We start from the raw sequence: 113,299 nt of genomic DNA on the forward strand, positions 1-113,299 counted from the left end.
CTAAGACTCTCAGCGCCGATGGTACTGCAAGGGGGACCTTGTGGGAGAGTAGGACACCGCCGGACTCCTTTTAGTGCGAAGAGCACATGCAACACCAGAAAGGCCCCTTCTTCGGAAGGGGCCTTTCTGCGTTTAACGCTGATCAGACCTTGCTGCCCCGGTAAGATCGTCCTCGATGTCTGCTCCCTTCTCGACCGCCACCGGCACCGATGTGCGCGTGCGGTTCTGCCCCTCGCCCACCGGTACGCCGCACGTCGGCCTCATCCGAACCGCCCTCTTCAACTGGGCGTACGCCCGGCACACCGGCGGCAAGCTCGTGTTCCGCATCGAAGACACCGACGCAGCTCGTGACAGCGAGGAGAGCTACGAGCAGATCCTCGACGGGTTGCGGTGGCTCCACATCGATTGGGACGAGGGCGTCGACGCCGGCGGTCCGCACGGCCCGTATCGTCAGTCGCAGCGTCACGACATCTACCGCGGTGTCATCGATCAGTTGCTCGAGCGGGGCCTGCTGTACGAGAGCTTCGCCACGGGTGAAGAGATCGAGGCGCGCAACGTCGCCAATGGTCGGGACCCGAAGCAGGGATACGACAACTTCGAACGCGATCTGACCGACGAGCAGCGTGCCGCCTACCGCGCCGAGGGTCGCCAGCCGGCACTGCGCCTCCGGGTGCCCGACCGCGACCTCAGCTTCGACGACCTCGTGCGGGGTGAGATCACCTTCCCGGCCGGGTCGTTCAGCGACTTCGTCGTCGTGCGCCCCAACGGTGTCCCCTTGTACACGTTCGTGAACCCTCTCGACGATGCACTGATGGGCATCACGCACGTCCTCCGTGGCGAGGACCTCCTGTCGTCGACGCCTCGTCAGATCGCCCTCTACGAGGCCCTCGTCGAGCTCGGCATCACCTCGTTCGTCCCGCGCTTCGGGCACCTGCCCTACGTGATGGGTGACGGCAACAAGAAGCTGTCGAAACGTGACCCCGAGTCGAACCTCTTCCACCACCGCGACCGGGGCTTCATCCCCGAGGGGCTCGTCAACTACCTCGCTCTGCTGGGGTGGTCCCTCACGCACGATCGTGACGTGTTCTCGATCGACGAGATGGTGGCCGCCTTCGACGTGGTGGACGTCAACCCCAACCCTGCGCGGTTCGACGTCAAGAAGGCGGAGTCCATCAACGGGGACCACATTCGTCTGCTCGCGGTGGGCGACTTCACCGAGCGGCTCCTGCCCTACCTCGACGGCATCGTCAGTGCTCCTCCGACGGCGGACGAGCGCGCCGTGCTGGCCCAGGCGGCTCCGCTCGTGCAAGAACGCATGACGTTGCTGTCCGAGGCTCGCGGCATGCTCGGGTTCCTGTTCGTCGCCGACGACGACCTGGTCTACGAAGACGACGCGCTGGGCACGCTGGGTGAGCGGTCCTCTGAGGTGCTGCGCGCCTCCTCGGCTGCGCTCGAGGGCGTGACCGACTGGACGCACGAGCCGATCCAGGCCGCCCTGAAGGCGGCGCTGGTCGACGAGCTGGGGCTCAAGCCCCGGGTCGCGTACGGACCGCTGCGCGTCGCCCTGTCGGGGCGTCGCGTCAGCCCGCCGCTGTTCGAGTCGATGGAGATCCTCGGCCGCGAGTCGACGCTCCGCCGACTGACCGCCCTCGCCGAACGCTCATGACCGAGCGCTACGACGTCGCCGTCATCGGCGGAGGGCCCGCCGGGCTGAGCGCCGCGCTCAACCTCGTGCGTGCCCGACGTCGCGTGTTGCTGATCGACAGCAACCGGCCGCGCAACTCGGCCACCCTGCTGTCGCACGGGTACCTGACGCGTGACGGCATCTCGCCGCTCGAGCTGCGCAAGCTCGGGCGTGACGAGTTCCTCGGCTATGGGGGTGCCGAGCACCGACAGACGCTCGCGACGAGCGTGCAGCCCGTCGAGGGCGGTTTCGAGGTGTCGTGCGAGTTCCGCGGCCAGCAGTCGTCGGCGGTGGCCGACGTGGTGCTCGTCACGACGGGCCTGGCCGAGACGCTGCCCGACATCGCTCAGCTGCGAGCGTTCTACGGCACCTACATCCACAGCTGCATCGAGTGCGACGGGTACGACAAGCGCGACCAGCCGCTCGCCCTCATCGGAGAACACCCCGACCTCGTCGAGCGTGCCCTGTTGCTGTCGCAGTGGACCGACGACCTCATCGTCTTCACGCACGGCGCCGACGTCGTGAGCTCGGCCGACGAGGCCGCCCTGGCCGCCCGGGGGGTCACGGTCGACCGTCGCCGCGTCACCAGCATCGACGGCGACCGCGACGGCATGCGCGGCGTCGTGCTCGAGGACGGCACGACCGTGCCGCGGGCCGGCGGTTTCGTCCGGCCCGAATGGTCCGCGGCGCTCGGATACGTCGCTGCCACCGGAGCCGACCTCGACGACGACGGACTGCTCGTGGTTGACGGCCACGGGCGCACCTCGGTGCCCGGCCTCTATGCCGCCGGCGAGAGCACCGCACCCGGGCCGCAGCAACTGATCGTCGCCGCCGGTGACGGCGCCCGCGTCGCCGCCGTCATCAACCGCGACCTCATCGGTGGCCTCGAACACCTGGCGGATGCTGTACAGTAGACGTCGGTCCAGATGATGGGCAGACACTGATGTTGACCTGACGGTCGTCATCATTGGGGTATGGTGTAATTGGCAACACGACTGATTCTGGTTCAGTTGTTCTTGGTTCGAGTCCAGGTACCCCAGCAATTTGGTTCCCCCTGACCTTGCGGTCCGGGGGAATTGCTGTTCGTGCTGGTTTGGCCGCCTCCGGCGGCGCGTTCGGCTTCGCCGAACGGGGGGCCGAGCTTCGCCGGCAGGGCCGAGTTGCGCCGGCACGCGGGGCCGGGTTTCGCCGGCACGCTGGGCCGAGCTTCGCCGGCATGCGGGGCCGGGTTTCGCCGGGGCTGGGCCGAGCTGCGCCGGCCAGGGGGCGGGGCTGGCCGGGGCGGGGCGCGCGTCGCGTTCGCTTGGGGGGCGCGGGGGACGGCAGGCCGTCCTCGGGACGTTGCAGGCGCCTCCTGCGTGGCGGTCTGTCGGATCGGCTGCTGCGGCGCTGCTGCAGGTCGGACTCGGCACCGCGTGGGAGCCGTGCCGGTCGCTGTCGTCCCGTCGGGCGGCTGGCGTGGCGCGACGGGGTGGACCGGCGACGTCGGACCGTCGGCAGGGGAACCGGCCGCAGACGAAGACGGGCGAGTCCGCGGGGCTCGGTCGTCTGGTGACGATCGGTTCCGACGGACTCGCCCGGATCGGGGAGGCGCGGGGGGCCTATTCGCCGATCGTGGCTCCGAAGCGAGCCGGCAGGGTGCCGCGGTGGGTGCTGCGCAGCTCGTCGATCGACACGGTGAAGACGTCTTGCACCTCGAGCGAACCGGACTCGGCGTCGGTGACGCCGATGCGGGCCACGGGGTACCCGCGTCCCTCGCACAGGCCGCGGAAGCGCACGTCGTCCTCACGGGGGACCGAGACGATCACGCGACCGGTCGACTCGCTGAACAGTGCCGTCGCCACGTCGATGCCGTCGCGTTCGAGCACCTCGCCGAGCCAGACGCGGGCGCCGACGCCGAAGCGCAGGACCGCCTCGGCGAGAGCCTGCGCCAGGCCGCCGTCGCTCAGGTCGTGCGCCGCCGCGATGAGCGATTGGTCGCCGCCCGCGTGCAGCAGCTGTGCCAGCCGGGCCTCGGCCGCGAGGTCGACCGCCGGCGGACGACCGCCGAGGTGGTCGTGCACGACGCCGGCCCAGGCCGAGCCGTCGAGCTCGAGCGCGGTCGTGCCGAGCAGGTAGATGTTGTCGCCCTCGTCCTGCCAGCCCGAAGGGATGCGCTTGGCGACGTCGTCGATCACGCCGAGCACGCCCACCACGGGCGTGGGGTGGATCGGCTTCGTGCCCGTCTGGTTGTAGAACGAGACGTTGCCGCCGGTGACCGGGATCTCGAGCTCGAGACAGCCGTCGGCGAGGCCCTCGACGGCCTGCGAGAACTGCCACATGACCTCGGGGTCCTCCGGGCTGCCGAAGTTCAGGCAGTCGGTGACCGCGGCCGGCACGGCACCGGTGACGGCGACGTTGCGGTAGGCCTCGGCCAGCGCCAGGCGAGCGCCCTGCTTGGGGTCGAGCTGGCAGTAGCGCCCGTTGGCGTCGGTCGCGATCGCGAAGCCGAGCCCGCTCTCTTCGTCGACGCGGATCATGCCGCCGTCGTCGGGGAAGCTCAGTGCCGTGTTGCCGAGCACGTAGGTGTCGTACTGGTTCGTCACCCAGCTCTTGTCGGCCAGGTTCGGCGACCCGAGCAGCTCGAGGAACTGCTCGCGCAGCACGGCGTTGCCCGTGGGGCGGGGCAGCGACGACGCACCGTCGGCCTGCAGGGCGTCGATCCAGCTCGGGTAGGCGACGGGGCGCTCGTACACCGGGCCGTCGACGGCGACCGTGCGGGGCTCGACGTTGACGATCTCTTCACCGTGCCAGTTGATGACCAGGCGGCCCGTGTCGGTGACCTCGCCGAGAACGCTCGTCTCGACGTCCCACTTGGCCACGACGGCGAGAAACGCGTCGAGCTTGTCGGGGCGCACGACGGCCATCATGCGCTCCTGGCTCTCGCTCATCAGGATCTCTTCGGCCGTGAGGGACGGGTCGCGCAGCAGGACGTTGTCGAGCTCGATGAACATGCCGCCGTCGCCGTTCGAGGCGAGCTCGGACGTCGCGCAGCTGATGCCGGCCGCACCGAGGTCTTGGATGCCCTCGACCAGCTCGTCGCGGAACAGCTCGAGGCAGCACTCGATGAGCACCTTCTCGGCGAACGGGTCGCCGACCTGGACGGCCGGGCGCTTGGTGGGCCCGCCGGACGAGAACGTGTCGGAGGCGAGGATCGACGCGCCGCCGATGCCGTCGCCCCCGGTGCGAGCACCGAAGAGGACGACCTTGTTGCCGACGCCGCGGGCGTTCGCCAGGTGCAGGTCTTCGTGGCGCAGCACGCCGACCGCCAACGCGTTGACCAGGGGGTTGCCCTGGTACACCGCGTCGAAGTAGGTCTCTCCGCCGATGTTGGGCAGGCCCAGGCAGTTGGCGTAGAAGCTGATGCCCCCGACGACTCCGTCGACCACGCGGGCGGTGTCGGCCGCGTCGATGTCGCCGAAGCGCAACTGGTCCATGACCGCCACGGGCCGCGCGCCCATCGAGATGATGTCGCGGACGATGCCGCCGACGCCGGTGGCGGCACCCTGGAACGGCTCGATGTAGCTGGGGTGGTTGTGCGACTCGACCTTGAAGGTGACGGCCCAACCGCCACCGACGTCGACGACGCCCGCGTTCTCGCCCATGCCGACCATGAGGTTCTTCTTCATGGCGGGGGAGACCTTCTGGCCGAACTGGCGCAGGTAGATCTTGCTCGACTTGTACGAGCAGTGCTCGCTCCACATCACGGAGTACATGGCGAGCTCGCCGCTCGTGGGGCGACGGCCGAGGATCTCGCGGATGGTCGCGTACTCGTCGGCCTTGAGGCCGAGTGCGCCGTAGGGCTGCTCGCGCTCGGGGGTCGCCGCGGCGTTCGCCACGGTGTCGGGCACGTGCCCCTCGGGGCGGACGTCGATCATCTCGGCGTCGTGCGGGGCGCGGTCGGTCTGGTCGGTCACTTGGCGAGGGCCCTCTCGAGAACGGACGTGAAGAAGGTCAGGCCGTCGACGCCGCTCGACATCGCGGCGGGGGTGTCGGGGCCGAAGCCCTCTTCGACGGCGTGCTCGGGGTGCGGCATGAGGCCGACGACGTTGCCCCGCGCGTTCGTGACGCCGGCGATGTCGTCCATCGAGCCGTTCGGGTTGACGCCGACGTAGCGGAATGCGACCTGCCCCTCGCCCTCGATGCGCTTGATGGTCTCGGCGTCGGCGATGAACCGGCCGTCGGCGTTCTTGAGGGGGATGGTGATCTCTTGCCCCTCGGTGAAGCCGTTCGTCCAGTCGGTGCGGGCGTTCTCGACGACGAGGCGCTGGTCGCGACGGATGAACTGCTGGTGCGCGTTGCGGGTGTGCGCACCCGGGATGAGACGGGCCTCGGCCAGCATCTGGAACCCGTTGCAGATGCCCAGCACGGGCATGCCCGCGTTCGCCGCGGCGACGACGTCGGCCATGATCGGCGAGAACGAGGCGATCGCGCCGGCGCGCAGGTAGTCGCCGTAGCTGAAACCGCCGGGCAGGATGATCGCCTCGACGCCCTTCAGGTCGTGGTCGCCGTGCCAGAGGGCGACGGGTTCGCCGCCCGCGAGTCGGACCGCGCGCTGCGCGTCACGGTCGTCGAGGGAGCCGGGGAAGGTGACGACGCCGACGCGCATCAGCGGGCGGCGGGAGCGTCGTCGGCGACGGTGATCGAGACGACGTCCTCGATGACCGAGTTCGAGAACATGTCGTCGGCGAGCTCGCGCACGTCGGCCAGGACGGCGTCGGTCACCTCGCCCTCGACGGTGACCTCGAAGCGCTTGCCGATGCGGACGTCGGTGAACGCCCCCTTGCCGAGACGGGACAGGGCGCCGGCGACGGCCTTGCCCTGGGGGTCGAGCAGTTCAGCCTTGGGCATGACCTCGACGACGATTGTGGGCACTGGTTTACTCCTGAAGAGGCGTCAACGGGTGGACGCGACGAGTCTACGGCAGCCGCGCGCGCCTCCTGGTGGTGCCCGTGACGACGGCGGCGGCCCGCGATCGCCGATCGTCAGCAGAATGCGAGGCTCTTGTCAGCCGGATCATGGGAACGCGTCGCAGAGTGATGGCAGCGGACAGGGCACGGGCCTCGTGATCGGGCCTCCTGTCTCGCTTCCGGTCGAAGGGTTCCTGATCCGCCCCGAGACCGCCGGACGCCCGGCCGATTCCCCCGTCGGCCGGGCGTCTACCCTGTCGTGGCCTCGTCGCTCAGCGAGACGGCACGGTCGGAGGCGGCGCGGCCGGAGGCGGCCCGTGTCGAGGCGAGGCCTGAGCTCGGCGCTTGGGAGCCAGGGCGCGACCGACCGAGCAACCAGACGGCCAGCGGCAGGCAGACGGCGCCGGCGATCGCGTTGCGCAGGTCGAGCCCCTGCTGCATGACGTCGAACGGCGGCGCGATCGCGAGGACGGCGGCGGCGCCGACCGACCACCAGGAGGCGCGGCGCCGGCCGGTGGGCAGCGCTCGCGGTGGCCGCTCGAGTCGCCCGGTCGCCAGCGAGACGAGGCAGGCCAGGCCGATGACCAGGGCCCAGACCGGGATGCGCGTCCACCACCACGAGGCCGTGGCCGGTTCGGGCAGCGGGCCGCCGAGGGCCAGGACCACGCCGCAGACGGCGATGAGCAGGGGCAGGTGCCAGAGGTAGACGGTCATGCCGCGGCTGCCGACGGCGAAGACGACGGCCCGCGCGGCTGCGGTGGACATCAGGCGCGAGAGGAGCGGGTGCACGAGCGAGAGCACGCAGACCTGGGCCACCCCGAGCACCATGAGCGGCACCGTCGGCGGGTTGAGGTTGCGCAGCATGTCGTCGGACCACGGGCCCGCCGTCGTCAGCGGGACGAGCGCGGCGTAGCCGAGGGCGGCCACGACGCCCAGCACGAGTCGCGGCGTCCGGGTGAACAGCCCGTCGGCGTACGCGAAGCCGAGCTGCTGCACGAAGAGCCAGACGAACGCCAGGTTGACGAGGCCGACCGAGGTGACGCCCGTGCCGAAGCGGACGGCGTCGACCGCCACGGAGCCGACGGCCAGCACGAGCAGCGTCGACCACGGGCGCCGGGCGTGCAACCGGGCCATGGCGGGCACGCACAGCTGGGTGATGCCGTACGCGGCGAGGAACCAGAACGGGGTGCCCACGCCGGTGGCGGCGACGTCGAGCACGGCGGGGTCGACGCCGACGGCGGTCGCCACGGCGAGGGCCAGGGCGAGCACGACGAACACGGCGCTCGCCGGGCGGGCCAGGCGGAGCAGGCGACCGCGGACGAAGTCGCCGGCGTCGTCGCCTCGGCGGCGCGCACCGGCCCACGCGGTCGCACTGGCGAACCCGCCGACGACGAAGAAGAGCGGCATGATCTGGCCGGCCCAGGTCGAGAGGGCGAACCACGACTGCTCTTGCAGCGGCTGGGTCGCCACGACGGCCCCCGAGTCGTCGACGGCGATGCCGACCATCATCACGTGGATCGCCACGACGAGCAGGACGCAGAAGACGCGGGCCAGGTCGACGACGAGGTCGCGCCCCGGCGGGACGACGGGGGTGGCTGACGACGGCGTCGTGGCGGTGGTGCTCATGTCGACGACGCTAGCGAAGCGTCGTCCGCTCGAAGGGGTTGTCCACAGGTCGGACGCCCGAAAACCCGAGAAGAGCCTCCGAGGACGACTCAATTGTTTTGATCGGATCAAAAGAGTGGTTCACTGGTCTCATGACCGATCCGACCGTCGACCCCCGCGAGGCCCTGCGCTCCGCCGGGCTGCGCGTGACCGAGCCCCGGCTCGCCGTCTTGCGCGCCCTCGAGCCGTCGCCGCACGCGGCCGCCGAGCAGGTCTTCGCCCGGGTCGCCCTCGACCTGCCCGGCACGTCGGTGCAGGCGGTCTACGGTGTGCTGAACGCCCTGACCGGGGCCGGGCTGGTCCGCCGCATCGAGCCCGCGGGTTCGGCCGCGCTCTACGAACTGCGCACGGGCGACAACCACCACCACGTGGTCTGCGGGGTGTGCGGGTCGGTCGCCGACGTCGACTGCGTCGTCGGCCACGCGCCGTGCCTGACCCCGTCGCACGACTCGGGGTACCTCGTGCAGACCGCCGAGGTGACCTTCTGGGGGTTGTGCCCGGCCTGTCGAGCGGCCGAGGCCGACGGGGCGGACGGCGACGAGCCGACCCGCGCCTCCTCGGGCGGTCGTCGCGGCGCCCCGACCCCGGCCGTCCCGACGGCCTGACCGCCCCGCCTCCCCGCCGAGTTCCGGCGCCCCTGAACCCACACGACGACGAACCACGAACGAAAGAGGACACATGACCGACGCGAAGAAGATCACCACCACCGACAACGGCGCCCCCGCCGCCAGCGACGAGCACTCGCAGTCGGTCGGCGCCGACGGCCCGATCGTCCTGCACGACCACAAGCTGGTCGAGAAGCTCGCCAACTTCAACCGCGAGAAGGTGCCCGAGCGCATCGTCCACGCCAAGGGCGGCGGAGCCTTCGGCTCGTTCGTCACCACGGGCGACGTCTCGCGGTACACCCGCGCCGCGCTCTTCCAGCCCGGCGTCGAGACCGAGATGCTCGCACGCTTCTCGACCGTCGCCGGCGAGCAGGGCAGCCCCGACACCTGGCGCGACCCCCGCGGTTTCTCGCTGAAGTTCTACACGACCGAGGGCAACTACGACCTCGTCGGCAACAACACCCCCGTCTTCTTCATCCGCGACGGCATCAAGTTCCCCGACTTCATCCACTCGCAGAAGCGCCTGCCGGGCTCGCACTTGCGCGACCACGACATGCAGTGGGACTTCTGGACGCTCTCGCCCGAGTCGGCCCACCAGGTCACCTGGCTGATGGGCGACCGGGGCCTGCCCGCATCGTGGCGCACCATGGACGGCTTCGGCTCGCACACCTACCAGTGGATCAACGCCGAGGGTCAGCGCTCGTGGGTCAAGTACCACTTCAAGAGCGACCAGGGCAACGAGATCCTCACGCAGGACGACGCCGACCGCATCGCCGGTGAGGACGCCGACTTCCACATCCGCGACCTGTCCGAGGCGATCGAGCGCGGCGACTTCCCGACCTGGACGCTGTCGGTGCAGGTCATGCCCTACGAGGACGCCGCCGGCTACCGCTTCAACCCGTTCGACCTGACGAAGGTGTGGCCGCACAGCGACTACCCGTTGATCGAGGTCGGCAAGATGACGCTGGACCGCAACCCCGAGAACTACTTCGCGCAGATCGAGCAGGCCGCCTTCGCGCCGTCGAACTTCGTGCCCGGCATCGCGGCCAGCCCCGACAAGATGCTGCTCGCGCGCATCTTCAGCTACGCCGACGCGCACCGCTACCGCGTGGGCGTCAACCACCAGCAGCTGCCGGTGAACATGCCCAAGACCGAGGTGCACTCGTACTCGAAGGACGGCGCCGCGCGTTACCACTTCAGCGAGGCGACGGCTCCGGTCTACGCGCCCAACTCGGTGGGCGGCCCCGCGGCCGACCCGCAGGCCGCGGGCGACACCGGCGGGTGGGAGGCCGACGGCGAGCTCGTCCGCTCGGCGGCGACCCTGCACCCGGAGGACGACGACTTCGGCCAGGCCGGCACGCTCGTCCGCGAGGTCATGGACGACGCCCAGCGCGACCGCCTCGTGCAGAACATCGTCGGCCACGTCTCGAAGGTGACCCAGCCGGCGCTGCGCGAGCGCGTCTACCAGTACTGGACGAACGTCGACGCGACGCTCGGCCAGCGGGTCCGCGCGGGCGTCGAGCCCGAGGCTCCCGGCTCGAACGAGGACCCGATCGAGGTCGGCGTCCCGGCGTAGTCCACCACCGCGTCAGACCCGAGGAGGCGCGGTTCCCGTTCGACGGGAGCCGCGCCTCCTCGGCGTCTCGGCCCGTCGCGCGGCCGGGCGGGTTCGTCACGCCCGGTTCGGCCGTGCCGCGGCACCGTCAGACCATCTGGCCGTTCCAGTGCAGCTCGCCGGTCGGCCAGTCGGCGAGGGTGCGCGAGCCCTCGCGCAGCAGCCAGCCGTGGTCCTGGGTCACGAGGACGCCGGCTCCGTCGGCGCTGAACGCCGTGTAGTGCGCCGTGAGGCCGTCGAGCGGCAGCCAGCCGCCGCGTCGGTAGAACCCCTGGACGTCGTCACCGGTCTCGAGCAGGCCGAACCCGCTGTCGAGCGAGCTCAACGCCGCGTCGACCCGTCGCAGCAGCTCGCCGCCGACGCCCGTGCCCTGCAGCGTCGGCGAGACGGCGACCATGCCGACCGCCGTGACCAACAGGTCGGTGTCGCCGACCGTGACGAACTGACGCCGGAGGCCGGCGTGGGCGACGACGACGTCACCCTGGCGGGCCACGACGCGCAGCTCGGGTTGCATGCCGGCCCAGCTGCGGGCCCCGGCGTACCAGTGGTCGTAGCTCGGGAACGACCGGGCGAGCATGGCGGCGACCGCCTCGTGGTCGTCGAGGGTCAGGTCGCCCTCACGGTGGGTCGAGAAGACGGGAGGGGCGGCATCGGAGTCGGACATGGACCCACCGTATCGACGGGTGCCGCGTCGGCGACCGGCGCGCTGGAGCCCACGAAGACGCGCCAGCGGCTTCGCGACGCCAGCGCCGAGGGAGCGGGCGACCGAGGGTCACCTCGCCTGCGGTCGGACCGTCACCTCGAGCTGGTTGCTCCAGGGGTCGTCGAACCCCAGAACGCGGCCGTCGTCCCGGGTGGCGACGCCGTGGTGGCCGAGGCGCTCGCCGAGGGCGCCGAGGTCGTCTGCCGTGGGCACCTCGATGCGCACGAGGCCGAGCCCCAGGGCGAGCTGGCGGCGTCCCGCGCCGGCGCTCGTCCAGGTGTTCATCGCCATGTGGTGGTGGTAGCCGCCGGCGCTGACGAACAGCGCCTGCGGCCCGAACCGCGTGGTCGTCTCGAAGCCCAACTGCTCGACGTAGAACCGGTGGGCCGACTCGACGTCGCCCACGCTCAGGTGCACGTGGCCGACCGTGGCGGGACGCGACGCGGAGCCGGCCAGCGCCTCCTCGGTGACGTTCTGCTGCACGAACGCGGCGGGGTCGAGGGCGAGCGTCGCCATGTCGACCTGCCCGTGGGTCCACGACCACTCGCTGCGCTGACGGTCCCAGTAGAGCTCGATGCCGTTGCCCTCGGGGTCGGTGAAGTAGAAGGCCTTGCTGACGAGGTGGTCGGCGCTGCCGGTGAACGTGCCGGGGTGGCGGGTCGCCACGCTGTAGACGGCGGCGGCGAGGTCGGCCTCGGTCTCGAACAGGATCGCGGTGTGGAAGAGTCCGGCCTCTCGCGGCCCGGCGTGCCTCAGCTCGGGGGCGTGCTCGAGGATCACGATCGGGGTCGCGCCGCGTCCGAGGACGACCAGCCCCGCCGCCTGGTCGACGACCAGCACGGTCAACGTGACCGCGTCACGGTAGTAGGCGGTCATGGCGTCGAGGTCGGCGACCCGGAGGGTGACGGCTCCCATGCCCGTGTCGGCGGCGAGCAGGTCGGTCGCACGTGCGCTCGCGCTCGCGGCCGGGGCCTGGGCCGGGGCCGGGGCCTGGCGGCCGGTCGAGGGCGAGGTCGCAGGGGACGAGGAGGCGCGGGTCGCGTCGGTCGCGGAGGTGTCGGTCATGGTGCCCTCGGTCTGGTCTGGTCTGGTCTGGTCTGGTCGGGTCGCGTGGACGCCCGGTCGGTGACGTGTCATCGAAATGAACTGACCGGCCGTGTCGGGCATTCCCGAACGGCACCGCGCCGCGGTTCGTGCAGCGCACCGGGTCTCGACACGGTGCGCTGCACGAACCGCGGTGCGATGCCCCGGGCGGGGCGCGGGCGCCGGGCGCGAGCGCGAGCGCGGGCGCGGGGCGCGAGCGTGGGCGCGGGGCATGGGCGCGAGCCCCGGGCGGGGCGCGGGCGCCGGGTCAGCGGCCGGTGAGGCGCTCGATCAGTTCGCGGTAGCGGGCGGCCGTGCGGGCGACGACCTCGTCGGGCAGGGCGGGGGGCTCGCCCGTGCCGTCCCAGTTCGCCGAGAGCCAGTCGCGGACGATCTGCTTGTCGAAGCTCTGCGTGCGGTCGCCCGCGGCGTCGACCTCGGCGTCCCAGTAGCGACTGCTGTCGCTCGTCAGCACCTCGTCGCCCAGCGTGATCTCGCCCGTGGTGCGGTCGGCGCCGAACTCGAACTTCGTGTCGGCGAGGATCACCCCGCGGGCCTCGGCCACGTCGGCCGCCAGCCGGTAGATCTCGAGCGAGCGGTCGCGCAGTGCGGCCGCGGTCTCGGCACCGACCAGCTCGACGGTGCGCTCGAACGAGACGTTCTCGTCGTGCTCGCCGAGCGGCGCCTTGTAGGCGGGGGTGTAGATCGGCTCGGGCAGGCGGTCGCCGTCCGACAGCCCGGCGGGCAACGCGATGCCGCAGACGGTGCCGTGCTCGCGATACTCGGCCCAGCCGCTGCCGACCAGGTAGCCGCGCACGACGCACTCGACCGGGAACATGTCGAGCGGCTTCACGAGCATCGCTCGGTCGCGGACCTGCGTCGGCAACGCCACGGAGGCGGTGGTCGGGTCGACGAGGTGGTTCGGCACGGTCGTCAGCTGGGCGAACCACCACAGGCTGAGCTGCGTGAGCAGGGCGCCCTTGCCGGGGATGCCGGGCTCGAGCACCTGGTCGAACGCGCTGACCCGGTCGCTCGCGACGACGAGCACGTGCTCGGTGTCGTCGAGGGTCGCGGCGTCGCCGACCGAGCCGGCCACGGGCGCGGGGACGTAGAGGTCGCGGACCTTGCCCGAGTAGACGGGAGTCCAGCCGGCGAGGTCGGGGGGAGTGCCGGGGGTGACGGGCGGGGCCTGGTGACCCGCGCCTCCTGCGGTGGGGTCGGCGGAGGGCGTCGAGGCGGCTGCGGGCACGGAGCCGTCGGCGGCGCTCATCGGGCGACCCGCTCGGCGATGTCGTGACGGTACTGGCCGCCCTCGAGTTCGATGCGCTGGAGAGCGTCGTAGACGCGGCCCCGGGCCTCGGTGAAGTCGGAGCCCTGCGCCACGACGCTGAGCACGCGTCCACCGGTGGCGATCAGCCGGTCGTCGAGTCGGGCGGTCGCGGCGTGGGCGACGTGGACGCCGGCGACGGCCGTCGCGTCGTCGAGCCCGTGCAGGGCACGACCGCTGACCGCGCCCTCGGGGTAGCCCTCGCTCGCGAGGACCACCGTGACCGCCACGTCGGACGAGAACCGCGGCGACTCGTGGTTGCCGAGCGACCCGGTCGAGGCAGCGAGCAGCAGGCCGCTGAGCGGAGTGAGCAGCCGGGGCAGCACGACCTGCGTCTCGGGGTCGCCGAAGCGCGCGTTGAACTCGATGACGCGGACGCCCTGCTCGGTGAGGATCAGCCCTGCGTAGAGCAGCCCGATGAACGGGGTGCCCTCGGACTCGAGCTGACGCACCGTCGGGGTGGCGATGGTGTCGAGCACCTCGTCGACGAAGTCCTTCTCGCTGCCGAACCGGTCGGCCAGCCAGGGCAGCGGCGAGTACGCGCCCATGCCGCCGGTGTTCGGGCCCGCGTCGCCGTCGAGCAGGCGCTTGTAGTCCTGCGCGGGGCTGAGGGGCACCACGGTGTGGCCGTCGCTGACGAAGAACAGCGAGACCTCGGGGCCCTCGAGGAACTCCTCGACCAGCACGGGCCCGTGCTGCAGCCAGTACGTGCTGTGCTCGATCGCCGCGTCGCGGTCGTCGGTGACCAGCACGCCCTTGCCTGCCGCGAGCCCGTCGGCCTTGACGACGTAGGGCGAGCCGAGGTCGTCGAGCACGGCCACGGCCTCGTCGAGGGTGCCGACGCGCGTGGCACGGCCGGTCGGCACGCCCGCCGCGTCCATGATGCGCTTCGCGAAGGTCTTGCTGCCCTCGAGCGCCGCGGCCTTCTTGCCCGGCCCGAAGACCGGGATGCCCCGCGTGCGCAGGGCGTCGGCGACACCGGCGACGAGCGGCGCCTCGGGGCCGACGACGACCAGCTCGACGTCGTTCTCGAGGGCGTACTCGGTGACGACGGCACCGTTCGACGGGTCGAGGTGCACGATGCCGACCTGGTCGGCGATGCCCGCGTTGCCGGGCGCCGCGACGATCTCGTGGCCGGCGTCTTCGCGCAGCAGGGCGGTGATGATGGCGTGCTCGCGAGCACCGGAACCGAGGACGAGGATTCGCACGGGCGACAGCCTACCGAGCGTCGGCTGCGGTGCCGAGTCCGGGCGGCGGAGGCGCGGGCGCGGTGCGAGGCCCGGAGGCGCGGTGCGGGACGCGGGTGCGGGCGGGGGGCGAGGGCGGGACGAGGAGGCGCGGGTGCGGTGCGCGGAGGCGCGGGTAGCGTGGGCGCATGGCCAGGGCGCGGATCGACGACACGGTGGGATCGGCGGCGGTGGGCGAGGTGCGGGCGGCGCTCGCCGAGGGTGGGGCCGCGGCACGACCCGTGACCGCCACGGCCGTTCGCTGGCTGTTGCAGGTGCTCGCCGACGGCGAACCCGGGGCCACCGTGGAGGTGCGGGTGCCGCCGTTCGGCGCCGTCCAGTTCCGTGAGGGGCTCAGCCACACCCGCGGCACGCCGCCCAACGTCGTCGAGACCGACGCCGCGACCTTCGTGCGGCTCGCGACCGGCGACCTCAGCTGGCAGGAGGCGCGGGCCGGGGCGCTCGTGTCGGCCTCCGGCAGCCGGGCGGACCTGACCGGCTACGTGCCGATCGCCTGGCAGCGGGGCTGACCCGCGCCTCCTGGACTCGAGCGGGGCGGCTGCCCTGCTCGACGTCGAGACGGGCGGCGGCGGCGTCGGCCCGGCTCTGGGATGATGGGCGGGTGACCGACGCACCCGACGACCAGCAGCAGCCCGAGCCCGTCGTCGAGCCCGGTCGGACCGTCGGCGAGCCGGTCGTCGAACGCGACGAGGTCACCGTGCGCCGCGCGCCCAAGGTGCCGGTCTTCTTGATCATGGGCGCTGCCCTCGGTGTCGTCGTGTCGTTGGTCGTCACCTCGCTCTTCCCGTTCGACTCAGGCGAGGGCGTCGCGCAGACCTACGGGTACATCTCGCTCTGGGGCCTGACCATCGGCGGCACGGTCGGCTGCGTCGTGGCCATCGTCGCCGAGCGCGTCACGAGCCGCGGGGCGAAGCGGGTCCAGGTCGAGCGCGAGCGGCTCGAGGCTCCGGTCGACGAGCCCGAGGTTGAGGTCGATCGACCGTCGCTGACGGACGGTGACGCCGACCGTCGCTGACGCACGGGGACGCAGACCCACCGTCGCTGGCGGACGGGGACGCCGACCGACCGTCGCTGGCGGACCGTCACGGCGACCGACGCCGACGGACGTGGCGTCGACCGTGTCTCACGGACGTGACGTCGCCCCCGTCTGGCGGACGTGACGTCGACCGCCCCTACGAGGTCAGGCGCCTCGGGCCCGTCGCAGGCGGGTGAGCAGTTCGGGACCGCGGGCATCGAGCAGACGGCCACCGCGGCGGATGCCGACGAGCATGAACACGGCCCCGAGGACGACCCCGACCACGAGGGCGAGCAGCCCCAGCAGAACCGAACCCTGCACCAGCGCGACCACGGCGAGCACGAGCTCGGGCAGCGACAGCACGAAGACGATCGCCCACGACGCGTAGAGGCCGAGCGCCGAGGTGACGCTGGCGCCGGGCGGTGACTTGAAGGGGCTCTCGCCCGCCGCCGGCACGGGCATGAGGTACAGGGCCGAGGCGATGCTCGAGACCCCGAAGCCGGTCAGCAGCAGCCCGAGGCCGGCGCCGAGCAGTGCCGGGGCCGTGTCGAACCGCCCGATCACGGCGAGGGGGACGAGCGTGGCGACGACGACCGCCGGCACCGCGAAGAGCGAGAGCGTCAGGACGCGGCCCGCCCGGTCGGCCGCGCCCGCCAGCCCCGTGGACAGGTGGGCGGCGAAGGCCGTGCCGTCGTACGAGACGTCGGCCGCCAGGGTGATGGCGAGCAGCGCCGCCACCGCCGGGCCGATGGCGTAGAGCGGCCAGGTCGTGTCGAGCGAGAACGAGAGGAAGACGGCGAGGACCGGCATCAGGGGGACGACGATCAGCGAGCCGCCGTAGCGCGGGTCGCGCAGCCAGTAGACGGCTGCACGGGCGGCCACCGCGCCCGTCGGGGTCGCGGGGAAGCGCGCGAAGAGGCCGAGGCCCTTGGACGCCGCAGTGGCGGTGACGGCCGGGGGAGCGACGAGCGCCGTCGCCAACCCCCGTCGCCAGAGCAGCAGCAACACGCCCAGGGTGGCCAGCGCGATCAGGGCCTTGAGGGCGGCCTCGCCCGATCGGCCCAGCGCGACGTCGCCCGGGATGGACCACGCGGCACCGAGCGGGCTCCACGACAGGGCGTGGGCGACCCGGGGCAGGTCGTCGCCGATCGAGCTGAGCCCCTGGCCGACGAGCCCGATCAGGGGCCCGGCGAGGATGAGGGGCACGAAGATCGCCACGCTCATCAACTCGCGGTAACGACGCTTGGCGCCCAGTGCGCTGGTGGCCGTCTCGACCGCACGAGACGCCGCCACGCAGACGAAGACCCCGAGCACCCCGCAGAACGGGGCGAGCACGGCGGACAGGGGATGCTGCACCCAGCTGAACGTCGTCGCGAGGGCGGCGACGAGCGTGACGATGCCGGGGATGCCCAGCAGGCCGGTGACGAAGAGGGCGACGAGCAGCCGGTCGGCGGGCAGGGGGAACTGACGCAGCTTCGAGACGCTGAGGGTCTGGTCGTAGCCCCGGGCGATGAACGGCACGACGACCCAGCCGACGACGGCGAGCGAGCCGCCGAGCACGCCGGCCGTCCAGGCCCACCGCTCGGGCGCGAAGGCGAGGGCCACGAGCCCGGCGACGACGGCGGCGAGCACGCCGAGGCCGTAGAGCCCGCCCAGGACGGCGGCGACGATCTGCCAGGTGCTGCGTTTGAAGCCGTTCAGCAGCACCCGCCAGCGCAGGCTCAGGAGGTGCGCAACCACGACGGCCCCTCGTTGTGCTGACGCCCGCCGACCAGTTCGACGAAGCGGTCTTCGAGGGTCGAGCCGGCGCGCACGTCGTCGGTCGTGCCGGCGGCGAGCACCCGGCCGGCGGCGATGACGGCGACGTGGTCGCACATGCGCTGGACGAGGTCCATCGAGTGGCTCGACACGATGACCGTGCCGCCGTTCTGCGTGTAGCCGTGCAGGATGTCGCGGATGTTGGCGGCCGAGATCGGATCGACCGACTCGAACGGTTCGTCGAGGACGAGGAGGCGCGGGGCGTGGACGAGCGCGCAGGCGAGCGCGACCTTCTTGGTCATGCCCGCCGAGTAGTCGACCACGAGCGTGCCGCCCGCCGACCGGAGGTCGAGCAGGTCGAGCAGGTCTCCCACCCGCTGGGCCGTGGTCTCGCGGGTCATGCCGTTGAGCAGGCCGTGGTAGGTGACGAGCTGTTCGCCGGTGAGGCGGTCGAAGAGCGAGATGCCGTCGCTCAGCACGCCGACGAGCGACTTGGCGTGCGTCGGGTCGGACCAGACGTCGACGCCGAGCACCTCGATGCGCCCGGCGTCGGGACGCAGCAGCCCGGTGGCCATCGAGAGCGTCGTCGTCTTGCCGGCGCCGTTCGGACCCACGAGGCCGAAGAACGACCCCGAGGGCACGGTCAGGTCGATGCCGTCGACCGCGACCTTGTCGCCGAACGCCTTGCGGAGACCCGTGATCTGCAGGGCGGACGCCGGTGGCGTCGCGGTCGTTTCGGGGCGGGGCATGCCGACGTCGCTCATGGCCCCCAGCCTAGGGACGCCCACCGACGCCGCGCCTCCCCCGGCGGGTGGAAGCCCGGGCGAGGCGCGGGTGGCGGGCGGCTCGAGGCCGACGACGCGACGCAGGAGGCGCGGGTGACGTCGGGCGGACGCCTAGCTGAGCTGGTTGGCCTCGACCCAGGCGAGGTACTCGGGGCTGACGGTGCCCGTGACGTAATCGCCCGTGAAGCAGCTCATCTCGAGCTCGGTGACGTCGCTGCCCTCGGTGATGGCCGCCTGCATGTCGGCGACCTCTTGGTAGATGAGGTGGTCGGCGCCGAGCTCGCGGGCGATCTCGGGGATCTTGCGGTCGTGGGCGACGAGCTCGTGTCGCGACGGCATGTTGATGCCGTACACGTGGGGGAACCGCACCGGGGGAGCGGCCGAGGTGAAGGTCACCTTGTTCGCCCCGGCGGCCCGGGCCATCTCGACGATCTCGCGCGAGGTGGTGCCGCGGACGATCGAGTCGTCGACGATCAGGATGTTCTTGCCCTTGAACTCGCTCGACATGGCGTTCAGCTTCTGGCGCACCGAGCGCTTGCGCTCGGCCTGCCCCGGCATGATGAAGGTGCGACCGACGTAGCGGTTCTTGTAGAAGCCCTCGCGGTACTCGATGCCGAGCTTCTGCGCGACCTGCATGGCGGCGGGCCGTGACGAGTCGGGGATGGGCATGACGACGTCGATGTCGCCGATCGGCGAGTGCGCGGCGATCGTGTCGGCCAGCCGGTTGCCGAGGCGCAGGCGGGCGTCGTAGACCGAGATGCCGTTCATGATCGAGTCGGGGCGGGCCAGGTAGACGTACTCGAACGAGCAGGGGATCAGGCGCGGGCTGGCGTGGCACTGCTTCGAGACCATCTGCCCGTCGAGCGAGATGAAGACGGCCTCGCCGGGAGCGACGTCACGGACGATCTCGTAGCCGCCCGACTCGAGGACGAGCGACTCGGAGGCGGTGATCCATTCTTCGCGGACGCCGTCGGCCGCGAGACGGCGGCCGAGCACGAGCGGACGGATGCCGAACGGGTCGCGGAAGGCGAGGAGGCCGTGGCCGGCGATCATCGCGATGGCGGCGTACGAACCCTGCACGCGCTCGTGCACCCGGGCGACGGCCGCGAAGATCTGCTCGGGGTCGAGCTCGCTGCCGTTGACCTGCTCTTGCAGCTCGTGTGCGAGCACGTTGACCAGCAGCTCGGTGTCGCTGTTGGTGTTGAGGTGCCGCCGGTCGACGTGGAAGAGCTCACTGGTGAGCTCTCTCGTGTTCGTCAGGTTGCCGTTGTGGATCAGCACGATGCCGTAGGGCGCGTTCACGTAGAACGGCTGCGCCTCTTGCTCGTTGCTGGCCGCGCCCTTGGTGGCGTAGCGCACGTGGCCGAGCCCCATGTTGCCGAGCAGGGCGCGCATGTCGCGGGTGCGGAACCCCTCGCGGACCTGCCCCTTGGTCTTGTGCACGTGGAAGATGCCACCTTCGGCGGTGGCGATCCCGGTGCTGTCCTGCCCCCTGTGCTGCAACAGGAGGAGCGAGTCGTAGACGAGTTGATTTGCTGGCTCGTGCGCGACGAGACCGACGATGCCGCACATGCGGATCTGGCTCCAGACCGTAGAGTTGGGGTTACCGCGACAGTCTAGAGCGACACCGAACGGATGAACGAATGGCGACCTCCCCAGCCCACTCGACCAGCGCCTCCTACGCCGCCGCGGGGGTCGACACGGCCGCCGGCGACCGCGCGGTCGAGCTGATGAAGGCTGCCGTGGCCGCCACGCACGGCCCCGGCGTCGTCGGGGGCTTCGGTGGGTTCGCCGGGTTGTTCGACGTGTCGTTCCTCAAGGACTTCGAGCGGCCGCTGCTCGCCACCTCGACCGACGGCGTCGGCACCAAGGTGGCGATCGCCCAGGCGCTCGACAAGCACGACACCATCGGGCAGGACCTCGTGGGCATGGTGGTCGACGACATCGTCGTGGTGGGCGCGCGGCCGCTGATCATGACCGACTACATCGCGTGCGGCCGGGTCGTTCCGACCCGCATCGCCTCGATCGTCGAGGGCATCGCACGGGCCTGCAGCGAGACCGGCACGGCCCTCGTCGGCGGCGAGACGGCCGAGCACCCGGGCCTGCTCGGCCCCGACGACTACGACGTCGCGGGTGCCGCGGTGGGCGCGGTCGAGTCGGGGCGTCAGCTCGGCCCGCACCTCGTGGGCGACGGCGACGTCGTGCTCGCCCTGGCCTCGTCGGGCCTGCACTCGAACGGCTTCTCGCTCGTGCGGCACATCCTGGCCTCACGTGACCTCGGCTACGACGACGCCCTGCCCGAGTTCTCGGGCACCGTCGGCGAGGCCCTGCTCGAACCGACCCGGCTCTACACCTCGCCCCTGCTGCGGGTGCTCGACGACCCGGCGCTCGACGGCGCGGTCCACTCGCTCAGCCACGTCACCGGCGGCGGCATCGCGGCCAACCTGGCCCGCGTGCTGCCCCGCGGCTCGTGGACCGAGGTCGACCGCTCGACCTGGTCGCCGCTGCCCGTGTTCCGCGTGCTGAGCGACCTGGCCGGCTCGACACTCGAGTCGAGCGAGGGCACCTGGAACCTCGGCATCGGCATGATCGCCGTCGTCAGGGCGTCGCAGGCCGCCGCCGTGACCTCGGCCCTCGAGGCCGACGGCATCGCGACCTGGCCCGTCGGCACCGTCTCGACCGGGCGACGCGACCTGGCCGGCTTCGAGCAGGGTGCCAAGGGAGTCGACGGAGGCGCGGTGCGACTCGTCGGGGACTACTCGAGCTGACGTCGGGTCGCGTCCGAGCTCGTGGCAGTGGTCGGGCGCCGCGGGGCACCCGCGCGTGCTGGATGGCGTCAGCGCGCTCGCGGACGTACGATGGGCTGACGCCCGTGCCGGGCGCACTGACGACGACGTCAGGACGGACGACGAAGGAGTCGACCATGACCACCACCCGCATCCCCCTCTCGCCCATGTCCCGCGCGGCCGTCGCTGCTCCGCGGAGCGCCCGGGTCAGCCGCGTCCCCGCCGAGCCGGCTCCGCTCCGCTCCGAGTCGTCGCCCGTGACCGGCGGCCGCAAGGTCGCCGCTCTCACCGCCGGCGGCATGTTCCTGCTGCTGGTCGTGGGGCTGCTGCCCGCGGTCGCGACGCTCGTCGGGCGCTGACCCGCGCCTCCTGACCGGTCATCGCACCGGTCGGGCCCGCGACACGACGACGGCCCCTCGAGATCGAGGGGCCGTCGTCGTGTCGGTCACGCGCCGCGGCGGGTGAGGGGGCACGGATCGTGCGGGGTCACAGGACGCAGAACTCGTTGCCCTCGGGGTCGGCGAGCACGACCCACGAGACGTCGGCGTCGTCTTGTCCGACCTGGGCACGGACCGCGCCGAGCGACTCGAGACGCTCGACCTCGGCCGTCTGCGTCGCCTCGCGGCTCTCGCCGTCGACCGGGGTGGGGCGGAAATCGAGGTGCAGCCGGTTCTTGAGCGTCTTGGCCTCGGGGACGTGCACGAAAAGGAGCCCCGGCAGCGTGTCGGGCGTCGACCGGATCTCGGGTTCGTCGTCGTCGGACGAGACCACGACCCAACCGAGTGCGTCGGCCCACCACCGGGCGAGCCCTGCGGGGTCGCTCGAATCGACGACGACCTGCTCCCACACGAGCGACGAGGACGAAGAGGACATCAGCCGTCGGGCCTCAGGCGCTCTTGTTCTGGTCGTGCTCGGTGTCGTATTCGTCGTCGAAGTCGTCGGCCCACTTGTCGACGTATTCGTCGCCGGAGTCGTTCTTCGTCGCCAACTCTTTTTCGAGTGCACCGTAGTTGGTGTCAGGGCTGAAGTACTTCAGCTCTCTGGCGACCTTGGTGTGCTTGGCTTTTTGACGGCCGCGCCCCATGCGTGACCCCCTCTGAACTCGGCCCGGAAACGGTGTCGGACGACCCGGGAACTGCCGACGGATGACTGTTGCAAAACTGGACCGATCTTATCATGTACCCCTATCCCCGGCTGCCGCCCGGGACGGGCATGATGGTCGGGATGACTTCTGGGGGCGACGGCGAGCGGACGCGGGTCGTCGTGGTCGGTGCAGGGCAGGCCGGACTGTCGGTCTCGTGGTACCTGCGGCGCCTGGGGCTCGAGGTCGGGCGGGACCTCGTCGTGCTCGACCGGGGACCCGGGACGGGAGGCGCGTGGCAGCACCGCTGGGAGAGCCTGCGGTTGGGTGCCGCCCACCGCGTCCACGACCTGCCCGGCATGGCCGGGCTCGGGCTGGGCTTCGACTCGGCCGACCGGTCGGCCCCGGCCCGCGACGTCGTCGCCGAGCAGTACGCCCGGTACGAGGCGGCACTCGAGCTCGACGTGCGACGCCCGGTCGAGGTGACCGGGGTGACCGGGCTGGGTGACGGGTTCGCGGTGCGGTGGGCGGGGCGCGCCTCCTCGGGGTCGGTGCGGGCCGAGGTCGTCGTGAACGCGACCGGCACCTGGGGGGCGCCGTTCGTGCCCTGGTACCCGGGGCGCGACACGTTCGCGGGGAGGCAGCTGCACACCTCGGACTACCGGGCCGCGTCCGAACTCGAGGGGCTCGACGTGGTCGTGGTGGGCGGTGGCACGAGCGCGATCGGCTTCGTGCTCGAACTCGACGGCGTCGCGGCCTCGACCACGTGGGTGACGCGTCGACCGGTCGACTGGCTCGACCAGGGCGAGCTCGACGTCGAGTCGGCCGTCGCGGCGGTCGCCGCACAGGACCGCGCGGCCCGCGCCGGGCAGGCGCTGCCGAGCATCGTGAGCGGCACCGGGGTGCCCCGCACCCGACGGTTCGTCTCGGGCATCGAGCGCGGCCTGCTGGTCGAACGACCGATGTTCTCGGCGATCGAGCGGGACGGCGTGCGCTGGGCTGACGGCACGTTCGCCCACGCCGACGCGATCGTGTGGGCCACCGGGTTCCGGCCCGAGCTGCGACACCTGGCTCCGCTCGGGCTGCGGTCGGCCGACGGAGGGGTGAGCGTCGAAGGCGGCGCGTCGACGCTCGACCCGCGGCTGTTCTTCGCCGGCTACGGGCCGCAGGCCTCCACCATCGGGGCAAACCGTGCCGGGCGCGCCATCGCCCGACAGGTCGTCGCGCGGCTGTCGGAGAGCGACGCCGAACGCCGGGGGTGAGGGCGGCGCCCGGCCCGGGTCACGGGCGGCGGGGCGGGTGGACGTCGTGCGTGGCCGACCAGACGGCGACGGCGGCCGCGGCGGACCAGGCCTGGGGGCGGCACGAGGCGGGGTACGGCACGGGCGACGGCACCTCGCGGGACGAGTCGCCCGAGTGCAGCTCGGGCATGCGGTGGTCGAAGGCCGGCGCCGCGGACAGCAGCCCCTCGGCGAGCCGGGCCGCCTCGGCGGGGAACCCCGCTCGGGCGAGACCCTGGATCGCGATGGCCGTGTCGTGGGTCCAGACGCTGCCCCCGTGGTAGCTCAGGGGCCAGTAGCCGGCGCTGTCGGTGGACATCGTGCGCAGGCCGAAGCCGCTGGACAGCTCGGGTGAGACGAGGCGGCGGGCGACCAGCGCCTCCTCGTCGGGGTCGAGCAGTCCGGTGCCGAGCAGGTGCCCGAGGTTGCTCGTGACCGTGTCGACCGGCCGCTTGGCCGCGTCGAGGGCGATCGCCGGGTAGGCGCCCGCCGCGTCGTCGACCCAGAAGGAGGCGCGGAACCGGTCGCGCAGGCGCCCCGCCCAGTCGCGCCACGCGTCGCCGCCCGCCCGACCGAAGGCGTCGAGCAGGTCGGCCCCGTGCACGGCCGCCTCGTACGCGTAGGCCTGCACCTCGCAGAGCGCGATCGGCCCCTCGGCGAGGGTGCCGTCGCGCCACTGGACGCTGTCGCCGGAGTCCTTCCAGCCCTGGTTCGCCAGGCCGTGCCCGGTCTCGTCGACGTACTCGAGCAGCAGGTCGCCGTCGCTGTCGCCCGAGTCGCGCATCCAGGCCAGGGCTGCCTCGAGGTGCGGCAGCAGCGCCTCGACCTCGGCGGCCGGCAGGCCCCAGCGCCACGCGTCGTGCAGCAGGCAGACCCAGAGTGCCGTCGCGTCGACGGTGCCGTAGTAGAGCGGGGGCAGGCTGACGTCCTCACCGGGGATCGTCAACGTCTGCTGGCGCAGCTCGTGCATGATCTTGCCGGGTTGCTCGGCCGTCTCGGGCACGTGCCGCGTGCCCTGCAGGCCGGCCAGAACCCGCAGCGTGCCGGCCGCGACCGTCAGGTCGAGGGGCAGGGTGAATCGGGCGGCCCAGAGCGAGTCCCGACCGAATAGCGTGAAGAACCAGGGCGCCCCGGCGGCGTAGAAGACGTCGTCGGGCGACGTCGTCGTGGTCAGGCGGAGCGCCGCCAGGTCGTCGCGGGCCCGGTCGACCCAGCGGGCGAGCCGGTCGTCGCGCGGTGCCGGGTCGAGGTCGGCCCAGTGCAGCGGCGTGCGCACGCCCCGGACCACGGCGTCGGGGGCGGTCGCGACGAGGTCGAGTCCGACCGTCACGGAACCCCGGGCGGGCACGACGGCGACCCACTCGACGACGAGACCGGCGGGGGTCGCCCGCACCGCGCCTCCTCGGGTCTCGAGGTCGACGAGCACGCCCTCGGCCCGCCAGGAGGCGCGGGTGCCGTCGACCGCGAGCGTCACGTCACGCACGGGCTCACCCGCGATGCCGGCCTTGACGTGGTCCATGGCGGAGGCGTCCGGCCGGAGGGTGGCCGCGACGGTGACCGTGAGCTCACGGCCCAGCCGGGACGTGACCGTGTGGCGTTCGTGGACGCCCGTCGTCGTGACGTCGCGGAGCGAGCTCAGGCGGACGTCGGGGTCGGCTCCGGCGTCGTCGAGGCCGCGCAACAGCGACTCGAACCGGACGGCCGAGGCGCCGAGGGGCACGGTGGCGACGTGCTCGGGCACGAGGCCGTCGACCGTGATGCCGTGCCCGGCGACGAAGCGCACGTCGCCGAGGTAGACGCCGTGGATCGTCGCCGCCCCCATCGAGCCGTCGGCGGCCGACCAGGCCTGGGCCGGAGCCCGCAGGACGACCGTCTCGGCGGCGAGGAAGGGCTGGAGGCCGGGGGCCGGGGTCGACCGCTCGGCGTGGTCGGAGTCAAGGGGGGATGTCTGGGTCATCGGGGGCTCCTGGGGCTCCGGGTGGCGGGCGTGGGGTGCGACGGGGTGGGGGTCGCGGTGCGGGTCACTCTTTGACGGCCCCGGCGCTGGCGTTCATGATGCGGCGCTGGAACACGAAGAAGACGATCGCGACCGGGATGGTCATCACCGCGGCGGCCGCGAGCTTGATCGGGTACTGCGACCCCTGGCTCAGCTGCCCCGAGGCGAGGCTCGCGACGCCCTTGGTCAGGGTGGTCAGCTCGGGCGACTGGGTCGACACGATGAAGTGCGAGAGTTCGTTCCACGACCCCTGGAACGACAGGATGATGATCGTCACGAGCGCGGGCCGGGCCATCGGCAGCACGATCGACCAGAAGACCCGGAAGGTGCCGGCGCCGTCGATGCGGGCCTGCTCTTCGACGCTGCGGGGGATCGACTCGAAGAAGTTCTTCATGATGAAGACCCCGGCGGCGTCGGTCAGCAGCGGCACGATCATGCCCGAGTACGAGTCGTACATGCCGAGCTGGTTGATGACCAGGAACTTCGGGATCAGCAGCACGACCGTCGGCACCGCCATCACGCCGATCAGCAGTACGAAGATGACGTTGCGCCCGCGGAACTGCAGCCGCGCGAGGGCGTAGCCGGCCAGCGAGTTGAAGAACACCCGCCCGAGCGTCACCACGATCGTCACGATCGCCGAGTTCTGGAACCAGGTCGGGAAGTCGCTGTTGAGGAACAGCTGGCGGTAGGCGGCGACCGTCGGCGTGATCGGGATCAACGCCAGCGGGTCGGAGGCCGCCTCGGGGTCGGTCTTGAACGACGTCGCCACGTTGATGAGGAACGGCAGGATGTAGATCGCCGCGATGACGATCAGCACGGCGTAGAGCACCGAGGTGCCGGCGATGCGTCGCGTGCTGCGGGGCTCTCGGCCGACGGGTCGCGGCGAGGCCGGGGGAGGCGCGACCGGCGAGGAGGGGTTCGCCCGGTCGGCGATCGGTGCGGTCGTGGTCATCGCTCGACTCCTGTCGTGTAGAGCCGGGTGCGTCTCTTCGACACGGCCCGTTCGCGCAGCACGATGCGCTGCAGGATCGTCAACGCGACGATGATGACGAACAGCACGAAGGCGATGGCCGCGCCGCGGCCCCACTCTTGTTCGCCGAACGCCGAGGTGTACGAGAGGTAGGCGGGCGTCAACGTGGTCTTCTGCGGGCCACCCTGGGTGCCGGTGTAGATCTGGTCGAAGACCTGCCAGGTGCCGATGAGGCCGAGGGTGAGCACGGTGAAGAGCGTCGGTCGCAGTTGCGGCAGCGTGATGCGCCAGAAGCGCTGCCAGCCGCTCGCGCCGTCCATCATCGCGGCCTCTTGCACGTCGCCGCCGAGGTTTTGCAGGGCCGCCAGGAAGAGCAGCATGAACGTGCCGCTGGTGGTGAAGACGGCCATCAGGATGAACGCGGACATCGCGACCGACGGCCCGGCCAGCCAGTCCCACCAGCTGACGCCGAGGGCGGTGTGGTCGGCCAGCAGGGCCGGGGGCTGCGTGACGCCGATGACGGCGAGCAGGTTGTGCAGCACGCCGCTGGCGTCGTTGAACCACGCGGGCCCGGTGATGCCGACGAACGAGAGCAGCTTGTTCACCGCGCCGCTCTGCGAGAACAGGAACAGCCACAGGACGGTGATGGCGACCGAGCTGGTCACCGACGGGAAGTAGAACGCGGTGCGGAAGAACCCGCGGCCGCGCAGCACCTGGCGGTTCACCAGCACGGCGAGCAGCAGGGCCACCGCGGTCTGGATCGGCACGACGAGGATCACGTACCAGGCGTTGTTGCGCAGGCTCAGGCCGAAGTCGCGCTCGGCCAGGCTGCCGCCGCCGAGCAGGTCTCGGTAGTTCTGCGCCCCGACGAAGCCGACGCCGGCCGCGAAGGGGGAGCCCCGCCCGGTCCAGTCCGAGACGCTGACCCAGAGGGCCATCAGCACGGGCACGGCCAGGAAGAGGCCGAGGACGATCAGCACGGGCGAGACGAACAACCAGCCCGAGAGGCTCTCGCCGCGCGAGACGGCGCTGCGCCGGCGGGGGGCCTTGGTCGAGATCGCGGTCATGGGGACTGCCTTTCGTGCGCTGTCTCTTTCGTGCGCTGTCTCGGTCGGGGAGCGCGAGGCACCGCGCCGGGGGAGGCGCGGTGCCCCGAGGGCTACTGGAGGATCGCTTCGAAGTTCTTCTGCGCGGACTCGAGGATCGTCTTCGGGTCGCCGTCCTTCAGACCGGAGAGCTGCGAGTTGAAGTCGCTGATCACGGCGGCGGAGCCGTCCTGCGTGGGCGTGCCCTGGGCGAACTCGACCGAGTCGAGGAACGCGGCCTGGTCGGGGTTGTCGGACTTCCAGGTGTCGGCGGCCGACTGGATCGAGGGCATGACGCCGAACGCGTCGGCGAAGGCGAGCTGCTGGTCGGTGCTCGTCAGCTGCTCGACGAGGTCGACGGCGGCCTGCTGGTTGGGGCTGTCGGCGGCGATGCCCCAGCAGTTGGTGAACTGCAACGTGCCCTGGCCGCCGGGGCCGGCGGGCAGCTCGGCCACCTGGTACGACACGTCGGGGTAGTCGTTGGTGAGTGCGCCGGTGATCCAGTTGCCCTCGATGGTCATCGCCGCCTTGCCCGTGCCGAAGGCCTCGCCACCCCAGCCCGCGCCGAGGTCGCTCGAGAACGCGGCGTCGCCGCTGGTCAGCAGGTCTTTCACGTAGGTCAGCGCCTCGACGTTCTCGGACGAGTCGAGCGTCGCCTCGGTGCCGTCGGCGTTGGTCACCGCGCCGCCGGCCTGCGCCATGAACGCGCCCACCCGGGCGTACTCGGGGCTGAAGGCCAGGCCCACGTGGTCGGCCGTCGTGAGCTGCGCGGCGACCGCCTTCAGCGAGTCCCAGTCGGTCGGGACGTCGGCGTCGGTCAGGCCGGCCGCGGCCCACATGTCGGTGTTGATGATCAGGCCGAGGGTCGAGAAGTCCTTCGGCGCGCAGTAGAACTGGTCGTCGAGCGTGAAGCTGTCGACGAGGGTCGGGAAGAAGTCGCCCTTGTTGGCGAGCTGGTCGCCGTAGGCCAGCAGGCTGCCGTTGCCGGCGAAGCCGGCGAGCGTGTCGGTCGACACGTAGAACACGTCGGCCGGCTTGCCCGAGGCGAAGCCCTGGCTGAGCTGCTGCGGCAGGTCGGAGGCCACGCTGACCTCGGCGCCGGTGCCCGAGTCGTCGGACCAGCTCGCGACGGCGTCGGTGACGGCCTTCGTCTCGGCGTCGCCGCTCGAGCCGATCAGCACCGTCAGCGAGTCGTCGCTGCTGGTGAGGGCGCCGTCGCTCGCGGCGCCCGACCCCTCGCTGAAACCGGAGCCGCAGGCCGTGAGGCCCAGGGCGGTGATGGTCGTGAGGGCGGCTGCTGCCGCCAGGCGGGTCGTGCGTCGTCGCATGGTGGGCCTCTCGTCGCGTCGTTGCGATGGTGCGGGTGCTGTGGTCGGGTCGGGGTGTGGTGCCGGGTGGAGCGGGGCGGACGATCTATTTGATCGATCAAATCCGTGAGGTCAGAGTAAGCAGGCCGCCCGGCGGGTGTCAAGACCAGGGTGCTGAGAGCCGCCGTGGGGCGCCCGAGGCCTGGGGTAACGTGACCGGAGGCCGCCGACCGGCGCCGGGGCGGAGGGCGAGATGACTCGGGTGCCCGCGCCGCGCCTCCCGACCGTCAGCGACGTCGCCTCGGTCGCCGGGGTGTCTCGGCAGACCGTCTCGAACGTGCTCAACGCGCCCGACATCGTGCGCCCCGACACGCGGGGTCGCGTCGAGCGGGCCATCGCCGACCTCGGCTACCGCCCGCACGCGTCGGCGAGGCGACTGCGCACCCGCAAGAGCTCGACCATCGGCATCCGGCTCGACCCCGTGCAGAACGGCATCTCGGGCGCGGTGCTCGACCGCTTCCTGCACGCCGTCACCGAGCAGGCCGACGCCCGCGACCACCGCATCCTGCTGTACACCGCGGCCGGGCCCGACGACGAGATCGCGCAGTTCCGCCGCCTGCTCGACGGCGCCGACGTCGACGGCTTCGTGCTCACCTCGACCTTCTTCGACGACCCGCGCACCGAATGGCTCATCGACGCCGGTGCCGACTTCGTCACCTTCGGCCGGCCCTGGGGGCTCGACGACATGGGCGACCCGCAGCACCGCTGGGTCGACGTCGACGGCCGGGCCGGAGTGGCCTCGGCGACCGACGACCTGCTGGCGCGCGGCGCGACCCACGTGGCCTTCCTCGGCTGGCCCGAGGGGTCGGGTGCCGGGGACGACAGGAGGCGCGGGTGGCGTGACGCCCTCGGGTCGCGGGGCGCGCTCGACCCGGCCTCGATCGACGCGCTCGACCTGGCCGTCGAGGACTCGGTGCCCCTCGCCTCGGCCGCCGTGCGCGCGGCGCTCGCCGCGGGAGTCACGGTGGACGCCGTGGTGTGCGCCAGCGACACCCTCGCGCTCGGGGCGTCGGTCGTGCTCGGCTCGACGGTGCCGGTCGTGGGCTACGACGACACCCCGGTCGCCTCGGCACTCGGGCTGTCGAGCGTCGAGCAGCCGCTCGTCGAGGTCGCGGGGGCCGTGCTGTCGCTGCTGCTCGACGACAGCGAGCCGCGGCACCGGCTGCTGCGGCCGCACACGATCTGGCGCTGAGGCGCCCCGAGGTGCGGCTACTTCTTCTTGCGGGGGGCGGTGCCGGTCGAGTTGCGGGCGGCCGAGCGGGCCTTCCGGGCGGCGGCACCGCCTCCGCGGTTGCCCTTGGCCGAACCGGGGGCACGCGGCGTCTGCTTCGGCCCGGGCTTCGAGCCGGCCGTGCCGGCGGCGCCGCCCTGACCGGGCTGGGCGTCCAGGCCACGCTGCACCGCGCCTCCTTCGACCGCCGCGCCGGCACGGCCCTCTTGGCCGGCGTCGGCACCCAGGGCGCCACCGGCGGCGCCCGACCGGCGACCGGCCGGCTCGAGCACGCGGCGGGGGACCGGACGGGGGCGGATCGGCTCGCCGCGACGGTCCTGGCCGGGGATCGGCCGTGACCTGCGGCCGTAGAGCACCTCGGACGAGTCGAGCAGCCACGGCACGAGCGAGATGGTGACGCCGTGCACGAGCATCAACTTCTGGCGGATGCGGCGGCTCTTGTGGTTGTGCAGTGCGGCCTCCCACCAGTGGCCGACGATGTAGATGGGCGTGTAGACGGTCACGACCTCGCTGCCGTGTTCTTCGCGGTGCGCCTTGATGTACTTGATCAACGGCATGCTGATGTCGCGGTACGGCGAGGCGACGATGCGCAGCGGCACGTCGATGTCTTGTTCGGCCCACTGCCGTTGCAGCAACGCCGTGGCCTCGTCGTCGATGCCGACGTGGATCGCCTCGAGCGACTCGTGACGCGCGGCGATGGCGTAGTCGAGGGCCTTGAGCACGGGCTTCTGCATCGTGCCGACCAGCACGATCGCGTGGTCGCCGTGCGAGCCGAACTGCGTCGTGGCGTCGGGCTCGATCTCGACCAGCACGTCGCGGTAGTAGCGGTTCACGCCGAGCATCAGCACGAACAGGATCGGCATGATGACGAACACCAGCCAGGCGCCGTGCGTGAACTTGGTCACCGTCACGACGATCAGCACCGACGCCGTCAACAGGGCGCCGAACGCGTTGATGCCGCGGGCACGGTAGACGGCGCCGCGGTCGGCGCAGCCCTCGCGCAGCATGCGGGTCCAGTGCACGACCATGCCGGTCTGCCCGAGCGTGAACGACACGAAGACGCCGATGATGTACAGCTGGATCAGGCCCGTCACGCTGGCCTGGTACACGAGCAGGATGGCGCAGGCCACGAGGGCCAGCACGATGACGCCGTTCGAGTAGATCAGCCGGTCGCCGCGCGTGTTGAGCGCCTTCGGGGCGTACTGGTCGCGGGCCAGGATCGAACCGAGCAACGGGAACCCGTTGAACGCCGTGTTCGCCGCGAGCAGCAGCACGGCCGCCGTGCAGGCCTGGATCACGTAGAACGGGATGCCGAACAGGGCGCCGCCGAAGACCGCGCTGGCGATCTGGGCGATGAGGCTGCGCTGCGGCGTGGTGGCGCAGTCGACGAAGCCCTGCAGGTCGCAGGCGTCCTCGGCGTAGTGCACCTTCGCGATGAGGGCCACCGCGACCAGGCCGGCGAACAGCACGATGGCGATGCTGCCCATCAGCACGAGCGTCTTCTGGGCGTTCTGCACCTTGGGGCGACGGAACGCCGGCACGCCGTTGGCGATCGCCTCGACCCCGGTCAGGGCCGAGCAGCCGCTCGAGAACGCACGCAGCAGCAACAGGACGAAGGCGGCCTGCGTGAGCTGGTCGGCCTGCACCGTGTAGTCGGCGCTCTCGGCGACGGGCGGGTCGCCGAGCGCCGTGCGGACGAGGGCGATGACGATCATGACGAAGACGCTCGACACGAAGAGGTAGGTCGGCACGGCGAAGGCCTTGCTCGACTCGCGCACGCCCCGCAGGTTCACGGCCGCCAGCAGGACGACGAAGAAGATCGCGAGCTCGACGCGCACCGGCGCCAGCTCGGGCACGGCCGAGATGATGTTGTCGACGCCCGAGGCGACCGACACCGCCACCGTCATGACGTAGTCGACCAGCAGCGCCGAGGCGACCACGAGGCCGGCCTTCTCGCCGAGGTTCTTGTGGGCGACCTCGTAGTCGCCGCCGCCCGACGGGTACGCCTTGATCAGCTGACGGTACGAGGCCACGACGACGAGCAGCAGCACGACGACGGCCACGGCGACCCAGGGGGCCAGCGTGAGGAACCCGAGCCCGCCGATCAGCAAGATCATGAGCAGCTCTTGCGGGGCGTAGGCCACCGAGCTGAGCGGGTCGCTCGCGAAGATCGGCAGCGCGAGGTGCTTCGGCAGCAGCTGCCCCTCGAGCTTCTCCGAGGGGAGGGGTTCACCGATCAGCCAGCGCTTCGGCGACCGGGTGTCGTTGGTCACGAGCGGCGACTCTACTCCCGTGCGAGGGGCTGTCAACTTCGCTCGCGGGCGGTTTATTCCCGGTCAGGGAGGGTTCGTCCGAACTGGTTCGTACTGCCCAGGGCCCGGGGCGCGTCGGCGACGGCGGGGCGCCGCTCAGGCGGACGAGGAGGCGCGGGCCGGGGCGACCACGGAGGTCGCCACCCGGCGCCGTGCGAACAGCGGCAGGGTGACCGCGACGAGCGGCCCGATCAACAGGGCCTCGGCCGCCGTGCCGATGCCGACCTGGCCGCCGAGCAGCCAGCCTGCCGCGAGCACCGTGACCTCGATCACGGTGCGAGCGACGCCCACCCGCCAGCCGAGCCGGGCGTGAAGCCCGAGCATGAGGCCGTCGCGCGGCCCCGGCCCGAAGTCGGCGCCGATGTAGAGGCCGCTGGCGACCGCGAGCAGCAGCAGGCCGCCGGCGAAGGTCAGGCCCTGCGCCCACCACTCGGTCTGCTGGGGCAGCAGGTGCAGGCCCAGGTCGGCGACCGGGCCGATCATCAGTGTGTTCGCGAGCGTCCCGAAGCGCGGCCGCTGGCGCAGGGGGATCCAGAGCAGCAGGACGACGAGGCTCGTGACGAACGTGACGGTGCCGAACGAGAGGCCCGTGCGCTGCGAGAGGCCCTGCGACAGGACGTCCCACGGGGCGACGCCGATGCCGGCCCGCACCATCAGGGCGATCGCGAAGCCGTAGGCGATCAGGCCGACGAACAGCTGGAGCAGGCGGCGGGAGAAGAGCATGCGTCGATCCAATCGCCCGACTGGCCTGGTGACAAGAGGCCAATCGGCCTAGGGTGGCCGCGTGACCAACCTCGACCACGGTGCCACCACCGTCTCGTCGCGGGCGTTGAACGCCCTGCTCGACTCGTGGCGCGCCTCCTCGGCTCCGGGTTACCTGGCGCTCGCCGACCGCATCCGGCTGCTCGTGCTCGACGGCCGGCTGCCGGTCGGCACGCGCCTGCCGTCCGAGCGCGACCTCTGCGCCCACCTCGGGGTCAGCCGCACGACTGTGGCCTCGGCCTACGCCGCCCTGCGCGACTCGGGGCACGTCGACAGCGTGCGGGGCAGCGGCAGCGTCGTCCGCCTGCCGGCGCGCGCCTCGGTGCCGCGCCCGACGACCACCGAGGGCCTGCTCGACCTGACCAAGGCGGCGTTGCCCGCGGTGGACGGCATCGCCGAGGCGGCCCAGCGTGCGGCGGGGCGGCTCGGCGCCTACCTCGACGACTCGGGCTACGACCCGATCGGGCGGCCGGTGCTGCGCGAGGCGATCGCCGAGCGGTACCGACGCCGCGGGCTCGCGACGACCGCCGACCAGATCGTCGTCACCCTCGGGGCGCAGCACGCCATCGCGCTGCTCGCCCGCGTGCTCGTCTCACGCGGCGACCGTGCCGTGGTCGAGGCGCCCGGCTACCCGCATGCGTTCGAGGCCCTGCGCGGGGCCGGGGCACGGCTCGTGCCCGTCAGCGTGACCGTCGACGACGGGTGGGACGAGGCGTCGTTGATGCAGGCCCTGCGCCGGACCAGCCCGCCGGTGGCGTACCTCATGCCCGACTTCCACAACCCGACGGGGGCGACCATGCCCGCCGAGCAGCGCGTGCGCGTCCTCGAGGCGGCCGCCGCCGAGGGCACGGTGGTGATCGCGGACGAGACGATGGCCGAGATGGCGATCGACGACCGTCGGGGTGCCCCCCTGCCGATGGCGGCGTACGGCCGGGCGGTCTCGATCGGATCGGTGGGCAAGTCGCTCTGGGGTGGACTGCGCATCGGCTGGATCCGTGCCGAACGCCCGCTCGTCGACCGACTCGTGCGCGCCCGCTCGGCCGGAGACCTCGGCACGCCCGTGCTCGAGCAGCTCGTCGTCGCCGAGTTGCTGGGCGACTTCGACCGAGTGCTGGAGGCGCGGGCCGGCCACCTGAGACGAGGTCGCGACCGCGTCGTCCGAGGCCTGCGCGAGCAGTTCCCGTCGTGGCAGGTGCCGTCGCCCGCCGGTGGGCTCACCACCTGGGTCGGGCTCGGCGCACCGGTCAGCTCGCAGCTCACCCTGGCCGCTCGCGGCGAGGGCCTGCTGCTCGCCGCCGGTCCGGTCTTCGGCGTCGACGGGGCCTTCGAGCGGTTCGTACGCGTGCCGTTCTCGTACGCCGACAGCGACACCGACCGCGCGCTCGCCGCCCTGCGCGCCGCGTGGGACGGCATCGACGGCGTGCAGGCGCCGGCCTCGCCGCTGCTGGCCGAGGTGGTCTGAGGGGCGCGACCCGCGCCTCCTCGGCCCTGCGGGGCATCGGCTCGTCCCCACCCGGGCGAGCTGTCGTCGTCCTGCACGGCGTGCAAGAAGCCGCCGCGAGTTCCCAGAGAGGCTGGTGACAATGGAGGTGCGGTGGACGTCGTCCGCCGCCTCCTCCCTCGCTCTCCCCTCACCACCGGAGCACCGTGCACCTGCTGTCCGTCTTCAGCCTGCGCAACCGCGCGCTGATCGCCCTCGTCACCATCGTCGTCGCCGTCTTCGGCGGCATCGCCCTGACCTCGCTCAAGCAAGAGCTCGCGCCGAACGTGCAGTTCCCGCAGATCGCGATCGTCAGCTCGTACCCGGGCGCCACGCCCGAGGTCGTCAACGAGGACGTCTCGACGCCGATCGAGCAGGCCGTCCAGATCATCCCCGGGCTCGAGGGCACCTCGGCGACGTCGAGCACCTCGCAGAGCACGGTCTCGGCCGAGTTCACCTACGGCACCGACCTCGACTCGGCCGAGCAGAAGATCCAGTCGGCCATCAACCGCCTGACGCTGCCCGACTCCGTCGACACCCAGGTGGTCACCGGCAGCCTGGCCGACCTGCCGGTCATCCAGATCGCCGTGACGGGCTACGACTCGGCGAACTCGCAGGCGCTCGTCGACCGCCTGACGAACGTCACCGTGCCCGACCTGCAGAAGCTCGACGGCGTCCGCGAGGCCTCGATCTACGGCGACGCCGGTCAGCGCGTCACCATCTCGCCCGACCAGACGGCCCTCGCCGAGAGAGGGTTGACGACCGCCGCCTTCCAGGACGCCCTCGACGCCAACGGCACCCTGATCCCCGGCGGCACCATCACGCAAGACGGCAAGACGCTGTCGATCCAGGCGGGTCAGCGACTCACCAGCGTCGACGAGATCCGTGCCCTGCCGCTGCTCGACGCCACCTCGGCCACCACGATCGGCGACGTCGCCGACGTGCAGCTGACCGGCGCACCCGTCACGTCCATCAGCCGCGTCGACGGGCAGGACGCCCTGACGGTCGCCATCACCAAGACCCTCGACGCCAACACCGTCGACGTCTCGCAGACCGTCCGCGACGCGATCCCGAGCCTCGCCTCCGACCTGGGCGACGGGGTCGAGCTGACCGTCGTGTTCGACCAGGCGCCGTTCATCCAGCAGTCGATCGACTCGCTCGCCGAAGAGGGGCTGCTCGGTCTGGTCTTCGCCGTGGTCGTCATCTTGATCTTCCTGCTGTCGATCCGCTCGACGATCGTCACGGCCATCAGCATCCCGACGAGCGTACTCATCACGTTCATCGGCCTGCAGGCGGCCGACTACACGCTGAACATCCTGACCCTCGGCGCCCTGACCATCGCCATCGGCCGGGTGGTCGACGACTCGATCGTCGTCATCGAGAACATCAAGCGGCACCTCACGGCGGGCGTCGACCGGCTCGCGGCCATCACGGTGGGCGTGCGCGAGGTCGCGGGCGCCATCACGGCGTCGACGGTCACCACCGTCGTGGTCTTCCTGCCGCTGGCGTTCGTCGGCAACATCACCGGCGAGCTGTTCCGGCCCTTCGCCCTCACGGTCACGATCGCACTCGTCGCGTCGCTCTTCGTCGCGCTGACCATCGTGCCGGTGCTGGCGTACTGGTTCCTCCGGGCGCCGAAGGCCCACAAGCACGCTCCGGGCGCCGAGGCCGCGGCCGTCGAGGGCGCGACGGTCGAGTCACTGACGACCCGCGCCTCCGACCCGTCCGACGCCCGGCCGCTCGACCGCCTGCGTCGCGCGTACGTCCCGGTGCTGCGGGGCACCCTGAAGCGGCCGGTCGTGACGATCCTCGTCGCGCTGCTCGTGCTCGTGGGCACGGGTGCCGTCATCCCGTTCATGAAGACGAACTTCCTCGGGGCGAGCGGCCAGAACACGTTCACCGTCACCCAGACCCTGCCGCCGGCGTCGAGCCTGCAGACCCAGTCCGACGCGGCCGACCGGGTCGAGCAGGTGCTCGACGGCGTCGAGGGCATCGAGACGGTGCAGCTGACCATCGGGTCGAGCGGCACGTCGATCGCGAGCTTCTTGGGCGGGTCGGGCGACAGCACCGTCACGTACTCGATCACCACCGACGAGAGCGCCGACCAGGACGCCCTGCAGGCCGACGTGCGGTCTCAGTTGGCCGACGTGTCGGACGCCGGCGAGATCGAGGTGTCGGCCTCGAGCGGCTTCGGCACGAGCAACGACATCACCGTCGACGTCACGGCCCCCGACCCCGACAGCCTGCAGACCGCGACGGACGCCGTGCTGACGAAGGTGCAGGGTCTGCCCGGCACCGCCGAGGCGAGCTCGAACCTGCAGGCGGCCCAGCCCATCATCGGCGTGCAGGTCGACCGCTCGGCCGCCGCGGCACTCGGCTACAGCGAGGTCGCCGTGGGTGGCATCGTGTCGCAGGCGCTCCAGCCCTTCCGGGTGGGGTCGCTCGAGATCGACGACAGCTCGGTCGACGTCTACACCGTCGACCCGACCCCGCCGACGACCATCGACGAGTTGAAGGCCCTCGAGCTGCCGAGCCCGACCGGGCCGGTGCGGCTCGACTCCATCGCCACCGTCGAGCAGACGACGGGGCCGACCTCGGTCACGACGACCGACGCCGTGCGCTCGGCGACCGTGACGATCACGCCCTCGACCGACGACCTGTCGGCCGCCGGCACCGAGGTCTCGGACGCGGTCGCGGCCGTCGACCTGCCCGACGGCACCGACGCGACGATCGGAGGGGCGACGGCCGACCAGGCCAACGCCTTCTCGCAGCTCTTCCTCGCGGTGCTCATCGCCATCCTGATCGTCTACATCGTGATGGTGGCGACGTTCCGCAGCCTGATCCAGCCCATCCTGCTGCTGGTGTCGATCCCGTTCGCGGCGACCGGGGCGATCCTGTTGCAACTGGCCTCGGGCGTCCCCCTCGGCGTCGCGTCGCTGATCGGCGTGCTCATGCTGGTCGGCATCGTGGTGACGAACGCGATCGTGTTGATCGACCTCGTGAACCAGTACCGCGAGAAGGGCCTGCGGGTGCGCGAGGCCCTGCTCGAGGGGGCGTCGCGACGGTTGCGGCCGATCCTCATGACGGCGGCGGCCACGATCTTCGCCCTCACCCCGATGGCGCTCGGCGTCACCGGTCACGGCGGCTTCATCTCGCAGCCGCTGGCGATCGTCGTGATCGGCGGGCTCGTGTCGTCGACGGTGCTGACCCTCGTCGTGCTGCCGGTCATCTACTACCTGTACGAGCGCATCGGCGAACGCCGGGCCGATCGGCGGGCTGCCGAGGCCGAGGCCGGCGCGGCTGCCGAGGCCGAAGTGGGCGCGGGTGAGGCGGGGGCCGAGGCCGGGGTCGCCCGGGGCTGATCGGGGCTGACCGGGGTCGACCTGCTCGTGTCGGGTCCGGTCGGCCGCCGAGGTGGCTGGCCGGTCGGGTCCGGTGGGCCGAGGAGGCGGGGCTTCCGGTTCGGGGGAGGCTCGGGTATCGTAGGTGGGTCGGCTCAAGACACCGCGCCTGTGGCGCGAGCACATCGGCACCCGCGGGTGCCGATCATGCACAGCTTTGAACAGCACGAGGGTTTGTAAGTCTTGTGGGCCGGATTCCCGTCGAGTCACGACGGGATGAATTCACGATTGTGAACGGTCCTGGTCAACGGCTGCCCGGGTATTTCTTCGCGTCATCTCTGACAAGCCCGGAAAGAACTCCTCCATGTCTCCTTACGACAACTCCCGCCCGCGCACCGACCGCACCGGCGGCGCGCCCAAGGCCGGCTCGAAGAGCCCCAAGCACCGCGGCCACCGCGCCGACGAGGTCGGGGCCGCAGCCCCCAAGAAGCGCTGGGACGCGAGCGAGCGCGCCGAGCGCGGACGCCGCGAGTTCGGCACCCGCGACGGCGGCGGCAACCGTGCCCCCGGCGCCGCCCGCTCGGACGACCGCCGCCCCAACTGGGAGCCCCGCGAGAAGTCGGCCGGCGGAAACCGCTTCGGCAACCGCGACTTCGACGGCCGCAACGGCGAGCGTGGCCGCGACGGCGGGCGTGACGCCGCGCCGCGCTTCGGTCGCGACGGTGGTCGCGAGGCCGCTCGCGGCTACGGCCGTGACGGCGGGCGTGACGCCGCCCGTGGCTCCGACCGCGGGCCCCGCTCGTGGGACCGTTCCGACCGCCCCGCCCGCGACGATCGCGCTACCCGCAGCTACGACCGTGGCGACCGTCCTGCCCGTGACGACCGTTCGCGTGACGACCGCGCCCCGCGTTCGTACGGTGACCGTCCCGAGCGCGGTGGCCGCGCCTCCGGCGGGTACGACCGCGACGCCCGTCCGGCGCGCAGCTTCGACCGCGACGCCCGCCCGGCGCGCAGCTTCGACCGCAGCGACCGCCCGGCCCGCGACGACCGCTCGCGTGACGATCGCGCGCAGCGTTCGTACGGTGACCTTCCTGAGCGCGGTGGCCGCGCCTCCGGTGGTTTCGACCGCAGCGACCGACCTGGCCGTGACGATCGCGCGCCCCGCAGCTTCGACCGCAACGACCGCTCTGACCGCAACGACCGTCCGGCACGCGTCGGGGACCGGTCGAGCGACTTCTACCCGAAGCGCGACGCGGCCACGCACTACTCGCCCGAGGACGACGTCAAGCTCGAGAAGCTCAAGGCCGAGGTCGTCACCGCGGCCGACGTCGAGGGCGTGAGCTTCGGCGACCTGGGCCTCGGCGACAACATCGAGCGCCAGCTGGCCTCGATGGGCGCCGCCGCACCGTTCGCCATCCAGGCGGCGACGATCCCCGACGTGCTCGCCGGTCGCGACGTGCTCGGCCGCGGCCGGACGGGCTCGGGCAAGACGATCGCCTTCGGCGCCCCGCTGGTCGAGAAGCTGATGGAGAACAACGGTGCGAAGAACCGCAAGATGGGCCGCAAGCCCCGCGCGCTGATCCTCGCCCCGACCCGCGAGCTCGCGATGCAGATCGACCGCACCGTGCAGCCCATCGCCCGCTCGGTCGGCCTGTTCACCACGCAGGTCTACGGCGGCGTGCCGCAGCAGCGCCAGGTCGGTGCGCTCAACCGCGGCGTCGACATCGTGATCGGCACCCCCGGTCGCATCGAGGACCTCATCGACCAGGGGCGACTCGACCTCAGCGAGGTCGTCGTGACCGTGCTCGACGAGGCCGACCACATGTGCGACCTCGGGTTCCTCGAGCCGGTGCAGCGCATCATCCGCGAGACCGCGACGGTCCGCCCCGACGGTGCCCGCGCCCAGAAGCTGCTGTTCAGCGCGACGCTCGACAAGGGCGTCGCCAAGCTCGTCGACGAGTTCTTGGTCGACCCGGCCGTGCACGAGGTCGCCGGCGAGGACCAGGCCAGCGCCACGATCGACCACCGCGTGCTGCTGATCGAGCAGCGCGACAAGACGGCCGTCATCGAGCAGCTCGCGTCGGGCAGCGGCAAGACCCTCGTCTTCGCCCGCACCCGTGCCTTCGCCGAGCAGCTCGCCGACCAGCTCGAGGACGCCGGCATCCGGTCGACGAGCCTGCACGGCGACCTGAACCAGGCCCGCCGCACGCGCAACCTGCAGCTGCTCACGAGCGGCAAGGTCAACGTGCTCGTGGCGACCGACGTCGCCGCCCGCGGCATCCACGTCGACGACATCGAGCTCGTCGTCCAGGCCGACATGCCCGACGAGTACAAGACCTACATGCACCGCTCGGGCCGCACCGGCCGCGCGGGCAAGGAGGGCACCGTCGTCACGCTCATCACGCGCCAGCGCCGCCGCCGCATGGAGGAGCTGCTCGACCGCGCCGAGATCGACGCCGAGATGATCGAGGCCCGCTCGGGCGACCGGCTGATCGACGAGCTCGCGGGCGTGCAGGCGTAGCGAGCGCTCCTCGGGGCGCGAACCGCGCCTCCTGGTCTCGAACCCCGTGTCGAACGGTGAACCCCGCATCTCGGGGGTTCGTCGTTCGGAACGGGGTTCTTCGTCGTGCGGCCGCCGTGCGAGGCGGGAGGCGCGGTGCCGGCCTACATGATCACACGACACCGCCGAGTGGACATCACGCCGCGTCATGCCTGGGTGTCGTGTCCACTCGGTGGTGCCGCGGTATCGCCGCTCGGGGTGTTGCGGCCGGCGGCACGCGGCCGGGCGGCGGCTAGCGGCGGTCGAGCAGGCCGCGCACGTACGCGGCCTGGCCGAGGTGCTGGACGCAGTCGTTCAGGATGCTGACGAGGCGGGCGCCGGCGGTGACCGGAGGGTCCCACGCGTCGTCGACCACGTCGTCGTACGAGGCGCCGTCGAGGTCGTCGAGGTAGGCCCGCGTCCGCAGGGTGACGGCCTCGAGGTAGCCCACGAGCAGTTCGGCGTCGACCCGCACCGCGGCCACGTCGGCCGGCGACATGCCGTAGCCCATCTCGGCCGGCGAGAACGGCAGGGCGAACGACTCGGCCCAGCCGTCGGCGGTCCAGACCTGGTCGGACGCGGCGAGGTCGGCGATCTGGACGTCCTGCCCGCGGGCGGTGTGCCAGACGAGCCACGCGATCGTGTTCGCCTCGTCGTCGGGGCGCCAGGCGAGGTCGTCGACCGAGAGGTCGGCGACCGCCCGCACGGCGACGGCAGGGAGGCGCGAGAAGGCTTCGACGAGGACGTCCGAGGGGGTCATCGGCCCACCCTACGACCGGCCGCGCGCGCCGGGCCCGCGGCCAGGCCCGGACCCGCGGCCGACGTCGTCGCGTTCCGGTCGGGGCCGGGTCGGCGCTGGGGCCGGCGCCGGGGTCGCGGTCGCGGTCGCGCTCGCACCGCGGTCGCACCACGCTCGCGTCGTCGAACCGCCGTCCCGGGTGGTTCGTTGACGCGACGGTGGTGCGACCCTGCGTCCGAGGCTCGTGCGGGCTCGCGACGGTGGTGCGACCCTGCGTCCGAGGCTCGTGCGGGCTCAGCCCGCGGCGGCGTCGCCCGCGACGGCCTCGCCGTCCGCGGCCGTGCGCGTCAGCGAGTCGCCGATGGCCCGCATCGCCACGGCCAGGAAGTCGAGGTGGTTCGGGTCGACCGCGTCGCGGAACGCGCGACGGTAGAACTCGTCGATCTGGTCGATGGCCTCGCGCCCGGCCGGGGCGAGTTCGAGCAGCACGCTGCGTCGGTCGGAGGGGTGCGGCTGCCGGGTGATGTACCCGCCGCCCTCGAGCCGGTCGACGAGGCTCGTGGTCGCTCCGGTCGACAGTTCGAGGAATTCGGCCGCCCGCTTCGGCGTCGTGTCGTGGTCGTTCGCGATGAAGGTCAGGCAGCGGAGGTCGGTCGTGCCCATGCCGAAGAAGTCGGCGACGAGCTTCTGCACGCGGTCGCCCTGCTGTTGCAACGACCGGTAGGCCTCGAGCACCAGCGTCACGTCGAGCTTGCCCTCGTCGTCGAGGGGCGGCGCGGAGCCGGCGGGCGGCTGGGGCGAGACGTCGGACATGGCGTCCTCCTGCTGGCGACGGAGGCGGACGAGCGCGTGGAGGCGCGACTCGCGAACCCGGGAGCCCACAGGTTACCTCGCCGGGTGAGTTGTTCGAGTTTCGAATCACCGCGCTGGACCGGTCCGCGCGATCGGGTTCGCGAGCGTCCCCGCGTAGATGAGCGACGACGACTGGGCCGCGAGGTCGACCATCTGCCGGGTGTCACGCAGCTGCAGCCGGTTCAGGCACGAGTGGTCGAAGCGCGCCGCCCGCAGGTCGACCGACCCCGGCAGGTCGGGGTGCTCGTCGGCGTGCCGGTCGACGCACTCGGCCACGAGCGCCCAGAACCGGTCGGCGGGCAACACGCCGTCGTCGTCGAGGATCGCCGCCAGGTGACGCAACACCCCGTCGAACACGTCGGTGAAGACCGCCAGCGCCTTCTCGCGGTCGTCGACCGGGTGGACGGTCCGGCGCACGGCCTCGGGCACGTCGCGTGGGGCGACGACGACGATCTCCTCGCCGATGTCCTTCATGAACGCCGCTGTCGGCACGCAGCCCTCGAGCACGAGGATGACGTTCTCGCCGTGCGGCATGAACGCCAGGTCGTGCGCCCGCAGGCAGTGCACGACCGGCCGCAGGTAGGCGTGCAGGTACGACCGCAACCACGTCTCGGCCGACGCCCCCGAGGCCATCACGAGCGCCGAGGCCAGCGCGTCGCCCGCGTGGTCCCGGTGCAGCAGTGCCGCCATCGTGGCCAGTCGCTCGCCCGGTCCGACCAGCGGCACCGGGCTCTCGCGCCAGAGCGCGGCGATCATCTTGCGGTGCGGGGACGACGTCGCCGTGCGGTGGTACGCGTCACCGGTGTAGCCCACGGAGGCGCGCTCCCTCAGGACCCGGAACCGCGCCTCCCGCAGGGTCGCGTCGGTGCGCACGAGGTCGTGCACCCAGTCGTTGATCGCGGGCGTCGGCTTCATGTAGGCCGGCGAGAGACCGCGGACGAAGCCCATGTTCTGGATCGCCAGCGCCGTCTTGACGTAGTGCCGGTCGGGACGGCTGCGGTTCGCGAAGGTGCGGATCGACTGCTGCGCCTGGTACGTGTCGTCGCCCTCGCCGAGCAGCACGAGGTCGCGCCGCGCGACGTCCGGTGCGAACGAGATCGCGACGCGGTGCTGCCACTGCCACGGGTGGACGGGCAGGTAGTGGAACCCGGCCGGGTCGAGGCCCTTCGCCTCGAGGGTCGCGTCGAACCGGGCGACGGTCTCGGGGCCCAGCTCGGCCCGTCGCAGCGACCGCTCGTCGAGCCCGGCCCCGAGCGCCAGATGCGTCACCGACCGACGGGCCGCCAGCCAGACCAGCCGGACGGGCGCCGCCGCCTCGGGGGCGAAGGCGTGGAACTCGTCGAGTCCGAGACCGATGCGCCCGGCGTTCGCGACGAAGCCCGGGTGCCCCTCGGTCATCGCGGCCTCGACGGTCTGGAAGTCCGCGGTGGTCAACTGCTCGGCGGTCGGACCGCCTCGATGACGCTTGTAGGCGGCGCTCGCGAGGGTCGACGAGACCTCTTCGAGGTAGGTGGCGAGGAGCGACTCGGGGATGTCGAGCAGGTCGTCGAGCTCGACGATCAGCGCGAGGGCGTCGAGGGGCTCGGCCCGGCCGTCGATCGTGCGCGTGACGCTCGCCTCGTCGACCGCCCAGTGCTCGAGGGCGTGCCGACGGGCGGCGAAGCGGTACTCGACGCGGTGGCCGTCGTGGTCGAGCGCGACCCGCCAGGGTGCGGCGGCGGTCGGGGCGGCCCCGTCTGGCGCGGTTCCGCCGGGCGCGGGTGCGGGCGCGGGCGCGGGCACGTGCGCGGGCGCGGGGGCGGTGTCGGCCACCGGCGCGATCAGCCGCTCGTGGGAGAACTCGCCCAGCGCCTTGGCGACGAGGTGCCGGTGCGCCCACTCCATCGGCGCGGGGGAGAGGTGCGAGGCCGCGCGATCGTGCCGGGTCAGCACCGACAGCCGGGCGGTCTTGTCGGGCAACTCGACCTCGCCCTGGGCCCGGAACCCCACCTCGTCGTTCTTCGCCGCGACGCGACCGTTGGCCACGTCGGGCTCGACGACGATGCGCCGGGCCTGCTCGACCTCGAAGACGAAGTCGACGACGCTCGCCATCACGGCACTGGTCAGACCGTGCACCCGCTGCCCCCGCGGAGGGGCGACGAGCAGGTGCATGCCCACGTCGCCCGGCTCGGCGTCGTGCACCTCGGTCAGCAGCACCTCGGCCGGGTCGTACGTCTCGACGAAGAAGGTCGGCTCGTCGTCGACCCGGCCGAGCCAGGCCTGCTGGTGCGGGTCCGCCTCGATCGCGGCCAGGTAGGCGCGCACCTCGTCGGTGCTGAGCCCGCCCATCTGCCACGCAGCGGACGCGGGGTGGGCCAGCCAGCGCCGCAGGCACACGGCGTAGGGGTCGGCGGCGAACGGCTCGATCGTGACCAGCCCGCAGGAGGCGCGGCGCGAGAACGCCACGGCCGTCGCCCCACCGGGGTCCCCTGGGACGGGCGGGGCTTCGGGACGGGCTGCGGGCGCCTCGGTGTCGTGGGTGGTGCTCATCGGGTGACCCGCGCCTCCTCGGTCGGTGTCGGTTCGGGCGGGCGGCCGCCGGGCCGGACCCGACCGCCGTCCGGGTGCGGGGCGTGCAATTCGCGACCCTCGCGGGGTGACACGCGGCTCACTTCCGCTCCGGAGGAGTCCTGCGCGTCGGGCTTGTCGCGAATTGCACAGCCGGGGGCAGGAGCGGGGCCGGGGTCAGGGGCAGGCGCGGGGGAGGGAGTGGGCCGGCCGAACGTCTGGAACGCGATCCGGCGCTCGATCGGGTAGGACTCGCGGCCGGTGATCGAGGCGATGATGCTCGAGTTCCGCCAGGCGCCGAAGCCGAGGTCGGGGGCGGTGAGGCCGTGGGTGTGCTCCTCGGCGTTCTGGACGAAGAGTCGCCCCCGACCGCCGTCGATCGAGTAGTCCCGCGCCACGGCCAGGCGGCCGAGGTCGTCACGGTCGACGCGGTCGCCGAGCGCGTCGAGGAAGGACGGCACCCGGGCGACGTATCCCGTCGCGACGACGAGTGCGTCCGTGCGGCGGGTGGCCGTGGTCCCGAGCTGCGCGTGCCGGACCGTCAGCTCGATCTGCTCGTCGGCGTCGACCCACCGGGCGTCGACGAGCTCGGTCTCGGTCAGCAGCGTCGAGTCGACCGGCCCGTCGACGCTCAACCGGTAGAGCGTGTCGTACACGTCGTCGACGAGTTCGCCGCTGATGCCCTTGTAGAGGCTGCGCTGCTCACGGCCCAAGCGGTCGCGGGTCTGGCGCGGCAGCGAATGGAAGTGGTCGGTGTACTCGGGGCTGGTCAGCTCGAGCGTGAGCTTGGTGTACTCCATGGGGAAGAACCGGGGTGACCTGGTGATCCAGTCGAGCCGGTGCCCGGGACGGTCGCCCACTCGGGTCGTGTCGAGCAGGTCGCGGTAGATCTCGGCCGCCGACTGCCCGCTGCCGACGATCGTCACCGAGTCGGCGGCGCGCAGGCGGTCGCGGGCCGTCAAGTAGTCGGCGCTGTGCACGACCGGACCGTGGGAGCCGCCCCGGCCGGCGAGGTGCTGCAACGCCTCGGGGAGGCGCGGCTCGGTGCCCACCCCCAGCACGACGTGACGGGCGTGCCAGGTCTCGACGGCCCCGTCGGCGCCTCGTCGCGAGGTCAAGACGTACGTCCCGTCGGACTGCTCGTCGACGCTCATGACGCGGCGGCCCCATCGCAGGGTGTCGAGCTGGTCCACGACCCAGCGGCAGTAGGCGTCGTACTCCGCGCGGAGCGGGGAGAAGTCCTCGCGGATGTAGAACGGGTAGAGCCGTCCGATCGTCTTCAGCCAGTTCAGGAAGCTAAAGCGCGAGGTCGGGTCGGCCATCGTCACGAGGTCGGCCAGGAAGGGCACCTGGATCGTCGCGCCCTCGATCATCATGCCGGGGTGCCAGGCGAAGCCGTCGTTCTCGTCGAGGAACACCGCGTCGACGTCGTCGAGGGGGTCGGTCAGCGCGGCCAGCCCCAGGTTGAAGGGGCCGACGCCGACCCCGACCAGGTCGTACACGTGCTCGGCGGCGGGTGCGGTGGCGGCGGTCATCGTGCGGCCTCCGTCCCGGACGCGACGAGGGCGTCGGGCCTGTCGAGCGAAGCGCTCTCGAGCAGGGCCCACGAGGAGGCGCGGACCAGCTCGAGCACGCCCCTCACGTCGTCGAGACCCGCGTCGGGGTTGAGCAGCGTCAGCTTGAGGCACGGGCGCCCGTCGACCACGGTCTTCGCGACGACCGCCCTCCCGGACTCGAAGAGCACGCGTCGGACGAGCGGGACGAGCCGGTCGGCGGTGGCGTCGTCGACGCCGGCCGGCTGCCACCGGAACAGCGCCGTGCTGAGCTGCGTCTCGGCGAGCAGGACGAACTCGTCGTCCTCGCGCAGGAGGGCATGGGCCTCGGTCGCGAGGTCGACCACCCGGTCGACCAGCGCGCCGAGGCAGTCGGGGCCGAGGGCGCGCAGCGTCGCCCAGAGCTTGAGCGCGTCGAAGCGGCGGGTGGTCTGCAGCGACTTCGAGACCTGGTTCGGCTCGGGGTCGGAGAGCGGGTTGAGGTAGTCCGCGTGCCAGGCGACCGGGTCGAGGTCGTGCCCGTCGCGCACGATCACCGCGCTCGACGACACCGGCTGGAAGAACGTCTTGTGGAAGTCGACCGTCACCGAGCGGGCCCGCTCGATGCCGTCGAGCAGGTGCCGACGCGTCGGCGAGACGAGCAGGCCTCCGCCGTAGGCCGCGTCGACGTGCAGCCAGACGCCGGTGCGGTCGCAGACCTCGGCGATGCCCACGAGCGGGTCGAGGCAGCCACGGTCGGTCGTGCCGGCGGTCGCGACGACGGCGACCAGCACGTGACCGGCCTGCACGAGGGCGTCCAGGGTGACGGCGAGGGCATCGGTCAGCATCCGCCCGGCGTCGTCGGTGGGGACGGTCACGACGGCGTCCTCGCCGAGGCCGAGCAGGCGGGCCGACTTCTGCACGCTGAAGTGGCTCTCGGCGGTGGCGACCACGACCATGCGGCCGAGCAGGTCGTGCAGCGCCGTGGCGCGCGGGACGGGACGGTGACCGGGGGCGGCCGTGTTCCGCAGCCGCGCCTCCTCGTCCTCGGCGTCGGCGCGGGCGCGGGCCGTGGCGTGCTCGCGGGCGAGGAGCAGGGCGTGCAGGTTCGACTGTGTGCCACCCGAGGTGAAGACGCCGTCGCGGGTGGCCGGATCGAAGCCGATGCGCGCGGCGATCCAGTCGACCAGGCGACGCTCGATCAGGGTGCCGACGGCCGACTGGTCGTACGTGTCGACCGACGGGTTCACCGCGGCGAGCACGGCCTCGGCGGCGACGGCGGGCAGGGCGACCGGGCAGTTGAGGTGCGACTGGTAGGCGGGGTCGTGGAACCAGACGGCGTTCGCCGAGAACAGCTCGTCGACCTCGCGGAGCGCGTCGTCGGTCCCGGTGCCGGGGGCGTCGAGGTCGACGGCGTCGACGAGGTGCTGCAGGTGCGCACGGCTCTCGCCCGAGAAGGGTTGGCGCGTGGTCCGGAAGCGGTCGGCGACGCGGGCGACGGCGGCGCCGGTGAGGCGCTCGTACTCGTCGGCGGTCGCGGTGGTGAGCAATGCGGACGCGTGGCGTTCGGACACGGGTCTCCTTCGGATCGTGGTGGAGCGGTGGGGCACGGCGCGGTCTCGCGGTTTCGCGGGTCGTGCGGGTCGTGCGGGCGGCTGGACGCCGGCGTGCCCGTCGGGGGCGTGGTCGTCGGCGTCGGATGCGGTCGGCGATTCGTTAGGTTAGCCTTACCTTATGTCGACCCGCCGCCCGCCCGTCAAGCCCGCCGACCCCCGAGTGCACCGCCTCGAGGTGCTGCGCTCGGAACGCGTGTCACCGAGCTTCCAGCGCGTAACCGTCGTCGGCGACGACCTGCACGAGTTCGGCGACATGGGCTTCGACCAGTGGTTCCGGCTCTTCCTGCAGCTGCCCGGCAGTGAGTCGTTGAGGTTGCCGCGGGCCGCCACCTCGCTCTGGTACGCGCAGTACCTGGCGATCCCCGAGGCCGAGCGGCCGCACTGCGCGAACTACACGGTGCGAGAGTTCCGGCCGGCGAAGTCGGCCGCGAGTGCGGGTGCGGGTGCGGGTGCCGGGGCGGACGCCGCTGCCTCGGCGGGTGCCTCGCGCGCCGAGCTCGACATCGACTTCGTGCTGCACCGCGGCGAGTCCGGCGAACTCGAGGGAGGCGCGGCGATCTGGGCCAGCACCGCACGCCCCGGCGACGCCCTCGGCTTGCTCGACCAGGGCGTGCTGTTCAACGCCCCCGACGACGCGACCCAGATCTACCTCGTCGCCGACGAGACCGGGCTGCCGGGGACGGAAGGCATCGTGCGGTCGCTGCCCCGCGCCTCCGTGGGGTCGGTGATCCAGGAGGTGCCGACCCGGGCCGACGTGCGACCGCTCGACGCGCCCGACGGCGTCGAGGTGACGTGGGTCGTGCGGGACGAGCTCGACCCGGGTGCGTTCGCCGGCGACGCCGACGGCGCGGGCAGCGGCGCCGCCGTCGGCGCGGGCGTCGCGCCGGGGGAGGGGGCGCTCGCCGCGCTGCTGTCACGCTCGGCGGCCGACCCGCGGGCCTACGCCTACGTCGTGGGCGAGTCCGCGCTGGCGACCGGCGGTCGGCGGCACCTGCACGCGGCGGGGTTGCCGAAGAACCGCATCACGTTCTCGGGGTACTGGAAGCGCTGACGGCCCGTCCCGTCGGTGAGGTCGCACCACCGTCGCGTCGTGGAACCACCTTCCCGTGTGGTTCGACGACGCAACGGTGGTGCGACGTGCTCGCGGACGAGGGCGCTCGAGGGTGAACCGGTCACCAGGCCGCTGTCACCAGGCCGCTGTCACCAGGCCGCGGTCACCAGGCCGCCGTCACCAGGCCGCGGGCAGCGGGTCCCCGGCGGCGGGCGGGTGCTCGACGAGGGCGACGGCGTCGTCGCGGTCGACGTGGCCGGGGAAGTTGTAGCGCGCGAACCGGCCGGTCGGGTCGTGGATCGACGTCGGCATGGCGATGGAGGTGCGGCGCAGGGCCTCCGCCAGCACGGCGGTCGAGGTCGGGTCGAGCGTGGCGTCCTGCCGGTCGCGCAGGATGAACTCGACCCGCGCCTCCTTCGCCGTCACCCGCAGCACGAGGACGCGGCCACCCTTGCCGACGGGCGCCGTGCTCAGGACGGCCCGGTCGATCTGGGCCAGGGGGATCGGCTGCCGGTCGCCGGCGCGCAGCCGCCCGGTGTCGAGGTCGACCCAGGGCTGCGGGGCACGGGCGTTGCGGATGAGGGTGACCACGGCGAAGAGCCCGGCCGTGACCGCGACGGCGATCAGCAGGGCGAGGTCCCAGCGGAAGGTCACCTCGGCGATGCGGAAGACGAAGTTGACGCCCTGGAACGCCAGCAAGAACGTGAACGCCGTCGTCGCCCCGACCCAGGTGGACCACCAGCGGCGCTCGCCGATGCGCACCCAGCCGTGCGGCAGCTCGACGGGTGCCGGGTCGCCAGGTGCCGGGTCGGGCGCGGGCGCGTCGTCGGGATCGCTCACCCGACCGACGCTACCGGTGCCGGCGAGAGGAGGCGCGGGTCAGCTGCGCAGGACGCGGGCCTCCCAGGGGGCGAGCGTCAGCCCGGTCGCGCCGGGCCGGTTGCCGATCACGACCTGCGGCACCGAGCGACGCCGCAGCGCCGGGTGCAGCCCGGGGTCGAGGTCGTACGGCTCGCCCGACCAGTTGGCGAGCACGAGCAGCTGCTCGTCGCCGAGCGTGCGGGTGAAGGCGTACAGCCGCTCGTCGTCCGGCGCCAGCAGCTCGAACGACCCGAGCGCCACGACCGGCGACTCTTTGCGCAGCGCGATCAGGCGTCGGTAGTGCTCGAACACCGAGCGGTCGCCGGCCGCCCGGTCGGCCTCGACGTTCACGGTGTCGTGGTTCGCGACCACTTCGATCCACGGCGTGCCGGTGCTGAATCCCACCGCCGCGCCTCCTGACCACTGCACGGGGGTGCGGGCGTTGTCGCGGCTGCGGAAGCGCAGCGACTCGAGCAGGGCCTCGGGGTCGGCACCGGCCGCGACCGACTCGTCGAACCAGTTGATCGACTCGATGTCGCGGTACTGCCCGATCGAGGCGAAGCCGGCGTTCGTCATGCCGATCTCGTCGCCCTGGTACACGTAGGGCGTGCCGCGGTGCAGGTGCAGCACGGTCGCCAACAGCGTCGCCGACTCGACCCGGTGCCGGCCGTCGTCACCGAAGCGCGACACCGAGCGGGGCTGGTCGTGGTTGCCGAGGTAGAGGCTGTTCCAGCCCTGGTCGGCGAGGCCCTCCTGCCAGCGCGAGAGCGAGCGCTTGAGGGCCACGAGGTCGAACGGCAGGTTGTCGAACTTCGAGGCGGGGCCGTGGTCGAGGCCCACGTGCTCGAACTGGAAGACCATGTCGAGTTCGTGCCGGTCGGCCGCCGTGAAGAGCCTCGCGTCGTCGACGGTCACGCCTGGCATCTCGCCCACCGTGATCAGCTCGCGGTCGGTGCGGTGCGCGAAGACCTCGCGGTGCATCTCGCGCAGGTGGTCGTGGATCTGCCCGCCCATCACGAAGTGCGACGCCCCCGGTGCCAGCGACGAGGGCTCCTTCGCGATGTGGTTGATGACGTCCATGCGGAACCCGTCGACGCCCCGGTCGAGCCAGCGGTTCATCATGTCGAAGACGGCGCGGCGCAGGTCGGGGTTCTCCCAGTTCAGGTCGGGCTGCTTCGACGCGAACATGTGCAGGTAGTACTGGCCGCTGCCCTCGTCGAGGGTCCAGGCCGGGCCGCTGAAGGCGCTGCGCCACGCCGTCGGGTAGGTGCCGGCAGCGGGCGTGCCGGTGGCGTCCGACCCCTCGCCCTCGGGCAGCGGGTCGCGCCAGAGGTACCAGTCGCGCTTCGGGGAGTCGAGCGACGAGCGGGCCTCGACGAACCAGGGGTGCTCGTCGCTCGTGTGGTTGACGACGAGGTCCATCACGAGCTTCATGCCGAGCGCGTGCACCTCGGCCGTCAGTGCGTCGAACTCGTCGAGCGTGCCGAACAGCGGGTCGACGTCGTCGTAGTCGCTGATGTCGTAGCCGTTGTCGGCCTGGGGCGAGCGGTAGATCGGCGACAGCCAGATCACGTCGACCCCGAGGTCGTGCAGGTGCCCGAGCCGCTGACGGATGCCGCCGAGGTCGCCGACGCCGTCGCCGTTCGAGTCCGCGAAGCTGCGCGGGTAGATCTGGTAGACGGTCGCGGTCGTCCACCAGGCAGGCGGGGCGGAGGGGGTGGTGTCGTTCGTCGTCGAGTCGCTCACGCGCCCAGCCTGTCACGATGGCGGGGGCGCACCCTCGCGTTCGGCGGTGGGCGATTTGCCTAGGCAGGTGTTGTGCACCGGTCGAGGGGGTGGGGCGGGGAGGCGCGGGTCGGGGTCAGGGCGCGGCGCGGCCGAGCTCGCGCTCGAGCAGCTCGAGGTCGATCTTGACGTGCTCGCGGGCGATGGCCGCGGCGTCGGAGGCCCGCCCCTCGCAGATCGCGGCGACGAGGGCCTCGTGGTCGGCGAGGGCCCGCAGCTCCATCTCGCGCATGCCCTCCGGCCCGCCCCAGAGGTGTGCCGGCGCCGAGATGCTCACCCGCGCCTCCAGGTCGAACAACACGCCGCGCAGCGTGGCGTTGCCCGCGGCCTCGGCGATCGCGACGTGCAGCGCCTCGTCGGCCTGCTGCGACGCGAGCCCCGACGGTGCGGCGCGGTAGCGCTCGAGCCGGTCGTGCAGTCGGTCGACGTCGTCGCTCGAGCGGTTGTCGGCCGCGGCCTCGGCGACGACGCCGTGCAGCCGGCTGATCGCCTCGCTCGTGTCGCGGAGGTCCGACCAGCGCGCCGAGAGCGTGCGGCGCACGACGTCCGCCCCCGAGCCCGGCGTCGGCGCCTGGACGAACGAGCCGCCGCCGCGCCCGCGCTGCGTCACGATCAGCCCCTGCTCGACCAGCCGGGCCAGTGCGGCGCGGACGGTCATGCGCCCGACCCGCAGCGAGGCGGCGAGGTCGCGCTCCGGCGGCAGGCGCGAGCCGGGCAGGTACTCACCGATCGTGATGGCCGTGACGAGCCGGTCGGTGATGTCGTCGACGCGGGTCGTGGGGGCGAGCGGCGCCCCGAGCGCACCACCGAGGGCGCCGTCGACCGTGACGTCCGGGCGGGGGCCGCCCGCGCCTCCTCGGCTGTCGTCCTGGCCCATCGCGTCCCCGTCCCGCCCCGACCGCCCTCGCGTGCACCGCCCGCGAGGCCTCGTCGTGTTACGAGCAGATTAAGGCATCGAGAAAGGTCTTGTCGCGAGACCTTAGGCGGGTGCATGCTCACCGGCATGTCCACGATCACCACCGGCACCGCCCCGTTCCACGACGCCGAGACCTGGTACCGGGTCACCACGCCCGACGAGCCACGCGACGGCGCCCTGCCGCTCGTCGTGCTGCACGGCGGCCCGGGCATGGCCCACGACTACCTGCGCAACCTCGAGGCCCTCGCCGACGAGACCGGTCGCACCGTCGTGCACTACGACCAGCTCGGCTGCGGCCGCAGCACCCACCTGCCCGACGCCCCGGTCGACTTCTGGCAGGCGAGCCTGTTCGTCGCCGAGTTCGAGGCCCTCGTCGCGCACCTCGGCCTCGAGCGGTACCACCTGCTCGGCCAGTCGTGGGGCGGCATGCTGGGCGCCGAGATCGCCGTGACGGCACCGGACGGGCTGACGAGCCTGGCGATCTGCAACTCGCCCGCCTCCATGCAGCTCTGGGTCGAGGGCGCCGCCGAGCTGCGGGCGCAGCTGCCGGCCGACACCCAGGAGGCGCTGGCCCGCCACGAGGCGGACGGCACGACCACCGACCCCGAGTACCTCGCCGCCACCCAGGTGTTCTACGAGCGCCACGTCTGCCGCGTGGTGCCCATGCCGCAGGACTTCGTCGACAGCGAGCAGCAGATGGAGGCCGAGCCGACCGTCTACCACACGATGAACGGGCCGAACGAGTTCCACGTCATCGGCACGATGCGCGACTGGACGATCGTCGACCGGCTGCCGTCGATCACCGCCCCGACCCTCGTCGTCGCCGGCGAGCACGACGAGGCGACGCCCGCGACGTGGCAGCCGTTCGTCGACGGCATCGCCGACGTCCGCTCGCACGTCTTCGCCGGCGCCAGCCACTGCTCGCACCTCGAGCAGCCCGCGGCGTTCCGCTCCGTCGTCGCCGGGTTCCTGGCGTCGCACGACGACGCCGCCGGCGCGACCCGCGCCTCCTGACCGACCCCACCTCCACCCGAGCGAGAGAGCACACCATGTCCCTGCACACGAAGGCCGCCGGCGGCGGAGAGCTGAGCAACCAGCAGCAACTCGAGCAGTACGGCTACAAGCAAGAGCTGAAGCGGTCGGTGTCGACCGGCGACCTGCTGATCTACGGCCTGATCTTCATGGTGCCGATCGCGCCCTGGGCGATCTTCGGCACCGTCTACAACGCCTCGTCGGGCATGGTGCCGCTCGTCTACCTGGTCGGCCTCGTCGCGATGATCTTCACGGCACTCGCCTACGCGCAGATGGCGAAGTCGATCCCGCTGGCCGGCTCGGTCTTCTCGTACGTCGGCCGTGGCATCCACCCCGTGGCCGGGTTCTTCGCCGGCTGGGCCATCTTGCTCGACTACCTGCTCGTGCCGACGCTGCTCTACGTCTTCGCCGCCGAGTCGATGATCGGGATCTTCCCCGGGACCGCCCGCTGGATGTGGGCGCTGATCTTCGTCGCGATCAACACCGCGGTGAACCTGCTCGGCATCAGCTCGATCAAGCTGATGAACCGGGTGTTCCTCGCGATCGAGGTCGTCTTCATCGTGATCTTCGTCGTCATCGCGGTGACGGCCCTGAACGGCGGCACCATCCCCGGCGCCGAGTTCACCACCGACCCGGTCTGGGACTCCAGCAAGGTCACCGCACCCCTGATCGCGTCGGCGCTGTCGATCGCCGTGCTGAGCTTCTTGGGCTTCGACGGCATCTCGACCCTCGCCGAAGAGAGCACCGGCAAGCGCGGCGGGGCCGGCAAGGCCATGATCATCGCCCTGTTCATCGTCGCGTTCTGCTTCGTGCTGCAGACCTGGCTCGCCAGTGCGCTCGCCGCGGGCCGCGACTCGTTCCCCGAGGGCGAGGCCGGCAACGCCTTCTTCGACCTCGTGCGCGAGGCGTCGAACAGCGGCTGGGCGACGGCGTTCTTCGTCGTCAACGTGCTCGCCGTCGGCATCGCCAACGCCATGGCCGCACAGGCCGCGACCTCGCGCCTGCTGTTCTCGATGAGCCGCGACGGGCAGCTGCCCGCGTTCCTCTCGCGGATCAACACCCGCCAGGTGCCGCAGGCGGCGATCCTGGTCGTGTCGGCGCTGTCGGCCGTGCTCGTGTTGTTCTTCGTCGGCCAGATCGACGTCATCTCGTCGCTGGTCAACTTCGGGGCACTGTTCGGCTTCATGCTGCTGCACGTGTCGGTCGTGGTGCACTACGTCGTCAAGAAGAAGTCGCGCAACTGGCTGCTGCACCTCGTCGTGCCCGTGGTCGGGTTCGTGATCATCGGCTACGTGCTGGTCAACGCGGCACCCGCGGCCAAGATCGGCGGGCTCGTCTGGCTCGTCGTCGGCGCCGGGGTGTTCTTCTACTACCGCAGCCGAGGAGGCGCGGCGCCGACCCTCGGGCAGGGTGCCGACGACGCCGCGGTCGCGTCCACCCCCGCCACCGACTCCGAACGGCACGACGCGTGACCGTCGACGGTTCTGCCGCCGAGGGTGCTGCTGCAGGCGGCGCCGGGACCGACCCGGGGGTCGGGGCCTCCGTCGGGGACCCGGCCCGCGCCTCCTCGGGGCCACGGCACGACGGCATCGACCACCTCCTCGGCAAGGAGCACGGCCGCCCGGGCTTCACCGCCTCGGTCGAGCCGGTGCTGCGCATCGAACCCGGAACGGGCGAGCGCATCGGCTTCGAGACGAGCGACGCGGTCTACGCCGAGCTGCACGAGCACCACGACCTGGCGAAGCTGTCGGTGCCGATCAACCCGGTCACGGGGCCGGTCTACGTCGAGGGCGCGAAGCCGGGCGACGCGCTCGCCGTGACGGTGCACGAGATCCGGCTGATCGAGCACGGCTGGTCGGTCAGCCTGCCCGGGTCGGGTGCGCTGCAGCACGTGATGGGCGACGAGATGTTCACCCGGCGCGTGCCGATCGACTCCGACGGGGTGCACGTCACCGACCGGCACGTGTTCGACGCGCGGCCGATGATCGGCTGCATGGGCACCGCTCCGGCCGAGGGCGAGAACTCGACGATCATGCCGGCGTACCCCCAGGGCGGCAACATGGACGTCACCGAGAACACGGTCGGCTCGACGGTCTACCTGCCGGTGATGGTGGAGGGCGCGTACCTCTCGATCGGCGACGTGCACGCGATCATGGCCGAGGGCGAGTCGTCGTTCGTGGCGATCGAGGCCGAGGGCACCGCCGTCGTCTCGGTCGACCTCGTGCCCGGGCTCGGGCTGCGGGCGCCGCGCATCGAGACCGCCGACGACTGGATCTTCGTCGGGCTCGGCGACCCGGTGCAAGAGAGCGTCCGGCGTGGGTACGAGGACGCCTTCTCGTTCTTGGTCGACGACCACGGCTGGTCGCGCGGCGACGCCTACGCCGTGCTCAGCGCGGTCGGGCACTCGCGGCTCGGCGGGCCGACCGGCTCGGCGGCGCCCGACCCGCTGCACCCGTTCGCCGCTGTCGGCGCCGTCACGCTGCACCGCGTCCCCAAGAGCATCCTCTAGCGCGCGGCGCCGCGCGCTGCGGCCCGCGGCGCCGCTCCGCATCGCACCGCCGACTGGACGTCACACCGCCGCTTTCGGCGGTGCGACGTCCAGGTGACGGTGCGACAGGCGCAGGAGGCGCGGCGTCAGCCCCAGAGGCGCGTCGCGATCGAGCCGATCAGGTCGTCCGTCGGCACGTTCGTCTGGTCGACGGTGACGACCACGTCGTCGCGCACCCAGTAGGTCTGCGTGCGGTCGACCGGGTACTGCGCGTCGGGCGTCACGAGCTGGCAGCTGCGGCCGTCGTGGACGGCGGTGCAGGTGTAGCCCTGCGACGCGAAGCCGTCGAGGGCCGCGGCGCCGGCCGCGGGTTCGAGGTGCCCCATCGCGACCGAGATGCCCGAGACGTCGGAGCGCGGGTCGCGCCAGAGGCAGGACAGTTCGGTCGCCGCCGCGACGACGTCGCGCGCACCGGCCCCGGCGGGCGGGGTGGTCGGCGTGACCACGCCCGAGCTGGTGCCCGAGCCCCCGAACTCGACCGGGTTCAGGGGGATGTCGCCGAAGGTGGAGGCGTAGGTGGCCTGGTCGACGATCTCGGTGCAGTCGGTCGGCAGGGCGACGGGCGCGGACCCGCCGGGGTCGGACGCGGTCGGCTCGGGCGTCGACGTGCCCGACGGGGCGGTCGACGGATCGGCCGTGCTCGTCGACGTCGGACCGGTCGACGCCGAGCCGGACGCCGACGGGCCGGGGGTCGCGCCGCCGGGGCCGGGCGTGCAGCCCGTCGCGAGGGCCAGGACGAGGCCGATGGTCGCCCCCGTGGTGATCGCCGTGTGCTTCATGGTCGTGCCCTCCTGATCGTCGACGACCGGTGATCGTCGACTCCGACGGTACCGATCGGTCTGCCCCGCGGACTCGTCCGTCAGGATGACGTGGCCCCGCGCGGGTCACGATCGCGTCACGGAGGCGGCTCGGCCCCGGTCCGGCACGGGATGCGAGACTGGTCGGCAACGACACGGCCGTCACCGACGACGGCGCACGGCGGGCCCGACGAGGCCCGCCCCACCAGAGAGGGTGGCCGATGAGCACGCAGCACCAGCAGGCGTCCGAGCACGAGCACGAGGCCGGGGCGACGACCGACGCGGGTGGCGGGGTCGACGCGACCCGCGCCTCCTCGTCCGGGGTGACGGGTGGGCCGACCGCCCCGCCGGCCGACCTCGTGGTGCACACCGTGCGCGTGCACCGCAGCGACGAGCCGCTGGCCCGCGAGGACGAGCTCGCCTGGCGCCTGGCCGCGCTCGCGACCGACGACGCCCCGATCGACGACGACGTCACCGAGATGGTGATCAACCGCCTGATCGACAACGCCGCGGTCTCGGCCGCGTCGCTGCTGCGCGCCCCGGTCGCGGTCGCCCGCGACCAGGCGCTGGCCCACCCGCCGACCACGGGAGGCGCGGGCTCGCAGGTCACGGGCGTCGCGCCCGAGCACCCCGTCTCGCCCGAGTGGGCCGCCTGGGCGAACGGGGTCGCCGTGCGCGAGCTCGACTTCCACGACACGTTCCTCGCGGCGGAGTACTCGCACCCGGGCGACAACGTCCCGGCCCTCGTCGCCGTGGCACAGCACCGCGGGCTCGACGGCGCGGCCCTGCTGCGCGGCATCGTGACCGGGTACGAGGTGCAGGTCGACCTCGTCCGCGCCATCAGCCTGCACGCCCACAAGATCGACCACGTCGCCCACCTCGGGCCGTCGGTCGCCGCCGGGCTCGGCACCATGCTGGGGCTGTCGACCGAGGTGGTCCACCAGGCGATCGGCCAGGCGCTGCACACGACGACCGCCACGCGGCAGTCCCGCAAGGGCGCGATCTCGTCGTGGAAGGCCTACGCCCCGGCGTACGCCGGCAAGGCCGCGGTCGAGGCCGTCGACCGGGCGATGCGCGGGCAGGGCAGCCCCGCCCCGATCTACGAGGGCGAGGACGGCGTGATCGCCTGGCTGCTCGACGGGCCCACCGGGTCGTACGACGTGCCGCTGCCGGCACCGGGGGCGTCGAAGCGCGGCATCCTCGACACCTACACGAAAGAGCACTCGGCCGAGTACCAGGCCCAGGCGTGGATCGACCTGGCCCGCCGATTCGGCCGCTCGCACCCGGCGCTGCGCGACGCGTCGCAGGTGCGGAGCATCGTGCTGCACACCAGCCACCACACCCACGTCGTCATCGGCTCGGGCGCCGGCGACCCGCAGAAGTACGACCCCACGGCCAGCCGCGAGACGCTCGACCACTCGATCCCGTACATCGTGGCCGTCGCCCTGCAGGACGGCGAGTGGCACCACGAACGCAGCTACGCCCCGGCCCGCGCGCAGCGGCCCGACACGGTCGAGCTGTGGCAGCGCATCACCACGGCCGAAGACCCCGCGTGGACGGCCCGGTACCACTCGACCGACCCGGCCGAGAAGGCCTTCGGCGGACGCATCGAGGTCGAGTTCGTCGACGGCACGACCCTCGTCGACGAGATCGCCGTCGCCGACGCGCACCCCCTCGGGGCCCGCCCCTTCGGGCGGGACGACTACGTGCGCAAGTTCCGCACGCTGGCCGAGGGCGTGCTGCCCGACGCCGAGGTCGAGCGGTTCGTCGACCTGGCCACTCGCCTCCCCTCGCTGACGGCCGACGAGGTGCGTCGGCTCGGCATCGTCGCGCCCGACGCCCTCGCGGGTGCGGCCGCCCAGCCGGGCGGGCTGTTCTGATGCTGTACTCGACGGTGACCGCGGCCGACAAGCGCGCGGCGTTCCGGGCCGGGCTCGCCGACGAGCGCACGCTGACGTTCCCCGGGGCGTTCACCCCGCTGACCGCCCGCCTGATCGAGCAGAAGGGCTTCGACGGCGTCTACGTGTCGGGCGCCGTCATGGCCAACGAGCTCGGGCTGCCCGACATCGGCCTCACCACCCTGACCGAGGTGGCCACCCGCGCCGGGCAGATCGCCTCGATGACCGACCTGCCCGTGCTCGTCGACGCCGACACCGGGTTCGGCGAGCCGATGAACGTCGCCCGCACCGTGCAGGCCCTCGAGGCCGCCGGCGTGGCGGGGCTGCACGTCGAGGACCAGGTCAACCCCAAGCGCTGCGGCCACCTCGACGGCAAGCAGGTCGTCGACGCGGCCACGGCCACCGGTCGCATCCGGGCCGCCGTCGACGCCCGACGCGACCCGTCGCTCGTGATCATGGCGCGCACCGACGTCCGGGCGATCGACGGGCTCCAGGCGGCGGTCGACCGGGCGCAGGCCCTCGTCGACGCGGGCGCCGACGCCATCTTCGCCGAGGCGATGGCCGACCTCGACGAGTTCGAGGCGATCTGCTCGGCGCTCGACGTGCCGGTGCTGGCCAACATGACGGAGTTCGGCAAGAGCGCCCTGTTCACCCGGCAGCAGCTGCACGACGTCGGGGTGAGCATGGTCATCCACCCCGTGTCGCTGATGCGCGCCGCGATGGGCGCGGCCGCCCGGGCCCTCGACGCCCTGGCCGCCGACGGCACGCTCGAGTCGCAGTTGCCGACCATGCAGACCCGGGCCGAGCTCTACGAGCTGATCGACTACCCCGGCTACGCGCGCTTCGACGCCGGCGTCTACGACTTCACGCTCGAGGGCTGACCGGGCGCCCGACGGCCTGCCTGCCCGCCCGGCTGCCCGGCTGCCCGGCTGCCCGCTCGACACCCCAGGAAGTAGCCGAGACCCTCGCTCGCGAGCAGGGGTCTCGGCGACTTCCGGGGGTCTGGGCGACGGAGGAGCGGTGCAGGAGGCGCGGGCGGGGCGGTCAGGCGAGGTCGGCGAGCAGGGCGGTGACGAACTCGGTCCGCTCGACCATGCCGCGCACGCTGATCCACTCGTGGCGGGCGTGGGCGCCGCCGCCGACGCCGCCGACCCCGTCGAGCACGGCCAGGCCGAGCGCCGCCGCGAAGTTGCCGTCGCTGGCACCGCCGACCGACACCTCGCGCAGCTCGAAGCCGAGCGACGACGCGACCCCGGCGGCTCGTTCGTACAGGGCGCCGGTCGCGGCCGAGCGTTCCATCGGCGGGCGGTTCCAGCCGCCGGTGACCGTGACGGACGCTTCGGGGTCGTGCGCGGTCAGCCCCGCGAACACCCGCTCGATGCGTTCGGCCTCGGCGGTCGAGGTGACGCGGACGTCGACCATGGCCCTGGCGTAACCGGCCTTCACGTTGGTGCGGGTGCCGCCCTGCAGGACTCCCACGTTGAGCGAGGTGCCCGCGTCGAAGTCGGCGGCCGCGTGCAGCGTCATGACGACCCGGGCGATCTCGTCGACGGCACTCGCACCCGAGCGCGGGTGCAGCCCGGCGTGGACCTCGACCCCGAAGGCCTCGACCTCGAAGATGCCGACGCCCTTGCGGGCGGTCTTGACGGCGCCGTCGGCGGCGGACTCGAAGACGAACACCGCGCCTCCTCGTCCGCACTCGCGCTCGATCGCGTCGCGCGAGGCGATGCTGCCGACCTCTTCGTCGCCGTTGAGCAGCAGCCGGACGTTCGGGCGGGGCAGCCCCAACCGGTCGCCGACGGCGAGGGCGTTGCCGAGCTGGATCAGCCCGGACTTCATGTCGAAGACCCCGGGGCCGGTCATGCGGTCGCCCTCGACGGTCACGGGCCAGGTGGCCGTCGTGCCCTCGGACCACACCGTGTCGTAGTGGCAGAGCGCCGACACCCACTCGGTCGACCCCGACGGCGACGGGTAGTCGAGCGTGACGGTGTCGCCGTAGCCCTCGACGACGTGCACGCGTCGGTCGGCGGGAGGGCCGACGGTCTCGCCGAGCCAGCCCTCGATCCAGCGGAGCCCCGCCTCGAGCAGGTCGACGTCGTCGGACGGCGTCTCGAGGCTCGCGTACGTCGTCAGGTCGGCCACCATCGCGTCGAGGCGCGCCTCGACCTCGCGGCGCAGGGCGGTGACCTGGTCGGGCTGCAGGGCGTCGGGGCTCACGGTCTCGCTCTCGTCGGGCCCGCCGTGGTTCGCGGGCATCTGACCATCTCACTCCCACGGGCGTGGCGGCGACCGGCCGGGAGGCGCGGCGCGGGACCCGAGGAGGCGCGGCGCCGGACCCGAGGAGGCGCGGCCGGCTCTGTCGGAGGCCCCCGATACAGTCGGGGCACCGACTCCGGCACCCGCTGCCGCACCGACCGCGACACCGACCGCGACACCGACCACGACACCGACGAGAGGGGCGCCGTGCGCATCCTGCACACCAGCGACTGGCATCTGGGTCGCACGCTGCACGGGGTCGACCTGCACGAGCACCAGCAGGCGTTCGTCGACCACCTGGTCGGGCTCGTCGTCGAGCGGTCGGTCGACGTCGTCGTCGTGGCCGGTGACGTGTACGACCGGGCGGTGCCCGCGGTGCCCAGCGTGCGCCTCCTCGGCCGAGCGCTGGCGGGGCTGACCGAGCACGCGACGGTGGTCGTCACGCCGGGCAACCACGACTCGGCGGTGCGGTTGGGGTTCGCGGCCGAGCTGATGCGGCCGGGGCTGCACCTGCGGGCGTCGGTCGACCTGCTCGACGACCCGGTCGTCGTCGACGACCCCGACGGCCCGGTGGCCTTCTACGGGTTGCCCTACCTCGACCCCGACAGCGTGCGGCGGACGCTCGCCCCGGCGGGGGCCGACGAACCCCTGCCCCGCTCGCACGCTGCCGTCGTCGGCGCGGCGATGCAGCGGGTGCGCGACGACCTCGCCGGTCGGCCGGGCACGCGGTCGGTCGTGCTGGCGCACGCGTTCGTGGTGGCCGCGAGGTCCGTCGGTGCCGAGGCCGAGGCCGACGGCGACGCCGACGCCGACGGCGACGCCGACGCCGACCGCGACGCCGGTGCCGGTGTCGATGCCGACCGCGACGCCGGTGCCGGTGCCGAAGTCGACGCCGACGTCGATGCGGCTCCTTCTGGCGGCCTCGACGTGCCGAGCGCACCCGAGCGCAGCGAGAGCGAGCGCGACATCCGGGTCGGCGGCGTCGACTCGGTGCCCTCGACGGCGTTCGAGGGCGTCGACTACGTCGCCCTCGGCCACCTGCACGGGGCCCAGAGGGTCGGGGCGTCGGGCCGCCTGCGGTACTCGGGATCGCCGCTGGCCTTCTCGTTCGGAGAACGCCACCAGGTCAAGTCGTCGACGATCGTCGACCTGGCCGCCGACGGGTCCGTCTCGGTCGAGCTCGTCCCCGCGCCCGTGCCGAGGCGCCTGGCCGAGGTGACCGACACCCTCGACGTCCTGCTCGACGGGCGTCACGACGACCTGCGCGACGCCTGGCTGCGGGTCTTCGTGACCGACCCCGTGCACCCCGAGCGGCTCTACGCGCGCGTCGCCGAGCACTTCCCGCACGCGCTGGCCATCCACCACACGCCCGTCGGCGCGGTCGACGCGCCGACGCTCGCCGCCGTCACGGCCGAGTCCGACCCGATCGAGGTCGCGGCCGACTTCGTCGCCTTCGCCTCGGGCGGGGCGCCCAGCGAGGCCGAGCTGGCCGTGGTCCGCAGCGCCTACGAGGCCGCCAGGGCGAGCGAGACGAGCGAATGAACCTGCACCGGCTGACGCTGCGGGCGATCGGGCCCTACGCCGGCGAGTACAGCATCGACTTCGCCGCCTTGGGCGCCTCGGGCACCTTCTTGCTCGAGGGGCCGACGGGCTCGGGCAAGTCGACGATCATCGACGCCGTCGTCTTCGCCCTCTACGGCGGCCTCGCCGGTTCGGCGTCGACGCCCGACCGGCTGCGCAGCCACCACGCCGCGCCCGACGTCGAGCCCTTCGTCGAGCTCGTGTTCGAGAACGGTGCGGGCGTCCACCGCATCCGCCGCACCCCCGCGTACCGGCGGCCCAAGGCTCGGGGCACCGGCACGACGCCGGCCAACGCGACCGCCAAGCTCTGGCGTCTCTCGTCTCCCGACGCCGTCGACGGTGAGATCGTCTCGATCAGCACCCAAGAGGCCGGAGCCGAGATCTCGCGCATCCTGGGGCTCACGCGTCAGCAGTTCGTCCAGACGGTCGTCCTGCCCCAGGGCGAGTTCGCGGCCTTCCTCCGCTCGACGGGCGAGAAGCGCAAAGAGGTCCTGCAGTCGCTGTTCGGCACCGAGATCTACGAGCGCACGACGGTAGAGCTCGTCGAGCAGCGCAAGGCCGCCCACGCGTCCGTCGCGGCCGCCGACCGCGAGATCGAGCTGGCCCGGGCCAGGCTGCTCGAGGCGAGCGGGCTCGACGCCGACGTCCTCGACGAGGCCCTGACCGCCGACCGTGCGGCCGCCGTGCTCGAGGGCCTCGAGGTCGAGGCCACCGCCGCACTGACCGACCGAGTCCGCGTGGTCGAGGCCCGCGACGCCGCGCGTCGCTCGCTCGACCGGGTGCGGGCGCTCCGGGCAGCTCTCGACCGGCGGGCCGACCTGGTCGCCCGGCAGGCCCGACTCGACGAGGACGACGCCGAGATCGACACGGTAGGGCTGCGCGTCGCCGCGGCGACCCGAGCCGCCACCGTGACCGACGCCCTCGCCGCGGTCGCGCGGGCGACCGACGCCGAGCGCGACACGGCGTCACGGCTGGCCGAGGCCACCCGGGGCGTCCCTGACGGTGACGAGACCGGGTCCGCCGCAGGCGACGGGGCCCCGGCCCGCGCCGACCTCGTCGCACGTCGCGACGCCCGGCTCTCCGAACTCGCCCTGCTGGCCGAGGCGGCCCGGACCGAACGAGCCCTGCCCGGTCGTCGCGCTGCCCTCGAGGCGGCCGAGCAGTCACTCGTCGACGCCGACGGGCGGCGCCGCGAGCTCGACGACCGCCTCGTCGCAGCCCCCGCCGACCGGGCCTCGCTCCTCGTCGAACGGGAGGCCCTGGCCGACAGGTCGGCCGACCTCGCGGCCGCCGAGCAGGCGACGGCGGAGGCGCGGGTCCGCCTGCGCGACCTCGACGACCTCGACGACCTCGGTCGGGCCACCGACGCGGCGTCCGCACGACTGGCCGACGACTCGGCGGCGGCCCTGCAGGCCCTGGACGACGAGGCCGGCCTCCGCCGTCGGCAGATCGAAGGCATGGCGGGCCACCTGGCCGCGGGCCTGGTCGTCGGCGACCCGTGCCCCGTGTGCGGCTCGCGAGAGCACCCGGCCCCTGCGTCTCCCGGTGCCGAGCACCCCACCGACGACCAGGTCGAGGCCGCGTCGCTGATCTCCCGCGCGGCCGAGGCGCGTCAGCGCGAGTCCGCCGCCCGGCACGCCACCGCCGAGGGGCGGGCCGCCGAGGCCCGCCGCGCCCTGGGCGACCTGACCCGCGACGACGTCGAGTCCGAGCTGGCCGCGCTGGCCCTGCGCGTGTCCGAGGCCACGCGGGCCCGGGTCGCCCTCGCGGCGGCCGACGCGGCCCTCGTGGCACACGACCGCGAGGTCGACCGGCTGCGCACCGAGCTCGACGACCTCCGCGAACGGGCCGCCACCGGCCGGGAGCGCGTCGCCGCCGACCGACGCGCCCTGCTCGACGACGAGGCCGAGATCGCGCGACTGCTCGACGGTCGGGCCCCGACGGTCGTCGAACTCACCGCCTCGGTGCGTGACGGCGTCGAACGCGACACGCGCCTCCTGACCCTCCTCGACGCTGCCGACGTGGCGTCCGACGCGGCGTCCGTCCGTCGCGCCGAGCTCGTCGCCGCCCTCGAGCGCAGCGGGTTCGACGACGTCGACCAGGTCGCCGACGCCGCCCTCGAGGCAGGCGACCTGGCCGCCCTCGAGACGCGCGTGTCGGCCCACGAGCGCGAACGGGCCATCGTCGCGGCCGGCCTGGCCGAGCCCGAGGTCGCCGTGCTGACCGGTGACGAGACGGCGGACGTCGAGTCGGCCGTCGAGGCCCTCGCCCTCGTCGAGGCCGAGCTCGACGTGGTCACCGACCGGGCCACCCGGGCTGGCGACCGGGCCGACCGGTCGCGGCAGGCGCTGGCCGCGCTCGAGGCCGTGACGGCCGCCGCCGACAACGCCGTCGAGCACGCCAGGGCGGTGGTGCGCATGGCGAACCTGGCCAGCGCCTCCACCGGCGAGAACGTGAAGGGCGTGACGCTCGGCACCTACGTGCTGCTCCGCCGGTTCGACGAGGTCGTGGCCGCGGCGAACGTCCGGCTCTCGGTGATGTCGAGCGGACGGTACGAACTCGCCTCGTCCGACGAACGCGAGGTCGGGTCGCGCTCGCGCAAGACCGGGCTCTCGCTCGTGATCCGCGACGCGACGACCGACACCACCCGCGACCCGGGCAGCTTCTCGGGCGGCGAGACCTTCTACGCCTCGCTCAGCCTCGCCCTCGGGCTCGCCGACGTCGTGCAGGCCGAGGCCGGCGGGCTCGAGCTCGGCACCCTGTTCGTCGACGAGGGCTTCGGCTCGCTCGACCCCGACACGCTCGACGCCGTCATGGGCGAGCTCGGCCGCCTGAGCGCCTCGGGCCGGGTGATCGGCATCGTCAGCCACGTCGACGAGCTGAAGCAACGCATCGCCGATCGCGTCGAGGTGCGCCGCCGCCCCGACGGCTCGTCGGTGCTGCGGTCGACGGTCGGCTGAGCGGACGGGCGCGACGACGCGCGGACCACGGTCGCGACGACCCGCGGCCGCGACGCTCCGGGGCCTAGACGACCCACGGACCCCCGCCTCCGGCACTCGACGATCTGCCTAGGCAAAGGGTTTGCGCCGGTTGAGGGGGTGGCCGGACGTCGTCGTCGTGTCGACCCGCGCCTCCGGCGCTCGACGATTTGCCTAGGCAGGGGTTCTGCGCCGGTCGAGGGGGTGGGGGCGACGTGGGCGTCGTCACCCGTGCCTCTGGCGTTCAACGGTTTGCCTGGGCAGGGGGTTGGCGCCGGGCGAGGGGGTTTGCGCCGGTCGAGGGGGTGGTTGGCCGTCGTCGTCGTGTCGACCCGCGCCTCCGGCACTCGACGATTTGCCGAGGCAGGGGGTTTGCGCCGATCGCGGGGGTGGGAGCGACGTGGACGTCGTCACCCGCGCCTCCGGCGTTCGACGATTTGCCTAGGCAGGGGTTCTGCGCCGGTTGGAGGGGTGGCGGGTCGACGCGTGCGTCGTCACCCGCCCTTCCGGCGCTCGACGATTTGCCTAGGCAGGGGTTCTGCGCCGGTCGAGGGGGTGGCCGGCCGTCGTCGTCGTGTCGACCCGCGCCTTCGGCGCTCGACGATTTGCCTAGGCAGGGAGTTGGCGCTGGTCGAGGGGGTGGGGCGAGCCGATGTCGCGGCGGCCCCCGTCCGAGGGTGTTCACCGGATCATGCGCTCGCGTTCACGCGGCGGCCACCCGGTCGGGGTCTGCTGATCAGCGCCGGGCGACGACCCAGTCCCCGGCGACCGGATCACGATCACGATCACAGGAGCAGAACCGTGTCGAAGAACACCCCGAACCGCCGGTGTGCGGCCCTGACGACGGGGGCCCTCGCCACGGCCGCCGTCGCCGCCCTCGCCCTCAGTCCCGTCGCCGCGTTCGCGGCCACCCCCGCGAACGTCGCCCAGAACGGCGGAGCAGCGCGCAGCATCGACGACAGCACGCAGCTGCTGCTCGACTCGGTCGAGGCGGGGCCCGCGAAGAACGTCATCCTGCTGATCGGCGACGGCATGGGCGACAGCGAGATCACCTCGGCCCGCAACTACGCGTACGGCGCGGGCGGGGCGCTGCCCGGCATCGACGCCCTGCCCCTGACCGGCCAGTACACGACCTACTCGCTCTACAAGGACGGCGCGAACAAGGGCAAGCCCGACTACGTGCCCGACTCGGCGGCGACCGGCTCGGCCTGGGCCACCGGCACGAAGACCTACGACAACGCCATCTCGGTCGACGTCGACGGCGTGCCGCAGGACACCCTGATCGAGATCGCCAAGGCCAACGGCAAGAAGACCGGCAACGTCTCGACCGCCGAGCTGCAGGACGCGACCCCGGCCGTCCAGGCCGCCCACGTCGCCGCGCGCAGCTGCTACGGCCCCGACAGCGTCACCCAGTGCGGCGCGGACGCGCTCGACCAGGGTGGTCTCGGTTCGATCAGCGAGCAGATCATCGGCACGCGCGCCGACCTCACCCTCGGCGGCGGTGCGACCTCGTTCGGCCAGACGGCTCGCGCCGGCCAGTGGCAGGGCGACACCCTGTTCGCCCAGGCGCAGGACCGCGGCTACCAGGTCGTGCGTGACGCCGCAGGCCTGGACGCCCTGACGGCGGCCGACCAGGCGCAGCCCGTGCTCGGCACGTTCACCGACGGCAACTTCCCGACGCGCTACGCCGCGACGACGGCGACGGTCGGCGGTGCCGACCTGGCCCCGCAGACCTGCCAGCCGAACCCGGACCGCCTGTCGACCGGCCTCTCGCTGCAGTCGCTGACCGAGAAGTCGATCGACCTGCTCGACACCGGCGACGACGGGTTCTTCCTGCAGGTCGAGGGCGCCTCGATCGACAAGCGCGACCACAGCGCCGACGCCTGCGGCCAGATCGGTGAGGTGCTCGACCTCGACGAGGCCGTGCAGTCCGCCCTCGCCTTCGCCGAGGCCGACGGCGACACGATGGTGATCGTCACGGCCGACCACGCCCACACGAGCCAGATCGTCGACTCGACGCCGCCCGCGACCCTCAGCACGGCGCTGACCACGGTCGACGGCACGACGATGAAGATCGCTTACGGCACGGCCGCGGCCGGTGGCTCGCAGCAGCACACCGGCACGCAGTTGCGCGTCGCGGGCTACGGCCCCGGTGCCGCGAACGTCGTCGGCCTGATCGACCAGACCGACAACTTCTTCACCATCGTGAACGCGCTGCAGCTCGACCGCGACCTCGACGGCCTGAGCGCCGACGCGACGATCTCGGCTCCCACCGAGGTCGCCCCCGGCAGCGAGTTCACGATCTCCACGGCCGGTCTCGCGGGCGACCGCCAGGTCACGGGCACGCTCGACGTCGACGGCACCACGACCGACCTCGGCATCGCCGACGTCGTCGACGGCGTCGCGACCTACACGGTCACCGCTCCCACCGAGCCCGGCAGCTACACGATCACGCTGACCGGCACGCAGAGCGGCACGACCCTGAGCGCGACGGTCGCCGTCGTCGAGGGCGCCGTCACCCCGGCACCGACGACGCCGCCGGCTGCGGCCCCGGCAGACGGTGCGAGCGCAGGAGGCGCGGGTACGGCCGGCAGCGGACGTGGCCCCCTCGCGTTCACCGGCTCCGACGCCCTGCCCGCCCTGCTGCTCGCGCTGATGCTCGCCGGCACCGGTGCGGCCCTCGTGCTGCGTCGCCGCCACCGGGCGACGTCCGCGCAGGACGGCGTGCAGCTCTAGCCGCCGACGGTCCCGACACACGGGAGGCGCGGTGCCAGCCGGCACCGCGCCTCCTGCGTTCTCGGGTCGCGTCCGACCCCGCCGATCAGATCAGCGGGTCGCGATCGGTCGAGCGACGCTCGACGCGCTCGCCGGTCGCCGGGTCGACCGCGCTGCGGGTGGTCGACACCGTCGAGCGACGACGCGACGCGAAGGCGATGCCGATGATGGTCACGACCACGCCCGCCCCGATGAGGATGTAGCCGATCAGCTGGATGTCGATGCCCGCGACCTGGAAGTCGAGAGCGAACGCGAGGATCGCGCCGATCACGATCAAGGCGATTCCGCCGCCGATGCTCATGGGGTCTCCTTCGTCTCGCGCCGCCCGGGGTGGGCGACGACTCCGACGCGAGGGTCGGCGGGCCCCACAGTACCGACGGGCCGCGTCGGGCGGCCACGACGGGCCGGACGCGCTGAGAGGATGGTGCTGCCCGTCACCCCACACCGCAGGAGACCCCATGACCGGAGCCGTCGGCCCCGTGCCGCTCGACCAGCCGTACCACCGCGCCTCGCCGAAGGTCGCGGTCGTGCGGTTCTGGCGGAAGTACGCCACCTTCCGCGGGCGGGCGAGCCGCAGCGAGTACTGGTGGTGGTTCGTCATCGCGTTCGCGTTCCAGGGGGCGTTGCAGGCGTGGGCGACCGGGACCGGTGGCACGTCGATCTGGGCCGGCGGCGACAGCACCGACCTGGGGTACGTCGATCACCAAGGCGTCGTGCTGATCCTCTGGGCAGCCGTGAGCTTCCTGCCGACCGTCGCGCTGCAGTCGCGGCGCCTGCACGACGGGGGCTTCACCGCCTGGTACGTGCTCTTCTACCTGCTGCCGGTGCTCGGCTGGCTGACCCTCCTGGTCATGTCGCTGCTGCCGTCGCGTGCGTCGGGCGAACGCTTCGACACGGGCGGCGAGCGGCAGTACCCGGGGCCCGCCTGAGCGGTCGCGACGCGGACCGCCTCAGCATCACTCGTCGAAGGACAGCACCAGCCGTTCGCCCGAGTCGGACTCGGCGTACCCGAGACGCCCCGGCAGGCACGAGATGACGGCGCCGTCCCCGCGGCCGACGACGGCGGCGACCGCGTCGTCGAGGGCGCCGGCGTACTCGGCCCCCGCCTCGAACACGACGCAGCGCTCGCCTGCCCCGAGGTCGCGCAGTCGGGTCAACACGGCGGCGGGGGACGCGTCGGCGTGGCTGAGCCGGGTGGTCCGGTCCGAGCGGAACGGCATGAGGGCGAGACCGGCGCGGAACTTCGCCCGTTTCTCGTCGCTCGAGCGCAGGCTGTTCAGGCGACCGACCTTGCTCGGCAGCGCGAAGGCCGTCACGAGCCGGCGGGCGTGGTCGTCGATCTCTGCTTCGTCCATGCCTGAGGGTAAGCCCGCGCGTGGTTCGTGAGGGGGTTCCGGGGGCGCGCGACCGCCCGCTACTCTGTTCGGACTCCGGTGGGCCCGACCGCCGTGGTGGTCCCGTAGAGCGACGTCCGTCGCTCGTCTCCCGGTGGTGGACGCTGCGAGGGTCGGGCCGCCGGAGCCCTGACGTGCGAGACCCGGCGGGACGCCGGACCGGGCGTCGACGCCGTCAGCCCTCTTGTGCCGCGTGCACCAGCTCGAGCGCCGCCCGCAGGCCGACCGCCGGCACCTGGCCGGGAGCACTCGTCGCCCCGGCCGACCCGAACGTGACGCACGAGCCGAACGTCTCGCCGGCCAGCCGTGAGACGACCCCGAGGGGCCCCATCGACATGGTGATCGCGGGCACGAGGCCGGCCCCGGCGCGGAACTCGGCCGTCGCCCGCATCAGGGTCAGCACGTCGTCGGGGCTCGACGGCATCGCCGCGAACTTCGCCACGTCGGCGCCGTTCTCCTGTTGCTCGAGCAGGCGCGACACGATCTCGCCCTGCGGCGGGGTGCCGCTGAAGTCGTGTGACGACATCACCACCACCAGTCCGGCGTCGTGGGCCGCGTCGACCAGGCCGCCCAGCAGGTCGGGGTCGGTGTACATCTCGACGTCGACCGCGTCGAGCAGGCCGGTGCCGATCGCCGCCCGCAGCACCGCGTCGTAGGTGGCGGGGGCGACGTCCCGGTCGCCCCCCTCGGGTTCGGTGCGCAGGGTGAAGAGCAGGGGCAGGTCGGCGTCGAGCGCGTCGCGCACCCGCCCGACGACGTCGGCCACCAGGTCGAGGTCGGCCGGCCCCGTCGCCTGGGCGCCGGTGCGCACCGGGCCGTCGGGGTCGGGCGCCGAGGCGAAGGCGGCGTCGACGAAGTCGATGCGCAGCTCGACCAGCTCGGCCGTGTCGGCGTCGAGTGCCGAGGCGGCTGCGACGAGGGCGTCGGCGGTGCGCGCCACCAGCGGAACGCAGACCGCGGGGCGTCCGGGGCCGAGCGCCACGCGGCCGATCGAGACCGGCGACGGTGTCGCCATCGTCAGCCCACCACGCTGTCGGTCGTCGAGCGTCCGGGCACCGGCAGCCCCACGGAGGCGCGCATCGCCTCGCGCAGGACGCCCTCGTCGGCCACCGGCTCGTCCTGGGCGAGGCCGGAGAAGAGTCGCACCTGGCCCAGCGCCTGCTCGACGAGCATGTCGAGGCCGTTGAAGACGAGGCCGCCGTCGGCCAGCCAGCGGGACGCCAGCCGGGTCGGCCACGGCTCGTACGCCACGTCGAAGAGCACCGACGAGGTGCTGCTCGGGCGGAGGTGCAGGTCGTCGGCCGCGCCGCCGGGCAGCGTGCTGATGACGAAGTCGAGCGGGCCGAGCGACGGCAGCTCGGTGAGGGGCGCGATCATCACGTCGGCGCCCAGGTCGGCGGCCAGCGAGGTCAGTTCGCCGGCGCGCATCGGGTTGCGCAGGTGGATCGAGAACGAGCGGGCGCCGAGGTCCCACGCGGCGGCCATCGCCGACAGCGCCGTCGCGCCCCCGCCGAGGATCGTCGCCGCCGCCGGGCGCGCGTCGTGGAACCCCTCGACGGTGCGGACGATGCCGTCGACGTCGGTGTTGTGCCCGTGCCGGCGACCGTCGTCGTCGATCACGACGGTGTTCGCGACGCCGAGCCGGTCGGCCAGCGGCGAGAGGGTGGCGAGCAGGGGCAGCACCTCGCGCTTGAGCGGCATCGTCAGGCTCAGCCCGCGCCAGCTCGCGTCGAGGCCGTCGACGAAGGCGGCGAGCCCGCCCGAGGCGACCTCGACGCGGTCGTAGTCGAACGGCAACCCGAGGTGCTCGTAGGCCGTGCGGTGCAGCACCGGCGACAGGGAGTGCTCGATCGGCGACCCCAGGACGGCGAGACGGCGACGAGCGTCGGTCACGGGTGGACCCCTCCCTGACGCCCGCGGCTCGGACGACGACCCACCCTAACGCGAGGGCCCTGGGGCCCCGACGCGAGGGCCCCGAGGGGGTGCGGGGCGCTGGTGACCGGCGCCGCGCCTCCTCGGCTGCGGGGTCTGGCAGGGTCGAGGCATGCAGATCCGACCCTTCGACGAGGCCGACACCGAGACCGTCGTGGCGCTCTGGGAGCGCTGCGGGCTCACCCGCCCCTGGAACGACCCGCGACGCGACATCGAACGCAAGCTGACGGTGCAGCGCGAGCTGTTCGTCGTGGGCGTCGACGACGAGGAGGCGCTGGTCGCGACCGCCATGGCCGGTTACGACGGCCATCGCGGCTGGGTCTACTACGTCGCGGTCGACCCCGACCGGCAGGGCCGGGGCCTCGGGCGCCAGCTCATGGCCGAGGTGGAACGTCTGTTGGTCGCCATGGGCTGCCCGAAGGCGAACTTCCAGGTGCGCACCGGCAACGAGCGGGTGCGGGCGTTCTACGAGCACCTCGGGTACTCGGTCGACGACGCGTTCGGCATGGGCAAGCGGCTGATCGCCGACTGACGCGGGGCTCGGGTAAACAACATGTGACGATCTTCAGCGGACCCTTGTCGGGTTCACGGCGAGAACTTATGGTCGTGTGCGGGTGCCCCTCTCGGGGGGTGCCGTCACGCCCGAACCACCTTCTCAGGAGCCCGACGCCCATGCGCACCAGCCCCCCGTCACCCGAGTCCACCCCGACGGGAGGCAGGCGGCGCGTCCGCGGTGCCGCCCTCGTCGGCGTCGCCGTCAGCGCCCTCTGCCTCGGCACGCTGACCGCCGTCCCCGCGCAGGCCGCGACGACGACCATCGACATCCTCGGCATCAACGACTTCCACGGGCGTCTGGCCCAAGAGACGTCGCCGACCGCGGGTGCGGCCGTCATGGCCGGCAAGGTCAACGAGTTCCGGGCGGCGAACCCCGGCAACACCCTGTTCGTCTCGTCGGGCGACAACATCGGGGCCTCGACCTTCACCTCGTTCATCCAGGACGACGAGCCGACCCTCGACGCGCTCAACGCGATGGGCCTCGACGTCAGCACGCCGGGCAACCACGAGTTCGACAAGGGGCAGGACGACTTCAACGTCCGCGTGAGGGACAACAGCGACTTCCCCTACGTCAACGCCAACATCTACCGGACGTCCACGGGTGAACGCGCCTACGACCCCTACTTCGTCAAGGACGTCGACGGCGTCCGCGTCGGCTTCGTCGGCGCCATCACCGAGCTGATGCCCGAGCTGGTCAGCCCGGCCGGCGTCGAGGGGCTCGAGTTCCGCGACATCGTCGACTCCGTCAACGACGCCGCGGCCGAGCTGACCGACGGCGTCGAGACCGACGCCAACGGCGAGGCCGACGTCATCGTCCTGCTCGTCCACGAGGGCAACGCCTCGGCGGCCGAGGCGGACGCCACCGGCGACTCGCAGTTCGCCGACATCGCGAAGAACGTCTCCCCGTCCGTCGACGCCATCCTCTCGGCGCACACGCACCAGACCTACAACTTCACCGACATCGTTCCGACCGGCGGCACCAAGCCCCGCCCCGTCGTCCAGACCGGCAGCTACGGCGCCAACCTGAGCCACCTCGTCGTCCAGTACGACGACGTCACCGGTGAGGCGACCGTCACGAGCTCGCTCGTCCCGCTGTACCAGTCGGCCTCGCCCGACCCCACGGTCGCGACCATCGTCACCGACGCCGAGGCCGTCGCCGCCGTCGAGGGCCGCAGGCCCGTCGGCACCATCACCGGCGACCTGCTGCGCGCCAAGCAGCTCGACGGCTCCGAGAACCGCGGGGGAGAGTCGACCCTCGGCAACCTCGTCGCCGACGCCCAGCTCGCGGCCACGGTCGAGAACGGTGCGCAGATCGCCTTCATGAACCCCGGCGGGCTCCGCGCCGACCTGAGGTACGCCTCGACCGGTGACGCGACCGTCGATGCGGACGGTCGCGTGACCTTCCAGGAGGCCGCCGCCGTCCAGCCGTTCGCCAACACCCTGGTCGTCTCGACGCTGACCGGCGCCCAGATCCGGCAGACGCTCGAGCAGCAGTGGCAGCCCGCCGGGTCGTCGCGTCCGTTCCTCAAGCTCGGCGTCTCGGAGGGTCTGACCTACACCTACGACCCCGCGGCCGCCGCCGGGTCGCGCATCGGCGACATCACCTTCGAAGGCGCCCCGCTCGACGAGGCCGCCAGCTACAAGGTGACCGTCAACTCGTTCCTCGCCTCGGGCGGCGACAACTTCACGGCCCTCAACGGCGCCTCGGCCAAGGCCGACAGCGGCAAGGTCGACCTGCAGAGTCAGGTCGACTACTTCACGGCGAACCCGTCGGTCTCGCCCGACCTCGCCCAGCGTGCCGTCGGCGTGACCGCGCCCGTCGCCCCCGAGGGCGGCTACGAGGCCGGCGACACCGTCGACTACTCGCTGTCGTCGCTGCTCTTCAGCAACGGCGGCCCGACCACCGGCACCGTGACCGCGACCCTCGACGGCGTCGAGGTCGGCTCCGCGACGATCGACGGCACCGTCGTCTCGACCACCGACGAGCAGGGGCAGGCCGACCTGACCGTGACGATCCCCGAGATCGCCGCCGGTTCCGCCGCGCAGACCCGACAGCTGCTCTTCACGGTGACGGGGACCGGCACGACCTTCACGGCCCCTGTGTCGCTCGCCGCCGTGGCCGCCGCGCCGGTCGACCCGACCGACCCGACCGACCCGACCGACCCGGGCACGACGCCGCCCGTCACGACCCCCGGCAGCTCCGCCCCCGGCACCACGCCCGGCACCGGAACGGGCTCGGGCTCGGGCTCGGGCAGCACGCCCGCCCGCACGGTCCGCAACGCCGACGGCTCGCTGGCCTTCACCGGCCAGGACGGACTGGGCCTCGCCGCCCTCGCCGCCCTCGCCCTGATGCTGGCCGGAGGGTCGGCGCTGGTCGTCGGCCGCCGTCGCCGGCTCCGCGCCACGGGGTCGTCCACCGACGGCTGACGCCCCCGGCACCGCAGCGCACCACCGACGGGACGTCGCACCACGAGAAGTCGTGGTGCGACGTCCCGTTCGTGGTGCGACGTCCCGCTCGCGGTGCGGCCTCGCTCGGCTGGGTGCGTGACGTGGGCGACCGGCCGGCACCGCGCCTCCTCGGGTCGTCCGAGGGGTCGGGGCCGCGCCTCCCGTACGCTCGTCGCGTGACGACGTTCGCCTACCACCGCCTGTTCCGGTCGCTGCCCTCGTACCGGTGGTGGAAGCCCCTGCTCGCCGCGGTGGTCGCGGCCGTGACCTACCTGCTCGCGTCGGTCGTGGTCTACGTCGGGGTCCTCGGGGCGACCACGGCCGTCGGCGGACCCGAGGCCGCGGCCCGACTGCAGCGCGGCATCGACGGAGACGCGCTCGCCGCGGCCGACCCGCTCGTGCTCTTCACGACCCTCGCCTCGATCGCGGTCATGCTGCCGGCGATCATGCTCGGCACCCTGATCGTCGGCCCCGGCGCGGTCGGCCGGCTGTCGAGCGTCGCCGGCCGGCTGCGTTGGCGCTGGCTCGCGCGCTGCGTCGTGCCGGCGCTGGCGTTCATGGCGCTGACCGTCGGCCTCAGCTACTTCGTGGTGTCGCCCCTCTCGGGCGAGCCGATCAGCCCCGGGCCGGTCACCACGCCGGCCGACACGCTGGTGTGGGCCGTCGTCGTCATCCTGCTCGTCACGCCGCTGCAGGCGACCGCCGAGGAGTACGCATTCAGGGGTCTCGCCATGCAGACGATCGGCTCGTGGCTGCGGTACCCGATCGCGGCGATCTTGCTACCCACGGTGGGGTTCGCGCTCGGGCACGACTACAACGTGTGGGGCATGCTCGACGTCGCGGTCTTCGGCGTGGCCGCGGCCTACCTGAGCTGGCGCACGGGCGGGCTCGAGGCGGCGATCGTCGCGCACGTGCTCAACAACACCGTGCTGTTCCTGCTGTCGGCGCCGTACGCGGGCGTCGAGTCGAGCGACGGCAGCCCCCTCGCGCTCGCGGTGACCGTGGTCTCGACGCCGCTCTACGTCTGGCTGGTGCTGCGGGCCTCGCGACGCTCGGGCCTCGTGACGGTCCGTGCCGAACCCCTCGTCCCCAGCCCGCCCGCGCCCGACGACCGCCCCCAGGAGGCGCGGGTCGGCTGACCACGTCGGTGCCCGCTCGTAGACTCGTCGCGTGACCCCCGCCGCCTCGCCCGCCCTGGCCCCCGACGCCCCCGCCGCCGCCCTCGACGTGTTGCACCGGGTGTTCGGCTACGACGAGTTCCGCGGTCAACAGGCGCAGATCATCGACCAGGTGGTCCAGGGCGGCGACGCGCTGGTGCTCATGCCCACGGGCGGCGGCAAGTCGCTCTGCTACCAGGTGCCGGCCCTCGTCCGTGACGGCACGGGCATCGTGGTCTCGCCGCTGATCGCGCTGATGCAAGACCAGGTCGACGCCCTCGAGGCGGTCGGCGTCCGGGCGGCGTTCCTCAACTCGACGCAAGACCCCGACCGTCGTCGTGCCGTCGAGCAGGCCTTCGTCGCGGGCGAGCTCGACATGCTCTACCTCGCCCCCGAGCGGCTGAAGCTCGACTCGACCAAGTCGCTGCTCGACCGCGGCCACGTCTCGCTCTTCGCCATCGACGAGGCGCACTGCGTGGCCCAGTGGGGGCACGACTTCCGCCCCGACTACCTCGAGCTGTCGGTGCTGCACGAGCGCTGGCCCGAGGTGCCGCGCATCGCCCTGACGGCGACCGCCACCGAGACCACCCACGGCGAGATCTCGCGGCGCCTCGACCTCGACGACGCGAAGCACTTCGTCGCCGACTTCGACCGGCCGAACATCCAGTACCGCATCGAGGCCAAAGACGGCCCGCAGCAGCAACTGCTGCGCTTCATCCGCGCCGAGCACGACGGCGACGCCGGCATCGTCTACTGCCTCTCGCGCAAGTCGGTCGAGAGCACGGCCGAGTTCCTCGTGAAGCAGGGCATCGCGGCCCTGCCGTACCACGCCGGTCTCGACGCCCAGACGCGCGCCCGCAACCAGTCGCGGTTCCTGCGCGACGAGGGCATCGTGATGGTCGCCACCATCGCCTTCGGCATGGGCATCGACAAGCCCGACGTGCGGTTCGTCGCGCACCTCGACCTGCCCAAGTCGGTCGAGGGCTACTACCAAGAGACCGGCCGCGCCGGTCGCGACGGTCTGCCCTCGACGGCCTGGCTGGCCTACGGGCTGCAAGACGTGGTGCAGCAGCGCCGCATGATCGACCAGTCAGAGGGTGACGCCGAGCACCGCCGCAAGCTCAGCGCCCACCTCGATGCCATGCTCGCCCTCTGCGAGACGGTCGAGTGCCGACGGGTGCAGCTGCTCGGGTACTTCGGTCAGGCGAGCACGGCCTGCGGCAACTGCGACACGTGCCTCACCCCGCCGCAGTCGCTCGACGGCACCGTGCCCGCCCAGAAGCTGCTCTCGACGGTCGTCCGCCTCAAGCGCGAGCGCAACCAGCAGTTCGGTGCAGGCCAGATCGTCGACATCCTGCTCGGCAAGTCGACCCCGAAGGTCGTCCAAAACCGTCACGACCAGTTGTCCACCTTCGGCATCGGCACCGAGTTCGGCGACGTCGAGTGGCGCGGCGTCGTCCGGCAGCTGCTCGCCCAGGGGCTGCTCGCCGTCTCGCCCGACGGCTACGGCACGTTGCTGCTCACCGACGCGGCGGCCGAGGTGCTGTCGGGCGGTCGCGCCGTGCGGCTGCGGCGCGAGCCCGACCGCCCGGCCCGTGCGGCCCGTTCGAGAGGTGGCTCGGGGGCGTCCGGCCGGGGCGCGTCGCGGGGTGCCGCCGAGCTGACGGGTGACGACGCCGCCCTGTTCGAGACACTGCGCGAGTGGCGGGCCGGCGTCGCCCGGGCCCAGGGCGTCCCCGCCTACGTCGTGTTCGGCGACGTCACCCTGCGGGGCATCGCCTCCGAGCGGCCCGGCTCGCTCGACGAGCTGGCGGGCATCAGCGGCGTCGGGCAGAAGAAGCTCGACACCTACGGTCAGCAGGTGCTCGCGGTCGTCGGTGGCACGGCCCCGGCCGAGGCCGCCGCCGCGGGGGCGGCGTCATCCGCCACGGCGGGCGGGTCTGCGGCCCGTCCGGCCCGTCCGGCCCGGGCTGGCCGAGCGTCCGGCCGGGCCGCCGGCCGTGGCGCGGGGGCCGACTCGCCGCCCGCCGTCGACGAGGTGCCCGAGGTGCCGGCCGACGATCTCTACGACTGGCCGTCCGACGCCCCGTTCGACCCCTACGACGACGCGCCGCCCCCGCCCGACGACCGGCGCTGACGACTGGTGCCGGCGGGCCGGAACCCGAGCGCCGAGAACCGGCGTGAGAGCACCACCAACCCGGCCGTCGTGATCACCATCGCCTCGAAACCCCCGAGGAAGGGCTGCCCGTTCATCCGGGCCACGTAGGCCGCGGCGAGCAGCACGGCGCCACCCACCGGCGGGGCGACGCCGATGAACCGCATGCTCGCCGCGTCGACCCCGTCCGGCCGTCGTGATCGCCGGGACGACGAGACGGCGACGACCACCAGGGCCAGCCAGACGAGGGCCGACAGGCCGTAGAGCCCGGTCGCGACGACCGTGGCGACGAGTCCGACCCCGACCGAGGTGCCGGCCCCGACGATGCTGGTCACCGCGAAGAAGGCGTACACGACCGCGGCCGTGCCGAAGACCAGCGCCAGGCGTGGGGGGCGGGCGATGACCGAATCGTCGTCCATGGCGGTCCTCTCGTCGTCGGGGTCGTGGTCTCGAAGGTGCGGCGTCGTGGCCGGGCGTGCGGGAGGCACGCGGCCACGGGGCATCATTGTCGGGCCGTCGGGCCCTCGAACGTCCGGGCCGTCGGTTCGGGCGACGTCCTGGCCGTCGGCTCGGCTGCGGCGCGCGGCTGCACTGCCGCACCGAGGTCGGGGCCCCTCGACGGTCGGGATCGAGGGACGCCTTCCGAACAGGACGGTCGCCCCGTTTCGGTCGATCACGACCATAGGGGCCCCGTCCGGACGCGGCAATCCTCCCTGAGGGGGACACCCGTTGTTCCCCGAATCGGGTGGTCCGGGTGGTCGACCGCGGGTCACGGGTGAGGCGGGCGGGCGACCCATGCCGTCGGCGACATGTGGTGTCGGGCACAGTGGAGCGTGCTCACAACCCTCAGCCGTTCGGTCCTCGCACCCCTGGTCCGCGTGGTCTGGCGCCCCCGCGTGATCGGCCGTCGCCACGTGCCCCGACGCGGCGCCGTGACCCTCGCGAGCAACCATCTCTCGTTCGTGGACAGCGTCGTGATCACCCTCATGGCACCCCGTCAGGTCTCGTTCCTGGCCAAGGCCGCCTACTTCACCGGTACGGGGCTGAAGGGTCGGGCGTCCCGCGCGTTCTTCTCCGGCATCGGCGCGATCGGTGTCGAGCGCGGGGCCGGGTCCGCTGCCCAGCACGCCCTCGACCTGGGGCTCGGCAAGCTCACGGCCGGTGACGCCTTCGCGATCTACCCCGAGGGCACGCGCTCCCTCGACGGGCGGTTGTACCGCGGTCGGACCGGTGTCGCCTGGCTCGCCCTGACCAGCGGGGCGCCCGTCGTGCCTGTTGCACTGACGGGGACGCAGGAGCTGCAACCGGTGGGCTCGCGCCTCCCGCGCCTCCGGCGGTTCACCGTCGAGTTCGGCGAGCCGATCGACCTGTCGCACCACGGAGAGGCGAAGTCGGGGCGTGCCCGACGGCACGCGACCGACGAGGTCATGGCGGCGATCCAGCGGCTCAGTGGGCAGGTCGAGGCCGGGGCGTACAACGACCCGCCCGCACCGTCGGTCGTCGCCCGGGTGCGCCGCGCGATGCGGCCCGACCCCGTGGGGCCCGATCCGCTCGACTGACGCCGGCGCGGCCGCGCCCGCCCGGCGTGGCCGCCCGCCCGGCGCGGGCGTAGCGTCGAGGGCATGAAGGTCGCTGTGCTCGGGACGGGCATCATGGGTCAGGGCGTGGCGGGCACACTGCTGCGCGAGGGGTTCGACGTGACGGTCTGGAACCGCACGAGGTCGAGGGCCGAGCCGCTCGCGGCCGACGGCGCCACCGTGGCCGACACGGTGAGCGAGGCGGTCGAGGGTGCGGACGTGATCGTCACCGTGTTGTTCGACGGGGACGCCGTGCTCGAGGTGCTCGCCGACGCGGCCGGTGCGACCGGGCCCGACGCGGTCTGGGTGCAGGCCAGCACGATCGGTGAGGCCGACACGGCCCGGGTGGTGCAGGTCGCCGACGAGCAGGGGCTCCGGCTCGTCGAGGCGATGATGCTCGGCACGAAGAAGCCGGCCGCCACCGGGAAGCTGGTGATGCTCGCGGCAGGCGAGGCCGGGCTGATCGGCGCCGTGCGGCCGGTGCTCGACGCGATGGGGTCGAAGACCGTCGTCGCCGGTGACACGGTCGGGCACGGCACGGCCCTCAAGCTCGCGGCGAACGCCTGGATCGCTTCCGTCACCGCCGCGACCGCGCAGTCGATCGCGCTGACCGAGGCCCTCGGGCTCGACCCGCAGCTCTTCCTCGACGCGATCGACGGCGGTCAGTCGGACACCCCCTACGCGCACCTCAAGGGCGCGACGATGATCGCCGGCGAGTACCCGGCGCAGTTCGCGCTCGACGGCCTCCGCAAGGACCTCGGGCTGATGCGCGAGGCCGCACAGGGCACGTCGTTCGACCCGGCGCTGATCGAGGCCCTGGCCGACGTCTACGCGGTGGCCGCCGACCGGGGGCACGGCGACGACGACATCGCCGCCGTCCGCACCGGGTTCGACCGCGAGAGCTGACGGGCGCCGACGCGACCCGCGACGGGGAGCGCATGGCGGTCGCGACGCGCACGGGAGGCCCGGGGGAGCGGGAGGTCCGGGGGAGCGGGATCAGGCGTCCGGTGACGTCGCGGCGGCGGAGGCGACGAGGGCTGCGGCGATCGCCCGGGCCGTCGTGGTGTCGCGGCCGGGCTCGCGCAGCCGCATGGCGAGGTCGCCGGTGACGACCAGCAGCAGGCTCTCGGCGAGCTCGGCGGAGCGCCCACCGACGAGCGGTCGGGCCAGCTCGGTGAGGCGGTCCCGCAACGTCGCGGTGTCGGCCCGCACCGCCTCGGCCACGTCGGCCGGAGGCTCGGCGTACTCGGCCGCCGACGCCAGGAAGGCGCACCAGCGGGCCCCGTCGGGCCGGGCCCGGAAGTCGTCGAGCGCGTCGAAGACCGCCAGGAGGCGCGGGCCGGGCTCGTCGTGCCCGGCCACGGCGGCGTCCCAGGTGGCGAGCCACTCGTGGTGGCGACGGGCGAGCGCTGCGGCGACCAGCGCCTCCTTGCTGCGGTAGCCGCGGTACAGGGTCGCGGCCGAGACGCCGGCCCGGGCGAGCACGGCGTCGACGGGCGTCGCCGCGATGCCGTTCGTGAAGAAGAGGTCGTCGGCGGCGTCGAGGATCTTCTTCTCACTGGACGGGCGGAGAGGCATGCCGACAGCTTAGGCTGCAGAAATGAAACGTACGTTTTCGTTCATGCCACGACGCGCTCACCGGGCCGGTCTCGCCCTCGTCGTGGCGGGCACGGCTCTGATCGCCGTGACCTACGGTCTCGTCCGCCTCGCCTACGGCCTGTACCTGCCCGAGATCCAGGCCGACCTCGGGTTCGACGCCGGCGTGGCCGGCGCTATCTCTTCCGGCGGGTCATCGGCCTACGTCGTCGGCGCGGTCTTGGGGTTCGCGGCAGCTGGACGCCGCTTCCGCGGACTCGTCGTCGCGGCGGGCGCCACGGCGGCGATCGGTGCCGCGGGGATGGCACTGGCACCCGACGTGGTCCCCTTCGCCGTGGCGGCCCTGCTGGGCTCGACCGGTGCCGGGCTGGCGTCGCCCGCGCTCGTGCGCATCCTGCAGCGCGGTCTCGACGACGGACGGCAGGCCGGTGCCCAGGCGGTCGTCAACGCCGGCACCGGACCGGGCCTGGTCGCGGCCGGGGTGCTCGCGTTCGCGCTGCTGCCCCAGTGGCGGCTCGCCTGGTTCGTGGCCGCCGGGGCGGCGATCGTCGCGGCCGGGGCCGTCCTCGTGCTCGAACGCCGCGCCTCCGACGTCCGTTCCGGCGACGCGCCGGGCACCGAGTCGCCGGCGACCGCCACGGCCACGACCACGACCACGGACGCCGCGCCTCCCGGCCTCGTGCCCCCGCTCGGATGGATCGCCGCCCACCGGTGGGTGCTGCTGGCGGCACTGCTCGCCGGTGGTGCCTCGGCCGGCGTCTGGAACTACGGGCGCAGCCTGCTCGCCGACGCGGGCGTCCCGGCCGGGGTGTCGGCCTGGGCCTGGGTCTGCCTCGGGGCCGGAGGCACGGCCGTCGTCGTCACCGCTCGACCGTTGTCACGTCTCGCCCCCGGTGCCCTGTGGGCACTCACGCTGGCCGCCATGGCAGCCGGGACGGCGGGGTTGGCCACCCTGCCGGGCGTCGTACCGGCCGCCCTCGTCGCCTGCGCGGCGTTCGGCTGGGCCTACACGGCGGCGACCGGTGCGCTGATCGCCTGGACGGCCGAGATCGACGCGGCCCAGGCCGCGAGCGGGACGGCGCTGCTGTTCGTCCTGCTCGTGCTGGGGCAGGCGGCGGGGGCGCCCCTGCTCGGGTGGGTCGTCGCGGCCCACGGCTACGGCGCAGCCCTCACGGTTGCCGCGATCGGTGCCCTGCTCGCGGCCCTCCCGGCGCTGCCGGCCCTGTCAGCCGCCCGCCCCTCGAGACCCCAGGAGGTCGCCGAGACCCCAGCGCGCGCCCAGGGGTCTCGGTGACTTGCTGGGGTCTCGGCACGCGCCGGCGGGGAATGCCGGGCGCGAGCTCCCGGTTGGCCCACGAGTGCCCCCGCCCGTGGGCGCGTCATCGTTCGGAAGGACCACCCTTGGACCTCTTCTCTCCCGCCACCTTCGGCCAGCTCGAGCTGCGCAACCGCGTCGTCATGGCGCCCCTCACCCGTCTGCGCTCCGGCGACGACGGCGTTCCGGGCGACGTCGTGGTGGAGCACTACCGTCAGCGCGCCTCCTTCGGTCTGATCACGACCGAGGGCACCTGGCCCTCGCAGGAGTCCAAGGCCTACGACGGCCAGCCCGGCATCGTCACCGACGAGCAGGTCGCCGGCTGGAAGCGCGTCGCCGACGCCGTGCACGCCGAGGGCGGCACCATCGTCATGCAGGTCATGCACGGTGGCCGCGTCTCGCACACCGACATCACCCGCACCGACCGCATCGTCGCCCCGAGCGCCGTCGCCATCGACGGCCAGGTGCACACTGCCGCCGGCAAGGTCGACTTCCCGGTGCCGCACGCCCTCACCACCGACGAGGTGCACCAGGTCACGGCCGACATCGTCGCCGCGTCGAAGCGCGCCGTGCTCGAGGCCGGACTCGACGGCGTCGAGATCCACAGCGCCAACGGCTACCTGCTGCACGAGTTCCTGTCGCCCGTGTCGAACGTGCGCACCGACGAGTACGGCGGAAGCCCCGAGAACCGCGCCCGCCTCGCGATCGAGACCGCGACCGCCGTGGCCGAGGCGATCGGTGCCGGCCGCGTCGGCATCCGCCTGTCGCCCATGCACAACATCCAGGACGTCGTCGAGACCGACGTCGCCGACGTGACCGCCGTCTACCGCGCGCTCGTCGAGGGCCTCGCCCCGCTCGGCCTGGCCTACCTCAGCGTGCTGCAGGCCGACCTGCGCGGCGAGCTCGTGCAAGACCTGCGGACCCGCTTCGGCGGCGCGTTCATCGCGAACAGCGGCTTCGGCCAGATCACCACGCGCGACGAGGCGATCGCCGAGGTCGCGGACGGCCAGGCCGACGCCGTCGCCGTCGGTCGCTTCGCCATCGCGAACCCCGACCTGGTCGAGCGCTGGGAGGGTGACCACGAGGTCAACGAGCCCAACCCCGCCACGTTCTACGCGGCCGGCGCCGAGGGCTACACGGACTACCCGACGCTGCAGCACGCCGACCGCTAGTCGGTCGCCCGCCCGCCCTGCGGGCTTCAGCGCCGCATGTCGTGCACCGCACCGCGTCTGGACGCGGTGTCGTGCACGACACGCGGTGCCGGCGAAGCGAGGAGGCGCGGGTCGCGTCACCAGGGCCCCGCACCGGGCGTAGACAAGACGGCATGAGCGACGTCAAGCACCCGTCCGACCTCGGCATCGACGTGGGCGAGGGCTCACCGCAGCAGCTCTACCGCTGGCTGCTCGCGAGCGTGCTGTTCGGTCGGCCCGTGCAGCAGGACGTCGCGGCCGACACGTACCAGGTGTTGATCGACCACGGGCTGACCAGCCCGGCGCGGTTCGCCGAGCACGACCACGAGGGGCTGCGTCGGCTGCTCGACGAGGGCAGCTACGCGCGCATCGACCACGTGATGAGCGACGAGCTGCACGAGGTGATGGGCCGGGTCGACCGCGACTGGGGCTCGGTGAACCACCTCGTGCGATCGTCGGCCGACCGGGCCGAGCTCACCCGACGGCTGGCCGACCTCAAGGGGGTCGGGCCGAAGACGGCCGAGATCTTCACGCGCGAGCTGCCGGCGTCGCTCTACGGCACCGCCTGACGGCACCGCCCGACGGCACCGCCCGCTGCGCACGGCGTTTCGTGCACCACGCCGCATCTAGACAGGATGCGGTGCACGAAACGCGGTGCGCTGCTGGCCGGGCAAGGCGGGCGGAGCCCGGACGGCGCGGCGGTGGTGACCACCCGTAGACTCGAGGCGATCTCGGGGGCGCGACCCGCGCCTCCTCGGGTGTGATCGGTGCGACCGCGCCGACCGTCCGCGCGACCGTGCAGAGGGGGCCTCGTGACGCTCGTCGACAAGCTGTTCCGACAGGACGAGTGGCGCACCGTGCCCAACGCCATCTCGGCGGCCCGTCTGCTGTTGCTGCCGGTGTTCCTCGTGCTGATCGTCGGGCAGCACTACTGGTCGGCGATGGTCGTCATCGCGGTCGTCTTCGTCACCGACTTCCTCGACGGGTTCATCGCCCGCCGGACGAACACGACGTCCGAGCTCGGCCGGTGGCTCGACCCCGTGGCCGACCGCATCACCGTGATCGTCGTGGTCATCGCGTTCGTCGCCGGCGGGCTCGTGCCCTGGCCGGTGCTGCCCTTGCTGCTCGTGCCCGACCTGCTGCTGAGCGCCTACGCCCTGTTCGTGCTGGCCGGAGCGTCGTTCCCGGTGACCTGGGTCGGCAAGATCCGCACCGCGCTGATCTTCGTCGGGTTGCTGCTCGTGCTGGTCGCGGCCGCCCTGGTCGACCAGTTCGGTGGCTCAGGAGGCGCGGCGTCTGCTCCGCTCGCCGAGGCCGGTGCCGTCGGTCGCACGATCGGGCTCGTGGTGCTGTGGGTCGGCCTCGTGGGCCACTGGGTCGCGGCCGTGCTCTACGCCGCCGCGCTCGTCCGCCTGCGCCGCGCCCGCAACGCGGCCTGACTCGTGACGACGACCCCGAGCGTAGCGTCGACCGCATGACTCGCATCACCACCCCCTTCAGCGCCGCCACCACCGCGAACGAGGTCGTCGACGGCCTCGACCTGACCGGCAGGCGCATCGTCGTGACCGGCGCCGCCTCGGGCATCGGCATCGAGACCGCCCGGTCGCTCGTCGCCGCCGGGGCCGACGTGACCCTCGCCGTCCGTCGCCCCGAGCAGGGCGAGCAGGCCGTCGCCGACATCCGCGCCAGCACGGGCGCCGGCGGCGACACGGGTTCCGGCACCGGCACCGTTCGCGCCGCGATCCTCGACCTCGAGAAGCGCGACACCCTCCAGGCCTTCGCCGACGCGTGGCAGGGCCCGCTCGACGTGCTGATCGACAACGCCGGCGTCATGGCGACGCCCGAGACCCGCACCCCCGAGGGCTGGGAGCTCCAGTTCAGCAACAACCACCTCGGCCACTTCGCGTTGGCGAACGCGCTGCGCGACGCCCTGGTCGCCGGTGCGCAGGCCTCGGGCCAGCCCTCTCGCCTGGTGTCGCTCAGCTCCACGGGCCACCACCGATCGCCGGTCGTGTTCGACGACGTCATGTTCGAGCGTCGCGAGTACGACCCGTGGGCGGCCTACGGCCAGTCGAAGACGGCCAACTCGCTCTTCGCCGTCGGCGTGACGCAGCGCTGGGCCGACGACGGCGTGCTGGCGAACGCCGTGCACCCGGGCGGCATCATCACACCCCTGCAGCGCCACCTGCCGAAGCAGGAGATGCTCGACCGCGGCTGGATCGACGAGGAGGGCACCCCCAACCCGGCCTTCAAGTCGACCCAGCAGGGCGCCGCGACGTCGGTCTTCGTGGCCGTGCACCCGCTCGTCGAGGGCGTGGGCGCCCGCTACTTCGAAGACGTCGCCGAGGCCGAGCCGTTCCGCGACGACGCCCCCGGCCGCGGCGTCAAGGACTACGCCCTCGACCCCGAGCAGTCCGACCGCCTCTGGACCCTCAGCGAGCAGCTGCTCGCCTGACCCGCGGCACCACCGGCCGGCGACACCGCCGGGCCCGGCCCACGGGCCGAGCACGCAGGAGGCGCGAGCCGGTCCTCGAGACCGGCCCGCGCCTCCTTCGTGTCGCCCCGCGGCTCAGCCGGTGTTCTGCAGCCCCGCGGCGATCCCGTTGACGCTGAGCAGCAGGAGGCGGTGGTCGGCGTCCGCCGGGTCGCCGCCGCCCGCGACGCGGATGGCGCGGAGGGCGCGCAGCTGCAGCAGCGAGAGGGCGTCGACGTAGGGCGAGCGCAGCCGGACGGCACGGCTGAGCACCGGGCGCCCGTCGAGGACCTCACCGTGGCCGCTGACGGCGAGCACCCACGACCGGGTGCGGGCCATCTCGTCGAGCACGCGGCCGGCGAGGTCGTCGCGGTCGGCCAGGGCCAGGTACTCACGGGCGATGTGCTCGTCGGTCTTGGCGAGCGACATCTCGACGTTCTTGATCATCGCCGAGAACAGCGGCCAGGTGGCGTACGCCTCACGCAGCCGGTCGAGGTCGCCGACCGCCTCGAGGGCGGAGCCGAGGCCGTACCAGCCGGCGAGGTTGATGCGGGCCTGGGTCCAGGCGAACACCCACGGGATCGCCCTGAGGTCTTCGAGCGACTCGACCGACAGGCCACGGCGGGCGGGGCGCGAGCCGAGCGCGAGCAGGCCGACCTCCTCCATCGGGGTGACGGCGGCGAACCACGACGCGAAGCCGTCGGCCTTCACCAGGCCGAAGAATGCCTCGCGTGACGCGGCGTCCATGGTCTCGGCGACGTCGGCGAACCGGTCCGCGGCGGTCGCGTTGGCCTGCTCGTTCGACGGGCTCGACGCCAGCAGCGTCGCGGCGGCCATCTGCTCGACGTGCCGGGCGGCGATGGTCTTGTTGCCGTACTGGGCGAAGATGACCTCGCCCTGCTCGGTGATCTTGAAGCGGCCGTCGACCGACGCCGGCGGCTGCGCCAGCACGGCCTCGTTCGCCGGTCCGCCGCCGCGCCCGAGGGCCCCGCCGCGACCGTGGAAGAGGGTCAGCTCGATGTCGTTCTCGGCGGCCCAGTCGGCGATGCGGGCCTGGGCGGCGTAGAGGGCGAAGGTGGCCGAGACCGGCCCGACGTCCTTCGACGAGTCCGAGTAGCCCAGCATCACCTCGAGGCGACGGCCGGTCGCCGCGAGCCGCTTCTGGACGGCCTCGGTCTGCAGCGCCTCGTCCAGGATGCGCGTGCTGGCCTCGAGGTCGGCGAACGTCTCGAACAGCGGGATCACGTCGAGCACGGGGGCCGGCTCGTCGCCCATCGCCCGCTCGGCGAGCTCGTACACGTTGGCGAGGTCGGCCGACGACTGCGTGAACGACACGATGTAGCGCGACGCGGCCCGCACGCCGTAGCGCTTCTGCAGGTCGGCGATGGTGCGGAACACGGCGAGCACCTCGTCGGTCATCTCGGCCCGGGCAGGAGGCGCGGCGCCGGCCTCGACGTCGCCGCCGGTCGCCTGCGCCCCGCCGGTCGCCTCCGCCGCACCCGCGACGGGGTCGGCCGCCCGCAGCTCCGCGAGGGCCGTGCGGTGCACCTGCGAGTGCTGGCGGACCTCGAGTTCGGCGAGGTGGAAGCCGAAGGTCTCGACCTGCCAGACGAGGCCCTGCAGGTCGCCGTTGGCGCTGCGGTGGGCACCGGCGGCGCGGAGCGACTGCTGCACGACCCGCAGGTCGGCGAGCAGCTCGTCGGGGTGGCCGTAGGCGAGCGCGGAGCCCTCACGGCGGGTGGCGTCGATGCGGGCGGCGACGAACATCAGCACGCGGCGGTGCAGCTCGTGGGGTGACCGGACGCCGATGCGCGACGCGACGTCCGCGTCCATCCGGCGCTGCGCCTCCGCGAGGGCCACCAGCTCGTCGGAGGCCGGAGTCTCGGCCTCGTCGAGCGTGAGGGTGCCGCCGATGCGGGTGGTCGCCCGGTGCAGGCCGAGCAGCACGTGCTCGGCGGCGATGTCGGCGGCGGCGCGCGTGACCTCGGCGGTGACGTGCGGGTTGCCGTCGCGGTCGCCGCCGATCCAGGTGCCGAGGCGCATGAAGGCGGGCGCGACGGCGGGTTCACGACCCGCGGCCTCGCCGAGCAGCCGGTCGTCGAGCAGGCGGTAGACCTGCGGCACGATCTCGAACAGCGTCTGGTCGAAGATGCTCATGGCCGTCCGCACCTCGTCGAGCGGGGTCGGGCGCGTGGTGCGGATCGGCGAGGTGCGCCAGAGCGTGTCGACCTCCTCGAGCAGCCGGCGCTCGGCCTCGGCGACGGCGACGTCGTTCTCGAGCCGGTCGCGGTCGGTCATCAGGTCGCTGATGCGGCGGATGCTCGACGCGACCGCTCGACGTCGGGCCTCGGTCGGGTGGGCCGTGAGCACGGGGTGGAAGCGCAGGGCGTCGAGTCGCTTCGAGGCCTCGTCCGCGCCGACCTCGTCGGTCAACTGGCGCAGCGTCGCCGAGACCGAGTCGCCCGCACTGCTGGCCTCGCTGCCGCGGCGGCGCAGCACGCGCACCCGGTGGTGCTCTTCGGCGAGGTTGCTGAGGTGGAAGTAGCAGGTGAAGGCGCGCGCGACCTGCTCGGCCAGGCCCTGGTCGAGCGCGTCGACGAGCCGCTGGGCGTCGTCGAGGCTCGCGCCGTCGGCCCCCTCGTACGCGGCGATGACGGCCGCGCGGACGTCCTCGACGGCCCGGAAGAGCTCGTCGCCGCCGGACTCGCGCAGCACCCGGCCGAGCAGGCTGCCGAGGTAGCTGACGTCCTGACGCAGGCTTCCGTCGACGGCGCCGCTGATGTCGTCGCGGCTGCCGTCGTGTCGTCGTGTGGTCTCGATGTCGGTCACCGCACCATCTTGGACGACCCGGGCGATGTATGACGCCACGTTGTGGGCACCACGCCACGTTTAATCGTGGCGCGGTGCCCACATCGTGGCGTGGTGGGCGGCTCGGGGCAGCTGGTGCGGTGCGCCGCGGCTCACGTCGCGGCCCAGAGCGCCCGGTAGTACTCGGTGCGGACGGGGTCGTCGGCGACGCCGTACGCGTCGAGGAAGGCGCGCTCGTGGCCTGGCCCGTAGTTCCAGCCGAGGCTCATCGTGGCGACGGCGAGGTCGGCCCACCGGTCGGCGACGCCGAGGGCGTCGAAGTCGACGTGCCCCGACCACAGCCCGTCGTCGCCGATGAGGGTGTTGGGCACGCACGGGTCGCCGTGGCAGACGACCAGCCGGTCGATCGGCGGAGGGTCGCCCAGCCCGGGAGGCGCGGTGCGGGCCTTCGCGCTGGTCGCGATCCGGTCGTCGACCGACCAGCTGAAGGGGCACTCGTCGACCGGCAAGGCGTCGTGCAGTCGCCTCAGCCCCCGTCCCGCCTCTCGCACGGCGGTCGCCGGGTCGGCGGCCCAGAGCAGGTCGACGGCACTGCGCCCCGGGACGCCCGCCGTCACGAGGCATTCGCCCGCGTCGTCCCCGCCGATCTCGAGCACGCGGGGGGCCGGGGTGAACTCGACCACCCAGCGCAGCCGCATCTCTTCACCGTGCAGGTCGAGTCCGCTGCCGTGCGGAGCCCACTTCGCGAAGCGTCGGGTCGGTCCGTCGCCGAGGCGGTACGTGGTGCCGCCGGCCTCGTTGCGCCACACCGCGGTGATCGTGTCGCCGCCCGCGGCCGCGACCACCGCCTCCGGCACCTCGAGGTCGGGGTCGGCCCGGTTCTGCGTCCACATGCCCCGAGTCTCGCACCCGCCCGTCGACCGAGCGACCCGCCCCGGGAACGACGGAACGGGCCGCCCCCGAGGGGGCGACCCGTCCAGCGCGGTGCGGAGAGCTGCTTACGCGCGGCTGCCCTTGCGGCCGACGATGAAGCCGTAGATCACGAGGACGACGAGCGCGCCGAGGATCGCGATGATCCAGCTCTGGATGCTGAAGAAGCCGTCGTAGCCGACGCCGAACACGGCGCCGCCGATCCAACCGCCGAGGAGGGCGCCGATGACACCGAGGACGAGGGTGGCGATCCAGCCGCCGCCCTGACGGCCGGGGAGGATGAGCTTGGCGATGGCGCCGGCGATGAGGCCGAGGAGGATGAAGGCGAGGAAGCCCATGATGTGTTCCTTTTCGTTGGGTGCGCGGGTTGCGCGGTTGCTGCTGAGACGGTCGGGTGCGTGCCAGCGGGGTCTGTGATCACGGCCGCATGCGAGAGGCCCGCGAGAAGGTCGTCCTCTCGGGCCTCGTGGCGGGAGGGGACTAGTGCGCGGCCTTGCGGGCCTTCTTCACCGCGGCCTTGCGGGCCTTGGTGACGTCCTTCTTGGCCTGGGCACGCGCCTTCTTGACCTTGGGGTCGTTCCAGAACGAGCCGAAGAAGTTGCTGATCTCCTTGTAGCGGCCCTTTCCGGCCTTGGCGCCGTAGGTGTACGCGAGGAACGCGATGACGGCGATGACGAGGTACTTGAAGCGCATGTGGTGGTCCTCCCGGTGGGACGTTCTTGTCGTTCGCCGGTGACGCTATTCCTCCTGGGAGTTCTCTGTTACAAATCGGTTTGGTCTTGCGGTGCCGTTGTTCGCATCTGTCCTGTCGACAGGGTCGACGTCACTCCCCCGCCGCACGACCGAAACACCCCGGCAACACCCCCTGGCTAGCGTCGAGCCATGGGTGAGCTCTTCGAGGGATACGCGACCACCACGGGTGGTGCGACCCGGCCGGCCGGGGCACGGGCGGCCGCCGCGGCGTGGGACGAGATGTTCGAGCCCGACGGCACGCCCCGCCGGGCGTACCACGACATCCACGCCACCCTCGAGGGCATGACGCAGGACGACCTGCGCGGCCGGACCGCCGCCCTGGCCGACTCGTACCTGGCGCAGGGCGTCACCTTCGACTTCGCCGGAGAAGAACGTCCCTTCCCGCTCGACGCCGTGCCCCGCGTCGTCGAGCACGCCGAATGGACCACCGTCGAGCGCGGCGTCAAGCAGCGGGTCAAGGCGCTCGAGGCGTTCCTCGCCGACGTCTACGGCCCGCAGACGGCGATCGCCGACGGGGTCATCCCCGCGAGCCTGATCACGAGCTCGAGCCACTTCCACCGGCAGGCGAGCGGCATCGACCCGGCCAACGGCGTGCGCATCCAGGTCAGCGGCATCGACCTGATCCGTGACGAGGCCGGCGCCTGGCGGGTGCTCGAGGACAACGTCCGCGTGCCGAGCGGCGTCAGCTACGTCATCTCGAACCGTCGGGTCATGGCGCAGACGCTGCCCGAGCTGTTCGTCTCGATGCGGGTGCGCCCGGTGGGCGACTACCCGAACCGCCTGCTCGCCGCGCTGAAGAAGAGCGCGCCGTCGGGCGTCGACGAGCCGACCGTCGTGGTGCTGACGCCGGGCGTCTTCAACTCGGCGTACTACGAGCACACCCTGCTGGCCCGCCTGATGGGCGTCGAGCTGGTCGAGGGTCGCGACCTCTACTGCTCGGGCGGCCGCGTGTTCATGCGGACCACCGGCGGGCCCGAACGCGTCGACGTGATCTACCGCCGGGTCGACGACGAGTTCCTCGACCCGCTGCAGTTCCGCGCCGACTCGGTGCTCGGTTCGCCCGGCCTGCTGATGGCCGCCCGCCTCGGCACGGTCACGATCGCGAACGCGGTCGGCAACGGCGTGGCCGACGACAAGCTCGTCTACACGTACCTGCCCGAGCTGATCCGCTACTACCTGGGCGAGGAGGCGCTGCTGCCGAACGTCCACACCTGGCGGCTCGAGGACCCCGGCGCCCTCGACGAGGTGCTCGACCGGCTCGACGAGCTCGTGGTCAAGCCGGTCGACGGCTCGGGCGGCAAGGGCCTCGTGGTCGGGCCCGCCGCCAGCCGACGCGAGCTCGACGACCTGCGCACGCAGCTGCAGCGCGACCCCCGCGGCTGGATCGCCCAGCCCGTCGTGCAGCTCAGCACGATCCCGACCCTGGTCCACGACGGCCTGCGCCCGCGGCACGCCGACCTGCGGCCCTTCGCCGTGCACGACGGCGACGACGTGTGGGTGCTGCCCGGCGGCCTCACCCGGGTCGCGCTGCCCGAGGGGCAGCTCGTGGTGAACAGCAGCCAGGGCGGCGGCTCGAAAGACACCTGGATCGTCGGCGGCGACGTCAACGCCTGGGCCGGCCACGACGTCAGCGCGCTCATCGCCGAGCAGACCACCCCGACCGAGTCGATCCCGGTGATCACGCCCGAGCAGGCCGCCGAGGCCGCGGCGGCCGCGGCCGACCACAGCCCCGACCACGCACCCCAGGACGACCCGCGCAACGACCAGCAGGCACAACAGCAACAGACGCAGGAGGCGCGGCCGGGGGCACGAGGCCGCCCCGCGCCTCCTGCGTCCCGGGTCGACGACCACGCAGCCACCCCGACCGAAGGGCCATCATGCTGAGCCGCATCGCCGAGAGCCTGTTCTGGATCGGCCGGTACATCGAGCGGTCGGACGGCACGGCGCGCATCCTCGACGTCCACCTGCAGCTGCTGCTCGAGGACCCGTGGATCGAAGAGGACGTCGCCTGCCGCAGCCTGCTCGCCGTCATGGGCAGCGACGCCCCCGAGGGCGACCTGGCCCGGGGCGACGTGCTGTCGATGCTGGCCGTCGACCGGCACAACCCGGCCTCGATCGCCTACTCGTTGGGTGCCGCCCGCGAGAACGCGCGCCGGGCCCGCGAGATCGTCTCGACCGAGCTGTGGGAGTGCCTCAACACGACGCGGGCCCGCATGCCCCGCAAGGTCGCCGACGACAAGGTGCACGAGTTCTTCGCCTGGGTGCGCGAACGCAGCGCGCTCGCCGTCGGCATCATCGAGAGCGCGACGAGCCGCGACGAGGTGTGGCAGTTCTTCACCCTCGGCCGGTCGATCGAGCGGGCCGACATGACCGCCCGGCTGCTGGCGACCCGCACGCTGACCGAGGCGTCGGGGCCGTCGTGGACGACGATCCTGCGCTCGTGCGGCGCCTACGAGGCCTACCTGCGCACCTACCGGGGCGTGCCGAGCGCCCGCAACGCCGCCGAGTTCCTGCTGCTCGACCGGCTCTTCCCCCGCAGCGTGCTCTTCGCGATCAGCCGGGCCGAGTCGTGCCTGCGCGAGGTCGAGCCGACGACGCACCGGGTGGCCGCGTCCGACAGCGGCGTGCGCATCCTCGGGCAGATGCGCAGCGAGCTCGAGTTCCGGCCGATCGGCGACATCCTCGACGACCTGCCGGGCCAGATGGACACCGTGCAGGCCGCCACGAGCGCCGCGTCCGAGGCGATCCGCCAGCGGTACTTCCCGACGAGCGCGGCGCCGACGTGGGTGGGGGAGCGGTCGTGAGCCGGCTGCGCATCCGCCACGTCACCGGGTTCTCGTACCAGGGCGAGGCCGTCGCGAGCTACAACGAGGCGCGCATGCTGCCCGCGCACACCGAGGGCCAGTTCGTCCTCTCGTCGCACCTGCGCATCGAGCCGGTCGCCGCCTCGCACGAGTACGTCGACTACTGGGGCACGCGGGTGTCGTCGTTCGAGGTGCTGCTGCCGCACCGGCAGCTCTCGCTGACCGCGACCTCGCTCGTCGAGGTGCGTCCGCAGGCCCACCCGGCCGAGACGATCTCGTGGGCCGACCTGACGGCGGTGGCGGGGGCCAGCACCTCGTTCGTCGAGCACCTCGAGCAGACGCCCCTCACCGCGCCTCCCGCCGACCTCGCGGCGGTCGGCACCGACGCCCGCGCGGCGCACGCCGACCCGTGCGCCGCCGCGATGGCGATCTGCGAGGCCGTGGGAGGCGCGGTGCGGTACCTGCCGGGCGTCACCAACGTCAAGACCACGGCCGCCGAGTCGTGGGCCGCCCGGGCCGGTGTCTGCCAGGACATCGCCCACGTCACCGTCGGCGCGCTGCGCGCGGCGGGCATCCCGGCGCGCTACGTCAGCGGCTACCTGCACCCGAAGCCCTCGGCCGAGCTGCGCGAGACGGTCACGGGCGAGTCGCACGCCTGGGTCGAGTTCTTCTGCGGCACCTGGCACGGCTACGACCCGACCAACCTGATCGACATCGGCGAACGACACGTCGTCGTGGGCCAGGGCCGCGACTACCGCGACGTGCCGCCGCTGCGCGGGGTCTACGCCGGCTCGTCGAACAGCGAGCTCTTCGTCACGGTCGAGATCACCCGCGAGGCGTAGGGCCGCACCGCCGCCGGCCCTGCCGGTGCGGCTCGCGTGCCTCGCCGCGCCGCGCTTTCTTCACCGCACCGCGTTTCGTGCACCGCACCGCGTCGAGACACGGTGTGGTGCACGAAACGCGGTGCGGTGCTGAGAGGGCGGGTGTAGCGGGCGCTGCGGGTGCGGCGCGGGCGCGGGGGCCGCGGCGCAGGAGGCGCGGGTCAGCAGGCCGTGTAGGCGTACGCCGGGTCGTCGGCCGGCACCAGGTCGCGGTCGCGCACGATCGTCGAGGGTGCCGGGTCGAGGGCGTCGACCCGGGCGCACACCGTGGCGGCCGAGCCGCGCAGGTCGTCGGTGTACTCGACGTCGTACACGAGGCCGCCGTAGACGTCGGTGTAGGCGGCGCACTCGTCGTAGCGGTCGCACTCCTCGGTGATCGCGAAGTCGTAGCCGATCTCGTCACGCCCCCGGGTGCCGAGGTCGGCGGTGTTCTTCTGCGCCGTGGCCAGCCCGGCGGCGTGCGCGCGGGCGACCAGCAGGGTGGCGAAGGCGACCGCGTCGTCCTCGCCGAAGGCGCCGTCCGACCGCGTCCACGAGTCGAGGTTGTCGAACTCGACCGCCCGGTAGCCCGACTCGGCGCAGCCGTCGATCGTCGACGCCTGCCGTTCGGCGACGGCCTGCCGGACCGCATCGGTCGACAGGTCGAACAGGTGCTCGTCGGGCCAGCCCGGGTCGACCAGCGGCTCGCCGTCGGCGGTCCGCACGAGCAGGTCGTCGGGCCACTCGACGCCCGGTTGGGTCTGGAACCCGTTCACGTAGCAGATGCCGTACGCACCGGGGGCGGGGTCGTCGGTGCTGTCGCGGGCGACGACGGTGGCTCCGTCGGGGACGGGTGACGCGCCTCCCAGCTGGTAGTCGAAGCGGGCGCCCTCGGGCGGCAGCTCGACGCCGTCGACCGTCGAGGGCGAGGAGGCGCGCGCGGCCGGTCCACCGGCCCCGGCCCCGGCGGCGGTGCACCCCGTCAGGGCCAGGCCCAGGACGACGAGGCCGACGAGTCCGAGGGGTGCGCGCATGCCGCGAGCCTAGGTGACCCCGGGGGCGTGGCCGCGACGGGGCGGCTGCCCCGACGTCAGGCGGAGTGCGTGAGCGGGGCGGCTTCGCGCTCGCCGACGGCGGCGTCGACCGGGCCGGCCAGGGCGGCGGCGGCCTCGGTGGGCGTCGTGGCCGGCGTCCGGCGCGAGGTCAGGAAGTCGAGGCGGGCGGCCTCGCGAGCCGACTCGCGGTCGAGTTCGGCCTGCCGAGCGGCGGCACGCGAGGCAGCGAGCGTGCGGGCGTTCTCGCGGGCCCGGGCGGCGGCGGCCGAGGAGGCGCGGCGTGCGGTCGCTCCCGTGGCCCGGGCGGCGACGACGGCTCCGGCTGCGGTGGCCCGACCGCCGTGGCGCACGCCGTCCCAGGTCGAGCGGGCAGCCGGTCGGGCGTGGGTCGCGACCGTGCCTCCGGTCGTGCGGAACCAGGCGGCGACCACGGGGGTGGTGCGACGGACCCAGGCCACGGTCGCACGCGCGGCACGCCGCACGGCACGGGCGGTGGCCCGACCGGCTCGCGTGAGGGCGTCGCCGACGGCGTGGGCCGCGGCGACGGCGTGGGCGGCGGCGGTCGAGAGGGCGGGACGCAGCCGGTCGGCGAGCGTGGGCCCGGCCGGAGCGGCGTCGACGGCCGCGGTCGTGGCGGTCTCGTCGGGCCCGTGCGCGGGGGGCGGCACGGTCGCGGAGGCCGGGACGGCGGAGGTGGGGAGGGTGCTGGTCGGGAGGGTGCGGGTCGGCGCGGCGACGACGGCGACCGCGGGGGCGGACGCGAGCGCGGCGGTGACGGCGGGGCGTCCTGCGGGCGTGACCCGCGCCTCCCGGGGTGCCGGTGCGGGCACGACGGGCGCCGCCGCCGCGGAGTGATCGTCGGCCGGGGCCCGTTCGGGTTCGTCGTGGGGGAGGGCTCCGAGGAGGCGGTCGGCCAGGCCGACGAGCGCGACGGCGATGCCGCCGACGGCGAGGGCGGCACCGAGCAACCAGACGCCGACCGTGACGAAGTCGAGTTCACCGAGCGGCATGAACCCGCCCGAGAAGAGCCCCACGCTCGCCAACCGGAAGGTCGCGGCCATGACGAGCGCGGCGCCGGAGGCCAGCATGGCCAGCGCGACCCACCCCGTGACTGCTGCCTTGCCCATGCGACACCTCCTGGCGCGGGACGGCTCACCGACGGTCGGTCCGGGCGGATGTCCCCTGCGAATGTAACCCCGACGAGGGCTCGACCGTAACCCGTGCGGCCGGACGCGCCGCTCCCGGGGGATGCTCGGCTTCTGCGGGGGCTCTTCGGATGTCGGGCCGGGAGGATCGGGTCATGGCCAACTTCGACCGTCTCCTGGGTGCCGCCGCGCGTGCGCTCGGCAATTCCTCTTCTTCTTCGTCGGGCCGCGGTGGCGCGTCCGGCGGCTCGACCGACTGGCGCGACATGGTGCGCAAGGTCTCCGACAAGGTGACCGGCGACGACCGGCAGGGTGGGCAGCAGGGCCCCCAGGGCGGGTACGGCTCCCCGCAGGGCGGGCAGAGCCCCTCGCAGGGCGGGTACGGCTCCCCGCAGGGCGGTGCCGGGCGTCCGGCCACCGGTGGCCACGCCCCGCAGGGGTCGGCGGCCGACCGTGCCGCCCTGGCCAAGTACGACTACCTGCTGCAGACGGCGCCGCCGCAGCAGCTCGAGCAGGTGCACCGTGACGCGTTCGAGCGGCTCACGCCCGAGCAGCGACAGCAGGTGCTCGCCCGGCTGAGCGCCGAGGTGCCCGCCGGCGAGCGACCGGCGTCGAGCGAGCCCGCCGACCTCGCGCGGGCGGCGACCCGGGGCGAGACCACCCACCCCGGCCTGATGAAGCGCGTGCTCGGCAGCACCGGCGGCAAGGTCGCGGCGGGTGCCGCGGTCGGTGCGGGCGTGGCCGGCGTCGCGGGCCTCGCCGTGGCCGTGGCCGGTGCGGCCGCCGTCAGCAGCGTCGCCCTGCCGCTGCTGGGCGACGCGGTGGCCTCGGGCATCGACTTCGACCAGCTGACGAACGGGTTCGGCTTCGAGGGGCTCGACGGGCTCACCGCCGGCGGCGAGGAGTACCTCGGCGGCCTGGGCGACCAGGTCGGCGGGCTGGGCGAGCAGGTCGGCGGGCTGGGCGACCAGCTCGGCAGCCTCGGCGAGGGGTTCCAGATCCCCGGCCTGGGCAACCTCTTCGACCGCTGACCGCACGGCTCACGTCGTGAGACCCCACGATGTCGCGGAGACCCCACGATGTCTCCGAGACCCCGGCGCGCGCTCGGGGGTCCGAGCGGCTTCCTGGGGTCTCACGACCGCAGGGGCCTCACGACAGCAGGGGTCTCACGACAGCAGGCGGCTCGCGGCGACGGGGGGCTCGCGACGGTAGCCTCGGGCCATGACCGCGATCTCGGCCGGCATCGCCCTCGTCTTCTTCCTGCTCTTCGTGGCGTCCCGTCGACGCGACGCCCGGCGGTTCCGCAACGGTGTGTTCCTCTTGATGGCCGGCGGCTTCGCGGTCGTGGCCCTGTCGGGGTTGCTCGTCGCGGCGTTCCCGCCCCTCGTGTTCGTGTTCGTTATCGCCGCGGTGCTCGTCCCCGTCCTGGTGCTCGCACTGGCCGTCTTCGCGATCGCCAACGGCGTGACGATGCTGCGGTCCGAGGGGCGCAGCCTCGGCAACCTGCTGTCGTTGCTCGTCGGCGTCGCGCTGATCGGCGTGCCGTTCGTGGTCGCCGTGCTCGTCGAGTCGGGTCGACGCTCGACCGTGCCCGCGCTGCAGGACGTCACCTTCGGGCTCGGCGTCGTCGTCGTCTTCGTGACCGGGTACGCCGCCCTCACCTTCGCCGCGTTCACGCTCTGGTCGCTGGTCTACGCGCGGCCCCGGGTGCGTGAGCAGCCCGACGCCTTGATCGTGCTCGGGTCCGGGCTGATCCGGGGCGAGGTGCCGCCGTTGCTGCGCAGCCGCCTCGACCGAGCCCTCGCGATCTACCGGGCCACCCCTGCGGGGGTGCGTCGTCCGGTGCTCGTGCCCTCGGGCGGGCAGGGGGCCGACGAACCACGGCCCGAAGGCGCGGCCATGGCCGAGTACCTGATCGCCCAGGGGGCCGACCCGGCCGACGTGCACCCCGAGACCGAGTCGCGCTCGACCCGAGAGAACCTCGTGCTGTCGGGGCGGGTGCTCGCCGAGGCCGGTCGCACCGGGCCGACCCTCGTCGTGACGAACAACTACCACGTGTTGCGGGCGGCGCTGCTCGCCCGTGACACGGGCAGCAGCGCCGACGTCGTCGGGTCGCCGACGGCCGCGTACTACGTGCCGAGCGCCTTCTTGCGCGAGTGGGTCGCCGTGATGGTCGAGCACAAGCTGCTCAACCTGCTCTTCGTCGCACCGTTCGTGGTGCTGCTCGCGTCGCTGCTGGTCTACGCGCGGGTCTGACCGACGCGACGGGCGTGGTGGCGCCGCGCCGCGCCTCCTGCGCGACCGGACGCGGGCGTGCGGGGCGGTCCGTCGCGGCCGCGCGTGCACGACGGCTTCGCCCGCCGTGCGTCCGTGCCGTCAGGAGGGGCGGGTCGCGGTGCCCTCGTCGACGGCGAGCTCGGTCGCGGCCTCGTCGCGTTCGCGGGCGACCGCCGCGGCGTCGCGGACCCGCGCGGCCGCCCCGTCGCCGTCGTGCTGCAGGCGGTAGTGGAACCGGCCGGCACCGAGCAGCGGCAGGGCACCGGTCACGGGGTCGGGCTCGCCGTCGTGGACGCGTCGGACGCGAAGGTGCTGCCCACGCACGAGCCACGCGACCGCGACGCCGGCCGCCACGAAGCCCGACGCCGCCGCGACCCCGATCGCCCAGCGTGGGCCGGCGACGTTCGCGACCCAGCCGACCACCGGGGCGCCGAGCGGGGTGCCGCCGGTGAAGACCGCCATGTAGAGCGCCATGACGCGGCCGCGCATGCGCGGTGCCGTCGTGAGCTGCACGGTGGCGTTGGCGGTCGTCATCAGCGTGATCGACGCGAGCCCCACGGTGACCAGGACGGCCGCGAAGCTCCAGTAGGTCGGCATGAGCGCCGCGACGAGGCAGGTCACGCCGAAGGCGAGGGCGGCCGTGACGAGCACCCGCCAGCGGGGCTTCTCACGCCGGGCCGAGAGCAGGGCACCGACCAGCGAGCCCACCGCGATCGACGACGACAGCAGGCCGAACCCGCTGGCGTCCACGCCGAACTCGACGCTCGCCATGGTCGAGGTGAAGATCGCGAAGTTGAGGCCGAAGGTGCCGATGACGAAGACCATGACGAACACGACGACCAGGTCGGGCCGTGACCGCACGTAGCGGAACCCCTCTCGGATCTGCCCCTTCGCCCGCGACACGGCCGGCTTGAGTTCGAGCTGGGCGACGCGGATGAAGCGCAGCGACAGCAGCACGGCGGCGAACGACCCGGCGTTGATGACGAAGACCCACCCGGTGCCGATCGTCGCGATCAGGACGCCGGCGACCGCGGGGCCCACCAGGCGCGCCCCGTTGAACGACGCGGAGTTGAGGCTGACGGCGTTGGTGAGGTGCCCCGGGGGGACGAGCTCGGAGACGAAGCTCTGTCGCACGGGCGCGTCGATCGCGGCGGCCACGCCGAGCAGCAGCGCGAAGAGGTAGACCATCCAGAGCTGCACGCTGTCGGTCAGCACGAGCAGGCCCAGGCCGAGCCCGAGCAGGCCCATGCTCAGCTGCGTGACCATCAACAGGCGTCGGCGGTCGAAGCGGTCGGCGATGAGCCCGGTGATCGGCACCATCAGGATCGGCGGGGCGAACTGCAACGCCATCGTGATGCCGAGGGCCGTGGCGTCGTTGTCGGTCAGGTCGGTGAGGACGAGCCAGTCCTGCGCCGTGCGCTGCATCCAGGTGCCGACGTTCGAGACGAGGGCCCCGGCGAACCAGAGGCGGTAGTTGAACAGCGACAGGCTGCGGAACATCGCGGTCACGAGCGGGTCAGCTTCCGCAAGATGTCGGTGGCCTCGGCCAGGGTGCGGCGTTCGTCGGCGGTCAGGGCCGTGAGGCGGGGCAGCAGCCACTCGTCGCGGCGTCGGCGCGTCTCGAAGACGAACGCCGCGCCGGCCTCGGTGGTCTCGAGCAGCACCCGCCGCTTGTCTTCGTCGTCCACGGTGCGGCGCAGCAGGCCGGCGTCGACGAGCTTGCCGACGGTGCGGTTCATCGACGGGGGAGTCACGCCCTCGTGCGCCGTCAGCGCCCCGATCGTCAGGGGTTGGTTCTGCACGACATAGCCGAGGGCGGCCATCTGGGCGTCCGTGACGTCGGCGTCGGCCTTCTGCTGCCGCAGGCGACGGGCGAGGCGCAGCACGGCCCCACGGACGTCGGTGGCGAGCTGGGCGTGGGGAAGGGCACGGGAGGCGGGAGGCGCGGAGTCGGTCATCGTCGGGCCACGATACTCGTTTAGTTCGGCTAAGTAAACGTCTGGTCGACCGGGCGGGCGGGCGGCGTGCGCCTAGGCTCGGACCGATGAGCGACGACGACGTCCCGACCGAGCCGAGCCGCCCCTCCTGGCTGTCCGGGCGGGGGTCGGTGCTGACGGTGGCGCTCATCGTGGGCATCTCGCCGTTCGCGACCGACATGTACATCCCCGCCCTGCCGGCGATCGCGCGCGACCTCGGCGCCACGACGGCCGAGGTGCAGCTCAGCCTCACGGCCTTCCTCGTCGCGTTCGCCGTCGGTCAGATCGTGATCGGCCCGATCAGCGACGGACGGGGCAGGAGGCGCGTCCTGCTGGGCGGGACACTGCTGTTCGCCCTCGCCTCGATCGCCTGCGCCGTGGCCCCCGACGCGGCCACCCTCGTGGTGGCGCGCGTCGCGCAGGGGCTCGGCGGTGCGGCGGGCTCGGTGGCGGCCCGCGCCATGGTGGGGGACTCGACGACGGGTCTGGTGCGCAGCCGGCTCTTCGCGACCCTCGCGGCGATCAACGCCGTCGGGCCGGTGGTCGCCCCGCTCGTCGGCGGCGTCGTGCTGTCGGTGTCGACCTGGCGGGCGACGTTCGTCGTCCTCGCCGTGCTCGGGGCGGGGTTGACCTGGGCCGCCGCGCGTCGCCTGCCCGAGACCCTCGTCGACCCCGAACCGGGTGCGGGCTCGCTGCTCGCCTCGCTGCGTCGGATGGGCACCCTGCTGGCGATGCCGAGGTTCCGCTGGTACCTCGTGACGGGCTGCGCGGCGACGATCGGGTTCTTCTCGTACATCGCGACGTCGTCGTTCGTCTTCCAAGAGCAGTACGGCTTCGGCGAGGGCCTCTACACGCTCGTCTTCGCCTCGAACGCGTCGTGCATGATCGCCTCGACCCTCGTGTTCCGCCGGCTCGTGGGGCGCTTCGCCGAGGACCACCTCTTCACCGCGGGGCTCGTCACCTGCACGGTCGGTTCGGCCCTCGTGCTGGTCGGGGCACTGACCGGTCTCGGCCCGGCGCTGATCTGGCCGGCGCTGGCGCTGGTGACCGCGGGCTGGGGGTGGGTCATCCCCGGGTCGATCACCCTGACGCAGGCCCTCGGGCACCGGGCGCCCGGCACCGCCGCCGCGCTCGCCGGCGGCCTGCAGTTCGGGCTCGGTGGCGCGGCGACCCCGCTCGCCGGGGCACTCGGCGGCACCGCCGTCGTCATGGGCGCGCTGATGCTCGGCTTCATCGCCACCGGGCTGGCCGTGCAGGCGTGGGCGTCGTCGCGAGGCGGCAGCCCGGCGACCTGAGCCCGGCCACCTGACCCCGGCGACCTCGCCGCGGCGACGCGACCCGCGCCTCCTGCGGTCGACAGGGGGTGGTGCGGCGGACGTCGCGGTGCCACCCTGGGCTCGACGTCGACCGGCGCCGCGACCCGAGGAGGACACCGTGACCGTGCAACTCACCCCGTACCTGGCGTTCCGCGACCAGACGCGCGAGGCCTTCGACTTCTACGCGTCGGTGTTCGGCGGCAGCCCGACGTTCAGCACCTACGGCGAGTTCGGCGTCGGCACGCCGGACGAGGCCGACAAGGTCATGCACGGCCAGTTGCAGACGCCGTCGGGCCTGCTCTTGATGGGGGCCGACCGACCGGACTCGGTCCCGCTCGAGGATGCGAGCAGCGTCTCGCTGTCGCTCTTCGGTGGTCCCGACGACGCGGACGAACTGACCGGCTGGTTCGAGGCGCTCGCCGAGGGCGGCACCGTGCACGAGGCGCTGGCCCAGGCGCCGTGGGGCGACTCGTTCGGCATGGTCGACGACCGGTACGGCCAGCACTGGATGGTCAACATCGGCGGCGCCGCGGCCTGAACCCCGGCCCGGGGCGGCCTCGGACGAAAACGACACGTGTTGCCTGCGAATGCATGCAGGCGTATGTTCACAGGCGGGCTCGTCGATGAGCCCGACCGGCCCCGACGGTCGGCCCCGATCGAGGAAGGCACGCATCATGGCACGGTTCAGCGACAAGACGGCACTCGTCACCGGCGGAGGCAGCGGCATCGGCGCCGCGATCTCGCGCTCCCTGGCGGCCGAGGGCGCCTCGGTCGTCGTCACCGACATCAAGCTCGACGCGGCGCAGGGCGTCGTCGACCAGATCGTCTCCGCGGGCGGCACGGCCGTGGCGTTCGAGCAGAACACCGCCAAGCCCGAGCAGTCCGAGGCGGCCGTCGAGTTCGCCAAGACCACCTACGGCGCACTGCACCTCGCTGTCAACAACGCTGGCATCGGTGCCCCGGCCGCCGACATCGGCGACTACGACATCGCCGCCTGGGACCGCGTCCGTTCGGTCGACCTCGACGGCGTCTTCTACGGCCTGCGCTACCAGCTGCCCGCGATGGTCGAGGCCGGCGGCGGCGCGATCGTCAACATGAGCTCGGTGCTCGGCTCGGTGGGCATCGCCCAGAACGCGGCCTACGTCGCGAGCAAGCACGCCCTGGTCGGCCTGACCAAGGTCGCGGCGCTCGAGTACTCGGCGCGGGGCGTCCGCACGAACGCGGTCGGCCCCGGCTTCATCGACACGCCCCTCGTGCGCTCGTCGCTCGACGGCGACGCCCTCTCGTACCTCGAGTCGCAGCACGCCACCGGCCGCCTGGGCACCGACGCCGAGGTCTCGGCCCTCGTGCTGTTCCTGCTGAGCGACGACGCGTCGTTCGTCACGGGTAGCTACCACCTCGTCGACGGCGGCTACTCGGCGCGCTGACGCGACGACCCGAGGAGGCGCGGTGCGGGCGGTCCCGCACCGCGCCTCCTGCCCGTCCCAGCCCCGTTGCCCGCCCACTTCAGCCCCGCTTCAGCGCTCGCCCGCCATGATGGGCACGACGCGCATCCGGCGCGGCTGAGGGAGGGCCACCGTGCGCGTGCTCGTCGTCGAGGACCAGGCGACCCTGGCCGAGGGGTTGCGGCTCGGGCTCGAGGCCGAGGGCATCGCGGTCGACGTCGCGGCGACCGGCACCGACGGGCTCTGGCGGACCCGTGAGGGCAGCTACGACGTGGTCGTCCTCGACATCATGCTGCCCGGCCTCAGCGGTTACGCCGTTTGCGGGGCGATGCGCGAGGGCGGCGACTGGACGCCCGTCATCATGCTGACCGCCAAGGACGGCGAGTGGGACCAGGTCGAGGCCCTCGACACCGGTGCCGACGACTACCTGACCAAGCCGTTCTCGTTCGCCGTGCTGCTCGCGCGGCTGCGCGCCCTCGTCCGCCGCGGCGCCCGCGAACGCCCCGTCGTGCTCGAGGCCGGCGACCTGCGCGTCGACCCCGCCTCGCGCAGCGTCCACCGTGGTGACGTCGAGGTCGAGCTGACCAGCCGCGAGTTCGCCGTCCTCGAGTTCCTCATGAGGCACGCGGGCAGCGTGGTCACGAAGCGCGAGGTGCTCGACGGCGTCTGGAACGACGACTTCGAGGGCGACCCCAACATCGTAGAAGTCTACGTCCGGCACCTGCGCAACAAGGTCGACCGGCCCTTCGGCCGTGAGGCCATCGTCACGCTGCGCGGGGCGGGCTACCGCCTGGAGGCGCGGGGTGGCTGAGCGAGCCGGCCGCGACCGCGTCACCGGGCCCGCCCCGACCGTCGGCGGCAGGCCGGGCCGGGCGCGACGGGCGTCGCTGCGGTCCCGCATCACGGGCGCGGCCGTGCTCGCCGTCGCCCTGACCCTCGGGGCGTTCACGCTCGTCTTCGCGCTCGTGCAGCAGGCCGTCCTCGCCGACGCCCCGCGCCAGGCCGCCTCGGCCGACGTGGACCGGGCCGTGTCGGCCCTCGCCATCGGCTCGTCCCCGGCCGTCGCCGTCGCGGGCGAGGCCGACGGGGCCCTGGTCGTCGTGACCGACGCGTCCGGGCGGGTGCTGGCCTCGGGGGGCGACGACGACCTCACGGGCCTCGCCTCGTCGATCGGGTCGGCCGCCTCGGGCGAGCGCGTGAACCTCGACGGCGACGAGTTCGTGGTCGAACGGCAGGACGTCGGCGTCGAGAGCACGTCGACGCCGACCCCCGTCGTGCCCGAGACGACCCCGACGCCGACGACGACCCCGACCCCGACCCCGTCCGAGGCGACCGACGACGACTCCGGCGGCGGCTCGGGCTCGGGCTCGGACGACGACTCGGGTGGCGGCTCGGGCTCGGACGACGACTCCGGTGGCGACTCCGGCGGCGGCTCGGCCTCCGACGACGCGTCGGCGAGCCCACAGGCGTCCACCGCGCCCGTCGAGACGGTCACGACCGAGTACGCCGTCGTGGCCGCGCGCTCCCTCGGTGAGGCGAGCGCCGCCTCCTCGGCCAGCCTCGTCACGCTCGGCATCGCGATCCCGGTGGCACTGCTGGTGCTCGGGGTCACCACGTGGCTGGTCGTCGGCAGGGCCCTCCGCCCGGTCGAGTCGATGCGTCGCGAGGTCGACTCCGTCACGGCGCAGAGCCTGTCGCACCGGTTGCCCGACCCCGGCGGCAGCGACGAGATCGCCCGCCTCGCCCACACGCTGAACGGCATGCTCGACCGGCTGGACTCGTCGGCGACGGCCCAGCGGCGCTTCGTCGGCGACGCCTCGCACGAACTGAAGACCCCGCTCGCGACGATCCGCCAGCACGCCGAGGTCGCCCTGCGGCACCCCGGCAGCATCGACGGCGTCGCGCTGGCCGGCACCGTCCTCGGTGAGGAGGCGCGGCTGACGGCGCTCGTGCAGGGCCTGTTGGTCCTCGCGCGGGCCGACGAGGGTGCCCTCGGCGTCACCCGACGCCCGGTCGACCTCGACGACCTCGTGCTCGCCGAGACGGCCCGGCTGCGCGACGCGCCGCCGGTCGCCGGCCGCGGCCCGCTCGGCGTGGACGCGACCGCCGTGGGCCCCGCCCGGGTCGACGGCGACGAGGGCCTGCTCGGCCAGGTCGTGCACAACCTCGTGGCCAACGCGGCTCGCCACGCCGACTCCCGGGTGGCGGTCGCCCTCGCCGAGCGCGACGGACGCGTCGAGCTGATCGTCGACGACGACGGCGCGGGCGTCGCCGAGGCCGACCGCGAGCGGGTGTTCGAGCGCTTCGTGCGGCTCGACGAGGCGCGCGCCCGCGACTCGGGCGGCAGCGGGCTCGGGCTCGCCATCGTGCGCGAGATCGTCCGCGTCCACGGAGGCGCGGTGTCGGTCACGGCCTCGCCCCTCGGTGGTGCCCGCTTCGTGGTGACGCTGCCGCGCGGCGCAGCCTGACGAGGGCGCCCCGCCCGGCCCTGCCCGCCCCGCCCCGCCCCGCCCGGCCCTGCCCGCCCCGCCCGGCCCTGCCCTGCCCTGCCCTGCCCTGCCCTGCCCCGCCCCGCCGAGCACCGCGTTTCGTGCACGGCACCGTGTCTAGACGCGGTGCGGTGCACGAAAGGCGGTGTGCCGGGTCGGGGGCGCGCGACCGGGCCGACCCGCGCCTCCTGAACGGTTCTTCAGGTGGCTTCAGCACGGCTTCAGTGCCCGGTCGAGAGGGTGTGGTCACCAGCTCGACAGAGCACTCGACCGGCCGCCCCGCGGCCCCACGAACGGAGCGAACCATGCTGAAGAACGCCCTCACCACGAAGAAATCCCTGCTGATCGCCGGAGGCATCGCCGGCGTGCTCGTCCTCGGCGGCGGCGGCGTGGCCGTGGCCTCGGGCCTCGACGACGACCGCGTGTCGACGCAGACCCGCGACCTGGCGCAGGAGGCGGCGCTCGCCGAGACCGGCGGAGGCACCGTCACCGAGGTCGACACCCTGGACGACGGGCTCGTCGGCTACGAGGTCGAGGTCGTGCTGCCCGACGGCCGCGAGGCGAAAGTGCTGCTCGACGGGGACTACGCGGTCACGTCGAGCCGCGTCGACGACGACGCGTCGCGGTCGGTGACGACGCCGGCCCACGGGTCGGACGACGACTCGTCGCCGGACGACGACTCGTCCACCCCGTCGGCGACGCCGACCCCGGTGGTCGGTGACGACTCGGCCGGGTCGACGCCCACGCCCGTGGCGGTCGACGACGCGCTCGGTTCGGCGGCGACGCCGACGCCCGTGGCGGACGACCACGGTCGCGACCACGACCACGACGACGACGACCACGGCCGCGACGACGACCACTAGGCCGACCCTCGACCGACCCGGCGTCACGACGGGCCGCCACCCGCGAGGTCGCGGCCCGTCCCGGCGTCGTGGGGGAGAACTCCCTGGCCGGGTGGAAGACTCGACCCATGCCCACCTTCTCCGCCGCCCGAGGCGACTTCACCTTCGTCGACGCCGACGGCGTCACGGTCCACTACTACGTCTGGCGTGCCGCGTCGGCGCGGGGCGTCGTCCAGCTCGCGCACGGCGTCGCCGAGCACGCGCTGCGCTACGAGCGGCTGGCGAACGACCTCGTGCGGGCCGGCTACACGGTCTACGCCGACGACCACCTGGGGCACGGCGAGACCGGCCTCGGCCAGTGGGACGGCGACCACGCGAAGCTCGGGCGGCTCGGGCCGTCGGGCCTCCGCGGCACGATCGCCGAGGTCGTCCAGCTCGCGGGCATCGCCCGCGCCGAGAACCCGGGCCTGCCGCTCGTCGGGCTGGGGCACTCGTGGGGCTCGCTCATGGTGCAGAAGATCGTCGACCGCCGGGCGTCGCTCTTCGACGCCGTCGTGTTGAGCGGCACCGCGTACCGGGTGCCCGGCAGCATGAACGGCGGCGACCTCAACAAGAGGCACGCCCACGAAGGCGGCACCGGGTACGAGTGGCTCAGCCGCGACCGCGACGTGGTCGCGCGCGCCGAGGCCGACCCCCTGATGACCGTCGCGACGGTCGTCGACCTGTTCGGCTACCGCGACGCCCTGCGCCTGTTCGGTCGACCGTCGCGGTCGCTCGACGCCGACCCGCCCGTGTTGATCCTGGTCGGCAGCGACGACACCCTCGGCGGCGAGCAGAGCGCCCGCAAGCTCGCCGACGCCTACGTGAACCGCAGCCGGCTGAGCGACGTCGAGCTGATCGTCTACGACGGTGCCCGACACGAGGTCTTCAACGAGACCAACCGCTACGAGGTCGTGGCCGACCTGGTGCGATGGCTCGACGAGCGCGTCGGGCAGCGGGCATAGGCTGCCCCCATGCACGGTGAGTACAAGGTCCCAGGCGGAAAGCTCGTGGTCGTCGACCTCGACGTGAGAGAGGGCCGCATCGCCGGGTTCCGGCTCGCGGGCGACTTCTTCCTCGAGCCCGACACGGCGCTCGACGCCATCGACCGGGCGGTCAACGGCCTGCCGGTCGAGTCCGACGCCGCCACCATCACGGCGGCGATCAGGCAGGGCCTGCCGAGCGACGCCGTCCTGCTCGGCTTCACGCCCGAGGCCATCGCCGTGGCCATCCGCCGCAGCCTCTCGAAGGCCACCGACTGGCGCGACTACGACTGGCAGATCGTGCACGACGCCCCCGTCTCGCCCAACCTCCACCTCGCGCTCGACCAGGTGCTCACCGAAGAGGTCGGTGCCGGCCGGCGCGGGCCGACGTTGCGCTTCTGGGAGTGGGACCAGCCCGCCGTCGTGATCGGCAGCTTCCAGTCGCTGAAGAACGAGGTCGACCTCGACGCCGCGTCGGCGCACGGCTTCGAGGTCGTCCGGCGCATCAGCGGTGGCGGCGCCATGTTCATGGACGCCCAGTCGATCGTCACCTACTCGCTCTACGCCCCGGGCGAGCTCGTCCAGGGCATGAGTTTCGCCGACTCGTACGCCTACCTCGACGAGTGGGTCATCACCGCCCTCAAGTCGCTCGGCATCGACGCGTTCTACCAGCCGCTCAACGACATCACGAGCGCCAAGGGCAAGATCGGCGGGGCCGCGCAGAAGCGGCTCGGCAACGGCGCCCTGCTGCACCACGCCACCATGTCGTACGACATGGACGGCGACAAGATGGTGCAGGTGCTGCGCATCGGGCGCGAGAAGATGAGCGACAAGGGCACGACGAGCGCCGCCAAGCGCGTCGACCCGCTGCGCAGCCAGACCGGCCTGCCCCGCGCCGAGATCATCGAGCGCCTCAAGCAAACCTTCACCGGGCTCTACGGGGCGACCGAGGGCCACGTCACCGAGGCCGAACTCGAGAAGGCCGAGCAACTCGTCACCTCGAAGTTCGCCACGCCCGAGTGGTTGGCCCGGGTGCCCTGAGGGCGAGACGCTCGCCGACGAGGCGACCCGCGCCTCCTCGGCCAGGCCGCGGTCGGCGGACGGGCCGCGGTCGGCGGACGGGCCGCGCTCAGCGGTCGAGCAGCTCGCGGTAGTCGACGTGGTCCTCGACGAAGTCGACCACGAACGGGCAGAGCGGCACGACCCTCAGGTCGGTGTTCGCGCGGACGTCGTCGAGGGCGCCCTGCACGAGCTGCGCGCCGAGGCCGGCCGACCGGCGACTGGGCTCGATCTCGGTGTGCGTGAAGCGGATCTCGTGGCCGACGACGTCGTAGGCCGCGAAGCCGACGGTCTCGCCGTCCTCGACGAGGGCGTACTGGTTCTGGGTGGGACGGTTCTCTACCTCGGTGGTCATCCCGACACGCTACGCGCCCCCGGTCGCGAATCGGGCACGTGTCGGTGCCCGGCAGGCAGCAGAATGGACGGATGCCCCTCGACTGGACCAGCGCCTCCCCGAGCCTCGTGGTCCACGGCGACAACCTCGACGTGACGGCCCAGCTGCCCGACGGCGGGTTCACGATCGTCTACCTCGACCCTCCGTTCAACACCGGGCGGCAGCAACGGCGCCGGTCGACGACGTCGGTGCGCAGCGCAGAGGACTCGGTCACCGCGGTGACGGGCTTCAAGGGCGTGCAGTACGAGCGCATCCGCGGCGACCTGATGGGCTACGACGACCGGTTCGAGGACTACTGGTCGTTCCTCGAGCCGCGCCTGGCCGAGGCGTGGCGGCTGCTCGCGGCCGACGGCACGCTCTACCTGCACCTCGACTACCGCGAGGCCCACTACGCGAAGGTGCTGCTCGACGCCCTGTTCGGGCGCGACTGTTTCTTGAACGAGATCATCTGGGCCTACGACTACGGCGCGAAGAGTCGCAACCGGTGGCCGACCAAGCACGACACGATCCTGGTCTACGTCAAAGACCCGAAGAGCTACCACTTCGACTCCACGAGCGTCGACCGCGAGCCCTACATGGCGCCGGGCCTCGTGACGCCCGAGAAGGTCGCCCGGGGCAAGCTGCCGACCGACGTGTGGTGGCACACCATCGTCTCGCCGACGGGTCGCGAGAAGACCGGCTACCCGACCCAGAAGCCCGAGGGGGTGCTGCGGCGCATCGTGCAGGCGTCCAGTCGCGAGGGCGACTGGGTGCTCGACTTCTTCGCCGGCAGCGGCACGACCGGCGCCGTGGCCGAGGCCCTGGGGCGGCGTTACCTGCTCGTCGACAGCAACGACGAGGCGGTGGGCGTCATGCGCAGGCGGTTGCCGTCGGCGCGGGTCGAGTCGACCTGACGGGGTGCAGGTCGGCGGCCGAGACCACGGTCGTGACCGAGCCGCGGACGAACGACACGAGCTGCTCGTGCGTGAGGCCCTGCATCTGCTGGGCCGAGAGGCCCGCCGAGGTGCTGCTCATCGGATCACTCCGAGTGCGAGCAGCAGGGCGGCGACCAGGCTGACGCTGGCCCCGGTCGCGGCCGTCGCGATGACGGCGAGCGTCCGCTGGCGGGCGGTGTCGCGCACCTCCGAGAAGGTGCTGCGGGTGGACGGGCGGTCGCTGCGAGCGACGTCGATCGTGGTCATGTCCGGCTCGTCTCCGGCACCCCTGCGGTGCCTGGCTGAACGGTGGTGGTGCTTCTGACGGTCACGACGCCGCCGTGAACCGGCGTCGTGCGGTCAGCCTGTCACGAGACGTCTAGCCGATCTAGTGAGTTCACCAGCTGTTCGCACAGCGGCTAGCACAGCCCCCGGGAGGCGCGGGTCAAGAGGTCGCGTCGCCCGCCGCGGTGATCGTGGCCGGCCCGCCCTCGCCCTCGCCGTCGACGTGGTGGTCGTCGATCTCGATCGCGGCCGTCATGCGCTGCAGGAAGCCCACGACGACGGCGGCCTGGTCGGGGTCGAGCGACTCGGCGGTCGAGATCATGCGGGCGTGCATCGCGGCCATCGTGTCGCGCACCTCGGAGTTCGACTCACCGGTGGCGGTCAGCAGCACGCCTCGCTTGTCGGTCGGGTGCGGATGGCGCAGCACGTGCCCGCTCGCTTCGAGCCGGTTGATCAGCACCGAGGTCGAGGCGGAGGTGATCTTCAGCTGCGTCGCCAGTTCTTTCGCACTGACGCTCTCACCCCGACGTTGGGCCCTCAACAAGAACCGCAACGCGGCGAGGTCGGTGTCGTTCATCTTCATCGACTTGCGGGTGCGGGCCCGCATGGCGACCTCGGCGGCGCGGTAGGCACGCAGGGTGTTCAGCACGGTGACGCCGCGTTCTTCGGAGCTGCTGCTGTACCAGTAACCGGACGCATCGAAGGGCGCGGCGGTGGCGTGCTGATCGGGCATGGGGCGAGTGTAGCCCATGTCGCTAGGTCGTCTAGCTAAAATCTAGGGGCTGATCGGGCATTTCTCGATCTGTCAACCCCTGTCTGCACGCGGGGCCGAGTTCTAGGCTCAGAGGGTCCGCCTCGCGTGGGCAGAGGCGTCCCGCCGTGTCGAACGGAGCTTCACGCAGGGATCGATTCGGTGGGGCGTCCCGTGACGAGAAAGGCCGCACGCCCGGTGGGCATGCGGCCTTCGGTCGTCTCGCCTCCCGCGTGAGCTTCACGGGCAGGGAACGCCGGACGCGAGACGATCCGTTCGGTGCCGAAGCACCGCCGGGAGAACGCTACCCGACACCTGCCGCCTCGCGACACCAGCTCGCGCGCATCCGTCGTCGGCCGACGACCGGCGGCGACCGCCGGCGACCGGCGGCGACCGGCGCGCGGACCCCGTCGGTGCCGGGCTCAGCGCCCCGGTGCTGCCTCGTCGTGGCGTTCGCCGACCGGCACGACGTCGATCGACCCCGTGTCGGGTGCGACGAGCGAGCCGGTCCGGGCGGCGGCCGCCTGGGCCGACAGGGCGGCGTCGGCCGCGACGGCGGCACGTGCGTCGTCGGCTGCCTCGTCGATGGCCGACTTCTGCCGCAGCGGCGTGGCCTTGAGGAAGAAGCTCAGCACGAAGGCGACCAGGACGACGGCCAGGGCCACCCAGAACACCGTGACGGCCGCGTTCGCGAAGCCGTCGAGGAACGGCGCGGCCAGTCGTCGGTCGGCCGTGTTGAGGAACGACGTGTTGCCGTCGAGGGCCCCGCTCACCTGCGACGTGTCGCCGCTGCCCGCCGCCTGGTACAGCTTGAGGATCGCCGCGTTGGCCGGGTCGGACAGCACCGACTGGTCGGCGAGGGCCGCCTGGGCGCGGGCCTGCAGGCTCGAGTCGGCGAAGGCCGCCGCGATCGTCTGCGGGATGCGACTGAACAACACCGAGAAGAGCACCGCGGTGCCGAGCGTTCCGCCGATCTGTCGGAAGAACGTCGACGCCGAGGTCGCGACGCCGATGTCACGAGCACCGACCGAGTTCTGCGAGGCGATGGTCAGCGTCTGCATCAGCTGACCGAGCCCCAGGCCGACGAGCAGCATGCCGACCATCATGAACCAGTAGGGCTTGTCGAACGAGAGGTTCGTGAACCAGAAGAACCCGGCGACCATGAACGCGGTGCCCGTGATCGGGAAGACCTTGTACTTGCCGGTGCGCGAGATGAGCTGGCCGGCGACGATCGACGAGATCATCAGGCCCGCGATCATCGGCAGCATCTGGAAGCCGCTCTCGGTCGGCGTGGCACCGTTCACGAGCTGCAGGTACAGCGGCACCGTGAGCAGCGCGCCGAACATGCCGAAGCCGACGAGCACGCCGAGCACGGTGGCCATCGAGAAGGTCGCGTTGCGGAAGAGCTTCAGCGGGATCAGGGCGTCGTCGCCCATCGAGCGCTCGATCACCACGAACGCGACGATGCCGACGGCCCCGATCACGTAGCACGCGAAGGCCCCGGGCGAGCTCCAACCCCAGGTGCGGCCTTGTTCGGCCACGAGCAGCAGCGGCACGGCGGCCACGATGACGGCCGCGGCCCCGAACCAGTCGATGCGGACGTTCTCGCGGCGCTTCTGGCCGGGGATGTGCAAGAACCGCACGACGATGAACAGGGCCACGATGCCGATCGGCACGTTGATCAGGAACACCCAGCGCCAGCCGGTGACGAAGAGGATCTGGTCGGCGCCGGCGAAGAGCCCCCCGACGAGCGGCCCGATGACGCTCGAGATGCCGAAGACGGCCAGGAAGTACCCCTGGTACTTGGCGCGTTCACGCGGGGCCAGGATGTCGCCCATGATCGTCAGCGGCAGCGCCATGAGGCCGCCGGCGCCCATGCCCTGGATCGCCCGGAAGATCGCGAGCTGGTACATGCTCTCCGAGAAGCCGGCGGCGATCGACCCGAGCAAGAA

Annotated in this window: 95 protein-coding genes, 1 tRNA gene and 1 pseudogene (1 of these 97 cut by a window edge); 49 read left to right on the forward strand and 48 right to left on the reverse strand. The window is 72.9% G+C overall.

Translation table 11 applies throughout. The features are described from left to right. The first annotated feature begins 175 nt into the window (after positions 1-175). The 3 genes from gltX (at position 176) to ITJ55_RS14695 (ending at position 2,724) form a co-directional block, all read left to right on the forward strand. Entirely contained in the window at positions 176-1,666 is a 1,491-nt protein-coding gene (gene gltX / locus ITJ55_RS14685; RefSeq protein ID WP_194596077.1) for a glutamate--tRNA ligase, read from the forward strand. Next, a complete protein-coding gene (locus ITJ55_RS14690; protein WP_194596078.1) occupies positions 1,663-2,598 on the forward strand; it encodes an NAD(P)/FAD-dependent oxidoreductase in 936 nt (311 codons plus the stop codon). Before gltX ends, ITJ55_RS14690 begins: the two co-directional genes overlap by 4 nt. Positions 2,599-2,652: 54 nt before the next feature. Continuing rightward, positions 2,653-2,724: transfer RNA gene (locus ITJ55_RS14695), tRNA-Gln, on the forward strand. A 561-nt stretch (positions 2,725-3,285) separates the two neighbouring features. Here the strand turns inward: ITJ55_RS14695 and purL are convergent. The 4 genes from purL to ITJ55_RS14715 all read right to left on the reverse strand — a co-directional run bounded on the left by purL (position 3,286) and on the right by ITJ55_RS14715 (position 8,259). After that, positions 3,286-5,601, reverse strand: a complete 2,316-nt coding sequence (gene purL / locus ITJ55_RS14700; protein WP_194596255.1) for a phosphoribosylformylglycinamidine synthase subunit PurL — start codon at positions 5,599-5,601, stop codon at positions 3,286-3,288. 35 nt (positions 5,602-5,636) lie between these two features. Then, the gene (gene purQ, locus ITJ55_RS14705) at positions 5,637-6,332 is read right to left on the reverse strand and encodes a phosphoribosylformylglycinamidine synthase subunit PurQ (protein ID WP_194596079.1); all 696 of its coding nucleotides are present in this window, start codon (positions 6,330-6,332) and stop codon (positions 5,637-5,639) included. Continuing rightward, positions 6,332-6,598 carry a phosphoribosylformylglycinamidine synthase subunit PurS gene (purS, locus tag ITJ55_RS14710; protein WP_056260949.1) on the reverse strand — a complete coding sequence of 89 codons (267 nt, stop codon included), beginning with the start codon at positions 6,596-6,598 and terminating at the stop codon, positions 6,332-6,334. Before purS ends, purQ begins: the two co-directional genes overlap by 1 nt. 284 nt (positions 6,599-6,882) lie before the next feature. Beyond that, positions 6,883-8,259, reverse strand: coding sequence for an acyltransferase (locus tag ITJ55_RS14715; protein WP_194596080.1), 1,377 nt, complete (start codon positions 8,257-8,259; stop codon positions 6,883-6,885). Positions 8,260-8,390: 131 nt separating this feature from the next. Between ITJ55_RS14715 and ITJ55_RS14720 the strand changes: the two genes are divergently transcribed. Beyond that, positions 8,391-8,903, forward strand: a complete 513-nt coding sequence (locus ITJ55_RS14720) for a Fur family transcriptional regulator (RefSeq protein ID WP_194596081.1) — start codon at positions 8,391-8,393, stop codon at positions 8,901-8,903. Between the two features lie 73 nt (positions 8,904-8,976). Then, positions 8,977-10,479, forward strand: coding sequence for a catalase (locus ITJ55_RS14725; protein WP_194596082.1), 1,503 nt, complete (start codon positions 8,977-8,979; stop codon positions 10,477-10,479). A 127-nt stretch (positions 10,480-10,606) separates the two neighbouring features. Here the strand turns inward: ITJ55_RS14725 and ITJ55_RS14730 are convergent, their stop codons facing one another. The 4 genes from ITJ55_RS14730 to purD all read right to left on the reverse strand — a co-directional run bounded on the left by ITJ55_RS14730 (position 10,607) and on the right by purD (position 14,839). Further along, complete coding sequence (locus ITJ55_RS14730; protein WP_194596083.1) at positions 10,607-11,182, reverse strand: GNAT family N-acetyltransferase; 576 nt, start codon at positions 11,180-11,182, stop codon at positions 10,607-10,609. A gap of 108 nt (positions 11,183-11,290) precedes the next feature. Beyond that, positions 11,291-12,136: a VOC family protein gene (locus ITJ55_RS14735; RefSeq protein WP_194596256.1), complete on the reverse strand. Its 846-nt coding sequence runs from the start codon at positions 12,134-12,136 to the stop codon at positions 11,291-11,293. A gap of 436 nt (positions 12,137-12,572) precedes the next feature. Further along, positions 12,573-13,574, reverse strand: a complete 1,002-nt coding sequence (locus ITJ55_RS14740) for a phosphoribosylaminoimidazolesuccinocarboxamide synthase (RefSeq protein ID WP_194596084.1) — start codon at positions 13,572-13,574, stop codon at positions 12,573-12,575. Then, on the reverse strand, positions 13,571-14,839 hold the full coding sequence (gene purD / locus ITJ55_RS14745; protein WP_194596085.1) for a phosphoribosylamine--glycine ligase: 1,269 nt from the start codon (positions 14,837-14,839) through the stop codon (positions 13,571-13,573). The genes ITJ55_RS14740 and purD overlap by 4 nt, the downstream gene beginning before the upstream one ends. A gap of 167 nt (positions 14,840-15,006) precedes the next feature. On the opposite strand from purD, the gene ITJ55_RS14750 reads away from it, so the two are divergent. Continuing rightward, positions 15,007-15,387 carry a sterol carrier family protein gene (locus tag ITJ55_RS14750; protein ID WP_194596086.1) on the forward strand — a complete coding sequence of 127 codons (381 nt, stop codon included), beginning with the start codon at positions 15,007-15,009 and terminating at the stop codon, positions 15,385-15,387. A 92-nt stretch (positions 15,388-15,479) separates the two neighbouring features. Continuing rightward, the gene (locus tag ITJ55_RS14755; protein ID WP_194596087.1) at positions 15,480-15,893 is read left to right on the forward strand and encodes a hypothetical protein; all 414 of its coding nucleotides are present in this window, start codon (positions 15,480-15,482) and stop codon (positions 15,891-15,893) included. A 165-nt stretch (positions 15,894-16,058) separates the two neighbouring features. On the opposite strand, the gene ITJ55_RS14760 is transcribed toward ITJ55_RS14755, so the two are convergent. From ITJ55_RS14760 to purF, 3 genes are all read right to left on the reverse strand, one after another. Then, positions 16,059-17,633: a transporter gene (locus ITJ55_RS14760; RefSeq protein WP_194596088.1), complete on the reverse strand. Its 1,575-nt coding sequence runs from the start codon at positions 17,631-17,633 to the stop codon at positions 16,059-16,061. Continuing rightward, positions 17,615-18,415 carry an ABC transporter ATP-binding protein gene (locus ITJ55_RS14765; protein ID WP_194596089.1) on the reverse strand — a complete coding sequence of 267 codons (801 nt, stop codon included), beginning with the start codon at positions 18,413-18,415 and terminating at the stop codon, positions 17,615-17,617. The genes ITJ55_RS14760 and ITJ55_RS14765 overlap by 19 nt, the downstream gene beginning before the upstream one ends. A 132-nt stretch (positions 18,416-18,547) precedes the next feature. Then, the gene (gene purF / locus ITJ55_RS14770) at positions 18,548-20,008 is read right to left on the reverse strand and encodes an amidophosphoribosyltransferase (RefSeq protein WP_194596090.1); all 1,461 of its coding nucleotides are present in this window, start codon (positions 20,006-20,008) and stop codon (positions 18,548-18,550) included. Positions 20,009-20,079: 71 nt separating this feature from the next. On the opposite strand from purF, the gene purM reads away from it, so the two are divergent. Both purM and ITJ55_RS14780 read left to right on the forward strand, forming a co-directional pair. After that, the gene (gene purM / locus ITJ55_RS14775) at positions 20,080-21,204 is read left to right on the forward strand and encodes a phosphoribosylformylglycinamidine cyclo-ligase (protein WP_194596091.1); all 1,125 of its coding nucleotides are present in this window, start codon (positions 20,080-20,082) and stop codon (positions 21,202-21,204) included. Positions 21,205-21,359: 155 nt separating this feature from the next. Then, positions 21,360-21,581: a hypothetical protein gene (locus tag ITJ55_RS14780; RefSeq protein WP_194596092.1), complete on the forward strand. Its 222-nt coding sequence runs from the start codon at positions 21,360-21,362 to the stop codon at positions 21,579-21,581. A 127-nt stretch (positions 21,582-21,708) separates the two neighbouring features. Here ITJ55_RS14780 and ITJ55_RS14785 read toward each other — a convergent pair whose 3' ends face one another. Both ITJ55_RS14785 and ITJ55_RS14790 read right to left on the reverse strand, forming a co-directional pair. After that, positions 21,709-22,095: a VOC family protein gene (locus tag ITJ55_RS14785; protein WP_194596093.1), complete on the reverse strand. Its 387-nt coding sequence runs from the start codon at positions 22,093-22,095 to the stop codon at positions 21,709-21,711. 13 nt (positions 22,096-22,108) lie between these two features. Next, positions 22,109-22,306 carry a DUF3073 domain-containing protein gene (locus ITJ55_RS14790; RefSeq protein ID WP_056227242.1) on the reverse strand — a complete coding sequence of 66 codons (198 nt, stop codon included), beginning with the start codon at positions 22,304-22,306 and terminating at the stop codon, positions 22,109-22,111. Positions 22,307-22,446: 140 nt separating this feature from the next. Between ITJ55_RS14790 and ITJ55_RS14795 the strand changes: the two genes are divergently transcribed. Continuing rightward, positions 22,447-23,565, forward strand: coding sequence for an NAD(P)-binding domain-containing protein (locus ITJ55_RS14795; RefSeq protein WP_194596257.1), 1,119 nt, complete (start codon positions 22,447-22,449; stop codon positions 23,563-23,565). 19 nt (positions 23,566-23,584) lie between these two features. On the opposite strand, the gene ITJ55_RS14800 is transcribed toward ITJ55_RS14795, so the two are convergent. The 4 genes from ITJ55_RS14800 to ITJ55_RS14815 all read right to left on the reverse strand — a co-directional run bounded on the left by ITJ55_RS14800 (position 23,585) and on the right by ITJ55_RS14815 (position 28,962). After that, on the reverse strand, positions 23,585-25,540 hold the full coding sequence (locus tag ITJ55_RS14800; protein ID WP_194596094.1) for a glycogen debranching N-terminal domain-containing protein: 1,956 nt from the start codon (positions 25,538-25,540) through the stop codon (positions 23,585-23,587). Between the two features lie 64 nt (positions 25,541-25,604). Further along, complete coding sequence (locus tag ITJ55_RS14805) at positions 25,605-26,531, reverse strand: carbohydrate ABC transporter permease (protein WP_194596095.1); 927 nt, start codon at positions 26,529-26,531, stop codon at positions 25,605-25,607. After that, the gene (locus ITJ55_RS14810) at positions 26,528-27,616 is read right to left on the reverse strand and encodes a carbohydrate ABC transporter permease (RefSeq protein WP_194596096.1); all 1,089 of its coding nucleotides are present in this window, start codon (positions 27,614-27,616) and stop codon (positions 26,528-26,530) included. Before ITJ55_RS14810 ends, ITJ55_RS14805 begins: the two co-directional genes overlap by 4 nt. A 92-nt stretch (positions 27,617-27,708) precedes the next feature. Beyond that, positions 27,709-28,962, reverse strand: a complete 1,254-nt coding sequence (locus tag ITJ55_RS14815) for an extracellular solute-binding protein (protein ID WP_194596097.1) — start codon at positions 28,960-28,962, stop codon at positions 27,709-27,711. A gap of 232 nt (positions 28,963-29,194) precedes the next feature. Between ITJ55_RS14815 and ITJ55_RS14820 the strand changes: the two genes are divergently transcribed. Next, the gene (locus tag ITJ55_RS14820) at positions 29,195-30,193 is read left to right on the forward strand and encodes a LacI family DNA-binding transcriptional regulator (RefSeq protein WP_194596098.1); all 999 of its coding nucleotides are present in this window, start codon (positions 29,195-29,197) and stop codon (positions 30,191-30,193) included. A 17-nt stretch (positions 30,194-30,210) separates the two neighbouring features. On the opposite strand, the gene ITJ55_RS14825 is transcribed toward ITJ55_RS14820, so the two are convergent. Together ITJ55_RS14825 and ITJ55_RS14830 are read right to left on the reverse strand one after the other, a co-directional pair. Next, positions 30,211-32,505, reverse strand: a complete 2,295-nt coding sequence (locus ITJ55_RS14825) for an APC family permease (protein WP_370544192.1) — start codon at positions 32,503-32,505, stop codon at positions 30,211-30,213. Positions 32,506-32,640: 135 nt separating this feature from the next. After that, entirely contained in the window at positions 32,641-33,267 is a 627-nt protein-coding gene (locus ITJ55_RS14830) for a YitT family protein (protein WP_194596099.1), read from the reverse strand. A 61-nt stretch (positions 33,268-33,328) separates the two neighbouring features. On the opposite strand from ITJ55_RS14830, the gene ITJ55_RS14835 reads away from it, so the two are divergent. The 3 genes from ITJ55_RS14835 to ITJ55_RS14845 all read left to right on the forward strand — a co-directional run bounded on the left by ITJ55_RS14835 (position 33,329) and on the right by ITJ55_RS14845 (position 40,648). Next, the gene (locus ITJ55_RS14835; RefSeq protein ID WP_194596100.1) at positions 33,329-34,768 is read left to right on the forward strand and encodes a PLP-dependent aminotransferase family protein; all 1,440 of its coding nucleotides are present in this window, start codon (positions 33,329-33,331) and stop codon (positions 34,766-34,768) included. A 185-nt stretch (positions 34,769-34,953) separates the two neighbouring features. Then, entirely contained in the window at positions 34,954-38,148 is a 3,195-nt protein-coding gene (locus ITJ55_RS14840) for an efflux RND transporter permease subunit (protein WP_194596101.1), read from the forward strand. 343 nt (positions 38,149-38,491) lie between these two features. Further along, the gene (locus ITJ55_RS14845; RefSeq protein WP_194596102.1) at positions 38,492-40,648 is read left to right on the forward strand and encodes a DEAD/DEAH box helicase; all 2,157 of its coding nucleotides are present in this window, start codon (positions 38,492-38,494) and stop codon (positions 40,646-40,648) included. A 271-nt stretch (positions 40,649-40,919) separates the two neighbouring features. Here ITJ55_RS14845 and ITJ55_RS14850 read toward each other — a convergent pair whose 3' ends face one another. The 5 genes from ITJ55_RS14850 to ITJ55_RS14870 all read right to left on the reverse strand — a co-directional run bounded on the left by ITJ55_RS14850 (position 40,920) and on the right by ITJ55_RS14870 (position 47,910). After that, positions 40,920-41,426 (reverse strand): DinB family protein, encoded by a 507-nt coding sequence (locus tag ITJ55_RS14850; protein WP_194596103.1) that lies wholly within the window; start codon positions 41,424-41,426, stop codon positions 40,920-40,922. Positions 41,427-41,699: 273 nt separating this feature from the next. Beyond that, positions 41,700-42,218, reverse strand: coding sequence for a MarR family winged helix-turn-helix transcriptional regulator (locus ITJ55_RS14855; protein ID WP_194596104.1), 519 nt, complete (start codon positions 42,216-42,218; stop codon positions 41,700-41,702). A gap of 105 nt (positions 42,219-42,323) precedes the next feature. Then, complete coding sequence (locus ITJ55_RS14860; protein ID WP_194596105.1) at positions 42,324-44,786, reverse strand: GNAT family N-acetyltransferase; 2,463 nt, start codon at positions 44,784-44,786, stop codon at positions 42,324-42,326. Next, the gene (locus tag ITJ55_RS14865) at positions 44,783-46,339 is read right to left on the reverse strand and encodes a lysine N(6)-hydroxylase/L-ornithine N(5)-oxygenase family protein (RefSeq protein WP_194596106.1); all 1,557 of its coding nucleotides are present in this window, start codon (positions 46,337-46,339) and stop codon (positions 44,783-44,785) included. Before ITJ55_RS14865 ends, ITJ55_RS14860 begins: the two co-directional genes overlap by 4 nt. After that, complete coding sequence (locus tag ITJ55_RS14870; RefSeq protein WP_194596107.1) at positions 46,336-47,910, reverse strand: pyridoxal-dependent decarboxylase; 1,575 nt, start codon at positions 47,908-47,910, stop codon at positions 46,336-46,338. Before ITJ55_RS14870 ends, ITJ55_RS14865 begins: the two co-directional genes overlap by 4 nt. Positions 47,911-48,070: 160 nt before the next feature. Between ITJ55_RS14870 and ITJ55_RS14875 the strand changes: the two genes are divergently transcribed. Then, positions 48,071-49,003, forward strand: a complete 933-nt coding sequence (locus ITJ55_RS14875; protein WP_194596108.1) for a siderophore-interacting protein — start codon at positions 48,071-48,073, stop codon at positions 49,001-49,003. A gap of 177 nt (positions 49,004-49,180) precedes the next feature. Here the strand turns inward: ITJ55_RS14875 and ITJ55_RS14880 are convergent, their stop codons facing one another. The 3 genes from ITJ55_RS14880 to ITJ55_RS14890 form a co-directional block, all read right to left on the reverse strand. Then, positions 49,181-49,843 (reverse strand): hypothetical protein, encoded by a 663-nt coding sequence (locus ITJ55_RS14880; RefSeq protein WP_194596109.1) that lies wholly within the window; start codon positions 49,841-49,843, stop codon positions 49,181-49,183. Between the two features lie 39 nt (positions 49,844-49,882). Then, a complete protein-coding gene (locus ITJ55_RS14885) occupies positions 49,883-51,610 on the reverse strand; it encodes an alpha-glucosidase (RefSeq protein ID WP_194596110.1) in 1,728 nt (575 codons plus the stop codon). A 115-nt stretch (positions 51,611-51,725) separates the two neighbouring features. Beyond that, positions 51,726-52,526, reverse strand: coding sequence for a FadR/GntR family transcriptional regulator (locus tag ITJ55_RS14890; protein ID WP_194596111.1), 801 nt, complete (start codon positions 52,524-52,526; stop codon positions 51,726-51,728). 126 nt (positions 52,527-52,652) lie between these two features. Between ITJ55_RS14890 and ITJ55_RS14895 the strand changes: the two genes are divergently transcribed. The 3 genes from ITJ55_RS14895 to ITJ55_RS14905 are packed head-to-tail and all read left to right on the forward strand — an operon-like array spanning position 52,653 to position 56,106. Beyond that, entirely contained in the window at positions 52,653-53,579 is a 927-nt protein-coding gene (locus ITJ55_RS14895; RefSeq protein ID WP_228498729.1) for a proline iminopeptidase-family hydrolase, read from the forward strand. A gap of 35 nt (positions 53,580-53,614) precedes the next feature. Beyond that, a complete protein-coding gene (locus ITJ55_RS14900) occupies positions 53,615-55,069 on the forward strand; it encodes an APC family permease (protein ID WP_194596113.1) in 1,455 nt (484 codons plus the stop codon). Then, on the forward strand, positions 55,066-56,106 hold the full coding sequence (locus tag ITJ55_RS14905) for an acetamidase/formamidase family protein (protein ID WP_370544193.1): 1,041 nt from the start codon (positions 55,066-55,068) through the stop codon (positions 56,104-56,106). Before ITJ55_RS14900 ends, ITJ55_RS14905 begins: the two co-directional genes overlap by 4 nt. Before the next feature lie 125 nt (positions 56,107-56,231). Here ITJ55_RS14905 and ITJ55_RS14910 read toward each other — a convergent pair whose 3' ends face one another. Continuing rightward, on the reverse strand, positions 56,232-56,924 hold the full coding sequence (locus ITJ55_RS14910) for a hypothetical protein (RefSeq protein WP_194596114.1): 693 nt from the start codon (positions 56,922-56,924) through the stop codon (positions 56,232-56,234). Between the two features lie 239 nt (positions 56,925-57,163). On the opposite strand from ITJ55_RS14910, the gene ITJ55_RS14915 reads away from it, so the two are divergent. Then, positions 57,164-58,822 carry an MmgE/PrpD family protein gene (locus ITJ55_RS14915; RefSeq protein WP_194596115.1) on the forward strand — a complete coding sequence of 553 codons (1,659 nt, stop codon included), beginning with the start codon at positions 57,164-57,166 and terminating at the stop codon, positions 58,820-58,822. Continuing rightward, a complete protein-coding gene (gene prpB, locus ITJ55_RS14920; RefSeq protein ID WP_194596116.1) occupies positions 58,822-59,721 on the forward strand; it encodes a methylisocitrate lyase in 900 nt (299 codons plus the stop codon). Before ITJ55_RS14915 ends, prpB begins: the two co-directional genes overlap by 1 nt. A 163-nt stretch (positions 59,722-59,884) precedes the next feature. Here the strand turns inward: prpB and ITJ55_RS14925 are convergent, their stop codons facing one another. After that, a complete protein-coding gene (locus ITJ55_RS14925; RefSeq protein WP_228498731.1) occupies positions 59,885-61,096 on the reverse strand; it encodes a M20/M25/M40 family metallo-hydrolase in 1,212 nt (403 codons plus the stop codon). A gap of 207 nt (positions 61,097-61,303) precedes the next feature. Here ITJ55_RS14925 and ITJ55_RS14930 point away from each other — a divergent pair, with 207 nt between their 5' ends. The 3 genes from ITJ55_RS14930 to phoA all read left to right on the forward strand — a co-directional run bounded on the left by ITJ55_RS14930 (position 61,304) and on the right by phoA (position 68,391). Continuing rightward, the gene (locus tag ITJ55_RS14930; protein WP_194596117.1) at positions 61,304-62,638 is read left to right on the forward strand and encodes an exonuclease SbcCD subunit D; all 1,335 of its coding nucleotides are present in this window, start codon (positions 61,304-61,306) and stop codon (positions 62,636-62,638) included. After that, complete coding sequence (locus tag ITJ55_RS14935; protein WP_194596118.1) at positions 62,635-65,637, forward strand: AAA family ATPase; 3,003 nt, start codon at positions 62,635-62,637, stop codon at positions 65,635-65,637. Before ITJ55_RS14930 ends, ITJ55_RS14935 begins: the two co-directional genes overlap by 4 nt. Positions 65,638-66,456: 819 nt before the next feature. Next, positions 66,457-68,391, forward strand: coding sequence for an alkaline phosphatase (gene phoA, locus ITJ55_RS14940; protein ID WP_370544194.1), 1,935 nt, complete (start codon positions 66,457-66,459; stop codon positions 68,389-68,391). Positions 68,392-68,476: 85 nt separating this feature from the next. On the opposite strand, the gene ITJ55_RS14945 is transcribed toward phoA, so the two are convergent. Further along, positions 68,477-68,731 carry a DUF6458 family protein gene (locus ITJ55_RS14945; protein ID WP_056261019.1) on the reverse strand — a complete coding sequence of 85 codons (255 nt, stop codon included), beginning with the start codon at positions 68,729-68,731 and terminating at the stop codon, positions 68,477-68,479. 157 nt (positions 68,732-68,888) lie between these two features. Here ITJ55_RS14945 and ITJ55_RS14950 point away from each other — a divergent pair, with 157 nt between their 5' ends. After that, positions 68,889-69,359: a DUF805 domain-containing protein gene (locus ITJ55_RS14950; protein ID WP_194596119.1), complete on the forward strand. Its 471-nt coding sequence runs from the start codon at positions 68,889-68,891 to the stop codon at positions 69,357-69,359. Positions 69,360-69,386: 27 nt separating this feature from the next. On the opposite strand, the gene ITJ55_RS14955 is transcribed toward ITJ55_RS14950, so the two are convergent. From ITJ55_RS14955 to ITJ55_RS14965, 3 genes are all read right to left on the reverse strand, one after another. After that, positions 69,387-69,785 carry a hypothetical protein gene (locus ITJ55_RS14955; RefSeq protein ID WP_194596120.1) on the reverse strand — a complete coding sequence of 133 codons (399 nt, stop codon included), beginning with the start codon at positions 69,783-69,785 and terminating at the stop codon, positions 69,387-69,389. A 214-nt stretch (positions 69,786-69,999) separates the two neighbouring features. Continuing rightward, the gene (aroD, locus tag ITJ55_RS14960; RefSeq protein WP_194596121.1) at positions 70,000-70,839 is read right to left on the reverse strand and encodes a type I 3-dehydroquinate dehydratase; all 840 of its coding nucleotides are present in this window, start codon (positions 70,837-70,839) and stop codon (positions 70,000-70,002) included. A 2-nt stretch (positions 70,840-70,841) separates the two neighbouring features. Beyond that, positions 70,842-71,717, reverse strand: a complete 876-nt coding sequence (locus ITJ55_RS14965) for a shikimate dehydrogenase (RefSeq protein ID WP_194596122.1) — start codon at positions 71,715-71,717, stop codon at positions 70,842-70,844. Positions 71,718-71,868: 151 nt separating this feature from the next. Here ITJ55_RS14965 and ITJ55_RS14970 point away from each other — a divergent pair, with 151 nt between their 5' ends. The 4 genes from ITJ55_RS14970 (at position 71,869) to recQ (ending at position 78,053) form a co-directional block, all read left to right on the forward strand. Then, the gene (locus ITJ55_RS14970; protein WP_194596123.1) at positions 71,869-72,288 is read left to right on the forward strand and encodes a GNAT family acetyltransferase; all 420 of its coding nucleotides are present in this window, start codon (positions 71,869-71,871) and stop codon (positions 72,286-72,288) included. 140 nt (positions 72,289-72,428) lie between these two features. After that, positions 72,429-74,738 (forward strand): bifunctional UDP-sugar hydrolase/5'-nucleotidase, encoded by a 2,310-nt coding sequence (locus ITJ55_RS14975; protein ID WP_194596124.1) that lies wholly within the window; start codon positions 72,429-72,431, stop codon positions 74,736-74,738. Between the two features lie 197 nt (positions 74,739-74,935). Continuing rightward, the gene (locus ITJ55_RS16585; protein ID WP_194596125.1) at positions 74,936-75,898 is read left to right on the forward strand and encodes a type II CAAX endopeptidase family protein; all 963 of its coding nucleotides are present in this window, start codon (positions 74,936-74,938) and stop codon (positions 75,896-75,898) included. A gap of 31 nt (positions 75,899-75,929) precedes the next feature. Continuing rightward, positions 75,930-78,053 (forward strand): DNA helicase RecQ, encoded by a 2,124-nt coding sequence (gene recQ, locus ITJ55_RS14985; RefSeq protein ID WP_194596126.1) that lies wholly within the window; start codon positions 75,930-75,932, stop codon positions 78,051-78,053. Here the strand turns inward: recQ and ITJ55_RS14990 are convergent. Next, positions 78,014-78,490, reverse strand: a complete 477-nt coding sequence (locus ITJ55_RS14990) for a hypothetical protein (RefSeq protein ID WP_194596127.1) — start codon at positions 78,488-78,490, stop codon at positions 78,014-78,016. The two genes, recQ and ITJ55_RS14990, sit on opposite strands and share 40 nt — an antisense overlap. A gap of 390 nt (positions 78,491-78,880) precedes the next feature. Between ITJ55_RS14990 and ITJ55_RS14995 the strand changes: the two genes are divergently transcribed. Both ITJ55_RS14995 and ITJ55_RS16590 read left to right on the forward strand, forming a co-directional pair. Then, complete coding sequence (locus tag ITJ55_RS14995) at positions 78,881-79,630, forward strand: lysophospholipid acyltransferase family protein (protein WP_194596128.1); 750 nt, start codon at positions 78,881-78,883, stop codon at positions 79,628-79,630. Between the two features lie 39 nt (positions 79,631-79,669). After that, positions 79,670-80,554: pseudogene (locus ITJ55_RS16590) on the forward strand (NAD(P)-dependent oxidoreductase); the annotation flags it as partial. A 90-nt stretch (positions 80,555-80,644) separates the two neighbouring features. Here ITJ55_RS16590 and ITJ55_RS15005 read toward each other — a convergent pair. Next, complete coding sequence (locus tag ITJ55_RS15005; protein ID WP_194596130.1) at positions 80,645-81,226, reverse strand: TetR/AcrR family transcriptional regulator; 582 nt, start codon at positions 81,224-81,226, stop codon at positions 80,645-80,647. 43 nt (positions 81,227-81,269) lie between these two features. Here ITJ55_RS15005 and ITJ55_RS15010 point away from each other — a divergent pair, with 43 nt between their 5' ends. From ITJ55_RS15010 to ITJ55_RS15030, 5 genes are all read left to right on the forward strand, one after another. Continuing rightward, positions 81,270-82,538 (forward strand): MFS transporter, encoded by a 1,269-nt coding sequence (locus ITJ55_RS15010; RefSeq protein WP_228498733.1) that lies wholly within the window; start codon positions 81,270-81,272, stop codon positions 82,536-82,538. A 107-nt stretch (positions 82,539-82,645) separates the two neighbouring features. Then, a complete protein-coding gene (locus tag ITJ55_RS15015) occupies positions 82,646-83,731 on the forward strand; it encodes an alkene reductase (RefSeq protein ID WP_194596132.1) in 1,086 nt (361 codons plus the stop codon). A gap of 152 nt (positions 83,732-83,883) precedes the next feature. After that, a complete protein-coding gene (locus tag ITJ55_RS15020) occupies positions 83,884-84,318 on the forward strand; it encodes a DNA methylase (RefSeq protein ID WP_194596133.1) in 435 nt (144 codons plus the stop codon). Between the two features lie 243 nt (positions 84,319-84,561). After that, positions 84,562-85,188, forward strand: coding sequence for a CDP-alcohol phosphatidyltransferase family protein (locus ITJ55_RS15025; RefSeq protein WP_194596134.1), 627 nt, complete (start codon positions 84,562-84,564; stop codon positions 85,186-85,188). Positions 85,189-85,223: 35 nt separating this feature from the next. Beyond that, positions 85,224-86,204 carry an SDR family NAD(P)-dependent oxidoreductase gene (locus ITJ55_RS15030; RefSeq protein WP_194596135.1) on the forward strand — a complete coding sequence of 327 codons (981 nt, stop codon included), beginning with the start codon at positions 85,224-85,226 and terminating at the stop codon, positions 86,202-86,204. 114 nt (positions 86,205-86,318) lie between these two features. Here ITJ55_RS15030 and ITJ55_RS15035 read toward each other — a convergent pair whose 3' ends face one another. From ITJ55_RS15035 to ITJ55_RS15050, 4 genes are all read right to left on the reverse strand, one after another. After that, positions 86,319-89,051, reverse strand: a complete 2,733-nt coding sequence (locus ITJ55_RS15035; protein ID WP_194596136.1) for a phosphoenolpyruvate carboxylase — start codon at positions 89,049-89,051, stop codon at positions 86,319-86,321. Positions 89,052-89,182: 131 nt separating this feature from the next. Further along, entirely contained in the window at positions 89,183-89,923 is a 741-nt protein-coding gene (locus tag ITJ55_RS15040) for an aminoglycoside 3'-phosphotransferase (protein WP_194596137.1), read from the reverse strand. A gap of 105 nt (positions 89,924-90,028) precedes the next feature. After that, positions 90,029-90,298, reverse strand: a complete 270-nt coding sequence (locus tag ITJ55_RS15045) for a GlsB/YeaQ/YmgE family stress response membrane protein (protein WP_194596138.1) — start codon at positions 90,296-90,298, stop codon at positions 90,029-90,031. Positions 90,299-90,440: 142 nt separating this feature from the next. Next, entirely contained in the window at positions 90,441-90,653 is a 213-nt protein-coding gene (locus ITJ55_RS15050; protein WP_056261057.1) for a hypothetical protein, read from the reverse strand. Positions 90,654-90,842: 189 nt separating this feature from the next. Between ITJ55_RS15050 and ITJ55_RS15055 the strand changes: the two genes are divergently transcribed. The 3 genes from ITJ55_RS15055 to ITJ55_RS15065 are packed head-to-tail and all read left to right on the forward strand — an operon-like array spanning position 90,843 to position 94,359. Beyond that, positions 90,843-92,597 carry a circularly permuted type 2 ATP-grasp protein gene (locus ITJ55_RS15055; protein WP_194596139.1) on the forward strand — a complete coding sequence of 585 codons (1,755 nt, stop codon included), beginning with the start codon at positions 90,843-90,845 and terminating at the stop codon, positions 92,595-92,597. Further along, a complete protein-coding gene (locus tag ITJ55_RS15060; RefSeq protein ID WP_056261059.1) occupies positions 92,591-93,517 on the forward strand; it encodes an alpha-E domain-containing protein in 927 nt (308 codons plus the stop codon). Before ITJ55_RS15055 ends, ITJ55_RS15060 begins: the two co-directional genes overlap by 7 nt. Next, on the forward strand, positions 93,514-94,359 hold the full coding sequence (locus ITJ55_RS15065) for a transglutaminase family protein (protein WP_194596140.1): 846 nt from the start codon (positions 93,514-93,516) through the stop codon (positions 94,357-94,359). Before ITJ55_RS15060 ends, ITJ55_RS15065 begins: the two co-directional genes overlap by 4 nt. A 200-nt stretch (positions 94,360-94,559) precedes the next feature. Here ITJ55_RS15065 and ITJ55_RS15070 read toward each other — a convergent pair whose 3' ends face one another. After that, entirely contained in the window at positions 94,560-95,411 is an 852-nt protein-coding gene (locus ITJ55_RS15070) for an endo alpha-1,4 polygalactosaminidase (RefSeq protein ID WP_194596141.1), read from the reverse strand. 56 nt (positions 95,412-95,467) lie between these two features. Then, positions 95,468-96,559 (reverse strand): hypothetical protein, encoded by a 1,092-nt coding sequence (locus ITJ55_RS15075; RefSeq protein WP_194596142.1) that lies wholly within the window; start codon positions 96,557-96,559, stop codon positions 95,468-95,470. A 173-nt stretch (positions 96,560-96,732) separates the two neighbouring features. Between ITJ55_RS15075 and ITJ55_RS15080 the strand changes: the two genes are divergently transcribed. Together ITJ55_RS15080 and ITJ55_RS15085 are read left to right on the forward strand one after the other, a co-directional pair. Beyond that, positions 96,733-97,608: a cation-transporting ATPase gene (locus tag ITJ55_RS15080; protein ID WP_194596143.1), complete on the forward strand. Its 876-nt coding sequence runs from the start codon at positions 96,733-96,735 to the stop codon at positions 97,606-97,608. A gap of 190 nt (positions 97,609-97,798) precedes the next feature. Next, positions 97,799-98,833 (forward strand): YdcF family protein, encoded by a 1,035-nt coding sequence (locus tag ITJ55_RS15085; RefSeq protein WP_194596144.1) that lies wholly within the window; start codon positions 97,799-97,801, stop codon positions 98,831-98,833. 120 nt (positions 98,834-98,953) lie between these two features. On the opposite strand, the gene ITJ55_RS15090 is transcribed toward ITJ55_RS15085, so the two are convergent. Further along, positions 98,954-100,363, reverse strand: a complete 1,410-nt coding sequence (locus tag ITJ55_RS15090; RefSeq protein WP_194596145.1) for an MFS transporter — start codon at positions 100,361-100,363, stop codon at positions 98,954-98,956. Further along, the gene (locus ITJ55_RS15095) at positions 100,360-100,812 is read right to left on the reverse strand and encodes a MarR family winged helix-turn-helix transcriptional regulator (RefSeq protein ID WP_194596146.1); all 453 of its coding nucleotides are present in this window, start codon (positions 100,810-100,812) and stop codon (positions 100,360-100,362) included. The genes ITJ55_RS15090 and ITJ55_RS15095 overlap by 4 nt, the downstream gene beginning before the upstream one ends. 86 nt (positions 100,813-100,898) lie before the next feature. On the opposite strand from ITJ55_RS15095, the gene ITJ55_RS15100 reads away from it, so the two are divergent. From ITJ55_RS15100 to ITJ55_RS15135, 8 genes are all read left to right on the forward strand, one after another. Further along, positions 100,899-102,125, forward strand: coding sequence for a multidrug effflux MFS transporter (locus ITJ55_RS15100; RefSeq protein ID WP_194596147.1), 1,227 nt, complete (start codon positions 100,899-100,901; stop codon positions 102,123-102,125). Positions 102,126-102,264: 139 nt separating this feature from the next. Continuing rightward, positions 102,265-102,684: a VOC family protein gene (locus ITJ55_RS15105; protein WP_194596148.1), complete on the forward strand. Its 420-nt coding sequence runs from the start codon at positions 102,265-102,267 to the stop codon at positions 102,682-102,684. A 136-nt stretch (positions 102,685-102,820) separates the two neighbouring features. Beyond that, positions 102,821-103,573, forward strand: coding sequence for an SDR family NAD(P)-dependent oxidoreductase (locus ITJ55_RS15110; RefSeq protein ID WP_194596149.1), 753 nt, complete (start codon positions 102,821-102,823; stop codon positions 103,571-103,573). A gap of 151 nt (positions 103,574-103,724) precedes the next feature. Further along, positions 103,725-104,402, forward strand: coding sequence for a response regulator transcription factor (locus ITJ55_RS15115; RefSeq protein WP_194596150.1), 678 nt, complete (start codon positions 103,725-103,727; stop codon positions 104,400-104,402). After that, complete coding sequence (locus ITJ55_RS15120) at positions 104,395-106,059, forward strand: ATP-binding protein (RefSeq protein WP_370544195.1); 1,665 nt, start codon at positions 104,395-104,397, stop codon at positions 106,057-106,059. Before ITJ55_RS15115 ends, ITJ55_RS15120 begins: the two co-directional genes overlap by 8 nt. A gap of 326 nt (positions 106,060-106,385) precedes the next feature. Continuing rightward, positions 106,386-106,943 carry a PepSY domain-containing protein gene (locus ITJ55_RS15125; protein ID WP_194596151.1) on the forward strand — a complete coding sequence of 186 codons (558 nt, stop codon included), beginning with the start codon at positions 106,386-106,388 and terminating at the stop codon, positions 106,941-106,943. Between the two features lie 107 nt (positions 106,944-107,050). After that, positions 107,051-107,926, forward strand: coding sequence for an alpha/beta hydrolase (locus ITJ55_RS15130; RefSeq protein WP_194596152.1), 876 nt, complete (start codon positions 107,051-107,053; stop codon positions 107,924-107,926). Positions 107,927-107,935: 9 nt separating this feature from the next. After that, positions 107,936-108,985, forward strand: coding sequence for a biotin/lipoate A/B protein ligase family protein (locus tag ITJ55_RS15135; RefSeq protein ID WP_194596153.1), 1,050 nt, complete (start codon positions 107,936-107,938; stop codon positions 108,983-108,985). A gap of 88 nt (positions 108,986-109,073) precedes the next feature. Here the strand turns inward: ITJ55_RS15135 and ITJ55_RS15140 are convergent, their stop codons facing one another. After that, positions 109,074-109,358, reverse strand: coding sequence for a GNAT family N-acetyltransferase (locus ITJ55_RS15140; protein WP_056261111.1), 285 nt, complete (start codon positions 109,356-109,358; stop codon positions 109,074-109,076). A gap of 71 nt (positions 109,359-109,429) precedes the next feature. Here ITJ55_RS15140 and ITJ55_RS15145 point away from each other — a divergent pair, with 71 nt between their 5' ends. Beyond that, positions 109,430-110,290 carry a site-specific DNA-methyltransferase gene (locus tag ITJ55_RS15145; protein WP_194596154.1) on the forward strand — a complete coding sequence of 287 codons (861 nt, stop codon included), beginning with the start codon at positions 109,430-109,432 and terminating at the stop codon, positions 110,288-110,290. On the opposite strand, the gene ITJ55_RS15150 is transcribed toward ITJ55_RS15145, so the two are convergent. The 4 genes from ITJ55_RS15150 to ITJ55_RS15165 form a co-directional block, all read right to left on the reverse strand. Further along, positions 110,247-110,411 carry a hypothetical protein gene (locus tag ITJ55_RS15150; protein WP_194596155.1) on the reverse strand — a complete coding sequence of 55 codons (165 nt, stop codon included), beginning with the start codon at positions 110,409-110,411 and terminating at the stop codon, positions 110,247-110,249. The genes ITJ55_RS15145 and ITJ55_RS15150 overlap by 44 nt on opposite strands. Further along, positions 110,408-110,578, reverse strand: a complete 171-nt coding sequence (locus ITJ55_RS15155) for a hypothetical protein (protein WP_194596156.1) — start codon at positions 110,576-110,578, stop codon at positions 110,408-110,410. The genes ITJ55_RS15150 and ITJ55_RS15155 overlap by 4 nt, the downstream gene beginning before the upstream one ends. A gap of 178 nt (positions 110,579-110,756) precedes the next feature. After that, positions 110,757-111,329, reverse strand: a complete 573-nt coding sequence (locus tag ITJ55_RS15160; protein ID WP_194596157.1) for a MarR family winged helix-turn-helix transcriptional regulator — start codon at positions 111,327-111,329, stop codon at positions 110,757-110,759. Between the two features lie 440 nt (positions 111,330-111,769). Further along, positions 111,770-113,299, reverse strand: the 3' portion of a protein-coding gene (locus ITJ55_RS15165; protein ID WP_194596158.1) for an MDR family MFS transporter. 300 nt of this gene lie beyond the right edge of the window; the window shows 1,530 of its 1,830 coding nt (coding positions 301-1,830); its start codon lies beyond the right edge, outside the window — the gene reads right to left on this strand; it ends in the stop codon at positions 111,770-111,772.

Source organism: Frigoribacterium sp. VKM Ac-1396, assembly GCF_015350895.1.
Classification (GTDB): domain Bacteria; phylum Actinomycetota; class Actinomycetes; order Actinomycetales; family Microbacteriaceae; genus Frigoribacterium.

Coding starts and splice junctions, on each gene's coding strand:
- gltX (WP_194596077.1), top strand. CDS start 176: ATGTCTGCTCCCTTCTCGACCGCCACCGGCACCGATGTGCGCGTGCGG.
- ITJ55_RS14690 (WP_194596078.1), top strand. CDS start 1,663: ATGACCGAGCGCTACGACGTCGCCGTCATCGGCGGAGGGCCCGCCGGG.
- purL (WP_194596255.1), bottom strand. CDS start 5,601: ATGATCGACGTCCGCCCCGAGGGGCACGTGCCCGACACCGTGGCGAAC.
- purQ (WP_194596079.1), bottom strand. CDS start 6,332: ATGCGCGTCGGCGTCGTCACCTTCCCCGGCTCCCTCGACGACCGTGAC.
- ITJ55_RS14715 (WP_194596080.1), bottom strand. CDS start 8,259: ATGAGCACCACCGCCACGACGCCGTCGTCAGCCACCCCCGTCGTCCCG.
- ITJ55_RS14720 (WP_194596081.1), top strand. CDS start 8,391: ATGACCGATCCGACCGTCGACCCCCGCGAGGCCCTGCGCTCCGCCGGG.
- ITJ55_RS14725 (WP_194596082.1), top strand. CDS start 8,977: ATGACCGACGCGAAGAAGATCACCACCACCGACAACGGCGCCCCCGCC.
- ITJ55_RS14730 (WP_194596083.1), bottom strand. CDS start 11,182: ATGTCCGACTCCGATGCCGCCCCTCCCGTCTTCTCGACCCACCGTGAG.
- ITJ55_RS14735 (WP_194596256.1), bottom strand. CDS start 12,136: ATGGGAGCCGTCACCCTCCGGGTCGCCGACCTCGACGCCATGACCGCC.
- ITJ55_RS14740 (WP_194596084.1), bottom strand. CDS start 13,574: ATGAGCGCCGCCGACGGCTCCGTGCCCGCAGCCGCCTCGACGCCCTCC.
- ITJ55_RS14750 (WP_194596086.1), top strand. CDS start 15,007: ATGGCCAGGGCGCGGATCGACGACACGGTGGGATCGGCGGCGGTGGGC.
- ITJ55_RS14765 (WP_194596089.1), bottom strand. CDS start 18,415: ATGAGCGACGTCGGCATGCCCCGCCCCGAAACGACCGCGACGCCACCG.
- purF (WP_194596090.1), bottom strand. CDS start 20,008: ATGTGCGGCATCGTCGGTCTCGTCGCGCACGAGCCAGCAAATCAACTC.
- purM (WP_194596091.1), top strand. CDS start 20,080: ATGGCGACCTCCCCAGCCCACTCGACCAGCGCCTCCTACGCCGCCGCG.
- ITJ55_RS14780 (WP_194596092.1), top strand. CDS start 21,360: ATGACCACCACCCGCATCCCCCTCTCGCCCATGTCCCGCGCGGCCGTC.
- ITJ55_RS14785 (WP_194596093.1), bottom strand. CDS start 22,095: ATGTCCTCTTCGTCCTCGTCGCTCGTGTGGGAGCAGGTCGTCGTCGAT.
- ITJ55_RS14790 (WP_056227242.1), bottom strand. CDS start 22,306: ATGGGGCGCGGCCGTCAAAAAGCCAAGCACACCAAGGTCGCCAGAGAG.
- ITJ55_RS14795 (WP_194596257.1), top strand. CDS start 22,447: ATGACTTCTGGGGGCGACGGCGAGCGGACGCGGGTCGTCGTGGTCGGT.
- ITJ55_RS14800 (WP_194596094.1), bottom strand. CDS start 25,540: ATGACCCAGACATCCCCCCTTGACTCCGACCACGCCGAGCGGTCGACC.
- ITJ55_RS14805 (WP_194596095.1), bottom strand. CDS start 26,531: ATGACCACGACCGCACCGATCGCCGACCGGGCGAACCCCTCCTCGCCG.
- ITJ55_RS14810 (WP_194596096.1), bottom strand. CDS start 27,616: ATGACCGCGATCTCGACCAAGGCCCCCCGCCGGCGCAGCGCCGTCTCG.
- ITJ55_RS14815 (WP_194596097.1), bottom strand. CDS start 28,962: ATGCGACGACGCACGACCCGCCTGGCGGCAGCAGCCGCCCTCACGACC.
- ITJ55_RS14820 (WP_194596098.1), top strand. CDS start 29,195: ATGACTCGGGTGCCCGCGCCGCGCCTCCCGACCGTCAGCGACGTCGCC.
- ITJ55_RS14830 (WP_194596099.1), bottom strand. CDS start 33,267: ATGCTCTTCTCCCGCCGCCTGCTCCAGCTGTTCGTCGGCCTGATCGCC.
- ITJ55_RS14845 (WP_194596102.1), top strand. CDS start 38,492: ATGTCTCCTTACGACAACTCCCGCCCGCGCACCGACCGCACCGGCGGC.
- ITJ55_RS14850 (WP_194596103.1), bottom strand. CDS start 41,426: ATGACCCCCTCGGACGTCCTCGTCGAAGCCTTCTCGCGCCTCCCTGCC.
- ITJ55_RS14855 (WP_194596104.1), bottom strand. CDS start 42,218: ATGTCCGACGTCTCGCCCCAGCCGCCCGCCGGCTCCGCGCCGCCCCTC.
- ITJ55_RS14860 (WP_194596105.1), bottom strand. CDS start 44,786: ATGAGCACCACCCACGACACCGAGGCGCCCGCAGCCCGTCCCGAAGCC.
- ITJ55_RS14865 (WP_194596106.1), bottom strand. CDS start 46,339: ATGACCGCCGCCACCGCACCCGCCGCCGAGCACGTGTACGACCTGGTC.
- ITJ55_RS14875 (WP_194596108.1), top strand. CDS start 48,071: ATGTCGACCCGCCGCCCGCCCGTCAAGCCCGCCGACCCCCGAGTGCAC.
- ITJ55_RS14890 (WP_194596111.1), bottom strand. CDS start 52,526: ATGGGCCAGGACGACAGCCGAGGAGGCGCGGGCGGCCCCCGCCCGGAC.
- ITJ55_RS14895 (WP_228498729.1), top strand. CDS start 52,653: ATGTCCACGATCACCACCGGCACCGCCCCGTTCCACGACGCCGAGACC.
- ITJ55_RS14900 (WP_194596113.1), top strand. CDS start 53,615: ATGTCCCTGCACACGAAGGCCGCCGGCGGCGGAGAGCTGAGCAACCAG.
- ITJ55_RS14910 (WP_194596114.1), bottom strand. CDS start 56,924: ATGAAGCACACGGCGATCACCACGGGGGCGACCATCGGCCTCGTCCTG.
- ITJ55_RS14915 (WP_194596115.1), top strand. CDS start 57,164: ATGAGCACGCAGCACCAGCAGGCGTCCGAGCACGAGCACGAGGCCGGG.
- prpB (WP_194596116.1), top strand. CDS start 58,822: ATGCTGTACTCGACGGTGACCGCGGCCGACAAGCGCGCGGCGTTCCGG.
- ITJ55_RS14925 (WP_228498731.1), bottom strand. CDS start 61,096: ATGCCCGCGAACCACGGCGGGCCCGACGAGAGCGAGACCGTGAGCCCC.
- ITJ55_RS14935 (WP_194596118.1), top strand. CDS start 62,635: ATGAACCTGCACCGGCTGACGCTGCGGGCGATCGGGCCCTACGCCGGC.
- ITJ55_RS14945 (WP_056261019.1), bottom strand. CDS start 68,731: ATGAGCATCGGCGGCGGAATCGCCTTGATCGTGATCGGCGCGATCCTC.
- ITJ55_RS14950 (WP_194596119.1), top strand. CDS start 68,889: ATGACCGGAGCCGTCGGCCCCGTGCCGCTCGACCAGCCGTACCACCGC.
- ITJ55_RS14955 (WP_194596120.1), bottom strand. CDS start 69,785: ATGGACGAAGCAGAGATCGACGACCACGCCCGCCGGCTCGTGACGGCC.
- aroD (WP_194596121.1), bottom strand. CDS start 70,839: ATGGCGACACCGTCGCCGGTCTCGATCGGCCGCGTGGCGCTCGGCCCC.
- ITJ55_RS14970 (WP_194596123.1), top strand. CDS start 71,869: ATGCAGATCCGACCCTTCGACGAGGCCGACACCGAGACCGTCGTGGCG.
- ITJ55_RS14975 (WP_194596124.1), top strand. CDS start 72,429: ATGCGCACCAGCCCCCCGTCACCCGAGTCCACCCCGACGGGAGGCAGG.
- ITJ55_RS14990 (WP_194596127.1), bottom strand. CDS start 78,490: ATGGACGACGATTCGGTCATCGCCCGCCCCCCACGCCTGGCGCTGGTC.
- ITJ55_RS14995 (WP_194596128.1), top strand. CDS start 78,881: ATGTGGTGTCGGGCACAGTGGAGCGTGCTCACAACCCTCAGCCGTTCG.
- ITJ55_RS15005 (WP_194596130.1), bottom strand. CDS start 81,226: ATGCCTCTCCGCCCGTCCAGTGAGAAGAAGATCCTCGACGCCGCCGAC.
- ITJ55_RS15010 (WP_228498733.1), top strand. CDS start 81,270: ATGCCACGACGCGCTCACCGGGCCGGTCTCGCCCTCGTCGTGGCGGGC.
- ITJ55_RS15020 (WP_194596133.1), top strand. CDS start 83,884: ATGAGCGACGTCAAGCACCCGTCCGACCTCGGCATCGACGTGGGCGAG.
- ITJ55_RS15030 (WP_194596135.1), top strand. CDS start 85,224: ATGACTCGCATCACCACCCCCTTCAGCGCCGCCACCACCGCGAACGAG.
- ITJ55_RS15040 (WP_194596137.1), bottom strand. CDS start 89,923: ATGTGGACGCAGAACCGGGCCGACCCCGACCTCGAGGTGCCGGAGGCG.
- ITJ55_RS15045 (WP_194596138.1), bottom strand. CDS start 90,298: ATGGGCTTCCTCGCCTTCATCCTCCTCGGCCTCATCGCCGGCGCCATC.
- ITJ55_RS15050 (WP_056261057.1), bottom strand. CDS start 90,653: ATGCGCTTCAAGTACCTCGTCATCGCCGTCATCGCGTTCCTCGCGTAC.
- ITJ55_RS15055 (WP_194596139.1), top strand. CDS start 90,843: ATGGGTGAGCTCTTCGAGGGATACGCGACCACCACGGGTGGTGCGACC.
- ITJ55_RS15060 (WP_056261059.1), top strand. CDS start 92,591: ATGCTGAGCCGCATCGCCGAGAGCCTGTTCTGGATCGGCCGGTACATC.
- ITJ55_RS15070 (WP_194596141.1), bottom strand. CDS start 95,411: ATGCGCGCACCCCTCGGACTCGTCGGCCTCGTCGTCCTGGGCCTGGCC.
- ITJ55_RS15075 (WP_194596142.1), bottom strand. CDS start 96,559: ATGGGCAAGGCAGCAGTCACGGGGTGGGTCGCGCTGGCCATGCTGGCC.
- ITJ55_RS15080 (WP_194596143.1), top strand. CDS start 96,733: ATGGCCAACTTCGACCGTCTCCTGGGTGCCGCCGCGCGTGCGCTCGGC.
- ITJ55_RS15085 (WP_194596144.1), top strand. CDS start 97,799: ATGACCGCGATCTCGGCCGGCATCGCCCTCGTCTTCTTCCTGCTCTTC.
- ITJ55_RS15095 (WP_194596146.1), bottom strand. CDS start 100,812: ATGACCGACTCCGCGCCTCCCGCCTCCCGTGCCCTTCCCCACGCCCAG.
- ITJ55_RS15100 (WP_194596147.1), top strand. CDS start 100,899: ATGAGCGACGACGACGTCCCGACCGAGCCGAGCCGCCCCTCCTGGCTG.
- ITJ55_RS15110 (WP_194596149.1), top strand. CDS start 102,821: ATGGCACGGTTCAGCGACAAGACGGCACTCGTCACCGGCGGAGGCAGC.
- ITJ55_RS15125 (WP_194596151.1), top strand. CDS start 106,386: ATGCTGAAGAACGCCCTCACCACGAAGAAATCCCTGCTGATCGCCGGA.
- ITJ55_RS15130 (WP_194596152.1), top strand. CDS start 107,051: ATGCCCACCTTCTCCGCCGCCCGAGGCGACTTCACCTTCGTCGACGCC.
- ITJ55_RS15135 (WP_194596153.1), top strand. CDS start 107,936: ATGCACGGTGAGTACAAGGTCCCAGGCGGAAAGCTCGTGGTCGTCGAC.
- ITJ55_RS15140 (WP_056261111.1), bottom strand. CDS start 109,358: ATGACCACCGAGGTAGAGAACCGTCCCACCCAGAACCAGTACGCCCTC.
- ITJ55_RS15145 (WP_194596154.1), top strand. CDS start 109,430: ATGCCCCTCGACTGGACCAGCGCCTCCCCGAGCCTCGTGGTCCACGGC.
- ITJ55_RS15150 (WP_194596155.1), bottom strand. CDS start 110,411: ATGAGCAGCACCTCGGCGGGCCTCTCGGCCCAGCAGATGCAGGGCCTC.
- ITJ55_RS15155 (WP_194596156.1), bottom strand. CDS start 110,578: ATGACCACGATCGACGTCGCTCGCAGCGACCGCCCGTCCACCCGCAGC.
- ITJ55_RS15160 (WP_194596157.1), bottom strand. CDS start 111,329: ATGCCCGATCAGCACGCCACCGCCGCGCCCTTCGATGCGTCCGGTTAC.